This is a genomic window from Actinoplanes solisilvae, from assembly GCF_003999975.1.
GTDB classification, from domain to species: domain Bacteria; phylum Actinomycetota; class Actinomycetes; order Mycobacteriales; family Micromonosporaceae; genus Actinoplanes; species Actinoplanes solisilvae.
The window spans coordinates 1-112,131 of the sequence record NZ_RJAC01000019.1 but is presented as its reverse complement, the minus strand read 5'-3'; the positions used below and the strand labels follow the sequence as shown (position 1 = coordinate 112,131).

Here is a 112,131-nt window from a genome sequence, read left to right as displayed (position 1 = left end):
TAGGTGACGTTGAAGTTCGTGTACTCCAGGTCCCAGGGCGTGCCGTCGAACTCGTTGGCCGGCCCGCCGTAAACCTCGTTGTACTGCATCACCGAGTCGGCGCCGGCCCACAGGTAGAGCCCGCACGACACCGCGTTGTAGCGCTCGAGGAAGCCATTGACCTCGTTGTACTCGACGGTCATGTGCTTGGTGTTGGCGAGCTGGAACGCGCCCTGCCCGACGCTCTCGGCGTAGTTGTGCCCGATGTAGACGTCCCGGCTGTAGAGATCACGCGTACGCACCCAGAGCTGTTCCCAGCCCTCGTGGAACTTGCCGGCCTCGTCGTACTGCCCGGCGTCGGTTCCGTCGGCGTTGAACCAGTTGAACGCGAACTGGACAGCGTGCAGCTCGACGTGATCGAACGTGTTGTCCTCGATCCGCACGTCCTTGAAGTAGTAACCCCCGGTCCCGTACGCCTTGTAGCTCTGGCTGCCGAAGACCTGGAAGTTCACCGCCCCGTAGTGGATCTTCTGCCAGGTGCTCGGGCCATCCAGGTTGTGAACGTAGACGTCGTGGATGCGGAAGTGGTCCATGATGGTGTCGGCGCCGGCCGGGAGCAGGTCGGCGTTGATCGACACCATGATGCCGTCGCGCACGTAGGTGCCGGTCGTGATGTCGGTGGCGAAGTCGTCGTCGTTCGACAGCGCCACGTTGTTGATGTCGAAGCCCTGCTGGTTACGCAGGACGATCGCGCCGGTCAGGCCCACGGTCTGCGGGTTCTTCGTGCCGTCCGGGTTGAACGGATTGGGCACGTTACCGTTTGTCGCGATATATGGGCGTGGAGCCTTGTCGTTCCCGTACGCCGAGATGGTGATCGGTTTCGTGCCGGTGCCGGAGCCCTTCGGCCAGAGCTGCTCGCCCTGCCACTGCGAACCGGCCTTGAGCAGGATGCGGTCGCCCGGCTTGAAGGTGGTGGCGTTCGCCTTCGCCAGCGACCGCCAGGCCCGCTGAGGAGACGTGCCCGCGGCCTTGTCGCTGCCGCCCTTGGCGTCGAGGTAGTAGTCCTGGCCGCCGGTCCGGTTCGGGCTGTTGCCGGGCCAGTGGGCCTTCTTCGCTTCGTGCGCGCTCGCCGGTGCGGCGACCAGGGGCGCCACGAGCAACCCGGTGGCCAGCGCCACCAGGGTGTTGCGGAGGGCAGGTCTCATTGCACTTCCTCTGCGTCGACGTCCGCCATGGCCTCGGCATCGACCTTGATATCGCTGCCGGCCAGGCGCTTCTCCAACAACTGCGAGAACTTCTCCCCCGTGATCGACTGCCGGATCCGCGGCGCGTACTGGGCGAACGCCGCTTTCTCGTCGACGGTCCGGCGGTCGAGCCGGTAGTACGTGAGCTGGTCACCACTCCGAACCGGCGCGGAGGTCTGACCCGGCTTCAGCGGGGTGAGCACGGCCAGCAACTCCTGGTCGTGCGCGTTCACCCCGCCGCCGGCATAGGTAGCGGTCGTCACCGGACCCGTCAGTTCGTTGCCGCGCAGCGGCGCGGAGGCCGGGACGACCAGCTTCGAATACGTGTACGTGGTGGCGTTGGCGCTCCACGCGGCCCGATCACGGTCGAACGCGGCCCGCACCTCCGCGTCCGTCACCGGCTGCCGTTTGCGCAGCTCGGTGGCGAGGTCGGTGATCCGTTTGCCGTAGAACTCCTCGGGCGTGAACTCGGTCAGCCCGTAGACGACCTCGCCGTCGCGCTTGGCGTTCGCGCGGCGCGCGTTCTCGTCGCCGACCGACTTCACGAAGTCCGCGTGGTCGACCGAGCCGACCAGGCCCTGCTCCTTCGCCATCAGCATCAGGACCTTGTCCTTCTCAGCCTCGGCCAGGGCCCGCGCGCGCAGGTCGCCGCCGGGGGTCGCGGCCAGCCGTCGCATGTGGAACGCCAGCTCGTCGCGCGTGATCGCATGCCCGTCGACGGTCGCGACCTGATCGCCCGGCCGGGTCACCAGCAGCACCCCGCCGACGATCAGGGCCAGGACGACGACCCCGGCCGGGATCAGGTAGCGGCGCTTCATGACGCGATCACGGCCACGCGGTCGACGACCGGGGTGGCGCGCGCTGCGGTCACCTCGATCCGTACGGCGTCCGTCTCGAGCGGCTCGAACGTGAGAATCCGCTGGTAACCGACCGCGTTCGCCTCGGCCACCGGCCACCACGCACCGTCACGACGCGCGGTCACCACCACGTGCTCGACGCGCTGTCCCTGGGTGATGTCCTCGCCGATCACGACGGCTTCGACCGATCGCGGCGGGTCGAGCTCGACGGTCGCGGCCCACGGCGTGCCGAACGAGCCCGCGACCGCGCGCGAGCGGAAGTCCTCGATGCGGCGGCCCAGCTCGGACAGGGCCGCGACGTCGGCGTCGTGGATCCGGCCGTCACGCGCGGGCGGCACGTTGAGCAGGAAGCACGCGTTGCCGCCGACCGACTTGAGGTAGATGTCGAACAGCTCGTCGACCGGGCGGACGGCGTCGTCCTCGGCCGGGTGGTGGAACCAGCCGGGCCGGATCGACGTGTTGACCTCGGCCGGGTACCAGACCAGGTCGGTGTGGCCGGCCAGCGCGTCCCGGCTGCCCAGGTCGCGTTCGTCGCTGCGCATCGTCTGCCGGGCGAACTCGCCGTCGTCGGCCTGCTGGGAACGCTCGGCGGTGCGTTCGGCGTCCTGCAGCTCGCGCGGCACGACGCTCCACTCGTCGGGCCGAGTGTCGCCGGCCTCGTTGCCGCACCAGCGCACGTCGGGGCCGCAGACGTTGATGACCGCGCCGGGCTGCAGCTCGCGGACCACGGCGTAATACCGCTCCCAGTCGTACCACTGGGTCTTGCCGTTGGGTCCTTCACCGTTGGCGCCGTCGAGCCAGACCGAGAAGATCGGGCCGTAGCGGGTGAGCAGTTCGGTGAGCTGGGCGACGTAGAAGTCGTCATACGCCGTGCCGGAGCCGTAGGAAGCCTCCGTGCGGTCCCACGGCGAAAGGTAGACGCCGAACTTCAGCCCGTGCCTCCGCGCCGCCGCGGCAACCTCGCCGACCACGTCGCCGGGGTAGGGCGACGAGGCGACGGAATGCTTCGAGACGTCGCTCGGCCACAGCGCGAAGCCGTCGTGGTGCTTGCAGGTGAGGATCACGCCGGTCATCCCGGCGCTCTTCAACGCGCGCACCCACTGATCGGCGTCAACCGAACCCGGGTCGAACAGGGCGGGATCCTCGTGGCCCGTGCCCCACTCCCGGTCGGTCATGGTGTTCATGCCGAAGTGGAGGAAGCCGTAGAACTCCATCCGCTGCCAGGCGACCTGACGGGCGCTCGGCCGGACAGCAACCAGATCAGTCATCGATATTTCCTGTTGTAGTCGGCGAGCAGGGCCAGCAGCACGAGCAGGGCGAACAGCATCACGGCGAGGCTGCCCCAGCCGACGGTGGGCCGGGCGACGATCACGGCGACGATGCAGGCCAGCGCGATCAGGGCGCGCAGCGCGATTCTCATGGGAACTCTCCTCAGCCCTTCACGCCGCCGGCGGCCATGCCCTCGATCAGGCGGCGCTGGATCAGGGCGTAGACGAGCAGCACCGGGACGATCACGATGACCATGCCGGCGTAGAGCCGCCCGTAGTCGGCCGCGGCCTTCTGGGCGGTCATCAGGTTGAGCAGGCCCACCTGCAGGGTCTTGCCCTCGCCGGGCAGCAGGGTGAGCGCGATGATGAAGTCGTTCCAGTAGGCCAGGAAGTTGAACAGGATCACCGTGGTCACGGCCGGGCGGGCCATCGGCACCATCACCCGGGTCATGACCGTCCAACGCGAGGCCCCGTCGAGCGACGCCGCTTCCTCGTAGTCGGCCGGGATCGACCGGAAGTACGCGGTGAGCAGGTAGATCGTGAACGGGATCGAGGTCGCGGCGTAGATCAGCGACAGCATGGCCGGGTTGTCGATGAAGAAGCCGTCCGGGAACACGTCGGCCAGCGAGCGGTCCCAGCCGACCAGCATCAGGAAGATCGGCACCACGATGTAGTTGACGTTCACGAACAGGCCGGCCAGCAGGGCGACCTCGACGACGCTCTTGCCCCAGAAGTCGTAACGGGCGATGACGTACGCGGCGGGGATCGACACCGCGAGCACGAAGGCGAGCCCGAGCAGGGTCACGAACAGCGAGGTCGCGAAGTACTGACCCATGTGCGCGGTGACGAACGCGTCGACGTAGTTCCGCAGGTGCAGGCCCTCGGGCAGCGTCCACGGGCTGCCGAAGAACTCGCCCTTGGTCTTCAGCGACGCGACCAGCACCCACGCCACGGGCACCGCGATGAGCAGGGCGAGGGCGACGATCAGGGCGTACGCGAGAGGTTTGATCTTGGTCATGGGGGCCTCAGAACTGCAGTGGCTCGCGCTTGGTCGCCCGGCTGACCAGCAGCGACACGAGGAACGAGAAGGCGAAGATGACGACGCCGATGGCCATGCCGTAGCCGTACGACGAGTTCGTGTAGGCCTGCTTGTACATGTAGCTGAGCAGCACCTCGGACGAGCCGTCCGGGCCGCCGCCGGTCATCGCGCGCACCAGCACGAAGCTGAGGTTGACCGCGCTCATGATGAAGAAGGTCAGCGACGTACGCAGGTTCTGCCAGATCAGCGGCAGGGTGATGGTGAAGAACTGCCGGCTGCCGGTGGCGCCGTCGAGCGACGAGGCCTCGTACAGCTCCTCGGGGATGCTGCTCATGCTCGACATGTAGAGGACCATGTAGTAGCCGAGCGACTGCCAGACCATGGCGATCGCCACCGACCAGAGCACGATCTTCTGGTTGCCCAGCCACACCTGCTGCAGACCGTCGGCCGAGAGCAGGCGGAGGGTCCCATTGAGCAGCCCGTTCTGCTGGTCGTAGATGGCCGAGAAGATCGCCGCGATGACGACCACGGAGAGCACGTTCGGGATGTAGAGGACGAACCGGTAGAGGTTGCGGCCGCGGAGTTTCTCGCGGGTCATGACGGCCGCGAGGAAGAGGCCCATCCCCATCGTCACCACGGTCACGACCACGAGCAGGGCGACCGTGTTCTGGAAGGCCCGGATGAACTGGTCGTCGTCGAGCAGCTTGGTGAAGTTGTCGAGGCCGACGAACCGGGCCTCCGGGGAGAAGCCGCTCCACTGGTAGAACGACATCCGGAAGACGTTGATGGTCGGCCAGATCATGAACAGTGCGAACAGGGCGAGTGCGGGCAGCAGGCAAGCCGCTACGAACTTGCCGTGGCCTTTGCGCCCCCGAGCGGCGGCCCGCTTGGGGGCCGCCGCCGGGGTCGTCACTTGCCCGCCTGCCGCAACTTCTCGCTGGCGTCGTTCAGTGCGGACTGCCATTGGTCCTCGGTCTTGTCCTTGCTGATGATGCTGTTCGCGGTGTCGAACAGCGTGGCCTTGATGTCCACGCCCTCGACCGGCGCGGTGCTGGCGAACCCGCCGACCAGCGCGGCGACGTTCGGGTCCTCGTAGAGCCGGTAGAACTCGGCGTTCTCACCGGTGAGCGTGGACGCAAGGCCCTTGACCGGCTGGATCGCGCTCGACTGGGCGAAGATCTTGGTCGCCTCGTCGGAGTAGAGGAAGGCGATGAAGTCCTTGGCCGCTTCCTTGTCCTTGGCGCCGCTGGGGATCCAGACCGACTCGACCGACGTGGTCAGGTAGCGCTTGCCACCCGAGGTCGCGGCGGGCAGCGGGGTGAGCGCCCACTGGAAGCCCTTGGCCCGCGGCGCGTCCTTCATCTCGCCGACGATCCAGGTGCCGTTCGGCATGAACAGCGTCTTGTTGTCGAGGATCGACTGCTGGTTCTTGGTGAAGTCCTGCTCGTTGGCGTACCCGACGGTGGTCGGCGCGGCGTAGCCGAGCAGCTTCGTCGTGAGGTCGAGGGCCTGGCGGGCCTGCGGCGACTTCCAGACGTCCTGCTTGTAGGTCATCACGTCGGTGTAGAACTGCTCGCCGCCGATGTCGGCAAGCAGGGCGAAGAAGTACGAGTCGAGGTAGCCCGCGGTCGGGTAGGTGAACAGCGAGATGCCCTTGGCCTTGGCCGCGTCGCCCAGCGCGAACATCTCGTCCCAGGTCGCCGGGGTCTTCCAGCCGTTCTGCTCGAACAGGCCCTTGTTGTAGAACAGGCCGGTCGGCGCGTAGTACATCGGCATCAGATAGGTCTTGCCGTCGCCGTACGGGTCGGTGTTGAGGTTGCCGACGATGCCGTCGGTCAGCTTGTCCTTCAGCCCGTCGCGCACGCCGGAGAGGTCCTCGAGGGCCTTGTCCTTGATCAGCGTCTCGGTGAGCGCGGCCTTGCGGCCCTGGCCGAGCACGACGACGTCGGGGAACTTGCCCGCCTTCATGTTCGGGCTGATCTCGTCCTCGATGCTCTTCGAGATCTGCAGCTGCACGTCGAGGCCGGGGTGCTTGGCCTTGTAGGCCTCGATGACCTGCGTATACATCTCCCGGCCGTAACCGCCCTCGAGGGCGGCGACCTTCAGCGTGCCGCCGTCACCGGCGTCGTCGTTCCCGGCGCCACCGCCACAACCGGCCAGCAGGCCGAGCGCGGCCACCACGGCGCCCGCCATCACAAAAGTTCGTCTCACCATTGAAAGTCCTCTCGGGGGGTGCGCCATCAGGCCGAGGGGCGCGCCGGACGTTGTTACAGTGGCACCGATAACATGAACAAGCAAGAGTCGTTCACCGAAAAGCAATGTCAAGGTCAGCGCGTACGGGGTGCGGCGGTCGACGAGCGCACCGACAGCGTGGCCGCGGCGACCTCGGTCTGGGCGGCACTCTCATCGTCGAGCAGCAGCGCGACGGCGGCCTCACCCGAGCGGTAGAAGTCTTGCCGCACAGTGGTCAGTGGCGGGTGGCAATAGGCGGCCAGCTCGATGTCGTCGACGCTCACGATGGACACGTCGCCGGGCACCGCGCGGCCCTTCTCGCGCAGCGCCTTGATCAGGCCGAAGGCCATCTCGTCGCTGGCCGCGAAGACCGCCGTGACGTCGGGGATCATCGCGAGGATCTGGCCCTGGCGGTAGCCCGAGCGCGGCGACCAGTCGCCCTCGAGCGGCGGCGGCGCCTCGATGCCGGCCGCGGCCAGGCACTCCTGCCAGCCCTGCCGCCGCTGCCGGGCCTCGATCCACTCGTCCGGCCCGGCGACGTGCCACACCTGGCGGTGGCCGAGGTCGAGCAGGTGCTGCGTGGCCACGCGACCGGCTTCCCGCTGGTCTATTCCGAGCACGCGGGCGCCCGCGGTGCGCGAGCCGTCGACCGTCACCGTGGGGATGTCGCTGGTGATGTCTTCCATCTTGCGGGTCACCGAGATCAGCGGGACCGCGATCACGATGCCGTCGACGCCCTGGTCGGCCAGCTTGGACAGCGACCGCTCCATCTGGGCGGTGTCGAGGTCGGCGATGGTCGCGATGCTCACCGAATAGCCCGCCCGGCCGGCGGCCGCCTCGACCCCGGCGGTCACCGCGGAGCGCGAGTAGTAGCCACCGGACTGCAGCAGGACCAGGCCGATCGAGTGGCTACGGCCGGAGGAGAGCATCTTGGCCGCGTTGTTGAACCGGTAGCCCAGCTCGTCGACCGCGGCGAGCACGCGCCGCCTGGTCTCGGGATTGACGTTCGGCGAGTCACGGAGGGCCCGCGAGACGGTCTGCGCCGACACACCCGCGGTCCGCGCCACATCAGCCATGCTCGGCTGCCTGTTACGCGTGTTGGCCTCGGTCATCGACATGGTCCTCCGAACTTCGACGAGACCTGCAGCATACCGCCGTTGTTACTCATGGCATCGATAACATAGTCTCGCGGCGTGATCGAGCTGTCCCATCGCGCCGCACTCGCCTGGAACGATCGCGGGTTGTCGCGCCACGGCGTCCCGCACCGCATTCTCTCCGGCGCGCTGCACTACTTCCGGGTGCACCCCGAGCTGTGGCGTGACCGGCTGCGGCGGCTCGCCGACCTGGGTCTGAACACCGTCGACACGTACGTGGCCTGGAACTTCCACCAGCCGCGGCCGGACCGCGCGCCGCGTTTCGACGGGTGGCACGACCTGGAGGCGTTCGTCCGGCTGGCCGGTGAGGAGGGCCTGGACGTCATCGTGCGACCGGGACCGTACATCTGCGCCGAGTGGTCCAACGGCGGGCTGCCGAGCTGGCTCACAGGCCGCGACCTGGCCATCCGTACGTCCGATCCGGCGTTCACCGGGCCGGTCGAGCGCTGGTTCGACGAGCTGATCCCCCGGCTGGCCGCGCTGCAGGTGAGCGCGGGCGGGCCGATCACGGCGGTGCAGGTCGAGAACGAGTACGGCAGTTTCGGCGACGACCACGCCTATGTGCGCTGGAACCGGGACGCGCTGACCGCCCGCGGCATCACCGAACTGCTGTTCACCGCGGACGGGCCGACCGAACTGATGCAGGACGGCGGAACGCTTCCCGGCACGCTGGCCGCGGCCACGCTCGGATCGAAGCCGGGCGCCGCCCGCGAACTGCTGGCCCGGCGACGCGAGGGCGAACCGTTCCTGGTCGCCGAGTACTGGAGCGGCTGGTTCGACCACTGGGGCGAGAAGCACCACGTACGCGGGGCGGAGAGCGCGGTCGACACGCTCGAGGGGATTCTCTCCGACGGGGGCAGCGTCAGCATCTACATGGCGCACGGTGGCACGAACTTCGGGCTGTGGGCGGGGGCCAACTACGACCAGGGCCGGGTGCAGCCGACGATCACGAGTTACGACTCCGACGCGCCGATCGCCGAGGACGGGTCGTACACGCCGAAGTTTCACGCCATGCGCGCCGCCCTCGGGGCGACCGGGCCGCTGCGGGCACCTGAGCGGCTGCCCGTCCTGCCCGCCTCGCGGGTGCCGCTTATCCAGCGGGCCGGGCTGATCGCGGGGCTGCGCGCGGTACCGGCGACCGAGACGACCGGGCCGCTGCCCGCCACCTTCGAACAGCTCGGACTGGACGCGGGGATGGTGCTGCTGACGGCCCACCCCAAGATCCCCGACGGGGAGCACCAACTGACCCTGACCGACGTACGGGATCGGGCCTGGGTCTTTGTGGACGGGGAACCGCTCGGCGTGGCCTCGCCGTCGCTCACCCTGCGCGGAACCGGCGCGGTGGTGCGGCTGGAGATCGTGGTGGAGAACCTCGGAAGGATCAACTACGGGCCGATGGTGGGGCAGCACAAGGGGATCCTCGGCCCGGTGCTGATCGACCGGCGGATGGTGCACGGCTGGACCAGCCGGCCGATCGACCTGCCTTCGTGGTCCTCCTCGGACATGCGCCTCGCTCTCGGGGCCGGCTCTCCCGCCGCGGCCGGTTTCGCCGAGGCGACCTTCGACGTCGAGGAGCCGGCCGACACGTTCCTGGCCCTGCCCGGATCGGCGCACGGCGTCGTCTGGGTCAACGGCTTCCTGCTCGGACGCTACTGGGAGATCGGGCCGCAGGTCACGCTCTACTGCCCGGCGCCGTTGCTGCGCCGCGGCCCGAACGTGGTGACCGTGCTCGAGACCGACCGGCTGGGTAGCGTGCTGGAGTTGCGCGACCGGCCTGAACTGGGGCCCGCCGAGGAGTACGTGGAGGAGTTCGACTGAGCTTCACCGCGGCGACAGGGACCGTTGACCTCCTCCGGCAATCGTGACGCCGAAACCTCTTGTCGATCTTTTGGAGTGCACCGGCATGGGTCACGGCCACGATCACACCCACGACCACGATCACTCCGGCGGCGGGGATCTCCCTCCCGCTCTGGACCTCTCCGTCCCGGACGGCGAGCTGTCGCCCTCCGACGTCTCCCGCCGCGGCTTCCTGCGCGGTGCGGGCCTGCTCGGCGCGGGCGCGGCCGCCTCCGTGCTGGCCTCCCCGGCGGCTGCCTCGGCCCACGGCCACGAACACGGCCCCACCGGCGGCGGCTCCGACCAGGGCGGCTTCAAGTGGCTCGCGGGCGACCACCACATCCACACGCAGTACAGCTCCGACGCCCAGTACCGGGTGATCGACCAGGCCCGGCACGGCCGCGCGTTCGGCCTCGACTGGGTCGTCATCACCGACCACGGCAGCGTCGCACACGCCAAGATCGGCGTCGAGAAGGTCAACCCGGACATCCGCGCCACCCGCGAGGAACTGCGGGACCTGCTGACCTTCCAGGGTCTGGAGTGGAACATCCCGGCCGCCGAGCACGCGACCGTGTTCGTCGCCCCCAGCAAGCACGAGGTCGACGTCCTCAAGCAGTTCGAGCAGACGTACGAGGGTTCGCTGCTGCCCGCCACCAACACGACCGAGCAGAACGAGGCGGCCGCGATCGCCGGCATCAAGTTCCTCGCCTCGCAGGTCAAGGCGCGCAAGGTGGACGGCGCGCTGTTCCTGGCCAACCACCCGGCCCGCCGCGGCATCGACTCGCCGCACGAGATCCGCAACTGGCGCGACGCCGACCCGACCGTCGCCATCGGCTTCGAGGGTGCGCCCGGTCACCAGGCCGCCGGCATCCCCGCCCCGTACGGTCGTGGCGGCGCCCGCGGCTACTACGACAACAACCCGTCGGCTGCCTCGTTCCCCGGCTACCCGCTGGAGAGCTACCGCACGTGGGGCGGCTTCGACTGGATGACCGCGACCGTCGGCGGGCTCTGGGACAGCCTGCTCGCCGAGGGCAAGGCCTGGTGGATCACGGTCAACTCGGACTCGCACGTCAACTACCTCGACCAGTCGGACCGCGGCCCGAACAGCGACTTCGACGCCAACGGCCGCTACAACGACCCGGTCTACACCGGCAAGACGCTGACCACGGCGGGCGACTTCTGGCCCGGCTTCTACGGCCGCACCAACGTCGGCGCCTCGTCGTTCGGCTACAAGGCCGTCATGGACGGGCTGCGCGCCGGCCGCGTCTGGGTCGACCACGGCCGCCTGATCAAGGGCCTCGACGCCCGGGTCCGGGTCGCCGGCGACCGCCGCTCGTCAACCGGAACCCCGCTCGGTGGCGTGCTGCACGTCAAGCGCGGCACCACGACCGAGATCACGCTCGACATCGACCTGCAGGACGTGCCGAACTGGGCGCAGTTCGTGGCCAAGCTCAAGCGCGTCGACGTCATCGTCGGCACGGTGACCGGCCCCGTGGCCGACCGGGACGCGTTCACCGCCCCGAACACCAAGGTCGTCAAGTCGTACGAGATCTCCAAGACCAGTGGCCGCGTGTCGCTGACCTACTCGTTCGGGCGCCTCGACAAGCCGTTCTACGTGCGGCTGCGCGGCACCGACGGGAACCGCACCCAGCCCGGCCTGATGGGCGCGTCGGTGGACCCGTACGGCCCCAAGCTCGACGTGATCGGTGACGCCGACCCGTGGGGCGACCTGTGGTTCTACACCAACCCGATCTGGGTCCTGCCCAAGTGACGTTGTACCGCTCGGTTGCCGGCCTCTCGACCGTGGGGATCTCCCTCGGACATCGGGAGGTCGGCGCCGCCGATCACTGGATCCTCGCGCTCGACCCGGCGCCGTCCCTGGCCTGCACCCACCTGGTCCGTACGCCGTACCCGCACGTCGCGATCAGCCTGCTGGGCTCGTTTTCCGTCGACGTCCCGGCTGAACTGCAAGCCGCGGCCGATGCTGCCGCGTCCGACAAGTTCGGCCGTGCGGTCGTCTTCCCCGGATCCTCGTCGCTGACCGGTCGGCTGACCGTCGGTGAGATCGTTTCGGGGAGTGCGATCGACCGGGTCGAGGTCCTCGGCTCCGGGATGGCCGACCCCGACACGATCGTGGACACGCGGGACTTCGTACGCCCGCAATTTCGGTCAGGGAATCTCGTGCTGGTGACCATGCCGGCGGCCGGTGAGGTGCTGGTGCCGTTCGAAACGCGGGACCCGACCCCCTGCTGCGCGGACCACCCCTGATCACCTCTCTACGCTGGGCGGGTGTCCCGTAACTCGCTGCTGTCCAAGCTCGCCGACGCGCGGAGCGGGGTGATGCTCTTCAGCATCACCCCGCCGCGCCGTACCACCGCTCCCGAGCGGGTCAAGGAGATCGCCGAGGTCACCGTGAGCCGGTTGTCCGGTCTCAACCTCGACGGACTGATCGTCTACGACATCGACGACGAGTCCGACCGCAACCCCTACGAACGCCCGTTCCCCTACCTGCCGACGCTCGACCCGGCGTCGTTCCACGCCCAATACCTGGGCGACTGGGCGAAGCAGACGGTGATCTACCGCTGCGTCGGCAAGTACTCGGAGGACGAGCTGCGCGGCTGGCTCTCGGCCGCGGAGACCGACCGGGTGATGGGCGTCTTCGTCGGCGCGTCCTCAGGTGGCAAACCGGTGCAGACCTCGCTGCGGCGGGCCCAGCAACTTCACCATGACGTACGGCCTGAGCTGCCGCTCGGCGCGGTGGTGATCGGCGAACGGCACGCCCGCCACGGCGACGAGCATCTGCGCATGCTGACCAAGCAGGAACGCGGCGTCACGTTCTTCATCTCCCAGGTCGTCTACGACCTCAACGAGTCGAAGAACCTGGTCTCCGACTACTTCTACGCCTGCCAGGACGCGGGCATCACCCCCCGGCCGTTGATCTTCACGCTGTCGCTCTGCGGCTCGCCCAAGACACTGGAGTTCCTGGAGTGGCTCGGGGTGCAGGTCCCGCCGTGGATGGCGACCGAGCTACGCGGGTCGGCCGACCCGCTGGCCGACTCACGGCGCGAGACCCTGGCGATCGCTCGCGACCTGAAGGCGTACTGCGAACGCTTGGGCATGCCGTACGGCTTCAACGTCGAAAGCGTGTCGATCCGCAAGGACGAGATCGAGGCGACGACGTCGCTGGCGCGTGAGGTGGCATCGCTGCTGCGGGGGTAGGCGGTGGGGCGCGGTGTTGCGCGACACAGCACCGCGCCCGACCGGTTGCCGGGGAATTCGTTGCCCAGGCACAGGGTTGTCGCGATCATGACGACGATCGGATTCATCGGTAGCGGGAACATCGGCGGCACGGTGGCGCGGCTCGCGGTCGCGGCCGGTTACGACGTGGTGGTGAGCAACTCCCGCGGTCCCGAGACTCTCAAGGAATTCGCCGACGAGCTGGGCCCGTCGGCTCGGGCGGGCACGGCGGCCGAGGCTGCGGTGGCGGGCGACATCGTGGTGGTGAGCGTGCCGTTCAAGGCGTTCGGCCAGCTGCCGGTCGCCGAGCTGGCCGGCAAGGTCGTGCTCGACACGAACAACTACTACCCGCAGCGCGACGGCCACTTCGAGGCGCTCGACAAGGGTGAGCTCACGAGCGCGCAGCTCGAACAGCAGGCGCTCGGCACGGCCCGCGTGGTCAAGGTCTTCAACAACCTCTACTGGGAGCACCTGCTGACGCTGGCCCGCCCGGCCGGCGCGCCCGACCGCTCCGCGCTCCCCATCGCCGGTGACGACGCGGACGCCAAGCAGACCACGACGGAGTTCCTCAACGCGATCGGCTACGACACGGTCGACGCCGGGACGCTGGCCGACAGCTGGCGGCAGGAGCCGGGCACCCCGGTCTACGGCCCGCCCTACGGCACCTACGGCAACCCTGTCGGCACCCCGGCAAGTGCCGACAAGATCCGCGAGGCCTTGGCCGAAGCCAAGCGCTGACCGGTCAACCTCAATCGATCGTGCCCGGCTTGGCGAGCCACCGAGTCGGTTGGCCCGTAGCCGCGGCGACCGACTCGAAATCGGCGTCGTAGTGAAGTAGCTCCAGGCCATGTTGCTTGGCGGCCGCCGCTGTCAACAGGTCGACGGGGCCGGCTGACCTCTGAGGGCCGAGGTCGGTCAACGTGTGCTGGACGACGGCCGCGTCTTCGAAGACGCGTTCGGGCATGACCACCCAGCTGAACGTCGTGCGCAGCAGGCTGATCTGATGCTCGCGATCGGCTTTCGATCTGGCTGAGAAGAGATGCTCGAGCTCGGTGATGGGGCAGACGGCCACTGTCCCGTCACCGATGATTTCCTGGCACTGACGCAGAACCTCCGGACTGCGGAGGATGCGGATCACGGCGCTGGTGTCCGCGAGGAACCGGACGTGGCTCATCGGCGATAACGCTTGCTGAGAAGCTCGTCGAACTGACCGGTCTTGGCGATCTCCGCCAACTCTGCCAATGCCTTCAGCCGACGCTCCCTCGCCACAGCCTCGCGAAGCGCCGTGGCGATGGTGTCTTCGTCAGTCTTGGTGCCGAATTCACGTGCGGCTTCGGCCAACGCATCGGCGTCCACCTCGACGCGGACCCTCTTCATCAGTATCTCCATCTGCCCACTTCCTTCACCGTACCCGATGGATGTCACTTGCCCAGTTGGCATGGAGCAAGACTAGTCATGCGCCATCAAGGTTGCAAAAATAGGAACGAGCCAGATTTAGGATCCATGAAGCGCGATCCGATTCGGCCCTTACGGCGTCGGCCTGACCCCCGTCCGATCGGCCCGCACAGCGTTTGAGAGCGCTCTCTCACCGTTCGGGATGATGGGACGAAATCCTGCCGTAGGGTTGCCGAAGGCGGGGTTCGGGCTGCGACGATGGCGGCGTGCTGGTTGCTTTCTCTGTGACGCCGCTCGGCGTCGGTGACTCCGTCGGTGATCTCGTGGCCGAGGCGGTGCGTGTCGTGCGCGCCTCCGGGCTGCCCAATCAGACCGACGCCATGTTCACCACGATCGAGGGCGAGTGGGACGAGGTGATGGCCGTCGTCAAACAGGCCGTCGACGCGGTCGCGGCCAAAGCGCCGCGGGTCAGCGTCTCGATCAAGGCCGACGTACGGCCGGGTGTGACCGATGCGCTCACCGCCAAGGTGGAGCACATCGAGCGGGCGTTGCGCGAGTGAGACGCCTGGTGATGTGGGACGTCGACTACACGCTGCTGCGCGGCGGCGGGGTCGCGTCGACCGCGTGGCGGGCCGCGTTCATCGAGCTGACCGGCGTGCCCTGGCGCGAGACGCCGTCCTTCGGCGGGCGAACCGACCTGGACATCTGCGCCGAGGTCTTCGCGACGCACGAGGTCACCGACTGCACGCCGGAGCGGTTCTTCCGGCGCTACGTGGACGAGGTGCTGCGCAACCGGCATCAGTTCGCCGAGCAGGGCGAGCTCATGCCGGGCGTACGGGATGTGTTGTCCCGCCTCGGCGACGACCCGCGCGTGGTGCAGACGCTGGTGACCGGCAACGTGCCCGAGGTCGCGGCGGCGAAGGTGGCCGCGTTCGAGCTCAGCGGATCGTTCGACGCCGAGGTCGGCGGCTACGGCACCGACGACAGCGTGCGCGCGACCCTGGTCAAACGCAGCCTGGAACGCGCCGAGGCCAAATATGGCGAACGGTTCCAGCCGGTGGTCGTCGGCGACACCGTGCATGACGTGACGGCGGCCCTGGCGAACGGCGCCTTCGCCGTGGCCGTGGCGACCGGCGCGACGACGATGGCCGACCTCGCGCTGGCCGGCGCCCACGCCGTGCTCCCCGACCTGTCCGACGTGGACGCCACCGTACGCATCCTCACCGCGGCCTGACCTTCGCGCCTCTCAGGGCACGCGGAACTCGGGCGGGAAGCCTGTCCAGCGCAGCTCGGCCGGCAGGTGGGTGAGGTCGTTGAAGACGAGCGGGACGACCGGGCGACCGGGACTCCACCACAGCACGGTGAGACCGGTGTTGCACGAGTTCAGCACGGACCAGCGGTCGGCCGGCGCGGCGAGAACGGCCCGCAGGAACCAGCCGATCTGGAACATGTGGGTGATGCACAGCTCGTCGGCCGGCGGGTCGGTGAAGCGCGCGACCAGCGCCTCGGCGGCGGCCGGATCGTCGCCGGGGTCGGAGTCGGTCAGCTCGGCGGCCGCCTCGACCGTGACACCCGGCAACGACCGCGCGACGATCGCCGCGGTCTCGGCCGCGCGGGCCAGCGGGCTGTGGCTGACCCGGGTGATGCCCGCCCCGGCCAGGCGCTCGCCGAGCAGCGCGGCCTGGCGCCGCCCGGCGTCGGTCAGCCCCATCCCGCCGGGCTGCGCCTCAGCGTGCCGGGCGAGATAGAGGCGGCTCATCAGGTCGGGCTGACGGGGTTGGGGACGGCACCGCCGAAGCGACGGTCGCGGCTGGCGAACAGCTCGCACGCATACCACAGGTGGCGACGGTCGAAGTCGGGCCAGAGGGTGTCGAGGAAGACCATTTCGGCGTACGCCGACTGCCAGAGCAGGAAGTTCGACGTACGTTGCTCGCCGGAGGGCCGCAGGAACAGGTCGACCGCGGGAACCTCGGGGTGGTAAAGGTATTTCTCGATCGTCTTCTCGGTGACCTTGTCGGCCTTCAGCTTGCCGGCGGCCACGTCGCGGGCGATCGCGGCGGCGGCGTCGGCGATCTCGGCCTGGCCGCCGTAGTTGACGCAGAACTGCAGGGTGAGCGTCTTGTTGTTCTTCGACATCTCTTCGGCCGTCTGCAGCTCGGAGATGACGCTCTTCCACAACCGGCCGGCGCGGCCCGACCAGACGACGCGCACGCCCAGGTCGACGAGCTCGTCGCGGCGGCGGCGGATGACGTCGCGGTTGAAGCCCATGAGGAAGCGCACCTCTTCGGGGGAACGCTTCCAGTTCTCGGTGGAGAAGGCGTAGACCGAGAGGTACGGGATGCCGAGCTCGATGGCGCCCTCGATGGTGTCGAACAGCGAGTGTTCGCCCTGCTCGTGACCCTTGGTGCGGGACAGGCCGCGCTCCTTGGCCCAGCGACCGTTGCCGTCCATCACGATCGCCACGTGCTGCGGGATCGCCGCCTTGGGCAGTTCGGGCGGCGTGGCGCCGGAGATGTGCGGAGTGGGTGGACGCGGCGTCATGGGTTGTTGTTCTGCTTCCTGTTTGTTGCTCACATCTGCTCAGAGCAGGGTGAGGCATTCGGATGGTTCGCTCTCCGCCCGCCGTTTGCACGGTGGGCTGGAGTCCGGGAGCGGCAGTCTGCTCCGACGGCGATCGGTCCGTTCTTGCACGATCTGCTTCACCACGTGGTGTGGGGTGTGCAGGGTGATGTCGGGATCACCATGTCGTTGCAGGACGTTGATCGCGGCGTTCACGTCTGCCTGCCACACGACCCTGCACATGGTGCAGTGAAGACTGTCGCCGGAGCGTTTTCCGAGGGATCCGCACTGGTGACAGGCTTGTGAGGTGTAGGCGGCGTTGACGTGGACGAGCGCAGAACCTCTGCGCTCCGACACGTTCTTGAGTGCCTCGGCGGTGACCCCTTTGGTCCACCCGGCGAGGCGACGGTTGATGTTTCTGCCGAGCGGTTTACGCCCGGCGAACGTCTTGGTGAGGTCCTCGGCGACCACGACGACGGCCTTGTCGACTACCCGGTGAGCGGCGGTGAAGATCTCGGAGCGGACCCGGGCCTGATGCGTGGCGGCCTGCCGGTCGCGTTTGACGGTGCCGAGGTTGTTGCGGTTGATCCGGTCGGCCTTGGCGTGGTCGCCGCGCAGGGCGGCGGAGTTATGGACCGAGCGGAGTTTCGCTCGGTGGCGGTTGCGTTCCTTGAGCCGGTCGGACTCGGCGGTCAGCAGCGTGCCGAGGTTTACGCCGTGGTGGTTGCCGTCGGAGTCCGTAAGGGCTTCGGTGTAGCCCTTGTCCACGCCGAGGGTGGCGGTACCGCAGGGCCGCTGCGAGCTGGGCATGGTGGCGGCGTCGATCTGGTAGTGGATCTCGACTTTGCCGCCGCGCAGGATCAGCCGCAGCGTGCCGGTCGGGGCGACCGTGGTGTTCAGCGGGATTTTCACCAGCTGGCGGCGTTGCAGGCCCGGTACGGCCAGCCACAAGCGACCGCGGTCGTCGGCGCGGGTGTTGTGCTGGTCGGCCCGCACAATGATCTGATTCGTGGTCCGGTTGTGGCCGCGTCGCCAGTGCCGACGCATCTGCCGGGCCAGGAAAGGATCCGCCGGCCAGGTGCCGGCCTTCAGCGCGGTGAACATGCGCTTACGCTCGGCTTGTTCGGTGGCGCGGCGGTGCACGGCCTGTTGACCCCGATCATCGCGGCCTCGCGATGCGCGGCGATGTCAGCCATCGCGTCGCGGACCGTTTCTTTCCACGCGTTGGCGAGGACCCCGAACTGGTGGTGGGTGCCGACGGTCAGCCACCGATCGCGGACCTGCCGGTCCGACAGCGCGGCCCCGGCTACCGAGCCGTACCGCTGCCACACCTGCGACCGGACCCGGCCCAGACGGCGGGCCTGCTCGACTAAGGCGGCGTACTTGCCAGGGTTGAGCCGGCGCGAGTACGCCACCCTGGTTACCTTCATGTACATGAGCGTACAGGAAGGCAGGTGAGGTAGGTTACATGCATGAGCACCGACACGAACTCGAACGAACTCAGCATTGCGGACACCCGCGCCCAACTGGCCTACGTAGTGAACGCCGCCGCAGTCCACGGACAGATCACCTATCTGACCAACCGCAGCCGGCGAGTCGCCGCCATCGTCCCCCTGGCGATCGCTGAGAAAGCCGAGCGAGAAAGCCGGATCACACCTTGAACCCGTCCGCAGCGAACAGCCCCGGACAGGTTCAAAAAAGGAAACAACCACTAGTCACACCTCCCGTCGATCAACCAGCGGGAGCGAGCGCAGCGCCCGCTCCATGTGCCATTGCAGATGGGCGGCGACCAGGCCGCTGCACTCGCGGCGCACAGGCGGCTCGGTCGCGTCGGCCGTCGCCCAGTCGCCGACCGTCAAAGCGTTCATGAGGCCCAGCGTCGCCGGGCTCGGGTGGGCCGAGCCGGGCGGACGGCAGTCGGGGCAGACCGCGCCGCCGGCCGGGACCGAGAAGGCCGCGTGCTGCCCCGCGGTGCCGCAGACGGCGCACTCGGCGACCGCCGGTGCCCAGCCGGCCACCGACATGGCGCGCAGCAGATAGGCGTCGAGGACCAGGCCGCCCGCGTGCTCGCCGACGGAGAGAGCCTTGAGGGCGCCCAGGGTGAGCTGGAACAGGCGCAGCGAGGGCTCGCGCTCGACCGGGGTGAGCCGCTCGGCCGTCTCGGCGATGGCGCTGGCGGCCGTGTAGCGCGGGTAGTCGCCGAGGAACTGTTTGCCGTAGAGGGCGACGGCCTCGACCTGGCTCACCGAGTGGAGCGCGCTGCCGACGCCCTCGGGCGAGCCGGCGAGCTGCAGGTCGATGTGGCCGAACGGCTCGAGCCGGGCGCCGAAGCGTGACGTGGTGCGCCGCACGCCGCGGGCGACCGCGCGCAGGCGGCCGTGGCGGCGGGTCAGCAGCGTGATGATGCGGTCGCTCTCGCCCAGCTTTTGCACGCGCAGGACGACCGCGTCGTCGCGGTAGAGATGGCGGCGGTATCCGGGCACCACGCCATTCTGCCCCTCGGGTGCGACAGGCTCCTCCCTCGGGGGACGGTCGTTGTGGGGGTCCGCACGGGTGACCCTGACACCGATCTCAGGGTCATCTCCGGGGACGGTCAGTGACAGGACCGATGGTGTCCGCCCGCGCCCTGGTCATAGCGTCTTCACCATGACCACGACACTCGCCCGGCGCGCCGGAGTCTTCGCCCTCATCGCCGCAACGGCGGCCACCACCCTGACGGGATGCGGCGGCGGCGTGTTCGGGGCGCGCATGACCTACAACGACACCGAGAAAGCCAAGATCACCGAGATCCGGTTCGACGGCCAGTCCGGTGACGTGATCGTCCGCACCGACAAGGTCACCGAGACCAGCATCAAGCGGATCATCAAGCGCAGTTCCGGTGACCCGGGCGAGTCCTACCGCGTCGAGGGCAGCACCCTGGTGGTCGACACCGACTGCGGGCACAACTGCTCGGTGTCGTACGAGATCGTTGCTCCGGCCGGGGTGAAGGTGCGGGGCGAGCTCAAGTCGGGTGACGTGCAGCTCGACTCGGTCGCCGACACCGACATCGAGCTGACGTCGGGCAACATCGACGTCACCGAGCCGACCGGGCCGGTGAAGCTGCGCGCGACCTCGGGCGACATGCGGGTGACGAATGCCAAGAGCACGGTCGACATCCAGACCACCTCGGGCAACATCACCGCGACCGAGGTGGCCGGCGCGATGAACCTCAAGGTCACCTCGGGCGACATCGACGCCGCACTGAGCGCGCCGGCCTCGGTGACGGCCCAGACGACCAGCGGAAACGTGAACCTTCGGGTGCCCTCGGGCAGCTACAAGATCAACACCGTTGCCGGGTCGGGCGAGACCGAGGTGCAGGGCATCACCAGCGACCCGAACGCGAAGAACGAACTGAACCTGCGCACCGGCAGCGGAGACGCGACGCTCGTGGCGGCCTGACCGGGCCTGCGGGGCTGCGGGGGCTGCAGGACCGCGGCCCGTGAGGGCTGCGGGCCTGTGGCCTGCGGGGCTGTGTGGCTGTGGCCTGCGTGGTTGCGGGGTTGATCGGGCGTACGGGGTTGATCGGGCGTGCGGGCGGGCGGCCTAATCGCGGCGAACCGGTGCACCGCGGGTGACGCTCGGGGCGGCATGATCGGGGCATGAGCTTCTATCTGCCGCTCGGTGACGATCACTTCCGGCCGACCCGCTCGACCGAGAGCCCCTGGGACTCGGAGATGCAGCACGGCGGGCCGCCCGCCGCGCTGCTCGGCCGGGTGCTCGCGGTCGACGGGCTGCGCCTGGCCCGCATCTCGGTCGACTTCCTCGGCCCGATCCCGCGCCGCGACTTCCGCGTCGAGGTCTCGCCGATCAAGCCGGGGCGGCTCACCACGCTCAACGAGGCGCGCATGGTCATCGACGGCCGGGTCGCGGTGACCGCCCGCGCCTGGCACATCGCGCCCGGCCCGAAGCCGCCGCTGGACACCCCGGCCGACCACGCCGACCCGCTGCCCGAGGGCGACGGGAGCGGGGGCTTCCCACACTTCGAGAGATGGGGTTACGGCGAGGCGATCGAGTGGCGGGCGACCAAGGGCGAGCTCGGCGTGTCCGACGGCGAGACGCACGTCTGGACCCGGGTGCGAATGCCGCTGATCGACGGGAACGAGCTGGAGGGGCAGGACAGGGCACTGATCGTGGCCGACTCGGCGAACGGGATCTCGGCGGTGCTGCCGATGGACCGCTGGCTCTCGATCCCGCCGACGATGACGACCACGCTGCTGCGGCCGGCCGTCGGCGAGTGGGTGCACCTGGCCTGCCGCACGACGCTGAGCGCGGACGGGCTCGGCCTCAGCTCGGGCGACCTGTTCGACGCCGAGGGCGGCATCGGCCAGGTCTCCCAGCCATTGCTGGTCCGAGCCCGCTGACCGGTCAGGGCGCGGAGCGGGCCAGTTCGACGGCGCCGGCCGGGGCCGGTGAGACGGGAACGGTGCGCCGCGAGCCGCCGGGTACGAGGGTCGGGCGACGGCCGGCCGCGAGGTCCTCGACCCAGCCGACGAGCAGGACGACGATGCCCAGCAGAACCGAGACGACGGCCAGGCGCCAGGTGATGCCGACCCAGCCGTGCACGGGCAAACCCGTCGCCTCGGCCACGCGCACCACCATGATGATCAGCGGCACGTGCCACAGGTAGATCGTGAGCGCCCGCGAGTTCAGCACGGTCAGCGTGCGGCGGCCCGCGATCCGCGGGGCCACGCCGAGGGCGACCAGGATGAACGCCGCCGACCAGAGCGCGTTGGCCAGCGGGATGTCGTTGAGGTCGAGCCCGCGCGGGCCGGGATGGGTCAGCGCCCACACGGCCCCGGTCGTGCCGAGCACGCCGACCAGCCACCAGCGGTAGCGGGCGAGGACGCTGGGCTTGCCGGCCCGCGTCGGCCGCCCGCCCCGACCGAATCGCCCGCCCCGGCCGACCAGCGCGTCGCGGCTGAGCAGGCCGTCGTGGTGCGCGAAGCCGAGCAGCCAGGCGCCGCCGTAGAGGGCGAGGTCGCGTACGACCAGGTGCGGGGTTGCCCCGGAGAGGGTGATGACGACCAGGGCCCCGTACGGGAGCAGGAGGGTTGGCAGGGGGAAGCGTCGGAACAATGGCAGCGCCAAGGGCGACAGCAGGACGAACCATAGGAAGTCCCGCAAATACCACATCGCGGCCAGGCCCTCGAGCCAGAAGCCCTCGGCGGGCGGGTCCTCGACCGGGAAGAACCAGAGCAGCACCTTCCAGTCCCAGGCCATGCCGCCGAGCAGCATGACCGGGACGGCGACCGCGACGAGCACCCACAACGACGGCAGCAGGCGGTGCAGGCGACGCTCGACGGCGATCGGCCCGTAGCGGTCCAACGAGGCGGCCATCATCGAGCCGGCCAGGGCGAACATCACCGACATCGCCGGGAAGACGACGGTGAGCGCCGCCCAGCCGGTCGAGTGATAGACCACAACCCGGACGGTTGCGGCGGCGCGCAGCAGATCCAGGTAACGGTTACGCATAGGCTTCGTTGTTACCCAACTCGGCGCTAGAGGCGCAAACTCGCGTGAACTATCCCATAATCGAGATATCCGGACGTTTAGATCCTATGCGGGTGGGCAATGGCAAAGATCAGAATCCGAGTTTGCGCAGTTGACGCGGGTCACGTTGCCACTCCTTGGCTACCCGCACATGAAGATCGAGATACACGCGGGTGCCAATTAATTCTTCGATCTGCGCGCGGGCCTTCGTACCAACCTCTTTGAGCCGGATGCCCCGCGAACCGATCACGATCGACTTCTGGCTGTCGCGCTCCACGTAAAGATCTGCGTAAATCTTGGTGACGCCGTTCTCGACCATCATCTCCTCGACCAGAACCGCGATCGAGTGCGGCAGTTCGTCGCGCACGCCCTCGAGCGCGGCCTCGCGGATCAGCTCGGCGATCAGCACCTGCTCGGGCTCGTCGGTCAGCACGTCGTCCGGGTAGAGCTGCGGCGACTCGGGCAGGTGCTTGATCAGCACGTCGACCAGGGTCTGCACCTGATGTCCGGAGACGGCGCTGACCGGCACGATCTCGGCGAAGTCGTACAGCTCGCTCACGGCCAGCAGGTGCTTGGTCAGGGTGGCCGGGTCGACGAGGTCGACCTTGGTCACGACGGCGATCACGGTCGCCTTGAGCTCGGCCAGCTCCGATGAGATGAACCGGTCGCCCCGGCCCACCGGCTCGTCGGCCGGGAAGCAGACGCCGATCACGTCGACCTCGCTCCACACCTCGCGCACCAGGTCGTTGAGCCGCTCGCCGAGCAACGTGCGCGGCCTGTGCAGACCGGGCGTGTCGACCAGCACGAGCTGGGCGTTCTCCTCGTGCAGGATGCCCCGGATGACGTGTCGCGTCGTCTGCGGCTTGTTCGACGTGATCGCGATCTTCTGCCCGATGATCGCGTTCGTCAGCGTGCTCTTGCCGGCGTTCGGCCGCCCGACGAAACACGCGAAACCGGCCCGATACACATCGTCGTCGACCTTCACTCGTGACGCTTCACGGTGACGGTGAGTGCGCGCTTTGTGCTCACTCAGAGCTTTCGGCGCACGGGTTGAGTCGACCTCACCGGAATCCGGCGTCTCGACCGTGGCAGCCTTGGCGGCCGCGCTCCGGGTACGAGGCTTACGCACACGCGGCGAATCCGCGGGCGAGGCGACGGCACCGCGCGGGCCGCTTTCCGTTCCACGCGGGGTACGCCGCTCGCCCGGCGGAACGCCGGACCCGCGGGTGTTCTGCCGCCCGCCCGACGCGTTCTCGGCCCGGCGCGCGGCCCGGCGTTCCTGACGCCGCAGCTCGTTCCGCTCGCCCGCCGTCAGCCGCCGCTCACCGCCGGCGGAGGAAGAGGCGGCCGAGGAAGAGGTGGCCGAGGGGGAAGAGCCACGGCTGGAGGATCCCGCGCCGGCCGGCGAGGAGGAGCCGGATCTCGAAGCGCGGACCGAGGAGGAACGCGACGACGAAGCCGTTCCCGATCCGGAAGAACGAGCCGACGAGGAACGCGACGACGAAGCCGCACCCGACCCCGAGGAACGAGCCGACGAAGCCGCAGCGGACCCCGAAGAACGGGTCGAGGAGCGCGACGACGAGGCCGAACCGGTCCCAGAAGAACGGGTGGACGAAGAGCGCCGCTTGGCCGCCGCGTCGCCGGACGACGAGGCGGGGTTGGCGTCCGAGCGGCGGCGCGGGTTGTCGCTCATGCGGTCACCGTGCCGCGCAGGGCGCCGGCCGGGTCGGCCACGTGGATCGGGGCCGTAGTGGTCAGGTCGCGGACCGCCGCGTGGCCCGCCGTCTCGAGGTCGGCGTTCTCCGTCACGACGGCGGCCGCCTCCAGCAGGGTCGCGCCCGAGGCCACGGCCGAGGCCACGGCCAGCTGGAGCGCGGTGACCGACAGGCTCGGCAGGGACACCGTGGCCGCCGCGTAGGTGCGGCCGTCCTGGTCACGTACCGCTGCTCCCTCGGTCGCGCCCACCCGGGCGCGTGCGCTGCGGGCCAGGGTGACCAGCTTGGTGTCCTCCGCGCTCAGCGCGATGTCGGTGTCAGGCATCAGCGGTTTGTCTTTCCTCGTTCTCGGTGGGGGTGTCGGAGGGCGGTGAGGGCGGTTCGAGGCGGCGCACCAGCACCGAGTCGATGCGGTTGCGCCGGCCGGTGGTGCCTTCGGCGACCAGGTGCAGGCCGCCGACGTCGACCGTGGCGCCGGGGATCGGCACCCGGCCCAGGGTCTGGGCGAGCAGGCCGCCGACCGTCTCGACCTCGTCGGCGGGCAGTTCGACCCCGAACAGCTCGCCGAGGTCTTCGATCGGGAGCCGGGCGGTGACCCGTACGGCGCCGTCCTCCAGGTGTTCGATCGGCGGGCGTTCGACGTCGTACTCGTCGGTGATCTCGCCGACGATCTCTTCGAGGATGTCCTCGATGGTGACGAGGCCGGCCGTGCCACCGTACTCGTCGACGACGATCACGAGGTGGGAGCGGGCCGCCTGCATCTCGGAGAGCAGGTCGTCGACGGGCTTCGACTCGGGCACGAAGGTCGCCGGCCGCATCAGGTCGGCCACCGCCTGCGAGGTCGAGGCGGGGTCGCCGTTCTGGGTGCGGCGGATCACGTCTTTCAGGTAGAGCACGCCGAGCACGTCGTCGACGCTGTCCCCTATCACCGGGATGCGCGAGAAGCCCGAGCGCAGGAACAGGTAGAGCCCCTGCTGCAGGGTCTTGGACGCCTCTATCCACACCATCTCGGTGCGCGGCACCATCACCTCACGGGCGATCGTGTCGCCCAGCGCGAAGACCGAGTGGATCATCTCGCGTTCGCCGTGCTCGACGACGCCGCGCTGCTCGGCCAGGTCGACCAGCTCGCGGAGCTCGACCTGGCTACCGAACGGGCCCTCGGGGAAGCCCTTGCCCGGCGTCACCGCGTTACCGATGAGGATGAGCAGCGACGCCAGCGGGTTGAGGACCTTGCCGAGCCAGCGCACCAGCGGGGCGGCGGCTCGGCCCACGGCGTACGCGTGCTGGCGCCCGACCGTGCGGGGAGCGACGCCGACCACGACGAAGCTGACAACGGTCATCGTGCTCGCGGTCACCAGGGCTGCGGTCCAGCCGATGCCCCAGCTGTCGACGGCGACCAGCGCGACCAGCGTCGTGGCGGTCAGCTCGGCCAGCAGCCGCAGCAGGAGAAGGAGGTTGAGGTGGCGAACCACGTCGGAGGCGACGGCGGCCAGCGCCGAGGCGCCGCGCTCGCCCTCGCGGGCCATCTCGGCCGCGCGTGCCGCGGAGACGCTGCCCAGGGCCGCGTCGGCCATGGAGGCGAGGCCGGCCAGGAAGACCAGCAGCACCGCGAAGGTGATCAGTTGCACGTCGGGCAGTCCCGCCGAGGCGGGGCCTGCCGCGAGTAGATGGGCGGGGTCCACGGCTAGCCGGCCCGCCCGGCCCGCCAGCTCTGGAGCAGCCGGTTCTGCAGACCGAACATTTCCCGCTCCTCCTCCGGCTCGGCGTGGTCGTAGCCGAGCAGGTGCAGCACCCCGTGCACGGTCAGCAGGTGCAGCTCGTCGGCGGAGGAGTGACCGGCCGCCGCGGCCTGTTTCGCGGCCACCTCGGGGGCCAGCACGATGTCGCCGAGCAGCGCCGGCTCACCCGCGCCGGTCTCGCCGGGGCCGTGGTCGACGCTGCCCTCGTCCATCGGGAACGCGAGCACGTCGGTGGGGCCGTCACCGCCCATCCAGCGATGGTTCAGCTCGGCCATGTAGTCGGTGTCGACGAGCAGGATGGACAACTCGGCGAGCGGGTTGACCCCCATCTCGTCGAGGGCGTGCCGGGCCACCGCGAGGATCGCGTCGGTGTCGACCTCGACTCCCGACTCGTTGGCGATCTCGATGGACATAGTGGTGCTCTTACCCCTTGGATCAGCGCCGGCGCCCGGAGCGGCCACCGCTGGCGGCGCGGCCCGGGACGGCGTGGACGGATTGAGTGGCGGCGACTTCCTGCTCGGCGTCGTAGCGCGCGTAGGCGTCGACGATCTCGGCGACCAGGCTGTGCCGCACGACGTCGGCGCTGGACAGCTCGGAGAAGTGCACGTCTTCGACGCCCTGCAGGATCTCGCGCACGATCTTGAGACCGCTGGTCGTGCCGCCGGGGAGGTCGACCTGGGTGACGTCACCGGTGACCACGATCTTCGAGTTGAAGCCGAGCCGGGTGAGGAACATCTTCATCTGTTCGGGCGTCGTGTTCTGCGCCTCGTCGAGGATGATGAACGCGTCGTTGAGCGTGCGACCGCGCATGTAGGCCAGCGGCGCGACCTCGATCGTGCCCGCGGCCATGAGGCGCGGGATCGACTCGGGGTCGAGCATGTCGTGCAGCGCGTCGTAGAGCGGCCGCAGGTAGGGGTCGATCTTCTCGTTGAGCGTGCCGGGCAGGAAGCCCAGCCGCTCGCCGGCCTCGACCGCGGGGCGGGTGAGGATGATGCGGCTGACCTGCTTGGCCGTCAGCGCCTGCACGGCCTTGGCCATGGCCAGGTAGGTCTTGCCGGTGCCGGCGGGGCCGATGCCGAAGACGATCGTGTTCTCGTCGATGGCGTCGACGTAGCGTTTCTGACCCAGCGTCTTGGGGCGGATCGTGCGCCCCCGCCGGGACAGGATGTTGAGGGTCAGCACCTCGGCCGGGCGCTCGGCGGTGTCGTCGTCGAGCATGGCCGCGGTGCGGCGCACCGAGTCGACGGTCAGGGTCTCGCCCCGCTCGATCAACTCGATCAGCTCAGAGAAGAGCCGGTCGGCGGTGGCGTTCTCGGCGGGGTCCCCGGTGATGGTGATCTCATTGCCGCGAACGTGCACGTCGCTGGCGAGAGTTCGCTCGATGAGCCGCAGGATCTCGTCCTTGGCACCCAGCAGGTTGACCATGATCTTCGGATCGTTGACCGAGATCTTGGTCTGCACCCGCGCCGCGCCAGTGGAGCCCGCGCTGGAAGGGTTCGGCGTACCGGTCATAGGGCGGCCACGAGGGCCTCCGCCACCTGCTCTCTTTCTCGTCGTCGCCCGGTCGGGGCGGCGTACCTCAGGATCGTGCCATCGTATCCGCTCGGCCGCCCCGACGCCGATGCCATTTAGCGCGGGTCAGGCACCGGAAGCACCGTCCGACGCCGCGCCTCCGTCGAAGCCCTCCTGCACCCGGGTGACGCGGTAGGTCGCCCAGTGCATCCGCACGACGGCCCCCGACGAGTCACGGGTCAGCCGCAGCAGCTCGCCCGTCTCGCGGCCGCTGACCGTACGCAGCACGTCTTTCTCTCCGGGAAGCGGCGCGAAGACCGCCGGCGGCGTGTCGGCCGGCAGCTCTGAAAGGCGGGCCTGCAGGCTCCCGTCGTGCCACGAGAAGACGACCTGCGAGCCCTCGCTCCACCACGGCCCGAGCACCGAGCGGTAGGCCGCGGGCGCCGGAGGTGAGACGCGCCACGGCGTGATGTCCGCCGGATCGTGCTCGACCGCGAGTTTCAGCAGCTCGTGCACCAGGTCGTTGATCTCCCCGGCGGTCCCGGACGAGCCGAGCACCGCGCATCCGAGCCCTTCGGGCACACCTTCCCCACCCCGCTGCCCGTACGCCCCGGCGAGGAACCCGGGCATCGCCCCGTTGTGCCCGACGTCGACCACCCGTCGTCCCCGCGGCACGATCATGAGCCCGAGGCCCCAGCCGACCTGCCAGAGCGCCTCGTTCGTGGTGGTGGCCGGGTAGCGCATCTCGTCGACGGTCGTGGCCGCGAGGATCTTGCCGTCCGGGTCGACCGACGCGGGGTCGGCCAGGAAGGCGCCCCAGGTGGCCATGTCGGCGGCGGTGCTCCAGAGCTGGGCGGCCGGCGCGACGCCGCCGAGGTCGGTCTGCGGTTCGGGCCGCGCCGCGTCGGAGTAGGCGTCGACCAGGTAGCCGACCGCGGCCTGGGCCGGCGGGTGCAGCGTCGTGCCGGTCAGGCCGAGCGGCTCGAGGATCCGCGAGGTGACGACCTTGTCCCAGCCGGTGCCGCGCAGCTCGGCGACGGCCTGGCCGAGCACGGCGAACGCGAGGTTGGAGTAGTGGAACCGGCGGCCGTTGGGCAGTACTCGTTCGGCCCGGTCGAGCTGGGCCAGCAGCTCCGCGTCGCCGGGTGCCACCAGCGTGTCCCAGACATCCCCGTACGGCTCCCGCTGGAACCCGGACGTGTGCGAGAGCAGCCGCCTGATCGTCGCGTCGCCGTGGGCCGGCAGGTCGAGGTACTTGCCGATCGGGTCGTCGAGGTCGAGCAGGCCCTCGTCGCGGGCCTGAAGCACGAGCACGGCGGTGAACGTCTTGGTGATCGAGCCGATCCGGAACCGGGTGTCGGCGTTCAGCGGGTGATCGGGATTGCCGGAGTCGCCGACGGTGAAGACCCACGGTTCGCGGTCGGCGCGGCGCAGCGCGACCGAGAGGGCGGGGACGCGGCCGTCGGCCTGGGCCTTGCGGGCGGCCCTCTCGTAGACGTTCAACATTTCGATGATCCTAAGGTGGCAGCGTTGAACATCGAGAATGGGAGCGCTCCATGCCCGAGGTCGAAGACCAGTTACTCGCCGAGCTGAGCCTTGAGGAGAAGGTGTCGCTGCTGGCCGGGCAAGACTTCTGGTCCTTGCCGGCGATCGACCGTATCGGGCTGCGGTCGCTGGTGATGTCCGACGGCCCGATCGGCGTACGCGGCACGGGCTGGGCGCCGGACGACCCGTCGATCGCGCTGCCGAGCCCGACCGCGCTGGCCGCGGCGTGGGACGTCGAACTGGCGGAGCGGGCCGGGCAGCTCCTCGGGCAGGAGGCGCGGCGCAAGGGCGTACACCTGCTCCTCGGGCCGACGGTGAACCTGCATCGCACTCCCCTGGGCGGCCGGCATTTCGAGTGCTACTCGGAGGATCCGCTGCTCAGTGGCGAGGTCGCGGTCGGGTTCGTGCGCGGGGTGCAGGCACACGGCGTCGGCACGACGGTGAAGCACCTGGTCGGCAACGACTTCGAGACCGACCGCATGGAGGTCGACGTCCGCATCGGCGACCGGGCGCTGCGCGAGATCTACCTGGCGCCGTTCGAGCGCGTCGTCGAGGCCGGCGGCTGGGGCGTGATGAGCGCCTACAACAGCGTGAACGGCCAGTCGATGGCCCAGAACGGGGTGCTGCAGGACGAGATCCTCAAGCGCGAGTGGGGCTTCGACGGCGTGGTGGTCTCCGACTGGCGGGCGGCTCGCTCGACGGTCGGCGCGGCCCTGGGCGGGCTCGACATCGCCATGCCGGCTTTGGAGAACCCGTGGGGTCAGAAGCTCGTTGACGCCGTACGGGCCGGGGCTGTGCCCGAGGAGGTCGTCGACGACAAGGTGCGCCGCGTCCTGCGGCTGGCGAGGCGGGTCGGCGCTCTCGACGGCGGCCCGATCGTGACCCCGCCCGCCGACCTCGACGGTGACGCGATCGCCCACGAGGTCGCGGCGCGCTCGTTCGTGCTGGTCCGCAACGAGAACTACACGCTGCCGCTCGAACCGGCCACGCTGACGAAGGTCGCGGTCATCGGCGCGCTGGCCACGGACGCCCGGGTGCTCGGCGGCGGTAGTGCTCAGGTCTCCCCGCCGCACGTGATCTCGCCGCTGGCCGGCCTGGCCGAGAAGCTGTCCGGCGTGGACGTCGAGTACGCGATCGGCGCCGACCCCCGCCCGTTCCTGCCCGCCCTGCACGAGCCGGCCACGGTCACCATCGGGCAGGTCTCGTTCGTGGTCGACCCGGCCGCGGTGCGTTGGATCGGCTCGCTGCCCGGCGGCCTCGACCCGGCCGACGTCGACGAGATCCGCCTCGAGACGACGTTCACGCCCGGCACCACCGGCGAGCACACCTTCGCCGTCTCCGGGTTCGGCACGTTCGAGCTTTCCGTCGGCGGCAAGCTGCTGTACGAGGGTTCGCTGCACCCGCCCACCGCCACCCGCGCCGACCTGTTGCTGTCCCCGCGCGAGCAGCGGGTCACGGTCGAGCTCGAGGCCGGCGTGGCGGTCCCGGTCGTGCTGCGGCAGACGATCGAGCGCGGGCTGGCCCACTCGATCTCGACGACGCTCGGCCACCGCCCGCCCGCCCCCGACGAGGACGGCCTGATCGAGGAGGCGGTGCGGCTCGCCGCCGGTTCGGACGTCGCCGTGATCGTGGTCGGCACGACCGAGCAGGTCGAGTCCGAGGGCTTCGACCGCGTCTCGCTGGCCTTGCCGGGCCGGCAGGACGAGCTGGTGTCCCGGGTGGCCGCGGCCAATCCCCGTACGGTCGTGGTCGTGAACGCCGGCTCCCCGGTGCTCATGCCGTGGGCCGACGAGGTCGCGGCAACGCTGCTCACCTGGTTCCCCGGTCAGGAGGCGGGCGCCGCGCTGGCCGACGTGCTGCTCGGGATCGCCGAGCCGGGCGGGCGGCTGCCGACCACCTGGCCCCGGCACGAGCAGGACTGCCCGGTGTTCAAGGTGGAGCCGCGTGACCTGGTCGTCTCGTACGACGAGGGCGTGTTCGTCGGCTATCGCGGCTGGCTGCGCTCCGGGGTCGCTCCGCTCTATGCCTTCGGCCACGGTCTCGGCTACACGACGTGGAGCTACGACGAGATGGTCGTGACTCCGGAAGAGGCCGTGGTCACGCTGACCAACACCGGCCCGCGCACCGGCCGCGAGGTCGTGCAGATCTACGTCGGACCGTCGCCGGTCGACCCGGAGCGTCCGGAGCGGTGGCTGGCCGGTTTCGAGAACGTCGAGGCCGCGCCGGGCGAGACGGTCACCGTACGCATCCCGCTGCCACCGCGGACGTTCGAGATCTGGGACGGCGGCTGGCGTCGAGTGCCCGGCGACTACCGCGTGATCGCCGCGCACGCACTCGACGACCCGCGCCTGACCGCCACGCTGTCCTAACCTCGCGATTGCCAGGCCGACCACAGCGTGGCATAGCGGCCCCCGGCGGCGACCAGGTCGTCGTGGGTGCCCTCCTCGAGCACCGACCCGTGCTCGAGGACCACGATGCGGTCGGCCCCGGCGGCCTGGGTGAGGCGGTGCGCGACCAGCAGGGTCGTGCGGCCCTTGGTGGCGGCCAGGGCCGACTCCTCCAGCTCGCGGGCGCCCGCGCTGCCGGCCTCGGCGGTCGCCTCGTCCAGGATGGCGATCGCCGGGTCGAGCAGCACGAGCCGGGCCAGGGCGAGCTGCTGCGCCTGCGCGGCGGTCAGCGGGTGCCCGCCCTCGCCGACCACCGTGCCCAGCCCGCCGGGCAGGCCGCGGGCCCAGTCCAGCGCGCCGACCCGTTCCAGCGCGGCCTCGACCGTCTCGGTGGACGCGCCCGGCCCGGCCAGCCGCAGGTCCTCGATCAGCGGGCCCGCGAAGACGTGCGTCTCCTGGCTGATGATCGCCACCGCGCCGGGGGTCAGCCGGTCGACCGGCACCCCGCCCGCGGTGGCCGCGCCCGAGTCCGGCCGCAGGATGCCGGCCGCGATCGAGGCCACTGTGGTCTTGCCGGCCCCGGTCGAGCCGACCAGTGCGACCCGCTCCCCCGGCGCCACCCGCAGACTGATCCCGCGCAGCACCGGCACCCTCGCCTCGTACCCGAAGGTCACGTCGCGCAACGTCAGGTCGGCGGCGGCCAGCGGCTCGGTGCCGGCCGGCACGACGGGCAGCAGGCCGACACCGACCAGGCGGGCCAGCCCGGCGCCGGCCGCCTGGATCTCGTCGAAGGTGAACAGCACCATCGACACCGGGTTGAACAGCCGGTGGAACAGCACCGCGGCCGCCGCGGTCTCGCCGACCGTGACCGTGCCGTCGCGCACGAACCAGAAGCCGGCCACCAGGATCATGGCCAGGCCGAGCAGCTCGGCCCGGTTGATCCGGCCGACGAACCGGGTGAACAGCGCGAAAACACCGACGGAGAGCTCGCGGGCCCGCACCGAGGCGCCCTCGATCGCCGTCAGGTGCCGCGCCTCCAACCGGTAGGCGTGCACGGTGCGTACGCCCTGAAGGCTCTCCATCAGCAGTTGGGCCCGGGCGCCCACCGCGGCTCGTTCGCCGGCGTAGATCGGCGCCGAACGTGGCAGATACCAGCGCAGTGCGAGCAGATAGGCGGGCAGGGCCGCCAGCCCGGTCAGGCCGAGCCGCCAGTCCAGGCCGAACATCGCGGTCACGCTGAGCAGGCCGAGGAAGACCGCCGAGATCACCGTCGGCAGGACCTCGGCGGCGGCGGTGCCGACCGCGGCCACGTCGGCGCCGACGCGCGCGAGCAGGTCGCCGCGCCCGGCCCGGTCGAGGGTGTGCGCGGGCAGGCGCAGCGAGACGCTCACGACGTCCTCGCGCAGGTGGGCGAGGATGCGCTCACCGAGACGGCTCACCAGGGTGGTGGTCGCTCCGGCGGCCAGCCCGCCGAGCAGCGCGATCCCGGCGACGAGCAGGCCGATCGGCACCAGCGCGGTCGAGGCGGCGCCGTCCCGCACGAGGTCGACCAGCAGGCCGAGGGCGGTGACCGGCACGACCGACGCCCCGGCCGCGGCCAGCCCGGCGGCGACCGTGAGGGCCACGTCGAGCCGCCGGGCCCGCAGTTGCCGGCAGAGCCACCACCAGGTCTGGCCGGGTGTCGCCACCGGCAGGGCATCGGTCATCGCAGCACCGCCGAGCGGTAGGAGTCGTCGGTGGCGGCCAGCGACGCGTGCGTGCCGGTCGCCACCACCGCGCCTTCCCGCACCACGATCACCCGGTCGGTGACCGCGAGCAGGGCCGGGCTGGTGGTGACGAGCACCGTTCCCAGCGTCGATCCGGGGCCGTGCCGCAGGTCGCGGATGCCGCGGGCGATGGCGTGCTCGGTGACCGCGTCGACCGCCGTAGTGGGCTCGTGCAGCACCAGCAACCGCGGCCGGGCCAGCAGCGCGCGGGCCAGGGCGAGCCGCTGCCGCTGGCCGCCGGAAAGCGCCGCGCCCCGGTCGGCGATCGCGTGGTCGAGGCCGTCCGGGTGGGCCGCGACCACGTCGTCGGCGGCTGAGGCGCGCAGCACGGCGGGCAGGTCGTCGCGGCCCGGCTCGATCAGGTTCTCGCGGATCGTCCCGCTGAACAGCTCGGGCAGGTGCGGCGCCACCAGCACGTCCGGCGAGCCGTCGTCGAAGAGCGCCACCAACGCGCTCGCGTCCGGCTCGACCACCACCCCGACGCACTCGCCGACGATCGGCGGGATCGGGTTGGTCCCGGCCGGCGGCTCGGCCGGGCGCAGGTCGAGCACCGCCTCGATGCGCTCGGCCGAGGCCCGCGAGGACGCGAACCAGCCGGGCGCGGCCGAGAGGGTGGCGAAGGGCTCGCCGAGGAAGGCGGCCAGGCCGATCACGGTCACCAGTTCGCCCGCCGAGATGCGGCCGCTGAGCGCGAACCAGCCCGCCAGGATCGCGATGCCGCAGGCCAGCAGTGTGCTCACGGTGTCCGAGGCGGCCTGGAACCAGCCCACCGTCGTCGCGGCCCGCAGGGTGGCGCCGAGCGATTCGCGGCTGACCTCCCGGTAGCGGTGCGCGGCGGCGTCCTGCGCGCCGATACCGCGCAGCGGGCGCAGGCCGGTGACCAGGTCGGTGGCGAGCGAGGCGGCCCGGCCCGCGACCTCCTGCCGGGCGGCGACGCGCCGGGTGATCCGGGGCGCCGCCCGCTGCAACGCGACCAGCACGACCGGGGTCCCGAGCAGAACCACCAGCCCCAGCGGTACGGAGATGAGGCAGAGCCCGACCGCGCTGATGGCCGTCGCCACCAGCGCGCCGAACAGCCGTGGCAGGTAGTCGAGAAGGTACGAGGTGGTGTCCGCGTCGGTGGCCGAGATCGTGAGCACGTCGCCGGTGCGCACCTCGGTGCGCGGGTCGAGCACCTTCGCCGCCACCTCGAGCCGCAGCCGGTGCGCCTCGTCGGCGATCGCCCGCATGAGCTGCCGCGCGCCGATGCGATAGGCGACGGTCAGCACCAGGAAGAGCGCGGCCAGCGTGCCCACCCACAGAACCAGCATGCCCAGGTCCTGGGTGGCGACGGCGCCGTCGACGATCACCCCGATGAGGATCGGCACCAGCGCCTGGCAGCCCTGGTGCAGCCCGATCAGCAGACTTCCGGACGCCACCCGGCCTCGGTTGCGGAGCAGAGCCCGCCAGAGGAGGTTCACGCGCCCGGACCCCGCCGGCGCTTCCTGCCCGGACCCCGCCGCCGCTTCCCACCGGGGGCCGGATCGACGGGGGCAGCGGGGGCGTCTGGTCCAGGATCGAGACTCATCGACTACTGACCTTGGCCCGGCCGGGCCATCAGATCAAGACCCGGCCCCCGCGCACGGTCGATCCCGCGATAACTCAGTGTGACTAAGCTCGCTTTCACGGAGAGTAGTTTCAGCCTAAAGTGTGATCGGTCCAGTTATTCCGATACGCCCGTTAGGACGGCCCCCGTATGTCGCCGACGTTCTACGAGCTCGACGAGCGGGCGCTGGCCCGGCACTGCGCCGCCGCGATCGCCGCACACCCGGCCACCGGCCGCTTCCTCGCCCTCGCGCTCGGGCCGTCCGATCCTACGGCCGACGTCGTGCGGACCATTGAACCCCAGCTCCAGGCAGTCGTGTCAAGCAACCGCGAGCACGAGAAGCGCAGCATCTTCCTGCTCGTGCTCGACCGTCGCACCGGGCTGCCGGCCGCCGCCGGACGGGTCGTGGACGGCGGCGGGCGGGCGCTCGACGACGCCCCGGAGCGAATCGGCCGCGAGCTGTCAGCCATCGTCGACGCGCACGAGCTGCACGAGGGAAAGATCTGGGACGTCGCTACTCTCGGTAATTTATCCGGTTACCGAGATAGTAAAGCTGGACTGACGGTCAGCGCCCTACTCGCGCGCACCCTGGTGCTGGCGGGCCACCGGGCGGGCGTACGGCATCTGGTCGGCCTGCTCGACCAGCGCACTCATCGCACCCTAGCCCTGCTGGGCGTCCCGTTCGTGCCGATGGCCGGCTCGGAAGCGTCCAGTCGTGCGCTCTACGCACCCTTTCCCGCCCTCGAACCGGCCATCGCCGAGCAGGGGCGCCGCCTGAACCGTCTCGCGGGCTCGTTCACGGGCGAGATCGAGGCGCGGGGGCTGCGTCGTCTGGTGATCCGGCGGCTGGCCGCCCGCATGTCCGAGCAGGTCGCCACCGGTCAGGGTCTCGACGAGCACATTCTGCTTCCCGGGCTGGAACGCCGCCGTTATCGCGGGCTGCGCAAGCGCGGCTGACTACCAGCGCCCCAACCGCGCCGACAAAACCGATAGAGCCGCCACTCCCGCAGTCGACGTGCGCAGCACCTCGCGCCCCAGCCGCACCGCGGTCGCCCCGGCCGCGACGAACGTCTCGACCTCGGCCTCGCTGATGCCGCCCTCGGGCCCGATCACCAGCACGATGTCGCCCGCGGCAGGCAGCGCCGCCGAGGTCAGCGACTCGGTCGCCTCCTCGTGCAGCACGAACGCCGTGGCCTCGCCCACCCGGGCCGCGATCTGTTTCGTCGAGCAGTCCGGATCGCCGCCGACCACCGGCAGCCACGCCCGCCTCGCCTGCTTGGCCGCCTCACGCGCGGTGGCCACCCACTTCTCCCGCGACTTGCCGCCCCGGTCGCCGCGCCACTGAGCCACCGACCGCGCGGCGGCCCACGGCAGGATCTCGTCGACGCCGATCTCGGTCATCGCCTGCACGGCCAGCTCGCCCCGGTCGCCCTTGGCGATGCCCTGCGCCACGACCAGGCGCGGGTCGGCCGCCGGCACGTGCTCGCGGCCGACGATCTCGACGGCGACGCTGCCCTTGCGCACCTCGGTCACGCGGCCGGTGGCGCTGCCGCCACGACCGTCGGCCAGGATCAGCGTCTCGCCGGCGCGCAGCCGCTGCACCGTGGCGGCGTGATGCCCCTCGGGGCCATCGAGCGTGCAGGTGACGCCGGCGGGCAGGGCTTCGACCAGGAAGAGCGGGGCGGACACCCCCGAACGCTATCTCAGCCCCGATCCTGCGGGCGTTGCGCGGCCCGGATGCGGCTGATCGCGGCGTCCCACTCGTCGGGCTCGCCCCTCTCGCCCCGCGACCGGAAATGGTCGGGATGCGAGATCACGACCGCGACCAGCGAGACCACCACGGCCAGGGCGACCGCGGCGGCGAGGCCCTGAGCCGCGTCCTCGAACCAGGGGTACCACCCCGGGTAGAGCATCGCCTGGATGCGCGGAATGCGGTCGCCGATCGTCGTCCACGTCAGCGACGCGTAGAAATCGCGCAGGTAGGAGGGGCGGCTCGCGTCGGAGCCGATGGTCAGCAGTCCGATCAGGAAGATCACCGAACCGCCGGACAGGGCCCACGCGCGCGCCCACCGCACACCTCTGTGGATCAAAGGCGCCAAGCCCGCGTACGCCATTCCGGCCGCGCCGAGCAGCACCAGGGCGATCGCGCCGCCGCCCGCCCGGACGAGCGAGGGAGGCGGAATACCGTACTCGGTCTCGATGTCTTGCATCATCGCGGTGAGCTGCCGCGCGTCGGGTGAGGCCCACCAGAGCAGGTCGAGCACCCCGGCGGCGGCCAGCAACGCGCCGGCCGGCACCATCAGCCAGGCCAGCGCGGCTGCCACCCGCACACCGCGGGGCACCTCACTCCCCGTCATGCCCCGGATGCTATTCCTCCGGAACGATCCACTGAAGACCTGTCACCCCCAGTTCTGCGGCGCCTGCTGGCGGGTCGTGACGTTGATGCGATTGAAGAAGTTCGTCGTGGCGATCCACAGCACCAGCGCGGCCAGTTCCTTCTCGCCGAAGTGCCGCGCCGCCTCGGCCCACACGGCGTCGGGCACCGCGTCCGGGTTGTCGGCCAGGCGGGTCGAGTGCTCGGCCAGGTCGAGCGCGGCCCGCTCGGCGTCGGTGAAGAACGGCGTCTCGCGCCAGACGGCCACCGTGAACAGTCGCTCGTCGGTCTCACCGTTCTTGCGGGCGTTGCGGGCCCCCGACTCGACGCACGGGGCGCAGCCGTTGATCTGGCTGGCCCGCAGGTGGACAAGCTCGATCGTGGCCGGATCGACCCCGGCCGAGTGCACCGTCTTGTAGAGGATGTTGATCGCCTTGACCGCGTCCGGCAGCAGCGTGGCGGGGTTGTCCATCCGAACCTGCATGATTCTCCTGGGTTTCTCGCGGCGGCGCGTCACATCGGCGCGCTCTCATCCGTCGGTGGTGCGACGGACGAGGTCACATCGACGTGACCGATGTGACCCAGGACACAAACGGGGGATGACATGGACGAGCGTTTCGAGGCGAACCGGCCGCGGCTGCGCGCCGTGGCGTACCGCATGCTCGGCTCGACCGCCGAGGCCGACGACGCCGTACAGGAGGTCTGGCTGCGCCTCAACCGCACCGGCGCCGACGGGATCGACAACCTGGACGCCTGGCTGACCACGGTCGTCGGCCGAGTCTGCCTCGACATGCTGCGCTCCCGGACCGCCCGCCGCGAGGACGCCTTCACCACCGAACCCCCGGCCGCCCCGTCATCGCAGGCCGAACCGGAGACCGAGACGCTGCTCGCCGACTCGGTCGGACTGGCGCTGCTCGTGGTCCTCGAGACGCTGACCCCGATCGAACGACTCGCCTTCGTCCTGCACGACCTGTTCGCCGTCCCGTTCGACGAGGTGGCGCCCATCGTGGGCCGCTCCCCCGAGGCCGCCCGCCAGCTGGCCAGCCGCGCCCGGCGCAGGGTACGAGCCCAGCCCGCGGGTCGCCCGGCCGACCGCACGATCGTCGACGCGTTCCTGGCCGCCTCCCGCGACGGCGAGTTCGAGACCCTGCTGAGCCTGCTCGACCCCGACGTACGCCTGCGGGTCGACGACGCCGAACTGTCGCGCGGCGCGCAGAACGTGGCCCGGCTCTACGTGGGCAAGGCGCAGGGGGCTTTCCCGGCCCTGGTCGACGGCGCGCTGGGCTTCCGGGTGGCCCCGGACGGCGACACCCTGCTGGTCGTGACCGTCACGGTCGCCGAGGGGCGAATCACCGCCTTCGAGGCCACCACCGACCCCGACCGCGTACGCCAGATGGAGGTCTTGCCACTGCCGTGATTCGCCGCCCCCAAAATCACAGACCCCGCCCTCCCCAGGGGGAGGCCCCCACCGCTCCATTCTCGTCGGAACGGGTGATCTTTGGAGGGCGGCCTGTGGAAAACGGGGGCTTGTGGAGAACGCAGGACCGATGCGAAGTCAACGTTCCAGGGCACTCGGCCGCAATCGAGACCCCCGTATCAGGGATCAGCGGTTCGTGGTCGCGGTCGGGCTCGCCGTGACCCCGCCACGATCGAGCCGGGAGAGCCCCGGATCCTGGAAAAGCATCGAACTGCGTGCCAAGCCGAAGCCGCGAGCCCGGGCCCGCCAGCAGGCCCGGGCGCAACCACCCAGCCACCGCGGCGTGTGCGCGAGCCCGAGCCGAGACCGTCCAGTCCATTGGGCCGCGAAGACGTGTTCGTAGCCAGGACTGACCGCGGGGAGCCCGGGACTCTAAAGCGTCAGCACGATCCGGCCGCCGGCGTCGCCTGCGGCCTGGCGGGACCATGCGGTGGAGACGTCGCCGAACGGCACTACCTCGTGGGAGACCGTGAGGCGGCCCTCTGTCGCGTGGGTGGCGACCACGCCCAGCGAGTCGGCTCGCTCGCCCACGGACAGGCCGTTGTTCGTGTAGCCGAGGATCTTCAGGGAGCCGCCCCGGATCGTCGCGGAGTCGACCGGTGCGGTTGCGGCGGCCGAGCTGCCCAGGTTGACCAGGCGGCCGCCGGGGCGCAGGACTTTCAGCGCCGCTGCGGCCGGCACCCCGAAGAGCGGGTCGATCACCAGGTCGACCAGGCCGGACACGGCGCGCAGCCGGTCGGCCAGCGTGACCGGGTCGTCGTCGGGCAGCAACGGCACTGCCGCCTCGGCGCCCAGCGCGACGGCACGGTCCCGGCCGGCGGCGGAGCGGGATACCGCGATCACCCGGGACGCCCCGCCCAGCAGGGCGAGTTGCACAGCGGCCTGGCCGACCACCCCACCCGCGCCGAGCACGACCACCACTTCGCCCTCGGTGAGCCCGCCGGTGCGGGTCAGGGCGGCGTGCGCCGCCACCGCTGAGAGCCCCAGTGCGGCGATCAGCGGCAGTGGCGCGTCGGGCGGCAGGGGCACGACGTCGACGAACGGGACCGAGACGGCCGCGGTCATGCTGCCGTCGCCGGGGCGCATTCCGGCCGAGGTGGCGAACCAGACCGGGGTGCCGTCGTCGCGGTGCCCGACACCCTGCACGCCGGGGACGTACGGGGTGGCGGGCGGCCCGAAGTAGCTGGTGCCGGTGGCGCAGAGGACGTCGAGCGGGGTGATCGGCGCCGCCGTGACCGTGATCGGCACCTCGCCGACTCCGGGCACGGGCGGCCGTCGCTGCTCGACCGATGGCGGTCGGCCACACATGCGCAGGACGGCCGCGGGGATCATGTCGCGATGTCCGGGTAGGGCAGGTCGAAGTGGGCGAGCCGAGCCCCGTACGCCTTCTGGTATTCGAGGGGTTCGGTGTTGTCCCGTTCGAACATGGCGATGAACAGGGTCAGCGTGAGAAACGGGTGGGCGCCGAGCGCGAAGAGGCGTACGTGGTCCTGGTCGATGAGGGCTGACCGCTCCTCGTCGGTGAGCCGAAGCCACGTGCTGGCCTCACCGGTGTGGCAGTTGAGCACCGCGTTGGCCTGCGATGCTTCCCACCACGTCACCAGTTCACGGGGCGTGGACCGATAGCGCTCCACCAGCTCCGGATCTCTGTCCACCGTGTACAGGAATTTGTTCAGCAGATATTTGCTCACGCCGGGACTCCGTTCGGGTACCAGGTGAAGTAAGCCTCCATCGTGTGGAACAAATCAAGAGTGTCGACGTGATCGGCTTTGGCGCCGGCCCCCGCCACGCCCATCATCAGCATGAAGTCCATGAAGCCGTGGGTGGCGTTCCCTGGGCTGTGCAGGCTGTCGAGCGTCACTTCGCGTACGCAGTTGTCGAGGTCGCCGGTTGCGATCCATTCGACGGCGCGGCGGTCGAACTCGGGGTCGGGCCCGTGCGGCCCGAACTGCCGGGGGCCGCCGAGCTCGAGGGACAGGTGCCCGGTGCCGACGATGGCGACCCGCAGGTCCGACGGCCACTCCTCGACGATCTTGCGGATCGTCTCGCCCAGCTTCACGAAGCGCGACGGCTGCGGCAGCGGCGGCGCGAAGATGTTCGTGTAGATCGGCACGATCGGCAGGTCGGCCTCGGGTCGCAGCGTGATGATCGGGCACGTGATGCTGTGGTCGATGCGCAGCTCGTTGCTGAAGGCCAGGTCGAAGCCCTCGTCGAGGCCGGCCCGCAGGATGTGCGAGGACAGGTCCTCCTGCCCTTTGAGCAGCATGCGCGGCAGGCCGAACTCGCGCTCCTCGTTGTACCAGTTGGCGTCGTAGAACGGCGCCTTGCCGACGAGGAACTGCGGCATGTTGTCGAGCCAGAGCTGGTGGAAGTGGTCGGAGCCGACCATCACGAGCACGTCGGGGTTCGCGCGGGTGAGCGTCTCACGGAAGGCCAGGATCTTGCGGGTCCACTCGTCGGCGAACGGTGGCCGGTCCTCGCCGGTGGCCGTGCTGGCCTTGTAGTAGAACGGGTGATGGGTGGATGCGATGACCGCGACGATGCTGGCCATGTAAGTCGATCTCCTAGGGCTCGTAGACGGCGTTACGGTCGACGGTGCGATAAATGTCCATGCCGAGCGGCCGTCGACGTTCTTCGGCCAGGTGCCCGAGCAGGCCGGCCGCGCGGGCCAGCAGCGCGAAGCCGCGCAGCAGGTCGGTGGGGAGTCCGAGGTCGGCCAGGGCGGCCCCGCAGACCCCGGCGCCGTTGAGCGGCAGCCGGCGGCCGAGCACCTCGGGGTGCACCCGCCCGATCGCTTCGAAGAGCCGCAGGTGGGGCCCGCGTAGCCCTTCGTTCTCGGCGATCGCGATCAACACGGGCGTACGCGGATCTTGTTCTTTGTGCACGGGGTGCCCGAGGCCCGGGATGAGCCGTTTCTCATCACGAGCCTTGCGTACGGCGTCCAGCGCGATCTTGTCGTAGTCGCGTTCGGTGCCCGCGTCCACCAGGGTCTCGGCCAGGAATCGTCCACAGTCCTCGGTCACGCCGAGGAAGCGCGATCCCCCGCCGAGCAGCCCGGCGGCGAGCGCGCCTTGCAGCGACTCGGGGGCCGACAGGTAGGTGAGGCGGGCCGCGATCGCCGTGGGCGTGAAACCGTGGTCGGCCAGCGCGACGAGAACCGCTTCGAAGACCCGTACCTCGGACGGGGTGGGACGACGACCGGCGACCAGCCAGAACGCCAGCTCGCCGAAGCCGACCCGGCCCATCAGCTCGGCGGCCAGGTCGTGACCCAGCAGCGAGATGGTGTCGGGGGTCGACGTGCCGATGCCGGTCGGGAAACTCAGCTCCTCAGCCACTTGCGGATCTCCTCGCCGTGCTCGTCCAGCCCGGGCGGCGGCAGTTCGTAGCCCGGCCGGGTCTCGCTGAAGGTGATGGGGTTGCGGATGCCGGGCACGCCGCCGGTGGTGACGACCGGGTCGAGGCCCAGTTCCTCGGCGAACGCGACCCCGCCGTCGATCGTGTTGATCGGGGCGCAGGGCACGCCCGCCGCGATCAGGTCACGGAACCATTCGTCTTTCGTACGGGTGGCCAGCCGCTCGACGAGCAGAGGCCGGAGTTGTTCGCGGTTGGCCGTGCGGTCCTGGTTGCGCCCGAAGCGGGGATCGTCGGGCAGCCCGGGCAGGTCGAGCACCTGGCACAGCTTGCGGAACTGCCCGTCGTTGCCGGCGATGATGATCAGTTCTCCGTCGGCGGTGGGCAGGGGCTCGTACGGGAAGAGGCTCGGGTGCGCGTTGCCCATGCGGAACGGCACGGTGCCGCCGGCGACGTAGCCGCTGGAGTGGTTGACCAGCCCGGAGAGCGCCGAGCTGAGCAGGTTGACCTCGACGTGCTGGCCGCGGCCGGTCTGTCCACGGTGGTGCAGCGCGGCCAGGATGCCGATGTTGGCGTGCAGGCCGGCCATGACGTCGAAGACCGAGATGCCGGCGCGGTAGGGCGAGCCGTCGGGGTCGCCGGTGAGGCTCATCAGGCCGGAGATCGCCTGCACCATCAGGTCGTAGCCGGGCAGGCCGGCGCCCGCTCCGGTGCCGAACCCGCTGATGCTCGCGTAGACGATCTTCTCGTTGCCGGCCGACACGGTGTCGTAGTCGAGCCCGAAACGCGCCAGCCCGCCCGGCCGGAAGTTCTCGATCATGATGTCGGCCCGCCGGGCGAGTTCCTGCGCGTCCGCGAGGTCTGCGGAAACCTTGAGGTCCAGCGCGATCGACCGTTTGTTGCGGTTGATGCCCAGGTAGTACGTCGACACGTCGTCGCGTACCGGCGGCATCCAGGTGCGGGTGTCGTCGCCGGCCGGCCCTTCGACCTTGACGACCTGCGCGCCGAGGTCGGCCAGGAGCATGGTCGCGTACGGCCCCGCGAGGATGCGGGAGAAGTCGGCGACCAGCAAGCCGGCCAGTGGACCCGTTGCAGACATTCGAACCGCCCGTTCTGCGGACACCTGTCCGCCGAGTCAGCTTGCCCCCGTACACCCTCGGTGTCAACGGTTCGTTGATCTCGCCGAAACAAACTATTGACCTCGAAAGTGACCGGTAGCACACTGACCGCATTCGCCCTGCCCGGCCAGCGGACAGTGGTCCGAATTCCTGGAAAGGATGGCCGATGATCTTCCGCAATGGCCTGGTTCTCACCATGGACGACTCGCACACCGTGCTCGAGAACGCCGACGTGCTGGTCGTCGACGACAAGATCGCTGAGATCGGGCCGAACCTCACCGCCCCCGACGGCGACGAGGAGATCGACGCCTCCGGCGGAATCATCATGCCCGGCATGATCGACACCCACCGGCACATGTGGCAGACCGCGATGCGCGGCTACGGCGCCGACTGGACCCTCACCCAATACTTCGTCTGGTACTACCTCGAGTCGGGCAAGCACTTCCGGCCCGAGGACATCTACGCCGGCAACCTGCTCGGCGCTCTCGAGGCGATCGACTCCGGCGTCACCACGACCGTCGACTGGTCGCACGGCCTGCAGAGCACCGACCACGCCGACGCGGCCGTCGACGCGCTCGAGGCGGTGCCCGGCCGGTTCGTGCTCGCCTACGGAAACATCCAGCAGGGGCCGTGGGAGTGGTCGACCTCCAAGGCCTTCCAGGACTTCTATCGGCGTCGCATCGACGGCGGCAAGCTGGCCGGCTTCCAGATGGCCTTCGACGTTCCCGGCGACCCCGCGTTCCCCGAGAAGGCCGCCTTCGAGGTCGCTCGTGAACTGGGCGTCTCGGTCACCACGCACGCCGGCGTCTGGGGCGCGACGAACGACGACGGCATCCGCCTCATGCACGACAACGGCTTCATGAGCCCGGGCCAGGTCTACGTGCACGCGGCCACGCTGTCGGACGACTCCTATCAGCGCATCGCCGCGAGTGGCGGCTCGGTGTCGGTGTCGACCGAGAGCGAGCAGAGCGCCGGGCAGGGATACCCGCCCACCTGGCAGCTGCGCAAGCACGGCATCCCGGTGTCACTGTCGATGGACACCAGCGTGTGGTGGAGCGGCGACCTGTTCTCGGCGATGCGCACCACGCTCAGCGCCGACCGCGTACGCGAGCACATGGAGGCGCACGGCAAGCAGGAGACGGTCACCCATCACCACCTGCGCGCCGAGCACGTCGTCGACTGGGGCACGCGCGGCGGCGCGAAGGCGCTGGGCATGGACTCGACCATCGGCGCGCTCACCCCGGGCCGCCAGGCTGACATCGTGCTGATCAAAAACGACGACTCGCCGGCGATGTATCCGGTGCTCAACCCGTACGGGCATGTGGCTTATCAGGCGGCGCGCGGCGACGTGCACACGGTCGTGGTCGGCGGCCGGGTGGTCAAGCGCGACGGCAAGCTGGTCGACACCGATCTGGCCGCCGCCCGCGCGAAGGTCGGCGCCACGCTCGACCACCTGCGCGAGACGCTCGGCGAGGAGGCCTGGAAGCGCGGCATGAACCCGGACATCCCCGAGGCCCGGATCCTGCACAACCCGTATCAGTACACCAAGTAGGGTTCCCTCTCATGCGCCAGAGCGGGATGACGGACAGCGGAAGGGGTGCGGGACCCGACTTCATCGAGGCTCTGGCTCGTGGACTCGACGTCCTGCGCTCCTTCCGCCCCGGCACCCCGGCGATGACGCTCAGTGAGATCGCCGCGCAGACCGGCCTCGCCCGCCCGACCGTGCGGCGCATCCTGATCACGTTGGAGGCGCTGGGCTACGTGCGCGCCGACGGCCGCGGGCACGCGCTCACCCCGCGCGTGCTGGAGCTGGGCATGGCGTACGTCAATGCCCTGAACATGTGGGACGTCGCCCGTCCGCACATGGAGAAGCTGGTCGCGCTGACCAACGAGTCGACGTCGATGGCCCAGCTCGACGGCGGCGACATCGTCTATGTGGCGCGGGTCGCCGTTCCGAAGATCGTCACGCTCGCGGTCACCATCGGCACTCGCTTCCCGGCCCCGGCGACGTCGATGGGCAAGGTGCTGCTGGCGTCGCTGCCGCCCGGCGAGCTCACCGCGGCACTGGCCGAGCCGTCCCGCTCGGGCATCCGCGCGCGCTGGCAGCCCACGGCCGAGGACGTCGACGCGTCACTGCGCGAGGTGCGGGCCAAGGGCTGGGCACTGGCCGATCAGGACCTCGCGCCGGGCATCCGCTCGATCGCCACCGGTGTGCGCGACGGCGACGGACGAGTGGTCGCCGCGATCAACGTCACCGTGCACGCGGCCGAGACGTCGGTCGAGACCCTGATCGACGACTACCTGCCCAAACTGCTGCGCACCGCGGCCGACATCGGCCACGACTGGTCACTCACCGCCGCCGTCCCCGCGAGCACCGTCACTAGCAGCGCCTGAAGGACGGCGGCTCACCGTCGCCGGCCGCGGCCTTCTCGGCCTGGTCGGCCATCTCGATCGCCAGGTCGATGGCCTTGACCGCCTCGGGTGACGCGGTCGCGGCGAGCTCGTGGGCGATGCGCTGCATCTGCCGCACCTGGGTCGGGCTCAGCCGGTCGAAGACCAGACGACGAGCCTCCCGTACGTGATCCGGGGCGGCCGCCTCGAGCATGGCCATGCCCTCTCGCGTGAGCACGGCCTCGATGCAGCGGCTCTCGCCGACGGTGTTGGTGCGCCGTTCGACGTAGCCCTGGCGCTCCAAGCGGCTCACGGCGTGCGACAGCCGGGACAGCGAGCCGCCGGCCAGCATCGCCAGGTTGCTCATCTGCACGGCGTGATCATCGGGCTGGGACAGCGACGCCAGGATCGAGTATTCGAAGAAGTTCAGCCCCGAATCGCGCTTGAGCTGGGCGTCGATCGCGGTCGGAAGGGCCATCAGCATCGCGATGAGGGTCATCCAGGCCGCGCGCTCCTCACTGTCGAGCCAGGGAACCGCCTCGGTCGTGTCATCGCTCACTCCGGAAGAATAGCCGCCCCCCGCGACTTGAATGTTCAACACTGTCGTGCAACAGTCGACTTGAACATTCAATCCGTGAGGGAGCAAGCACATGGCTGTTCTTCGAATCGACGCGAGCATCCAGGGCCCGGCGTCGGCCTCCAGCGAACTGGCCGACCTCGCCGAGGCCGAGTGGACCACGGTCCGTCCGGAGACCGATTTCGTACGCCGTCACCTCGGCGCCTCGCCCCTGCCGGCGGACGCCTGGGCCACCGTGGTGCACGCCAACTTCACACCCGAGGACCAGCGCACCGACGAGCAGCGCACCGCCGTCGCCCTCGCCCGGCAGCTCGCCGCCGAACTGCGTGACGCCGACGCGGCGATCCTGGCCCTGCCGTTCTACAACTACGGCGTCTCCCAGCACGTGAAGACCTGGGTCGACCTGGTCCTCGCGGGCACCGACCCGTCCGAGAAGCTGCTCGGCGGCAAGCCGGTGATCGTGCTGACCACCCGCGGCGGCTCCTACGCCCCCGGCAGCCCGCGCGAGGGCTGGGACCACAACACCGCCTACCTGCGCACGATCGTCCAGGACCTGTGGGGCGGCGACCTGACCATGATCGAGCGCGAGTTCACCCTGGCCGGCGTCAACCCGGTGCTCGACCAGTTCATCGAGACCGGCGAACTGATGAAGAAGGCCGCCCACGAGGCCGCGCTGCACGCCGGGCGCACCCTCGCCGCGCGCTGATCCACTCTCGTCCCGCTGTCGTGCCGCTCTCGCGGGGAAATGTTCGGACCTGCGGGGCGGTAAAACGGAGTGAACCCTGCAAAGATCGCCGCTCATGGAGACCACTGTGGCGGCGGTTTACTGCGAGGGCTGGAACGGCGCACTGGTCAACCCGCTGACCGCCGACCGGGCCGAAAGCCGCGATTCCGCCGGCGAGCCGTACACCGTGGTGCTGCTCGCCGGCGGGCGCCCGCACTTCGTGCTCGACATCTCGTGGGCCGAGGGCTACGTCGGGGTCACCCGCCTCGGCACCGGGGGCCGCACGATCGCCACCCACGAGCTGCGCCGCGCTCCCGAGGGCGACCTCTTCCTGCGCGTCACGACCACGTCGGACCGCCCGTCGCGCCACCGCACCACCTGGCAGATCGGCGGCCTGCGGATCGACTCCATCGAGTCGACCGGTGCCCGGGGCGGCCCGCACACCCTCAGCGACCTCGGCCGCACCCCGCCCCGCCTGCCGATCCCCGCCTTCGGCCGGTGGAAGGCGCTGCTCGACCGCACCGGCCGGGTCCACGCCGAGATCTGCACCGGGCCCTACCGGGAGGAGTGCACGGTTCCCGTCGAGACCGACGGTCCCTTCCAGATCGTCGACGACGGCTACCACGTCCTCCCGGTGTCCGCCTCCGGCGAGCGGCCGTGGCATCCCCCGCGGCCCAAGCGTCCCCGCGGCCTCGACACGCTGTTCCGCAACGGCGCCGAAGGCTCGGCGGACGGGCGGCGCATGAGCATCTCGACCTTCCCAGCGGGCAAGCTGAACCTGCCGTCGGGCCGGCTGGTCGCGGCCGACCCCACCCGGTTCGACCGTGACCCGGAGTCGTTCCGCACCACGGTGACCCCCGGCACCTATCCCGTGACAGTCAGCCTCGCGAGCTTCACCGACGATCCGGAGCACCGGTTCGTGGCGGCCGTCCGCCTCGACGTCGCCGACCGGCGGCCCGTCACCTGGGAGATGGCCCTGCGCGACGGCCAGGACCCGTTCGACCTGGGCTACGGGGAGTTCTTCGGCTTCACGGTGGAGACCGGCATCGCCTGCTTCGTCGACGAGGACCACCTCGGACGGATCTCCAGCGAGGGAACGGACCTGGAACTGACGCGCGAGCGCTTCACGAACCAGGCCGACGGCGACCTGATCGCCTGGTCGAGCGGCTGGGGCGACGGCTACTACCCGACGTGGATCGGCCGCGACCACTCCGGCCGCGTCGTCACGTTCGTCGCCGACATGCTGCTGTTCGACCAGGAGGGCTAGGCGGCCGGCTCCGCACGCCTACCGCGCGTTGCGCCGGGGCAGTCAGCGCTCGCTGGACCCTCACGCCCTGACCGGTTTTCGGGCGCGACCATTTACGCAGGTCGCCGTGGTGGGGTGAGCGTTCTGGGCGCGCCAACGCCCTGCTCACCCCACCACGGCCCTCGGCGGGAGCGACGGCCGGCAACCCACCACCCCGCTACGACAGGCCCTTGATCTTGGCTTTAATGGCCGTTGAAAGCGTCGCGCATCCGACTGAAGAAGCCGCCCTGCTTGCTCAGCTCGGCGACGTCTTCCCCGCGGGTCTTGGCGAAGTCGCGGAGCATGCGCTCCTGGTCGACCGTCAGCTTCGTCGGCGTCTTGACGTCGAGGTGGACGAAAAGATCGCCCCGGCCCTGACCGCGCAGATGCGGGACGCCCTTGCCGCGGATGCGCAGCGTGCTGGCCGGCTGGGTGCCCGACTTGACCTCGATGCCCTCTTCGCTGTCGAGCGTCTTGATCGTGAGGCGGGTGCCGAGCGCGGCGGCGGTCATCGGCAGCGTGACCCGGCAGTGCAGGTCGTCGCCCTTGCGGGAGTAGACGTCGTGCGGCCGCTCGTGGATCTCGACGTAGAGATCGCCGGGGGTGCCGCCGCCGGGGCCGACCTCGCCCTGCTGAGCGAGGCGGATGCGCATGCCGTCCTCGACGCCGGCGGGGATCTTCACCGTCAGCGAGCGGCGGGTGCGGACGCGGCCGTCGCCGGCACAGGTGGGGCAGGGGTGCGGGATGACCGTGCCGTGTCCCTGGCAGGTGGCGCAGGGGCGCGACGAGACGACCTGGCCGAGGAACGTGCGCTGCACGCTCTGCACTTCACCGCGGCCGCCGCAGGTCTCGCAGGTGGCGAGGTGGGTGCCGGGGGCCGTGCCGGCCCCGGAGCACTGGGTGCACAGGACGGCGGTGTCGACGGTGATCGGGGCCTCTACGCCGAACGCGGTCTCGACGAGGTCGAGCTCGAGGCGCAGGATCGCGTCGGCGCCGGGACGGGTGCGCGGGCGCGGGCCGCGGGTGCTGCCGCCGGCCGCGCTGCCGAAGAACGCGTCCATTATGTCCTGGAAGCCGACGAACGGGCCGGCGCCGCCGGGACCGCCGGGACCCGCGCCGCCGCCGGGCGCGAGGGGGTCGCCGCCGAGGTCGACCATCTGACGCTTCTGGTCGTCGGAGAGGACCTCGTAGGCCGCGTTGATGTCTTTGAACTTCTCGTGCGCTTCCGGATCGGGGTTGACGTCCGGGTGATATTGCCGAGCCAGTTTGCGGTAGGCGCGCTTGATCTCGTCGTCGGTGGCTTCCCGGCTCACGCCGAGAATGCCGTAGTAGTCCTTGGCCACGGGCTCCGCAATCCTCGTCAGTTCTGTGCTAGAAGGTCGCCCACGTAGCGTGCCACCGCACGAACGGTCGCGATGGTGCCGGGGTAATCCATCCGGGTGGGACCGAGCACACCGAGCCCACCGACGATCGTCGCCCCTGGGCCGTAGCCCGTGCTGACCACCGACGCCGACCGCAGGTTGTCGATCTTGTTCTCGTCGCCGATCCGGACCCGGGTGGTGCTCGGTTCCAGGTCGCCGATCAGCTTCAGCAGGATGACCTCTTCCTCGAGTGCCTCGAGGACGGGGCGCAGCGTGCCCTGGAAGTCGAGCACGCCCCCACGAGTCAGATTAGCCGTGCCCGCCAAGGCGAGGCGTTCCTCACTGCGCTCGACGAGCGTCTCGAGCAACACCGAGGCCAGGCAGGCCATGGTGGCGCGGCTGCCGGGCGCGCAGTCGTCGACCAGGGTCTGCACGAGCGGCGGCGTGTCGGCCAGTTTCTGACCGGCCAGTTTTTCGTTGACGCGGCGGCGCAGGTCGGTCACGTCGTCGGCCGCGATCGGGCCGGGCAGCTCGACCAGGCGCTGCTCGACGCGGCCGGTGTCGGCGATCATCACGAGCATGAGGCGCGTCGTGGAGATCGGCACCAGCTCGAGGTGGCGGACCGAGGACCGGGCCAGCGACGGGTATTGCACGACGGCGACCTGGCGGGTCAGCTGGGCGAGCAGCCGCACGGTGCGGTGGACGACGTCGTCGAGGTCGACCGCGCCGATCAGGAAACGCTCGATGGCGCGGCGCTCGGCCGGGGTCAGTGGCTTGACCCGGGAGAGCCGGTCGACGAAGAGGCGGTAGCCGGCGTCGGTCGGCACGCGGCCGGCGCTGGTGTGCGGCTGCCGAATGTAACCTTCCTCCTCCAGCACGGCCATGTCATTACGCACCGTAGCCGGGGAGACGCCGAGTTGGTGGCGCTCGACCAGCGATTTGGAGCCGACCGGTTCCTGCGTCTCGACGTAGTCCTCGACGATTGCCCGCAGCACCTCGAGCTTGCGGTCATCCAGACTCATGACCCCTCCCTCGCCCGGCACGCTTGAATTTCCCTGGCACTCTTACTGACCGAGTGCCAGTCTACGTCGCCACCGGCGGCAGCGCGATGATCGCGGGGACTGTCTATTCACCGACCGGATCGCATGTCGCTCTCGACCGCCGTTGAACTGCGGCTCTACCGTGAAACCATGACTGAACCGCCGCGCCCGCCCGGTGATCCAGACCCGAACGACCCGACCCGGCCGTTCGACCCTTATGCGCCTAACGACCCGGCCCCCGGATCGGCACCGCCTCCGCCGCCGCCCTACAAAGGTTCCCCAGGCTACGGCTATCAGGGGCCGCCTCCCGGCTACCGCCCCGGGCCCTCCCAGGACGACAAGACCTGGGTGCTGATCGCCCACTTCGGCGGCGCGGTCGGCGCCCTCGTCGGCGGCGGTCTGGCCGGCTGGGTCCCGCCGTTGATCGCGCTGCTCGCCAAGGGCCCCCAGTCGCCCGCGGTGCGCGCCGAGTCGATCAAGGCCCTGAACTTCCAGATCGTCTGGGCGGTCGTCGGCTTGATCGGCTGGGCCACCGTCTGCATCGGGATCGGCCTGGTCATCATCCCGATCGCCACGCTCGTCGCGATCATCTTCGGCATCGTCGCCGGGGTGAAGGCCAGCAACAACGAGCCGTACAACTACCCGATGACCGTCAATTTGATCAAGTAGCGTCAGACCACGTCGCGGATGACCGCGTCGGCCAGGAGGCGGCCACGCAGGGTGAGAACGAGACGACCACTCTCGTACGCCCCCGGGTCGAGCAGCCCGTTCGCCAGCGCTTGCTTGGCGCCCACCTGGTCGACGCGGTCGAGCGCGATGCCGTCGCGCAGCCGCACGCGCAACATCACGTCCTCGACGTGGCGGTCCTCGTCGCTGAGCAGTTCGCGGCCCTGACCCGGCGAAACACCTTCCAAGAGCCGTCCCGCGTACGCCGCCGGATGCTTGACGTTCCACCAGCGCACCCCGCCGACGTGGCTGTGCGCGCCCGGCCCGAGGCCCCACCAGTCGGCGCCGGTCCAGTAGAGCAGGTTGTGCCGGCAGCGGGCGTCCTCCGAGGTCGCCCAGTTCGACACCTCGTACCACCCGAAGCCGGCCCCGCTCAGCGCCGCCTCGGCCGCCAGGTAACGGTCGGCGGCGACGTCGTCGGACGGGAACGGGATCTCGCCGCGCCTCATGCGGGCGGCCATGCGGGTGCCGTCCTCGACGATCAGGGCGTACGCGCTGACGTGGTCGACACCGGCGCCGACCACCGCGCGCAGCGACTCGGCGAAGTCGTCGGCGGTCTCCCCCGGCGTGCCGTAGATCAGATCGAGGTTGACGTGGTCGAAACCGGCCTCGCGGGCCTCGGTGGCGGCCTGCGGCGCGCGGCCCGCGGTGTGTTTGCGATCGAGGATGCGCAGCACGGCCGGGGCGGCCGACTGCATGCCGAGCGAGATGCGGTTGAAGCCGTGCCGGCGGAGACGGCGTAAATAGGCGGGGTCGACCGACTCGGGATTCGCTTCGGTGGTGATCTCGGCGCCCGGGGCCAGGCCCCACGCGTCGTCGATGCCCTCGAGAATGCGACCGAGGTCGTCCGCGCCCAGCAGGGTCGGTGTGCCGCCCCCGAAGAACACCGTGTCGACTTTTTCCGGATTTATGCGTTGCTTGGCGAGCTTAAGCTCTTGTAGGACGGTGTCGGCGTACGTCTCGCGGCTGACACCGCCGCCGAGCTCGCTCGCCGTGTAGGTGTTGAAGTCGCAGTAACCGCAGCGGCTCGCGCAGAACGGCACATGCACGTAAACGGCAAATCCGTCTTTTCCGACGTGAGCCGTCGCCTGAGGGGGGAGGGACCCGTCGCTGGGAACGGGTTCACCTTCGGGGAGTGCGCCGGCCATCCGTCAAGTGTGCACGCATGCCGTGGCGCTAAGGTTCCGTGCCATGGCTCTGGTCCGTTCCGTCACCGACGCCGGGTTGACCACCCTGACCCTGGATTCCCCGGCGAACCGCAACGCCCTCTCCACCCCGCTCATGCGCGAGCTGCTCGACGCGCTCGGCGAGGCTCTGACCGACAACGACGTACGAGCTGTCGTGCTCTCGCACACCGGTCCGGTCTTCTGCTCGGGCGCCGACCTCAAGGAGACCGCCGAGGCCCGCGCGTCCGGCCGCGTCCCCGCCGAGATGATCGCCGACGTGCTCGCCGCGCTGTGGGAGTTCCCCAAGCCGATCGTCGCACGCGTCGCCGGCCCGGCCCGCGCCGGCGGTCTCGGCCTGATCGCGGCGGCCGACATCGCGGTCTGCACGCGCGAGGCCACGTTCGCCTTCTCCGAGGTGCGCCTCGGCGTCATCCCGGCCGTGATCAGCGCGACCGTGCTGCCCCGGCTGGCGCCCCGCGCGGCCGCCGAGCTCTATCTCACCGGCGACGTCTTCGACGGCGTGCGCGCGGCCGAGATCGGGCTCGTCACCGCGGCCGTGACCGCCGAGGAACTCGACGGCAAGGTCCGCGGCTACTGCGAGAGCCTCGTGCTGGGCGGACCGCTCGCGCTGGCCGGCACCAAACAACTGCTGCGGCGTACGCCCTCCGGCCCCATCCGCGCCGAGCTGGCCGAACTGTCGTCGCGTTCGGCCGGGTATTTCCGTTCCGCCGAGGGGCGCGAAGGAGTCGCCGCCTTCCGCGAGAAGCGGCCCGCCGCCTGGGTTCCCGCCGCACCGGCGACACGCGGGTGACCCGTCAGGGGTGACTTCGTTGTCTACTCTTGTCGACTGAACGAAGACTTGATGGGGGTGTGGGTGCGCAAGACACCGGTCGTGGCAGTCGCGATTGTCGCGCTTCTCGGTGCGCTGGGCGTGTTCGCCGTCATCAAGACCTTCTCCGGCGGCATCAAGCTGCCCCAGATCGGTCCGGAGTGCACGGTGCGGGCCGACGGCGAGGTGACGCTCGACTACGTGCAGATGGCCAACGCCGCCACGATCACGGCCGTGGGCCTGCGCAAGGGCATGCCCGAGCGAGCCGTGGTGATCGCGCTGGCCACCGCCTTCCAGGAGTCCAAGCTGGAGAACCTCGACAACGGCGACCGCGACTCGGTCGGGCTCTTCCAGCAGCGGCCCAGCCAGGGCTGGGGCACGTTCGAGCAGATCAAGGACCCGCGGTACGCGGCCGACAAGTTCTACTCCTCGCTCAAGAAGGTCAAGAACTACCAGCAGATGCGGGTCACCGACGCCGCCCAGCGTGTGCAGCGGTCGGCCTACCCCAATGCGTACGAGAAGTGGGCCGACGAATCCGCGGTGCTGGCGCGGGCGCTCACCGGCCGTGCGACCAGCGCGGTGGAGTGCAGCGTGAGCGGGGCCCCGGCGCTGCGCGGGGCAGCGGCGGCCGCGGCGCTTATGGAGGGTCTGCGGCTCGACTGGGGCAAGCGTCTGCCCGAGTCGGCGACGGTGAAACAGGCCGCCGGCCTCACGGTGCAGGTCAAAGACGCCAATTCGGGCTGGCGCTACGCGCATTGGCTGGTGGCGCACGCCTCGGCAACCGGTCTCGAACGGGTACGTTTCGGCGATCGCGAATGGCACGCCCCGGACGGCAAGTGGCAGGCGGTGACCGCGGACGGTGTACTCGGCGCCGGCCAGGTGATCGCCGAAGTCTTCGACTGACTTCGCCTTTCGGCTTCCCGCCGAAACTTTCGGCGCCGAAACGCGGTCGCAGACGGTAATGACGAGCGTTTTAGGTACGCAGTTGCGTTGCGTATAGGACGTCGTGGACAGACAGCAACCACCCTGGTACTAAGTAGGACGTGTCAAGGGCGATCGAATGGATACTCCTGGGTGCCGGCAGTTGCACGGCGATCATCGTTGGATTGCGATGGCACCGGCCCGCCCGCGTCTGTCCCTGGCTGCTGCTCGCCGGAGCGGTGGCCGCGCTCGCGGTCGGTGACGTCTTCTACGCCTTCCACGAGATGTCCGCGGCCACGGGCTTCTATCTCGCGATGTTCGTGCTGGTGGCGCTGGCCCTGCTGCGCCTGACCCAGGGCGGCTCGGTGCTCGTCGACCGCGCCCGCCTGATCGACCTGCTCGCCTTCGCCTGCGCCGCCCTGCTGGTCGTCTGGGTCTTCATCATCGCCGACAACGGACCCCTCGGCCGCATCTCGGCCTCCGACGTGATCGGCTCGCTGCTGCTCATCGCGGTGGCGCTGCGGCTCAACCTCGCGACCGGCCGCAACGTCTCAGCCATGCTGCTGCTGGCCGGCTCGGTCGGCCTGCTCGCCAGCGACATCCTCTTCCCGCTGTTCGAGTCCGAGGCCTCGGAATCCGGCTTCCGCGTCCTCTACGTCGCCTGGGGCCTGGCCGCGCTGCATCCGTCGATGGTGCGCCTGACCCAGCCGATGCCGCCGCGCGCACCGTCGTGGCGGGGTCACTGGGCCGCCCTGCTGGGCGTCTCGGTGGCGACCCCGCCGGTCGTCCTGCTGATCGAGGCACTGGACGGCACCGTCCGCGACGGCGTGCCGATCGCCATCGCGGGCGCGATCACCCTGACCCTGACAATCACCCGCCTGGCCGACTCGGTCACGCTCAGCGCCCAGGCCCTGGCCCGCGAGCGGGGTCTGCGCCACGCGACCGCCGAACTGGTCTCCGCGGCCGACATCCCGGCCGTCGACGAGGCGGTCCGCGCCGGGGTGGCGGCTCTGCTGCCGCCCGAGGCCGTCCGCCGGGTGGTCTTCGCGACCGACGACCGCCAGCTGGCCGCCCTGGAACTGCCACCGGCGGCCGCCGGCCCGCGGCCGCGCAGCTGGTGGGTGGAGGCTCCGATCACGATCGTCGCGGCCCCCTCGCCCGCAGTCCCCTCGCCCGCAGTCCCCTCGCCCGCAGTCCCCTCGCCCGCAGTCCCCTCGCCCGCTGCCACCGTCGCTGGTCGCTGGCTCAAGCGTCTCCGTTTCTGGCCCGGCGCCATCGGCTCGACCGGCTCCCGCGTTTCGGCCGGCGCCGTCGACGAGGAGGCGACGCTCGTCTGCCCGTTGTGGCTCGAACCTCTGGCTGTGGCCCGGCCGAGCGGGGGTGCCCTGGTGCTGACCGGGCACCGCGAGGCCCTGACCGCCGCTCACGACGCCCTCGAGGTCCTCGCCGGACAGGCCGCGCTCGCCCTCGACCGCATCAGCCTGGTCGAGGCCGTCGGCCGCCGCGACAGCGACCTCTATCTGCGCGCCGTCATCAGCAACACCGCCGACCTGATGCTCGTGCTCGACGAGGACCAGCGCATCCGCTACGCCAGCCCCGCCCTGCACGACCTCATGGGCGACGACCAGCTCTCCCCGCTGGCCACCCTGGAAGACCTGGTCCACCCGGACGACCGCGGCCAGATCCGCCGGGCGTTCGCCGCCGGGGGCGACGGCACGATGTTCTGCGCCCTGCGCCGCCCCGACCACAGCCAGACCCTGGTCGAGGCCACCTATCGTGACCTTCGCGAAGATCGTCTGGTGCAGGGCTTCGTCGTGACGATGCACAACGTCACCGACGCCCAGGAGGCGATCGACCGCCGGCCACGCAGGGACAACCTCGACGAGCTCCCCGCCTGGATCAACCGGCGCAGCGCCCAGCACAAGTTCCGTTACTGACCCGCGCTATTCGTCGTCCGGTTCCTTGTCCGGCCGGCGGAACGCGCCGTGCCACTCGAACAGGGCCAGCTCGCGGGCGACCCTCTCGTCCTGCTCGGGCGCGCCGGCCAGCACCTGGTGGGCGATCACCTGAAAGCCGCCCCACACGATGACCCGCGCTGCTGTGGCCGGGTCGAGACCGGCGGCGGTACGACCGGCCTTCTGCTCGGCGAGCAGCCACTCCTCGCCCTGCTCGACGAAGCGTCGCAGCTCGCCGTCCCAGACGTCGCGCGCCACCGGGTCGTACGCGGTCACCTCGAGCACCGCGGCCAGCAGGTGCCGCCGCTGCCGGTAGTAGGCCATGTCGCGCACCATGGCGGCGGTCATGCCCGCGAGCCCTTCGGTGGGCGGCCCTTCCCTGATCAGGTCGAGCGCCCCGGCAGCGAGGGTGTCGATCAGGCGCAGCAGCAGCTCGGTCTTGTCGCGGAAGTGCAGATACATCGTCGATCGGGCGACGCCCGCCTCGGCGGCGAGCCGCTGCATGCTCAGCTCGGTGAAGCTCGCGCCCTCGGCCAGCAGCCGTTCGGTCGCCTCGATGATCTTGGCGTCGACGTCGGCCCGGCGTTTCGCTCCGGCCGCAAGCCGGCGAGTGACAGAAGGCATGGCGGAATTTTAGACGGCTGCCCTACGCTTATTCGGACAGACTGTCCGAGTAAGTGTCTGATTTGAAGGAAGCCCCTCATGAACTTCGTTCTCGTGCCCGGCGCATGGCACCTGCCGTCGACCTACGACCTGTTGCGCGGTGAGCTCGATGCGCTCGGCCACCCGAGCCTCGCGGTGAAGTTGCCGACCACCGGCCCCGACCCGCGCGGCGGCCTGCGCGAGGACGCGGCGGCGGTCCGCGCAGCCATCGAGGCGGTGGACGGGCCGGCCGTCGTGCTGGGCCACTCCTACGGCGGCATCCCGGTCACCGAGGGCGCGGCCGGCCTGCCGAACGTGCGGCACCTGGTCTATCTGGCCGCCTACGTTCCCGACGTCGACGAGTCGATGTTCTCGATCCACGGCATGCCGGACCCGGAGTCGGCCGAGGGCCTGTTCCCGATCGGTGACGATCCGCGCGCCCAGCTCTACGCCGACGTTCCCGCCCCGATCGGCGAGCTGGCCGTCAGCCGCCTGGTCGACCAGCGTGTGCAGCCGTGGGCCGACCGCACCACGGCAGCCGCATGGCACGACGTGCCATCGACCTACATCGTGACCACAGAGGACGCGAAATTCCCGGTCGACCTGCAGGAGCGGCTGGCCACCCGGGCCAAGGACGTACGCCGCATGGCCACCAGCCACTCACCCTTCCTGTCCCGCCCGGCCGAGCTGGCCGCGATCCTCGACGAGATCGCCCGCGGGTAGAAGCCCGGCGCCTCCGAGGAACATTGATGTCGCCGAACGCGCGCCGCTGACCCGAAACCGCTGATTTCCCGCCGCGCACGAACGAAGCGCCGGACCGCATCGGTCCGGCGCTTCGTCGTCGTTCAGTTATCGGGTGATGCGACGACGGCTGCCGTAGCCGGCCACCAGAGCCACACCGATGGCGGCCAGGACGATCTGGAACAGGAACTCGATCCAGTCGAAGCCCTTGGTGTCGGCAACACCGGTCGCGCGGGCCAGGACCGTGCCCAGCAGCGCGGCCACGACACCGATGACCAGGGTCAGCCAGATCGGGATGTTCTGCTTGCCGGGTACGACCAGGCGGCCCAGGGCGCCGATGATGAGACCGACGATGATCGCGGTGATGATGCCGGTAACCGTCATTGGGGGTTCCTCCTCGGGGGTGGAGCATGTGTTGCGTCCGTCGAGCCCCAGAGTTCCCGAGGGTCCAGAAACCCAAACCGCTTTATTTTTTGTTTGCTCCCTTAGGGTCCGGAGCGTCAGAGGTGGACAGGGCGGCGATGAACGCCTCCTGCGGCACCTCGACCCGGCCGACCATCTTCATCCGCTTCTTGCCTTCCTTCTGCTTCTCGAGCAGCTTGCGCTTACGGCTGATGTCACCGCCGTAGCACTTGGCGAGCACGTCCTTGCGGATCGCGCGGATGGTCTCGCGGGCGATAATCCGGCTACCGATGGCCGCCTGGATCGGCACCTCGAACTGCTGCCGAGGAATCAGCTTCTGCAGCTTCGAGGCCATCGTGACCCCGTACGCATAGGCCTTGTCCTTGTGCACGATGGCGCTGAACGCGTCGACGGGCTCGCCGTGCAACAGGATGTCGACCTTGACGAGGTCGGCCACCTGCTCGCCGGAGGTCTCGTAGTCGAGCGACGCGTAGCCCTTCGTCTTGCTCTTGAGCTGGTCGAAGAAGTCGAAGATGATCTCGGCGAGGGGCAGCGTGTAGCGCAGCTCGACGCGCTCGGCCGAGAGGTATTCCATGCCGAGCAGCATGCCGCGGCGGCTCTGGCAGAGCTCCATGACGGCGCCGACGTATTCGTTCGGCACCAGCACGGTCGCGCGTACGACCGGCTCGTGGATCTCGGCGATCTTGCCGTTGGGGAACTCGCTCGGGTTGGTGACGACGCGTTCCTCGCCGTCCTCGGTGTAAACGCTGTAGACCACGTTGGGCGCGGTCGAGATCAGGTCGAGGTTGAACTCGCGCTCCAGCCGCTCACCGATGATCTCGAGGTGGAGCAGGCCCAGATAGCCGACGCGGAAGCCGAAGCCGAGCGCCGCCGACGTTTCGGGCTCGTAGACGAGCGCGGCGTCGTTGAGCTTGAGCTTGTCGAGCGCGTCGCGCAGCGCCGGGTAGTCGGAGCCGTCGATCGGGTAGAGACCGGAGTAGACCATCGGCTTCGGATCTTTGTAGCCGCCGAGCGCCTCTTTGGCGGGCCGGACGTTGCCGGTGACCGTGTCGCCGACGCGGGACTGGCGAACGTCCTTCACACCGGTGATCAGGTAGCCGACCTCGCCGACGCCGAGCGCGCCGGCCTTTTCCATCTCGGGCGAGACGACACCGATCTCGAGCAGCTCGTGCACGGCGCCGGTCGACATCATCTTGATGCGGTCGCGCGCCTCGATGCGGCCGTCGATGACCCTGACGTACGTCACCACGCCGCGGTAGACGTCGTAGACGGAGTCGAAGATCATCGCGCGGGCCGGGGCGGCGGCGTCACCGACCGGCGGCTTGAACTGCCGCACGATCTCGTCGAGCAGGTGGTCGACGCCCACGCCGGTCTTGCCGGACACCCGCAGCACGTCGCCCGGCTCGCAGCCGATCAGCTTCGCGAGCTCCTCGGCGTACTTCTCGGGCTGCGCGGCCGGCAGGTCGATCTTGTTGAGCACCGGGACGATGTGCAGGTCGTTCTCCATCGCCAGGTACAGGTTGGCGAGGGTCTGCGCCTCGATGCCCTGCGCGGCGTCGACCAGCAGGACCGCGCCCTCACAGGCGGCCAGGCTCCGCGACACCTCGTACGTGAAGTCGACGTGGCCCGGGGTGTCGATCATGTTGAGGACCGCGGTCTCACCCTTTTGATCGCCCTCGCGCACCGTCCAGGGCATGCGGACGGCCTGCGACTTGATGGTGATGCCGCGTTCGCGTTCGATGTCCATGCGGTCGAGGTATTGCGCACGCATCTGACGCGGGTCGACCACCCCGGTGATCTGCAGCATGCGGTCAGCCAGCGTCGACTTGCCGTGGTCGATGTGGGCGATGATGCAGAAGTTGCGGATGCGAGCGGGATCGGTCGCACCGATCACGTTCACGCCGGGGTCGAGCGGTCCAGGCACGGTCTTCCGTTCTTTAGCGATCTGCGAGAGGCCGGCGAGCCCGCCGGTGAGTTCTATCGTCCCACGCCCGCGCGGACGGCCCACTCACACCCGCTCAAGCAGCCCGCCCACCCCTCCGCGCTCCCGCCCCGTCACACCCGTTCCAGCGGCGCATGAGGCTCCGGTGGCAGCTCGGCGGTGATCACGTCGCCGGGCCGGACCACGCCGCCTCGCAGGACGACCGCCATGACCCCACCCTTGCGCACGACGTCACCGTTCTCGTCCTGCCCGATCACTTCCTTGAGCAGCCCCGGCCGGAACCCGTTGATCTGCGCACACGGGTTCCGAAGCCCCGCCACCACCAGCGCGGCCCGCGAATCCACTCCCCGTGCCCGCTCAGCGGCAGCCTCCCGCCCCGCCGCGGCCCGCACCGCCCGCGCAGCCCGAGCCGTGCTCTCGTCCAGCGTCGCCGCCTCAGCCGCCCGCAGCACCCCCGCGAGCGCGTCGTCGGACCCAGGATCGTCCGGCACGGGCTCGGCGGCCGGGCCGAACCGCAGGATCGTGCCCACCGGCAGGCCCAGCAGGTCGAGCCCGCGGGTCGTCACGTTCTCACCCAGGTTGCCCGGCCGCACCTCGTAGCCCTTGGCCGCCACCTCGGCGAACAGCTCCTCGTGGATCAGGTGCACCTGCCGCAGGTTGGGCTGCGTCGGGTCAGCCCGCACCCGGCCCTGATGCCGCACGTGCACCCCCGCGTGCGAGTCGCCCTCGACCCCGAGCCCCGCCACCAGGACGATCTCGTCGCGCACCGGCTTGGTGAACGAGTAGACGTCGTTGCGGCTGACCGAGGCCACGGCCCCACGCACAGGTTCCATGCGTCGCAGTCTCGCCGAACCCGGCCACCTTGCTCGACCCGGTTTCCCACGAGGCGGCCGCCAGCCCGCGGTGAAGCGGTTGTCAGCCGCGGTGAAGCGGTTGTCAGCCCGCGGTGAAACGGCCGTCAGTCGGGCGGGGCCAGGAACAGCGCGGACAGCTTCGGCAGGCGGCGCTGCATCTCCTCCTCGTTGTCGAAATCCCACAGGTCGGCGGAGTCGGGCCGGGTCACCGGCCGGTCGGCCGCCGGGAGCTCTTCGCCGGTGGCCTGGGTGTAGGCCTCGGCCGCGATGGACAGCACCTCTTCGGCCTCGAAGACCGTGCCGGTGTCGGCCGCCGCTTGCACCACGGCGACGTCGGCCAGCGCGTCGGGCGATTTGACCGAGCGGGCCACAGCATCGCGCCCGTGCGCGATCAGCCAGCCCCGGAAGCTATCGAAGCCCTCGTCGGAGCAGCCCCCGTTGATCAGATAGGCCGCCGCCCACAGATCTTGCGTGCCCGAGGCGACCATGACCTTGTCGAGATGGCGACCCCAGGCCACGATCTCCTCAGGATCGCGGGTGGCGAGGTCGGCCACGGCGCGTTTGGCCACATCGGCGGGCGAAGCGGGCCGATCGGCGGTCGCGCGGCTGATGACCGCCCAGAAGTCGTCGGTTCTCATGGAGACGATCCTGCCAGTGGGGTACGACAAACTTCGGCAGGGCAGGATGGAACCGTGCGAACCGTTTCGCTCCCCGACGTGCAATACGGCTCCACCGCCGTACGCCCGGAATGGTCGGATCTGCCGGAAAACCTCCGCGAGGCGATCTCCGCCCGCCTCGGCGCGCCGGTCGTCGGCGCACGCAGCGCCGGGGGTGGCTTCACCAGGGCTTTCGCCGCGGTCCTGACGACCTCGGCGGGCCTGACCGCCTTCGTGAAGGCCGCACCCTTGCAAGATCCAACCTCCGACTGGTACGCCCGTGAGGCGTCGATCACGTCGCTGTTGCCCCGCGACGTGGCCGCACCCCGGCCGCTCTGGACGATGGTCGAATCGGACCATTTCGTGCTGTGCCTCGAGCCGGTGCGGGGCCACGTGCCGGCCCTCCCGTGGTCGCCTCCCGAGCTGGACGCCGCTCTGTCGGCCTGGTCGGCTGCGGCAGCGTCGCTAACCACCCCGCGCCGTGAACTGCTCGAAGTCGGCGTGCCGGCGCTGCCCGACATCCTGCGCCGCGAGATGTCCTGGTGGTCCCAGATCGCCGCGGGCCGCGAGCCGATGCCCCGCACGGCACACGGCACCGTGGCACCGGCCCGGTTGACCCATCTGGCCCGGCTCGAACAGGCAGCGCCCGGCCTGGTTGCGGGCAGCGCCCTCATGCACGGCGACCTGCGCGTCGACAACGTGCTCATCGACCGCTCCGGCCGTGCCCACCTGTGCGACTGGACCTGGCCGTGCCTGGGCGCCCCCTGGTTCGACACGGTCACGCTGCTGGTCACCGCGTTCGCCAGCGGGCTCGACGCCGACGCGTACCTCTCCGACTGGAACGCCCCGCCCGAGGGCGTCGACGGCGCGCTGGCCGCCCTGGCCGGATATTGGCTGGTGCGGGCCGACGACGGGCCGAGCAGCGCCTCCCCTCACAGCCGCCAGCACCAGCGCTTCAGCGGCGAGCAGGCGCTGGCCTGGCTGGCCGATCGCCGGGGCTGGTAGCGGGGCCGCGAAGCCGTGACCAGGGACCACCGTTTTGGTGGCTCACTCGGGTGCTGGTAATCTGATTCATCGCGTGTGGTGACGCGCCCTTGTTCGCTGTTCTCAGCTCTCGCTGTGAAAAGTTGACAGAGGCGACCAACCCGCTGAGACCATTTCCGAACACCTAGTCAGGACAAGGCTGTCGCGTGGCGAACATCAAGTCCCAGATCAAGCGCAACCGGCAGAACGAGAAGGCCCGGCTGCGCAACAAGTCGGTCAAGTCGTCGCTGAAGACCGTGATCCGCAAGCTCAACGAGGCGAGCGAGGCCGGCGACAGCCAGACCGCCACCACGCTGCTGCGTGACGCCTCTCGTCAGCTCGACAAGGCCGTCAGCAAGGGCGTCATCCACAAGAACCAGGCGGCGAACCGCAAGTCGGCCATCGCCAAGCGCATCGCGTCGCTGTCCGCCTGATCTCATTCTGTCGGTCACGCCCCGCGTGACTGCCGGGATCGCCGACGCTCCCGCTCAGCGAGGAGCGGGCGATCCGTCGACCACACTCCGGGCATCGTCGGACCTCGAGTCCGAAGCGGTGCCCGGAGTCGTTTGCGTATCCGGGCTCCAGTCGTCCGGTGATGCGCGCTGACTGGTGACGTTCACCATCGGTGATCAAACCAACTCGGACCGATCACCGTCGGCGTCCGCCGCCCCTCGGTTCGGGCCTGCTCCTGCCCGGCGAATTCGCGGTGGACGCCCTCAAAGCCCTGGACGTGCAACGCGCCCTGGACGCCCTCAACGCCCTTGCTCGAGCTGACGCCCAAACGCACTACCGATGCCGCCAAACTGATGGAGTGGGCCTCGTCTGCGCGGGCGCGTGGTGGGCGGCGGCGCTGGCGGTCCATCCGCCCCCGTACCGCCCAGCCGCCCGCGCCGCCACGTCGATCCGCCCCGCTGACGGGCATAACGCCAGTTCGCGGAGGCGTTCGGGTCCGGCCCGGTCTCGGGCCGGTGGGCTCACTCGTAGCGGCGGGTCGCTGACTGACGGATCCACTGTTGCTGGGCGTCGGCGTGCTCGGCCCAGGGACGCTTGACCGGAACGCCTCGCACGCCGTCGACCACGGCGGGCAGGCGAGTGGTCACGTCTTCGCCCGGACGAGTCAGGGGCCAGCCGGCTGCGGCGGCCTCGTGCGCCATTCCGGCGGGACGCAGCGGTGACAGCGCCGCCGCGCCGGCCGAGCGAGCCACGGCGCCCAGCCCTGAACTTTGCGGCACGCCCGCGGGCACCGGCGGAGTGAGCGAGCCGGCGATCGCGTCGTTGAGCTTGACCATGATGGCGACCGTGGCGGGCAGCACCAGCACGCCCCACCAGCTCACCAGCTCAGCCAGGGCCAGCAGGATGCCGAGCGCGACTGCGCCCTCGAGGAAGACGAAGCAGAGGAACCCGCTGGGCGTCAGGAACCTGAGGCGCAGCGCGCGGGCGTAGAGCGGGCGATGCCCGACGAACGCGGCCGCCTCGGGGTTCGCCGCCCGGCTCATCGTGCCCCGCCCGAGCGACGGGCCGTGGCCACGGCGAAGACGGCCTGTTCCAGCGCGTAGCCGCGGTCTTCCGCGCCGCCCTTGACCGCGGCGTTGCACACGGCGGCCGCCCGCATCGCGTCGACCAGGCCCTCGGGGGTCCAGCCGCGGCTGCGCTCCTGGGCACGTTGGATCTTCCAGGCGGGCATGCCGAGCGAACTGGCCAACTGATACGGATTTCCGCGCCCGGCCGAGGCGACCTTGGCCACCGTGCGCACGCCGTCGGCGATCGCGTCGGCGATCGGCACCGGGTCGACGCCCACGTGCAGCGCCCAGCGCAGGGCTTCGAGGGCGGCCGGCACGTCGCCGATCATCACCGCGTCGGCCACCGTGAAGCCGCTGACCTCGGCCCGGCCCTTGTAGTAGCGAGCGACGACCGCCTCGGTGATCTTGCCGTCGGTGTCGGCCAGGAGCTGGGAGCAGGCCGCCGCGATCTCTCGCAGGTCGTTGCCGACCGACGCGAGCAGCGCGGACGCGGACGCCTCGTCACATTTGCCGCCGTTGCGCCGGAACTCGTCGCGCACGAAGGCGATCCGCTCGCGGTCGCCCTTCAGCTTCGCGGCCGGCACGACCGTGGCCCCGGCTGCCCGCAGCCCGTCGGCCAGAGCCTTGCCCTTGGCCCCGCCGAGGTGGGTGACGATCAGCGTGACGTCGGGGTCGGGGTTTTTCGCGTACGCCACCAGGGCCGTGATGAGGTCTTTCTTGGCATCTTGACCGCTACGGATCACGAGAACGCGCCGGCCGCCGAACAGTGACGGGCTCAGCATCTCGGCGACCTCACCGGCCGCCAGGGCGCCACCCTCGTATTCGCGGATGTCGGCGCCGGGCTCCGCGGCCCGCGCCGCCTCGACCGCGGCGGCAACCGCGCGGGAGGCGAGCAGCTCCTCATCACCTTGGACGAGCAGCAACATGTCGGGGGGCGCGGTGTTCACGCTCAATATCGTTGCACGAAGGGCTGACGTTTCCGCGGGCCTCACTCCTTAGCGCAGACCAGTGGATCAGGGAATGCGAAAGCAGACATATCGGCGTCGGGCCATGTCGCGGATGTTCTGTTCGATGCTCGATCAGGCTGGATGTCTACGAGTCCGGAAAAGACTGTCCATCCGCACATCGACCCCCATTGTCCGGGATATTTCATGCCTGAACGGATGACCCCGGGCGTGTCGGCAATTCTTCGGGCAGCATCGAGCCGACCCAAGCGTCCACCCGCGCTCCGCGATGCACGAGCCGCTGCCGAAGCACCGCCTCGACCCGGAACCCGGCCTTCTCCGCCACCCGCCGAGACGCCACGTTCCCCACTTCGGCCCGCCACTCGATCAACCCCAGCCCGAGCACGCCGAATCCCCACCCGCACAACGCCCGAAGCGCCGCCGTGGCAACCCCACGCCCGCGAGCCGCCGGATCCATCCAATACCCGACCTGCCCCGCCCCCGCCCCGTCCAGCCCCAGCCCAACCCGCCCGAGCCGAACCCGTCCCCCGGAGCCCACCGAGTCGCCGGGGCCTGCGGAACCGCCGGAGCCCCCAAGCCCGCCGGACTTCACCAGCCCGACGGACTCCACCACGAACTCGGCTCGCGTGCCGGCATCCCAGGCCGCGACGCACATCTCGCGAACGAAGTACGAGGCGTCACTCAGGTGGTAGGGAACCGGGATCTGCAGGTACTTCTGCACCAGCGGATCGAGCGAGACCTCATGAACCCAGGGGATGTCGGCTTCCTCGAACGGCCGCAGCCGCAGGTCGCCGACGGTGATCGTCGCTCGCTCCATCCCGGCATTCTCCGTCAGGGCTTCGGCCCCGCCAGGGCTCCGGTCCCGTCAGGGCTCCGGCGGATCACCGCGAGCTACCACCGCCAGCCCCCTTTCCGTCGAGACCGCCGCCAGGTCGCCCGATTGATCGGTACGCAGGACGCGCGCACCGCCCCGCCCCAGGCGCGCCAGCAGCGACGGGTTCGGATGGCCGTAATCGTTGCCCGGGCCGACCGACACCAGGGCCACCGCGGGGCGAATCTCGTCGAGGAACCGCGGCGACTGATAGCTCGAACCGTGGTGGGAAACCTTGAGCACGTCCGCCCGCACCGCGTCGGCCCCCAGCCGGTCGAGCATGTCCTCCTGTTCCTCGGTCTCGGCGTCCCCGGGCAGCAGGACCGTCCGGCCGTCCACTTCGGCTCGCAGCACCAGGGAGTTGTTGTTGGGATCCGAGTTCGTGCCGCGCAACGGCTCCACCGGCCCGAGCACGGTCAACCGCAGACCCCCGGCCGCGTACGACCACCCGGGCCCGACGGACACCAGCGGCACTCGCCCGGCGGCCGCCGCGACCGCTGCCCGACCCGCCGGCGGGTCGGGCCAGTCCGGTCCGACCACCGCGCGCAGATCCCGGCGCCGGAACACGCCCTCGATGCCGCCGATGTGGTCGACGTGGAAGTGGCTCACCACGAACAGCGCGACCTGCCGCACCCCCAACCGCCGCAGGCACTGATCGACGGCGCCCGGCTCGGGCCCGGCGTCGACGACCACGGCGCGACCGGCCCCCGCCGGCAGGACGATCGCGTCGCCCTGCCCCACCGCGCACGCGACCACGACCCAGCCGGCCGGCGGCCACCCTGAGGCGAGCAGCCGCACGGGCAGGGCGCCCAACACGCCCCCGAGCGCCACCACCGTGACGAGCTTGCGGATCAGCGGCCGGCGCGCGGCGACCAGCAGTCCGACGGTGATCACGGCGAGCAGCAGCGCCCCGGTGACACCGCCCGGCCAGGGCAACGCGCTCACCGGCACCCGCGCGCCGTAGGTCGCGACCAGTACCAGCCACTGCGCCGGCCAGTGCCCGAGCCAGGCCGCGAACTCGGCCCCGGCCGGCCACACCGGCGAGATCACCGACGCGGTGACGCCGAGCAGCGTGGCCGGCGCGATCGCCGGAACGGCGAGCAGATTGGCCGGGATGGCCACGATGCTGATCGTGCCGGACAGCCCCGCCACGACGGGACCGCACGCGACCTGCGCCGCCGCGGGCACGGCGAGCGCCTCGGCCAATCCGGCCGGGCAGCCCCTGCGGCGCAATCCGTCTCGCCAGACCGGGGCGAGCAGCAACAACCCCGAAGTAGCCAGCACCGACAACGCGAAGCCGGGATCCGACGCCAGCTCCGGGTCGATCACGATCAGCACGGCCACCCCGGCGGCCAGCGCGGGAAGCGCAGCACGCCGCCGCCCCGACGCCAGCCCGATCAGCCCGATCGCCCCCATCGCGGCGGCCCGCACGACGCTGGGCGAGGGCCGCGCCAGAATGACGAACCCGACCAACGCCACCGCGCACAGGAGCGCCGTCACCACAGGCCCGGCCCGGGTCCGCCGCACGGCGAAGAGCACGACCCCTAGCAGAATAGCAACATTCGCCCCAGAAACGGCATTTAGGTGCGTCATTCCGGTCGCTCGGAAATCCTCCTCGAGCGCCGGATCAAGTTGACTCGTGTCCCCGACGACCAGTCCGGGCAGCAGCCCACCGGGCAGGTCGGGCAGGGGCGCGCAGGCCCGCTGAAGCCCCGCCCGCAGCACTCCCGCGCCACGCTGCGCCCAGGACGGACGGCCCAACGGCGTCGGCGCTTGTCGCACCGACGCGACCACAGCGCGCAGGTCGCCGCCGCGCGGCGGCATCAGCTTGCCGGTGGCCGTCACCCGCTGCCCCGGCAACAAGCCCCGCCATCCCGCGTGACTGCCCAGCACCAGGGCCCGGGCCGACAGCCGAACCGTCGCCGAATCCGAGGCCCGCACCGCCACCAGGTCAACGGCGACGATGTAGGACGGAGGCCGCCCCGCCGCCGCTCGCGAGGCTCGCGGATCGTCGCGCACGATCATCTCCATCCACACCGGATCGCCGGCCCGGACCAGCTCGACAAGCTCCTCCGCCTCGCGGACGGCGACCCGAGCCGCGGTAGCGACCGCGCCGCAGGCCACTCCCAACAGAACCGCCAGCACCACCCACCGCCAGCCCGAGAGCCGAGGCGCACGCGCAGGCTCGTCACCGGTGCGAACGAGACCGGCTGAAGGACGCCGGACGCGGCTCTGCGGCGCACCGCCACGGCGCGTCAGAGCCGGCAACACCACAACAGCCACCACGGCGCCGCCGGCAAGCAGCAAGCCCGTGCGGGCGGATAGATACAGGGCGGCCAACGCCGACAACCAGACCGCCACGGCGAACCCGGCGAGCCGAAGATCGGCGACGGAACCGGCCCGCGCGTCGTCCGCAGGGGACCGGCTGCTCATATCGTCACCAGGTCTTTGAGCTGCTCGTAGCGGGCATCACCGATGCCGTCGACCTTGCGCAGATCGGTGACGGCCTTGAAACCGCCCTGGGCGTCGCGGGCGTCGAGAATCCGCTGGGCCAGCACCGGTCCCACTCCGGGCAGTCCGTCGAGGTCGGCGAGGGTGGCGGTGTTCAGGTTCACGGGGCCACCGGCGGCCGGGCCGCCCGGGGCGGGCGCGGCGGGACCGGTCGGGAAAGCCTGGCCGGGCGGCGGCGTGACGCCGACCATGATGAGTTCACCGTCGACGACCTTGCGGGCGAGGTTGAGCACGGCGACGTCGACCCCCTGTTCCGCACCACCCGCCGCGGACAAGGCGTCGGCCACGCGGGCGCCCGAGGCGAGCCGCACCAATCCGGGCTTACGAACCCTTCCGCCGACGGCGACGACCACCTCGGCGGCCGAGGCGGAGACGGGCGACCGCGGCTGAACTCCGGCGCCGGAATCGGTCGGGTTCAACGGAAGTGGCACGACGGGGTCGACCCGCGGCCGCGACCGCCACGCCAGCGCGGCCGCGATCACGATGACCACGGCGGCGACAGCCACCAGGGCACGCACCCCGCGACGCCCCGGGTCAAAGGCCGCCAGCCCGAACCGGCGCCCCTCCGAGCCGCCGAAGGCGCCCGCCCCGGTGAGACCAGGTGAGTCTTCCGGCTCGGCAGCGGAGGCGGAGGACGCGAACCGCCCTGACGCCGGATCGAACGTGTAACTCTCCACGCCCCGGTCAGCACCAGGCCAGGAGTCGACACGCGACGGCTGCGCCCAATCGGGCGCCGGCATCGGCCGCCGAGGTGAAGCCTGAATTCGAGGCTCATCAGGCACGAGGTCGGCCAGATGCGAGGTCTCCAGGCCACCACCACCGACCACCGAGTATGAACCGGTCGCCGACCGCAGAGCAGCGAAGGTTTGCGGCGCGGCGACCCTGACCGGCACCGGCCCAGCGGCCACCGGCGACGGCGACGGCGACGGCGACGGCACCAACGCTGGCGACGGCACTGCGGTCACCGCTGGCGGGGCGACGACGGCCGCAGGAGGTTGCGAAGCCGGCGGCGCGGCCCAGGGAGTCCCCGGCCGAAAAGAGTCACCCGAAACAGCAACCGGCGCGGGCTCAGGCGGGTGAAACACGGCGCTGGACGCCGCCTCCAGGTCGACGTCGTCGGGCCAGCCCGAGATGATGTCGGACCACTGCAACGGCTCGCCGCCCTCGGCCAGCCCGGCATCGCCGCCGGCCCGGGACGGGGGAACGGCATTGAACGCGGGCACGGCCGGCGGACCAGCAGCGGGCGGTGCCGGCCGGTCGCCTACCGAACCGGCCAGCACCGCCCGCAGCCTCTGGGCCGCGGCATCTTCGCTGGGCTTCCGCTCTCGCACGCCACGGACGTTAGGAAATTCGGAGCCCCCCGCGCCGAAGCCCTGTGGACAGGGGTGCATTGTGGATAACTCAGCCGCCCGGCGGCACCGTGATATAGGGATAGGCGTGACGATTTCGGACACCGCACTGGCCACAGCGATCCTCAAGCTGCGAGCGGCGGGCTGCGTCTTCGCCGAGGACGAGGCCGCGATCCTGCGCGAGGCCGCGGCCGACGACGCGACGTTGAACGACTTGGTCGGCCGCCGAACCCTCGGCGAACCCCTCGAGCAGGTCGTCGGCCACGCCGATTTCGCCGGCATCCGCGTGCGCCTCAGGCCTGGCGTCTTCGTCCCCCGGGTCCGCAGCGAACTCCTGGTCACCGTGGCCGCCGAACTGGTCACCGGGGCTGCCGAACCGGTCACCCTGGCCGCCGAACGTAAGCCCCGGGTGCTGCTCGACCTCTGCTGCGGCTCCGGCGCCCTGGGCCTGGCCGTCCGCCACCGCGTCCCCGCCCTCGACCTCTACGCCGCCGACCTCGACCCCGTCGCCACCGCGTGCGCCCGCGACAACGGCATCACCGACGTCTTCACCGGCGACCTCTTCGCCCCGCTCCCCGAGAAGATCAAGGGGAGCGTCGACGTCCTGATCGCCAACGTCCCCTACGTGGCCACGGCACACATCCCCCTGCTCCCCGCCGAGGCCCGTGACCATGAGCCCCGTTCGGCCCTCGACGGCGGCCCCGACGGCCTCGAGGTCTTCCGCCGCGTGGTCAAGGGTGCTCCCACCTGGCTGACCGAGTCCGGCGTCCTGCTGTCCGAGATCACCGAGGCCCAGGAGCGCAACGCCCTCGAAGCCGTACGGAACGAGGGTCTGGACGGCGACGTGATCTACGACGAAGATCTCGATGCGCGAGTGGTCCGAGCAAGGAGAAACTAGTGGAAGAGGGGGCATGGGCCTGCTGAGAAGGCTGGCGAGAGCCAGGCTGGCCTCTCGGGCGGTTCGCCGCCTGCGCAAAGCGGGCTTCTCGGACGTCCGCTACGACGCCCGCGCCTTCCAGGTCCGCTTCACCACAAATGTCCACGATGAACCGAGAATTCTCGACCTGACCCCCCTGCTCCAGCGCGGCAGCAAACTCGGGCGCGGCAGCGGTCTCGGGCGCGGCAGCCAACTCGACAGCTACATCATGGGCCTGCAAGATCCGATCCCGGCCACGTGGCAACAGGCGCGGCCCCTGCTCCGCCCCGTCCTCCGCGGCGCCACGCCCGGCTCCCCGCTGCGCCGCCAGGCCCTGCCCTACCTCTTCGAGTACGTCGTCATCGATCACCCCGAGGCGATGACCTACGTCGCCGAGGACCAGTTCAACACCTGGGGCGTACGCCGTGACGAGGTCTTCGCCGCGGCCCGGGCCAACCTGGAGGGCGCGACCCTGCGCGGCACCCCCACCGAGGTGATCCGCTTCGTCGACAACGGCGACGCGTACTGGACCTCCCACCTGCTCCTCGAACACTGGCTCGAGCAGCTCGCCCCGCAGGTCGGCGGTGTCCCCGTGGCCTTCGCCCCCGAACGCGGCACCCTGCTGGTCACGACGACCACCAGCCCACATCTGCGCGCCGTTTTCGCCCAGGCCGAGGAGCTCTACGCGAGGTCCTCGAGACCCATCACACCCATGGCGTACGTGAGTGACCCCCACGGCTGCGCGGAGCCCTGGATCCCATCCCCCGGCCACCCGCTGCACCACGTCGCCCGTCGCGCCGAACGCATTCTGGCCGTCCAGGAGTACGCGCGTCAGGCCGCCCACCTCACCGAGCCCGGCGCCGAGCTGCACCTGACCGGCGACGACGACACCGGCTGGCGCACCTACGCCGAGTGGGACGAGCAATCCCTGCTTCCCACGGCCGACGAGGTGCGCGTGGGCGACCGCACCCTGAGCTGGCCGCAGCTCGCCCCGCGGCTGACCCCGGTCGCCGGTCTCGACCCGGTCAGGTGGCGGGCCGCCGATGCACCACCACACCGGCCAGCCCCGGCCCCACGTGAGCCGCGACCACAGCCCCGATCTCGGTGATGTAGCAGTCGCGCAGCCGGTCGCCGAGCCGCATCGCCACCGCGTCGGCCAGGGCGGTCGCCCGGTCCTGAGCCTCCAGATGGTGTACGGCGATGTCGACCTCGCCGTCGCCGGAGGCCTCCACGGCCAGGTCGACGAGCTTGGCGAGGGCCCGGCCGGCCGTGCGCACCTTGTCCTTCACGACGATCGCCCCGTCGGCCACGTGCAGGATCGGCTTGACCGACAGCGCCGTGCCGAGCAACGCCGACGCCGCCCCGATGCGTCCGCCGCGCCGCAGGAACTCGAGCGTGTCGACGTAGAAGAGCGTGCTGACGCGAGCCGCGTGATCGACGGCCGCACGGCGTACGGAATCAAGGTCTTCGCCCTTGGCCGCGGCGGCCGCGGCAGCCAGGGCGGCGAAGCCCAGCCCCATGCCGGTCGTGCCGCTGTCGACCACTTCGACCCGCGACCCGGTCTCGGCGGCCAGCGACGCGGCGGCCAGCGACGCGGCCTCGAAGGTGCCGGAGAGCTTGGCCGAGAGGTGGACCGAGACGATGCCGTCGGCACCGGCGTCGAGCAGCTCGCGATAGGCCGCCGCGAACTGGGAGGGGGCGGGCCGGGACGTGCTGACCGAGACGCGGCGCCCGCCGAGCGCACGGGCGACCTCGGCGGGCTGGATCTCGAGCCCTTCGAGCCCTTCGATGCCGTTGACGACGACCGTGAGGGGCACGACGGTCAGGTCATACGAGCCGCTGAGTTCGGCGGGCAGGTACGCGGTGGAGTCGGTGACGACCGCGACGGGCATGCGGGCACGGTAGCCGATCTCCCTGTGCCCGGGTGAGTCAGGCCTTCTCGACCGACACCACGATGAACGGCACACCCTGCTGGCAGGTCGTCATCATGCCCGGCTGGGACCTGCCGTTGATCTTGACGGTGTTGCCGACGGCCGCGTCGGCGCGCATCGCCGGGTCGTCGAAGATCAGCAGATGGGAGCCGGAGGCGTCGGCCAGCAGCAGGCAGCCCGGCTCGACCCCGGCGGTCACCGTGCCGGTGATCGTCTGACCTCCGGCGACCGGACGGCCGGACGACGGCTCGCCGGCGGGACCGCTCGTCTTGGCGGTGGGCAGCGGGAGATCGACGACGTCCGAGGCCGAGGGGGTGGGGGCCGGGGCGGCGCCGCTGTCGGTCGCGTTGTTGGCGCAGCCGGCAGCCAGCAGAAGGAACAGAAGCGCAGGAACCGCACGAGTCACCATGATGCGTTGGACGCTACCCGATCATCGACGGTTCCCGGACGGTCAGACCGGCGGCGGGACCGGGCGCTCGGGGAAAGGCCCGACGTTGTAGGCCGCGACCTGCCACCCACGCTTGCTGTCGTGGGTCAGCTCGACCCAATGACAGTTCTGCAGGGCCCGCAGGGTGCGCAGCTGCTCGATGGGCCAGCCGAGCAGGTGGCCGACGCCCTGACGGGCGGCGGCGCCGTGCGTGGCGACCACGACCGTGCCGCCGGGCGGGGCCAGGGCGGCCGCGTCGAGCAGCGCCTCGGACACGCGTTTGCCCAGCTCGTCGAGGGTCTCGACGTCGCCGCCGACCTCCTGCCCGGTTGTCCAGCGCTCGTGCTGGCCGGGGAAGAGCTCGGCGATCTCGGTCATCGTGTGGCCCTGCCAGGCGCCGAAATAGCGCTCGCGCAGCCGCTTGTCGTAGCTGACCGACAGTCCGCTGAGCCCGGCCAGGGCCGCGGCGGTGTCGGCGGCGCGCTGCAGGTCGCTGGCGACGATCGCGTCGGGCTTCAGCTTGATGAGGATCTCGGCGGCGTCGACGGCCTGCCGGCGGCCGAGCACGTTGAGCTCGACGTCGGTCTGCCCCTGGACGCGATGCCCGGCGTTCCAGTCCGTGTTGCCATGACGCCAGACGATCAGGCGGCTCATGTCATCGACCCGTTTCGTGCCCCGACGCGATGAGCTGTGGTCAGCCCGCTCACGAAGCTTCGGCGTCGACCATGTCGCGGTCGACGAACGGGATCATCGGGCAGTCTTTCCACAGCTTGTCGAGGGCGTAGAACTCGCGCTCCTCGGCGTGCTGGATGTGGACCACGATGTCGACGTAGTCGAGCAGCACCCACCGGCCCTGACGCTCGCCCTCGCGGCGCACGGGTTTCGCCTTCTCGGGAAGGTTGAGAAGTGCTTCTTCCACGGCGTCGACGATCGAGGTGACCTGACGCTCGTTGGACGCTGAAGCGATCACGAAGGCATCGGTGATGTAGAGCTGGTCGCCGACGTCGATGACGACGATGTCCTGCGCCTTCTTGTCGGCGGCGGCCTGCGCGGCCGCCATCGCCAGTTCAAGAGCGCGTTCGCTGACGGGCAAGAGGGTCCCCTCGGTAGGCTTTCTGGTCCTTCAAGCCTCTCACACCGGTGTGACATTCCCCGAGCCCCGATAGAGCCCCCGCTTGTTGATGTATTGCACGACACCGTCGGGCACCAGGTACCACACCGGCTCGCCCGCGGCGACCCGGTCGCGGCAGGCCGTCGACGAGATGGCCATGGCCGGCACCTCGACCAGCGTGACCGAATCTTCGGGAAGGTGCTCGTCGGTCAGCTCGAAACCCGGCCGGGTGACCCCCACGAAGTGCGCCAGCGACAGCATCTCGAGCGCGTCCTTCCAGTTCAGGATGCGGCCGAGCGCGTCCGCGCCGGTGATGAAGTAGAGCGAGGAGTCGGCACCGAAGACGGCTCGCATGTCCCGCAGGGTGTCGATCGTGTACGTCGGTCCGTCGCGGTCGATGTCGGCCCGGCTGACGTGGAAACCCGGGTTCGAGGCCGTGGCGATGACCGTCATCAGGTAGCGGTCCTCGGCGGGCGAGACACGACCCTTCTCGTACGGCTGACCCGTGGGCACGAATACGACCTCGTCCAGGTCGAAACGGGCCTGCACCTCACTGGCGGCGACCAGGTGCCCGTGATGAATGGGATCGAATGTCCCACCCATGATGCCTATGCGCCGTCCTGACATCAGAGCAGGATAGATCTTTTTCCGGTCAGGAGTGGCGGGCGGGGCGGTTGCCGGGAGATCAACCGTCCAGGCGCCGGCGGACAGCGGTCAGCAGGCCATTCGCGGTGAACGGCTTCTCCAGCAGTGCCACGCCCGGGTCGAGGGTGCCCTGGGAATGCAGGACAGGCTGCGCGTAACCGGACATGAAGAGCACCCGGGTCCCGGGCCGCACCACCACCAGCCGCTCGGCCAGGTCCTTACCCAGCATCCCGGGCATCACCACGTCGCTGAGCAGCAGGTCGATCTCCCCGTCGTGCCGGGCCGCCAGCGCGAGCGCCTCAGCCCCGCCCTCGGCCGCCAGCACCCGATAGCCCGCCCCCGAGAGGATCCGCCCAGCCACGTCCCGCAGGGCGTCCTCGTCCTCGACCACCAGCAGCGTCTCCCCGTGCCCCGCGGTCGGCACCGGCTCGGCCGGCGAGACGCCCGGCACCTCCCGCGATCCGGCCGGCAGCAGCACGGTGACGGTCGTGCCCAGCCCCGGCTCCGACGCGATGGTCACGTCACCACCGGCCTGGGTGGCGATGCCATAGACCGTGGCCAGGCCGAGCCCCGTACCCTCGCCGCTGGCCTTGGTCGTGAAGAAGGGCTCGAACGCTCGATCGACGACCTCGGCCGCCATGCCCCGCCCCGAGTCGCTGACCCGCAGCCGCACCCGGTCGTCGTGGCAGCCCGTGTCGATGACGAGGTTGCCGCCTCCGGGCATCGCGTCGCGCGCGTTCAGCGCCAGGTTGACCAGCATCTGTTCGAGCTGGGCGGGGTCGCACACCACGGGCGGCAGGTCGGGGCCGGGCCGCACGATCAAGGTGATCTTGTCGCCGATCGAGCGGCGCAGCATGCCTTCGAGACCGGCGACCATCCGGTTGATGTCGAGCACCTCGGGGCGCACGACCTCGCGGCGGGCGAAGGCGAGCAGCCGGTGAGTGAGGTCGGTGCCGCGCTCCCCCGCCTTGATCACCTGGCGGGCGTCGGCGGCCATCATCGCGGCGTCCGGCTCGGCCGACTCCGCCTCCTCGACCACGAAGCTCGCGTAGTTGACGATCACACCGAGCATGTTGTTGAAGTCGTGCGCGATCCCGCCGGCTAGCTGGCCCAGGCTCTCCAGCCGCTGGTTGCGGTGTGCCTGGGCTTCGTCGCGCAGCCGGGCCTTCTCCTGCTCGGCGCGGGCGCGCTCGCTGAGGTCGCGCACCACGGCCACGACCAGACGGCCCTGGGTCGTGTCGACGATCGCGACCGACGACTCGACCGGCACCTCCGAACCGTCTCGGCGCCGGATCGTGGTGGTGACCGACCCGATCGTGCCGGGCCGGCCCTCCATGATGCGGCGCCGCCGCTCGGGCAGCATGAGTCGGGAGTCCTCGGTCAGCAGGTGCTCGATGTCGAGGCCGACCAGTTCGCCGCGGTCCCGGCCGTACAGCTCCTCGGCGCGGTCGTTGACCAGCACGATCCTGGTGCCCTCGAGCACCAGGATCGCGTCCGGGGCGGCCTGCAGCAGTCCCGCGACTAGCTCTTCGGACCACTCCACGTCTTCACCGTATCGGGGGGAGACGGGGCGAAAGGCTAAAAACGCGCAGCCAGCGCCCGCCGGAGATCGTCGTCGCCGTCCTCCACGACCCGCCGCAGAATGGGGTCGAGGTCGTCGCTCGCCAGCAGTTCCGCGGCGAGACGCCGGGTCTCGGGCTCGACCACCAGGCTCGGGTAGGCCGTGGTGGCCGCCCGCTCGGCGGCCATGCCGCTGCGCAGCCGCATCATCCGCGGCATGTCGGCGAAGTAGCGGGGCACGTACTCCCGGACCAGCTCGATCTGCTCCGCCTGCCAGAAGCCGGACGCGGCCATCTCGACGAGCCGGTTCGACAGCGACCCGTCCTCGATGATCGCCGCCCACGCGGCTGCCTTGGCCTCGGCGTCGGGCCGGGCGGCGCGGCAGCGGGCCGCCCACTGCTCGCCGGTGGAGCTGCGGTCACGCTCGAACTCGGCGTCGATCGCGGCGACGCCGGCCGCACCGAGCACCGACAGGCGATAGACGATCAGCCAGCGCAGGTCGGCGTCGACCGCGAGGCCGTCGGGCACCCCTTCGCCGTCCAGCCAGCCGGCGAGCCGGGCCGTGTCGACCGTCGTGCCGATCAGTCCGCGGGCGGCGGCGAGCTGGCTCGACCCACCCGGTTCCGAGGCGGCCAGCAGGCGGTCGGCGGCCTGGGCGACCAGTGCGAGGGCGTCCGGACGGGCCTCCGCGGTGGAGTATCGGTCGACCAGGTTACGGGTGGCGCGCAGCACGTCCTCGACGATCACGACCTCGGTCTCGACCGGCAGCGCGGCGAGCACCAGCGTGACCAGCTCGGCCACCGGCCGCTCGCCGTCGACCACGGCGTCCAGCGTGGACGCCCACAGCACGGCGCGGGCCAGCGAGTCGCCGATCAGCGGCAGCAGCACCGGCACGGCGGTGGCCGACTCGTCGTCGAGCCGGATCTTCGCGTACGTCAGATCGCCGTCGTTGAGCAGCAGGAGGTCGGCCACCTCTTCGCCGGCGAGCTCGGGCACCATGGTGCGTTCGGCCGCGGCCACCTCGACCTCGATCAGCTTGCGGCGGACCACCGCGCCCTCGGCCGTACGGTCGTAGAGCCCGATGCCCAGCCGGTGCGGGCGCAACGTCGGGTAGGCGTCGGGCGCGGTCTGCACGATCGCCACCTCGCCGTAGGTGCCGCCGTCCCGTGTCACCTCGGTGCGCAGCGTGTTGACCTGGGCGCGGCGCAGCCACACGTCGGCCCAGGCGGTGAGGTCGCGCCCACTGGCCGCCGACAGCGCGCCGAGCAGGTCGGCCAGCGTCGCGTTGCCGAACGCGTGCGCTGCGAAGTGCGCGTTCACGCCGGCCCGGAACGCCTCGTCGCCCACCCAGGCGACGAGCTGCTTGAGGACGGCCGCGCCCTTGGCGTACGAGATGCCGTCGAAGTTGAGCAGCGCCTGATCGGTGTCCGCGACCTCGGCGGGCGCCACCGGGTGGGTGGACGGCCGCTGGTCGGCGCGCAGGCCCCACGCCTTGCGCTGCATCGCGAAGGTCGTCCACGCGTCCGGGAAACGGGTCGCCTCGGAGGTGATGCGGGTGCCCATGTACTCGGCGAACGACTCGTTGAGCCAGAGGTCGTCCCACCAGGCCATGGTCACGAGGTCGCCGAACCACATGTGGGCCATCTCGTGGGCGATCACGTTGGCCCGGCCCTCGCGCTCGCTCTCGGTCACCGCGGAGCGATAGACGAGCTCGTCGCGGAAGACGACCAGGCCCGGGTATTCCATCGCGCCGAAGTTGAACTCGGGCGCGAACGCCTGCTGGTAGTGCCCGAACGGGTAACGGATGTCGAAGATCTCGTGGTAGCGGTCGAGGCACTGCTTCGTGACCGTGAAGATCTCGCCGGCCTCGGCCTCGAGCGCGTCGGCCAGGGCGGCCCGCGCGTAGAGCGCGAGCGGGATGCCGTCGTGCGAGTCGGTGACCTCGTGGTAGGGCCCGGCGATCAGCGAGCACAGGTAGGTCGAGATCGGCTTGGTCGGCTCGAACTCCCAGCGACCGTCCTTGCCGGACACCAGCGGCCCGTTCGCCGCGACCAGCCAGCTCGCCGGGGCGGTGACGCTGACCCGGAAGGACGCCTTGAGGTCGGGCTGGTCGAAGGCGGGCAGGACCCGGCCCGCGTTGTTGATGAACAGGTGCTGGTAGAGATAGGTCGAGCCGTCGGCCGGGTCGAGGTATTTGTGCATGCCCTCGCCGGTGTTCGAGTAGCGCATGACGGCCTCGACAGCCAGCTCGTTGGTCGGGGCGAGATCGGACAGCAGGAGCCGTCCCTCGACCAGTGCCGAGTCGGGCAGCGGCGACCCGTTGAGCGCCATCTTGACGACCGACTCGGGCTCGAACTCGAGGAACGTCGAGGCGCCCTCGCGCGCGTCGAAACGCACCACCGTCCGGGAGCCGAAGGTGTCTCCCTCGGCGGTCAGGTCGAGGTCTACCTCGTACTCGTGGACATTGACGGTGGCGGCCCGGGCGGTAGCCTCGGCGCGGGTCAAACTCGGCATCCGCCCATCATCCGATATCGCGCTCTCAGGATGCATCGCCACCCCGCTGCTAATATTGCGTCCATGCGTTTCGCCAACCTGGCCTGGTGGCTGCCCTGACGGGCGGCTCACCCAAACGCGCATCAACCACGCGGCCGCCCCTTCCGGGCGGCCGTTGTCATGTCACCGGAAGGGCGCGGTCCCCCACCTCCCGGAGGACACCATGACCCGCCGCCTCACCGGCTTCCAGCCCACCGGCAAGCTGCACCTGGGCAACCTCATCGGCGCCATGCGGCCGCTGGTGCAGGCCCAGGAGAGACCCGACACCCGGTCGATCGCGATGATCGCCGACCTGCACGCGATGACCATGGAGCACGACCCGGCCCAGCTGCGCGCCAACACTCTGCAGGTGGCGACCGTGTTGCTCGCCGCCGGCGTCGACCCGCGGCGCACCGCGCTCATAGCCCACTCCCAGGTGCCCGAGCACAGCGAGCTGCACTACCTGCTCGAATGCGTCACCGGCTACGGCGAGGCCGCGCGCATGATCCAGTTCAGGGAGAAATCGGCTGGCTCCCCATTGCCCGGGTTCTCCGCGCCGTCCGAAGGACCAGGCGCCGGTAGCAAGCATGTACGGCTCAGCCTGCTCACCTATCCGGTGCTGATGGCGGCCGACATCCTCGTGCACGACAGCGAACAGGTGCCGGTCGGCGACGACCAGAGCCAGCACCTCGAACTCGCCCGCACGATCGCGACCCGCTTCAACACCCGCTACGGCGAGACGTTCACCGTGCCCGAGGGCATCCGCCCCGAAAGCGCGGCGCGGGTCATGGATCTGGCCGACCCGGCCCGCAAGATGAGCAAGAGCTCGCCCTCACCGGCCGGCCGCATCGGGCTGCTCGACTCGCCCGACGTGATCCGCCGGACCATCGCCCGCGCGGTGACGGACACGGTCGGCATCGTGCGCGACGACCCGGCCGGTCAGCCCGGCGTCACCAACCTGCTGGGCATCCTGCGCGCCTGCTCGGACCGCGAGCTCGGCGACCTGCACTCGTACGGCGCTCTGAAGCGCGAGGTCACCGACGCGGTCGAGGCGGTGCTGACGCCGATCCGCACGCGCTACGCCGAGCTGGCCGAAGACCCCGACCACGTACGCAAGGTGCTGTCGGAGGGCAAGGCCTGGGTACGGCCCCGCGCGGCCGAGACCGTACGCCGGACCCGCGCGGCTCTCGGCCTACTGGACTAACGCGGCCAGGTGTTTCTCGAACCGGACGCGGGACGAGTCGCCGCTGGTGATCCGCCGGTAGCCCGAGGACTGGTAGAGGGCGACCGCCGCGGGCAGGTTGCCGGTGGTCAGACGGATCACCGGCCGCCCCGCGGCGAGCGCCTCCTCCTCGAGGGCGAGGATCATGTGCCGCGCTATGCCGCGCCCACGGAAGGCCGGTCGCACGTACACGCGTTTGAGCTCGGCCTCGCCCGGCTCGGGCAGCGGCTGCCACGCACCACAGGCGACAGCCCGGCCACCGACGACGGTGACGAACCACTCGGCGCAGTCATCGGTCGCGAACCCCTGGCCGCCCTCGTGCTGCTGGACCGCGATCAGGGCGCCCAGCTCGGGGTCCAGGACGGGCCTGGCTTCGATCCACACGTGGTGACCGTACGCAACCACCCTTGCCGGATGGTTGCGGCGAGCCGAACTTGCGCCCTATTCGTCGGTGTCGTCGTCCTCGGTGACGAGGACCGGACGGTTCGCGTTGGCCACGCTGGTCACCGTGCCGTCGGCCGCCATGTGCAGCAGCTCGTCGTCGGAGCGCACGCGGCGCGCCTTACGGGCGGCCAGACGCTGGGCGGCGGTCAGCCGGTGGTCGTTCTCCTCCAGGCGCGCGTCGGTGCCGCGCGGGCCCGAGACGAACTCGCCCGCGTTGGGCTGCCAGTCGAACTCGCGATCGCCGATGCGTACCGGGTCGCCGGCCTTGGCACCCTTCTTGGCCAGCGTGTCCTCGACGCCGATGCGCTCGAGGCGGTCGGCCAGGTAGCCCACGGCCTCGTCGTTGTCGAAGTTGGTCTGGCGGACCCAGCGCTCGACCTTGAGCCCACTGATCACGAAGACGCCCTCGGCGTCCTGTTCGATGGTGAAGCCCGACTCGTCGACCGCCTTGGGCCGCACGATCTCGCGGGTCGGCTCGGGGGCGGGCTTGTCCAGCCGGTGCTGGGCGACCGTCTCGGCCAGGGCGAACACGAGTTCCTTGAGGCCCTCGCGGGTGATCGCGCTGACCTCGAAGACGCGGTAGCCGCGGGCCTCGAGGTCGGGCCGCACCATCTCGGCCAGGTCGCGCCCGTCCGGGATGTCGATCTTGTTGAGCACGACGAGGCGCGGCCGGTCTTCCAGGCCGCCGTACGCCGCGAGCTCGGCCTCGATCGCGTCGAGGTCGGCCAGCGGGTCACGTTCGATTTCGGGCGTCGCCGCGTCGAGCACGTGCACCAGCACCGAGGTGCGCTCGATGTGGCGCAGGAACTGCATGCCCAGGCCCTTGCCGGTGGCCGCGCCCGGGATGAGACCCGGCACGTCGGCGACGGTGAAGGTCTGGTCGCCCGCCTGCACCACGCCGAGGTTGGGCACCAGGGTGGTGAACGGGTAGTCGGCGATCTTGGGCTTGGCCGCGGAGATCACCGAGATCAGCGACGACTTGCCGGCCGACGGGAAGCCGACCAGGCCGACGTCGGCCACGCTCTTGAGCTCGAGCACCACGTCGAGGCTGTCGCCCGGCTCGCCCAGCTCGGCGAAGCCCGGCACCTTGCGGCGGGTGTTGGCCAGCGAGGCGTTGCCCCGGCCGCCGCGGCCGCCGCGGGCCACCTCGAAGGTGGTGCCGGCACCGATCAGGTCGGCCAGCACCTCGCCGTCGGCGGTCAGCACGACCGTGCCGTCGGGCACCTGGAGCACCAGGTCTTTGCCGTTGGCGCCGTCGCGGTTGGCACCCGCGCCGCCGACGCCGTTGGACGCCTTGATGTGCGGGTGGAAGTGGAAGTCGAGCAGCGTGTGCTGCTGCGGGTCGACGACGAGGGTGACCCCGCCACCGTGGCCGCCGTTGCCGCCGTCGGGGCCGCCGAGGGGCTTGAACTTCTCGCGGCGCACCGAGACGCAGCCGTGCCCGCCGTCCCCCGCCTGCAGGTGCAAAACGACGCGATCGACGAACGTGGTCACTGCTCAACTCCTTGACAAAAGCACAAAAACAAAGCGGGCCACGGACCCGGAGGTCCGCGGCCCGCTCAGAGCAAACTTACTCCGCAGCCGGAACGATGCTGACGGTCTTGCGACCGCGCTTCGTGCCGAACAGCACGTTACCGTTGGCCAGCGCGAACAGCGTGTCGTCGCCACCGCGGCCGACGAGGTCGCCCGGGTGGAACTTCGTGCCGCGCTGACGGATCAGGATCTCGCCGGCGTTGACCAGCTGGCCGCCGAACCGCTTCACGCCGAGCCGCTGGGCGGCGGAGTCACGGCCGTTCCGCGAGCTGGAGGCACCCTTTTTGTGAGCCATATCGGATCAGCCCCTACTTCCCGCTCGAGATGCCGGTGACCTTGATCTTCGTCAGCGGCTGACGGTGCCCCTGACGCTTGTGGTAACCGGTCTTGTTCTTGAACTTGTGGATCCGGATCTTCGGACCCTTGGTGTGCTCGGCGATCTCGCCGGACACCGTCACCTTGGCAAGCTTGGCCGCATCGGTCACCAGGTTGTCACCGTCGACGAGGAGGAGCGCGGCGAGCGTCAGCGAGTCGCCGGGCACACCCGCGAGCTTCTCGACCTCGATCACGTCGCCCTCGGCAACCTTGTACTGCTTGCCGCCGGTCTTGACGATCGCGTACATGGGACGCGGACTCCCTGAGACTTACGCAGCGAATGCACTGCTTGGCGGATGAAGCTGATGTTCCGGCTCTCGCCGACAGGGTTCGTGAACTCTGAGGTTCGTAAACTCTGAGCGGGCACGGAGACACGGCGCCTGGAAAAGCGCCGCCTGAAAGACTACTTCATCAGACGCGCCGATCCCAAACCGGGGCCGCGTACGGGCTGGTCAGCCCCGCCCGCAGGCCTTGTCGAGCCGGCCCGAGATCGCCGACATCTTCTCCGCGTTGATCTTGGTGATGTCGCCGCCGAACGCCTTGACCTGCGTACTCATCTCGGTCAGCGCCTTCTTCAAGGCCGGATCGGTGGTCAGGCCGGCCATGTCGGCGAGCGCGAAGGAGAAGTTGCGCACGTCCCGGGAGATCTTCTCGTCGGCCCGGCGCGCGGCCTCCGCCCCCTCGGCCGCGGCGTCGATCTTCAGCTTGAGATCGGCGATGTAGGTCTCACCGAAGCTGGTGGTCGCCCGTTCGGCCTGCGCGCAGATGGCCTTCGTATCACCCGCGAGGGCGGCGTCGGCCGAGGCCGCCACGGACGGGTCGACCGGCGACGGCGGGGCCGGAGCGGGGGTTCCGGTGGCGCGCCCGCTGCCCAACGGGCCGGAGCAGGCAGTCAGGGCGCCCAACGCCACACAAGTGGCGAGAAGCAGAGAGATGCGGGGCATGGGCTCGGTCTCCTCGGGGAAGGGGGATCGATCCCGCGAGGGTATCCGACATAGACAGCGATGAGCGGTTCGGTAGTTAACTTTCTTTACCGAACCGCTCATCATCCGCGTCAACCCGTCAGGGCCGTGTACGCCTCCGCGTGCCGCTACGGCGCGAGCGGCGTCGCCCGGCGCCCGCGCCCACAGGCTCGTCGTCGTCCTCGTCCTCGTCGTCGGCCGCGTCCGGGTCGTCCGCACCGGTCAGGCGCAGCGGCTCGGCGTCGGGCTCCGGCGTGTCGTAGCGCGACAGGTCATACCCGCTGATGTCGTAGTTGTCGTCCGACTCGGCCTTCGTCAGCGCCGGACGGCGGCCCGTGACGATGCCCGAACCGGCCACCGGGGGCAGCCCCGCGGTCTCGGCCGCCGGGTCGTCGCCCTCGTGCCGCACCACGTGGGGCGCGGGCTCGGTCACGATCTCGATCGGCTCGTCGACCTCGAGAACCACGTCAGCCGGAACCTCGTCGCGCACCGGGTCCGGCACCACCGGCTCGGCGATGGGCTCGGCGACCAGGTTGTCGCCCCCGCCACCCCGCCGGCGCCGCGACTTGGTGCTCGGCTGCTGTTGCTGCTGCGCGGGGGCCGGGGCCGGCTCCGTGCGCGCCGCCGCGGCGACCGCCTTGACCTGGGTCGCCGCGGCGCCGCCACCGCCGTTCGACTTCTTCTCGGGCACCGGCTCGGTGTGGATCAGCACGCCGCGGCCCTTGCAGTGGTCGCACGTCTCGCTGAACGCCTCGAGCAGGCCCGAGCCGATCCGCTTGCGCGTCATCTGCACCAGACCCAGCGAGGTGATCTCGGTGACCTGGTGCTTGGTGCGGTCGCGCCCCAGGCACTCGGTGAGCCGCCGCAGCACCAGCTCGCGGTTGCTCTCGAGCACCATGTCGATGAAGTCGATGACCACGATGCCGCCGAGGTCGCGCAGCCGCAGCTGCCGGACGATCTCCTCCGCCGCCTCGAGGTTGTTGCGGGTCACCGTCTCCTCGAGGTTGCCGCCCGCGCCGGTGTACTTACCGGTGTTGACGTCGACGACCGTCATCGCCTCGGTGCGGTCGAAGACCAGATGACCGCCCGAGGGCAGGAAGACCTTGCGGTCCAGGCCCTTGAGAATCTGCTCGTCGATCCGCTTGTCGGCGAAGACGTCCCCCGTCCCCGTGTATCGGTGCATGCGCTCCAGCAGGTCGGGCGAGACCGAGTTGAGGTAGTTCTCCAGCTCGGTGTACGCCGAGTCGCCCTGCACGATCAGCTCGCGGAAGTCCTCGTTGAAGAGGTCGCGGACCACGCGGATGACCAGGTCGGGCTCCTCGGAGAGGGCGACCGGCGCGTGCCCCTCGGCCGACTTGCGCTGGATCTCCTCCCACTGCGCCTGCAGCCGCTTGACGTCACGGGCCAGGTCGTCCTCGCTGGCACCCTCGGCGGCCGTCCGCACGATCACGCCGGCGCCGTCGGGAACAAGCTTCTTGAGTACGTCCCTGAGGCGCTTGCGCTCGTTGTCGGGCAGCTTGCGGCTGATCCCCGAGGCGTTGCCGTTCGGCACATAGACCAGGTGCCGGCCGGACAGCGCGATGTGGCTGCTCAGCCGGGCGCCCTTGTGCCCGATCGGGTCCTTGGTGACCTGCACGAGCACCGAGTCGCCGGAGCGCAGGGCCTGCTCGATCGAGCGGGCGCGGCCCTCGAGCCCGGTGGCGTCCCAGTTGACCTCTCCGGCGTAGAGCACCGCGTTGCGGCCCCGGCCGATGTCGACGAACGCCGCCTCCATGCTGGGCAGCACGTTCTGCACCTTGCCCAGGTAGACGTTGCCGACCATCGTCCCGGAAGTGCTGCGCGAGACGTAGTGCTCGACGAGAATGCCGTCCTCCATGACGGCGATCTGGGTGCGGTCGGGCTTCTGCCGCACGACCATCACGCGGTCGACCGCCTCGCGGCGGGCCAGGAACTCCGACTCGCTCAGGATCGGCGGACGGGTCCGGCGCTGCTCACGGCCGTCGCGGCGACGCTGGCGCTTGGCCTCGAGCCGGGTCGAGCCCGAAACACCCTGCACCTCATCGGTACGCCGGGGCTCGCGCACCCGCACGACGGTGTGCACGCCGTCCTCGATGCCGCCGGTCTCGCCGTCGCCACTGGAACCCTTGCGACGCCGGCGACGGCGGCGACGGGTCACGCCGTCGCCATCACCCTCGTCGGCCTCTTCCTCGTCCTCGTCGGCCGACGCCTCGGCGCCCTGCTCGGGCTCGTCGTCGGCCTCGTCCTGCTCGCCGTCCTCGGCCGGGCCCTTGCCACGACCGCGGCCACGACGGCCCCGGCGGCGACGCCGGCGGCTCGCGGCGCTGTCCTCGTCCTCGTCGTCCTCGATGCCGTCCTCGACGTCGTCCGCGCTCTCGTCGACCACCTCGTCGGCGGGCGGCGCGGTCACCGCAGCGACCGGCTCGGCCTGCTCGTCGGAGGCGCCCCGGCGGCGGCGCCGGCTGCGGCGGGCACCCTCGGCGGGCTCCTCCACCGCGACCGGAACCTCGGCGACCTCGGCCTCGACCTCGGTGACCTCGGGCTCGTCGAGCACGGGCGGGACCGCCACGGCGGCGGTGCGGCGCGACCGGCGGGCCGGAGGCGGAGTGGCCTCGGCCGGGTCGGGCGGCATGAAGAGCACGGCGGGCGGCAGGGCCGCGGCCCGCCGTCCGCGACGCGGCGCGGGCTGCTCCTCCTCGACGAAGTCGGCGTCGAGCGGGATCACGCCGATGATCGGCGCACCGTCGGCGACCGGCTCCTCGAGAACGGGCTCCGCGACCTCGACCAGGGCCTCGACGCGAACCGGCTCGGGCTGCGCCTCGGCGACGACGGGAGCGGTGCCCTCGGCCGGCTCTTCGGCCGCAGCGGCCGGAGCCGCCTTCTTACGACGGGTCCGGGTGGCCTTCACCGGGGCGACCGGCTCGGCCCCCTCGGCGGCCGGAGCGACAGCAGCATCGGCGTCCGGCTCAGCGGCGGCAGCGGGTGCCGCCGCCGGCGCGGTGGCCTTACGCCGGCTCCGGGTGGCTTTGACCGGCTTGGCCGGCGCTTCCGCGGCGTCCGGAGCGGCATCAGCCACCTGGGCGCTCTCGGCCGGCGTTTCAGGGACGTTCGCTACCGGGTCGGACGGGCTCGCGGCCGTGTCCGAGGCCCCCGCGGCGGACGCCGCCCTCTTGCGAGGCGCGCGCGCACGGCGCACAGGGGTCGTAGCTGCGGCGGTCTCGGGCGGAGCGACAGCTCCGGCCCCCTCACCGCCCTGTTCTCCCAAGTTGTCTTGGGGCTCGTTATCGAGCATGGGGCGCTCTCCAGTTCTGGCCACCCCGGGCGCGTTTGAGCGCTGCCACGCAGGGTCGCCGCAAGTTTTTCGGTCCCGCCGGTTAAGCGGACGGGCTGCCGAAGTCTGTCAATGGGCGCCGGCTGCAGCTAGCACCCTTCCGATGGAGCAGTCCTTACCCCGGAAGGGCCGTCTCGCGATCCGCGTCCAACGGATCGACGATCTCCCCCTGCGCGGTGAGCGTGCCCTGGGCCAGCCGGGTCACCCGTGGGGGCACCGGCGGCTCCAGGCCCGCCGCTACGCGCAGGCCGGAAAGGACGTCATCGGGTCGAACGGCGGGTGTCACCTGTCGTACGACAAGGTCGATTATCGCACACGGTGTGCCGTCCGCCTCGGAAGGTACGACGGACTGGTCCGACACAGAGATGTGCGTCACTGCTTGGCGGGCGTCGAACGAGCGCCGGCCCTGCTTGGTCATGCGCTCGACCAGCACCTCGTCGAGCGCGGTGAACGCCTTCACGGCCGCCTCGGCCTCCGCGGGGTCGACCGCGGGCAGCTCGAGACGCCAGCTCGAGGCGTCGATGCGGTCGGCCAGGCTGCCCGGCCCGGCCACCACGGCGTCGAGCACGTCGAGCCCCGGCGAGAGCGCGGCGTCGAGAGCCAGGCGCAGCTGACCCGGGTCGACCTCGGCCTGAAGACCGATCTCGAGGTATTCGGCCTCGCTGCCGACGCCGGTGGGCGCGGCACTCGCGTACGAGATCTTCGGGTGGGGGGTGAACCCCTGGGAGAAGGCGATGGGTACGGCGGCCCGCCGCAACGCCCGCTCGAAAGCGCGGGCGAAGTCGCGGTGGGAGGTGAACCGCAGCGGGCCGCGCTTGGCGTACCGGATGCGGACGCGCTGGACGACCGGGGCCTGGCCGCCGACGGGCTGGTTCTTCGTCGCCCCCATCAGGCCGGAACCCGCAGGGAGTTCACCGGGGTCAGGGGCAGCAGCTTCTTGCCGGTCGGGCCGATCTGGATCTCGGTGTCCATCGACGGGCAGACGCCGCAGTCGAAGCACGGGGTCCAGCGGCAGTCGGGCTGCTCGTACTCGGTGAGCGAGTCCTGCCAGTCCTGCCAGAGCCAGTCCTTGTCGAGGCCTGAATCGAGGTGGTCCCAGGGCAGCACCTCGGCCTGCTCGCGCTCGCGGGTGGTGAACCAGTCGAGGTCGACGCCGAACTGCGGGAGCACCTCGGCACACGACTCGACCCACCGGGCGTACGAGAAGTGCTCGCTCCAGCCGTCGAAGCGGCCACCCTTCTCCCAGACGCGGCGGATGACGGCACCGACCCGGCGGTCACCGCGCGAGAGCAGGCCCTCGATCAGCGAAGGCTCACCGTCGTGGTAGCGGTAGCCGATCGCCCGGCCCAGGCCACGGTCGCTGTTGATCTCTTGCTTGAGCATCTTGAGCCGGGCGTCGATGACCTCGGGACGCTCCATCGCGGCCCACTGGAACGGGGTGTGCGGCTTGGGCACGAAGCCGCCGATCGAGACCGTGCAGCGGATGTCCTTGGTGCCCGCGGCCTCACGACCGGCCCGGATGACCTCGTGGGCCATCTGAGCGATCTCGAGGACGTCCTCGTCGGTCTCGGTGGGCAGGCCGCACATGAAGTAGAGCTTCACCTGCCGCCAGCCGTTGGTGTAGGCGGTCACGACCGTACGGATCAGGTCTTCCTTGGTCACCATCTTGTTGATGACCTTGCGGATGCGCTCGGAGCCGCCCTCGGGCGCGAAGGTCAGACCGGTGCGCCGGCCGTTCTTCGACAGCTCCTGGGCCAGGTCGATGTTGAAGGCGTCCACCCGGGTCGACGGCAGCGAGAGCGAGACGTTGGTGCCCTCGTACTGCTCGGCCAGGCCGGAGCACATGTCACCGATCTCGGAGTGGTCGGCGCTGGAGAGCGAGAGCAGGCCGACCTCGGAGAAGCCCGAGTATTCGAGGCCCTCCTTGATCATCTGACCGACGGTGGTGATCGAGCGCTCGCGGACCGGGCGGGTGATCATGCCGGCCTGGCAGAAGCGGCAGCCACGCGTGCAGCCGCGGAAGATCTCGACCGCATAGCGCTCGTGGACCGTCTCGGCCAGCGGGACCAGGGGCTTCTTCGGGTACGGCCACGCGTCGAGGTCCATCGTCGTGCGCTTGGCCACGCGGAACGGCACGTCCGGACGGTTGGGCACCACGCGCTGGATGCGGCCGTCGGGCAGGTAGTCGACGTCGTAGAAGCGGGGGACGTAGATGCTCTCGGTGCGGGCGAGGCGCAGCAGCAGCTCGTCGCGGCCGCCCGGGCTGCCCTCTTCCTTCCACTCCCGGATGATGCCGGTGATCTCGAGCACGGCCTCCTCGCCGTCGCCGAGAACGGCGGCGTCGATGAAGTCGGCGATCGGCTCGGGGTTGAAGCTCGCGTGGCCGCCGGCCAGCACGATCGGGTCGTCGAGGCCACGGTCGGCGCTGTTCAGCGGGATGCCGGCGAGTTCGAGGGCGGAGAGCATGTTGGTGTAGCCGAGCTCGGTGGCGAACGAGATGCCGAACACGTCGAAGGCCTTGACCGGGCGGTGGGCGTCGACGGTGAACTGCGGGACGCCGTTCTCCTTCATCAGCGCCTCGAGGTCGGGCCAGACCGCGTAGGTGCGCTCGGCCAGCACGTCCTCTTGCTCGTTGAGCACCTCGTAGAGGATCTGGACGCCCTGGTTGGGCAGGCCGACCTCGTAGGCGTCGGGATACATCAGGGCCCAGCGGACCGTGGTCGCGTCCCAGTCCTTGACGACGGCGCCGAGCTCGCCGCCCACGTACTGGATCGGCTTGCTGACCCGAGGCAGCAGCTGCTCGAGCTGCGGGAAGACGGAAGACACGCTCATGGGCATTCAGCGTACTTGCCTCAATAGAGGTTTTAAATTTGGGTTTTCCGCCGCGGGTAGGCTCAGCTCTCCAGCTCGGCCGCGGCCCGGTCGAGATCGGTGGCCAGGAGGTCCTCGCGGAAGGCGCAGAGCTGAAGCGTCATCCGCGCGGCGCCGGTGCGGCCGACCACCAGCCGGGTCGGCTTGTGCAGGGCGTCAAGATCGCCGATCAAGGCGTCGAGCAGGCGAACCCCGGCGCTGTCGAGAAACGAGACGGTGGTCAGGTCGATCAGCACCTTGTCGGCCGTCTCGATGCGCGCGACGATCGCCCGGCCTATCTCGGGAGCGTTGGCCAGGTCGATCTCGCCGGTCAAAGAGACCAGTTCGGCGTCGCCGACCGTCGAGAAGGTGACCCAGCGATCGAGCCGGTCGACCGCCACCGGCCGGCCGCCCCGGGTGAACTCGGTCATGAGGTCTCCTGGCGATTGCGGCGCATGGTGACCGTCGTGCCGTCGCTGCGGTCGAAGAGAACCTGGTCCATCGAATCGCGGATGAGCTGCAGCCCGCGCCCGCGAGCTGCGTCGGAGACCGCGCCCCGCCAGATGCCCTGATCGGTGACCCGCACCTCGACGGCCTCGGCGGTCACCGTGGCCACGACGTCGATCGTGCCGAACGGGTCGTCGCGGTAGCCGTGCTCGATCGCGTTGGCCACCGCCTCGGAGCAGGCCAGCAGCACCGCGTCTCGGCAGTCGGGCTCGACCTCGTGGGCCACCAGCCAGGCGCGCAGGTCGGCCCGGAGCAGGGCGATCTGCATGCGGTCGGCGCCGATGGTGCGCTCGATGCGCTCCTCGGTGCCCAGCGTCAGGCAGAGCATGCAGACGTCGTCGGGGTGGTCGCGGCCGACCATCGTGTCGGCGAGGGCGGCCGCCAGCCCCTGCAACGGCGCGTCGCGGCGCCTCGCGAATTCGCGGGCGAGCAGCTCGAAGCCCTTGTCGATCGGCCGGGTGCGGCGCTCGATGAGGCCGTCGGTGTAGAGCAGCAGGCGGCTGCCGGCGGGCAGTCGGCGGCGTTGCTCGGTGCGCACGCGGTTGCCGGCCCGGGAACCGATCGCGGCCGAACGGGCCTGCAGCAGATATTCGGGCGAGCCGGCCGGCGCCTGCAGCAGCGGCGGCAGGTGACCGGCGCACGAGTAGGCCACCTCGCCGACCGACAGATCGACCTCGAGATAGGCCACGGTGGCCATCCGCGCCGACTCGACCCGCTCGACGAACCGGTCGAGGCCCTCGATCAGCCGCGCCGGACCCGCCTCGTTGGAGGCGAGCGCCCGCACCGCGCTGCGAAGCTGACCCATCGTGGTGGCCGCCTCGATGCCCCGGCCGACCACGTCGCCGACCACGACGGCCAGCTTGTCCTTGGTGATCAGGAAGGCGTCGAACCAGTCGCCGCCGACCTCGAGATCGTAGGTGGCCGCCTGGTAGTGGGTCTCGAGCGCGAACCGGGTGTCGCCGCTGGGCAGGTCGCCGGCGAGCAGGCTGCGCTGGAGCGTGCGGGCGATCTGGCGTTCCTGCTCGTAGAGCCGGGCGTTCTCGAGCGCGAGCCCGGCCCGGTCGGCCAGCTCGGTCAGGAACGCCCGCTCGGCCGCGGTGCCTCGCCGGTCAGGCGTCATGCGCAGGGCCAGCGTGCCGAGGACCAGGCCGCGGGCGGTCAGCGGCAGCACCGAGCAGTCGAGCTGGTCGCCGTCGTCGGCGAAGATCGGCTCGCCGGCGGCGGTCACCTTCTCGATTCGCTGCTGAAGCAGGATGTCGTCGGGGCGCGGGCCGCCCGCCGACTCCACTATCGGCGCGGCGCCCACCTGCAGCCGCACCTCGGCCCAGTCGGTGACCTTGAGCAGCAGCCGCTCGACGACGCGCCGGGCCCGCGGCAGCAGCCGGTGCTGCTCGTCGAGCGCCCGCGTGGTCTCGGCCAGCACGATGGCCCGGTCTTCGCGGCGGCGCACGTCGTCGTAGAGCCGGGCCCGGTCGAGCGCCTGACCGGCCTGCTGGCCGAGGAGGCGGACGACCCGCAACTCGCCGTCGGTGAGCTTGCGCTCGCCCTTGAAGCTGAACGCCAGTACGCCGAGAGTGTGAACGCCGGAGTGCTCGTCGGTCGGGCCGGTGGTCAGCGGCAGCAGCACCACCGTGTTGCGGCCCGAGCGGCGCATGCTCTCGACCAGGTCGGGAAAATGCGACCGCGCCTCGGCCACGGAGTTGACCACGTGCAGGTCGCCGCGCTCGGCCACCCGCGCGACGGCCCGATCGGACGAGCGGGGCATGTCGTCCCAGTTGCCGGTGGTCGGGTCGGTCGACACCACGGCATAGATCAGGTCGCGTTCGCCGTCGACCAGATAGACGCTGCTGCTGGCCGCACCGAACGCGCTTTCCGGAGCGCGCACGACGGCCTCGGCCACCTCGGCCTCGGTCGGCGCGGCCGACAGGTCGGCCACTATCTGCTGCAGCACCCGGACGCGCCGCTCGGACGCCTCGGCGATCTGGCGGGCGTGCAGCAGCTCGTTCTCATACTGCCGGCGCTCGGTGGCGTTGAAGATCATCGTGCGGATCGCCCGGGGCTGCTTCGACTCGTCGCGGCTCAGGGTCGAGTTGACCAGGGTCGGCAACTGGCGCCCGTCGGAGCAGACCACATCCAGAGCCAGCTCGTGCACCTCGTCCTGCATGCGCAGCAGAGGGGCGTAATGGGTCTCGTGGTAGATCTGCCCGCCGGAGGTGAGCAGGTCACGGAACCGCCGGTGCCCGACCAGCTCGCCGCGCGTGAAACCCGTCCAGGTCAGGAAGGTCTGGTTGACCCGGACGATCGTGCCGTCGGGAAGCGTGGTCAGGTACCCGCACGGCGCGTGCTCGTACAGGTCGTCGGGGTCTTCGTCCCAGGGCGGACGCAGCTCATGCGTCACATCCGGCCCACCAGAGTCACTCACGGTCCGCCGCTTCTAAAGCCACGCCTTCATGGCGTCGATGGTCTCTTCCGGTGCGCTCAGGTTGGGGCAGTGCCCCGTGGCGTTCAACTGGACAAACGTGCTCCCGGCGGTGTGCTTGTGGACGTACTCACCGACGGCGGCCGGCGCTATGACGTCGTCGGAACACTGGAGGATCAGGGCGGGGGTGCGTAGCTTGAGAAGGTCGTCGCGGTTGTCGGACAGGAACGTGACCCGCGCGAACTTCTTGGCGATCTCGGGATCGGTGCGGCAGAAGCTGTTGGTCAGCTCGTCACTCAGCTCGGGCCGCTCGGGATTGCCCATGATCACCGGGGCCATCGTGCTGGACCAGCCGAGATAGTTGCTGTCGAGCGAGACGAGCAGCGACTCGATGTCGGCCCGGTCGAAGCCGCCCTGATAGCCCTCGGCGGGTTCGTTGATGTAGCGCGGCGACGGGCCCACCAGCACCAGGCGGGCGAACCGTTCCGGTTCCTTGTTCGCGGCGAGCACGCCGATCATGCCGCTCACCGAGTGGCCCACGAAGACGACGTCTCTCAGCTCGTGCTCGTGCAGGATCTCGAGGATGTCGTCGGCGTAGCCGTCGAGGGTGGAGTGGCGGTCGTCGTCGTAGGCCGACAGATCGGATTTGCCGTTGCCGACGTGGTCGAAAAGGACGAGCCGATGAGAGTCCGCGAAGGCGGGAGCGACGAAGCGCCACATGTTCTGGTCGCAGCCATAGCCGTGGGCGAACACCATCGGCTGACCGGCGGGGTTCCCGGTCAGAGTGACGGCATTTCTCTGTGTCGTTCTCATGTCCCGGTAACCATACGGCTCCAGAGCGTCTTGCACATCGCCCTGGTTGTCCGGCATTTGCATCGCCCGTCCGCCTTCCGCGCGAGGGCGCGGGGTGGCGCACCGCCTCTAACCTGGGAGTTGACCACCTCGCGGGGGATCTTGCAGAAAGTGAAGGAGATCGACGGATGGCCGACCCGCAGCCGGAGGAAAATCAGCCGGCCGCCGGAGTGCCCGACCCGACCCGGGTGGACGGCGGTGCCGAATCCTCCACGGTGGACGCGCCGGCGCGCTGGAGCGGCTCCGCCGCCGTGCCTCCGCCGACACCGAAGAAGCAGTGGTGGCGTCGCGACGGGCGACCGGAGGGCGAGGAGCCGACGCCGGCCGACCCGTGGGCGGCCACCCCGGCGGTCGACCCCTGGGCCGACCAGGACACGCCGTGGGACACCTTCACGGTCGACGGGACGACGCCCCCACCGATGCCTCCGACGCGTGTCGAGCCGCCGGCCCCGGCGATGCCCCTGACCCGCGTCGAGCCCCCGCCCGCAACGATGCCCCCGACCCGCGTCGAGCCCCCGGCCAAGGCAGCGCCACCCCCACCACCCCCGGCACCGAAGGCACCCGCTCCCGCGCCGGCCCGCCCCGAGCCGCCCAAGCTCTCGAAGAAGGAGCGCAAGCGCCTCAAGGCCGCGGCCACCGCGAACCGCCTTCCGGTCCAGCCCCGCCCCCAGGCGCCGATGGTTCGAGGCCGCCCCCTGCCGGCCCCGCCGCCGTGGGCTCCGCGCCCGGCCCAGCGCCCCCTGCCCCCGCCGCGCCGCAAGCGCCGCTGGGGCCGCCGCCTGGCCCTGCTGAGCCTGCTCGGCGTCGTCTGCTGCTGCGGCGTGCCGATCGCCGCGTTCCAGTTGCCCTCGGCGAGCCAATACCCGGTGACCGCCGCGCTCCCCCAGTCGTTCGCCGACCTCGAGCTGCGCGACACCCAGGACACGGGCCCCAACGGCTTCGCCGGCGTCTATCGCGACGACCGCGGCAAGCGGGTCACCGTCATCGGCGAGACCGGCTTCCGGCTCACCCCCGGCTCCGACGTCGGCGCCCGCCTCGACCAGGCCGCCGCCGACTACAAGCTGAAGGACGTGCAGGAGTTCGACCTGGGCGAGAGCGGCGCCCACCAGCGCTGCGGCGTGGGCCGCGACAAGGGCGCCGCGGTCGTCGTCTGCGCCTGGGCCGATCACGGCAGCCTGGCCACCGTGCTGCTCACCCGCCGTTCGATCCAGGACAGCGCCGAGCTGGTCGCTCGTCTGCGCGACGAGGTCCTGACCCGCGGCTGATTCCGCCAGGATGGGGTCATGACCCGCCGCTGGCTGTTCGCCGATCAGCTCGGTCCTCACTTCTTGGACGAGCCGCGACAGGAGGTGCTGCTGGTCGAGTCGAAGGCCGTGTTCCGGCGGCGCGTCTTCCACCGGCAGAAGGCCCACCTGATCCTCGAGCAGGAGAAGGCCCGAGGTTCGCGGGCGCCCTAGCTGGGCGACGGCTTGGCGGGGGCGTAGCGCGGGACGTATTCCTGGCCGGTGAGTTTCTGGATCGCGGCCATCACCTCGTCGGTGAGCTCGCGCAGCGACGTGCGGTCGGAGGCGCGGCCCTCGGTGTCGATCGGCTCGCCGAACTTGATGGTGACGATGCCCTTCATCGGCTTCGGGTAGACCTGGCCGATCGGCTGCACCTTCTCGGTGCCGAGCATGCCGACCGGGACGATCGGGACGCCCGCCGCCGTGGAGAGACGGGCCACCCCCGTACGCCCGCGGTAGAGCTTGCCGTCGGGCGAGCGGGTGCCCTCGGGGTAGAGCGCGATCGCGTCACCGGCCTTGAGTACCGGGATGGCGCCGTCGAACGCGGTGAGGGCCGCCCGGCCGCCGCTGCGCTCGACCCGGATCGCGCCGAGGCCGTTCATCAGGTTGCGGTTGAACCAGCCCTTGACGCCCTTGCCGTTGAAGTAGTCGGACTTGGCCCAGAAGGCGAGGTGACGGGGCACCACCGCACCGAGGAAGAGCTCGTCGGCGACGGAGAGGTGGTTGCCCGCGAAGATCACGCCACCGGTACGCGGGATGTGCTCGAGGCCTTCGACGCGTGGGCGCCAGCCGAGCATCATCGCGTTGCCGACGGTGAACTTGCCGATCGTGTAGAGCAGCGGCAACTCAGGTTCCTCCGAGGACGGGACGTGCGCAAACAACTGGGGAGCGCGGTCAGGTTATCGGACGGAAACCCGGAAGTCCCCGTCGATCAGGCCGACCGGCCCCGACATTCACCACATCTGCGGAGAATGTCCGGGCCGGTTCGTCGTTTTATCCAGCCTTCGCAACCCGAACTGTTACCTGATCTCCGTCGCCGACCTCGCCCGCGAAGCCCTCGGCACCCTCGTCCACCAAGGTCACCTCGGTCGAGAGCGTCTCGCCGCCGACGAAGTCACGGTGCTGCTCGACCGCGGCGCGCACCGGCCCGGCGGCCGAGACGACCAGCGAGATCCGGTCCGAGACGTCCAGGTCGGCGTCGCGACGGGCCTGCTGCACGACCCGGATGACGTCGCGGGCCAGCCCTTCGGCGGCGAGCTGCGGCGTGACCGCCGTGTCGAGCACGACGACGCCCGCGCCGGCCGGCAGCGGCGCCGAGTTCTCGACGTCCGCGGCGACCAGCTTCAGCTCGTACTCGCCCTCCTGCAGGGTGACGCCCGCGGCGACCGGCGCGCCGTCGACGAGCTGCCAGTCGCCCGCCTTGACCGCCTTGATGACCTGCTGCACCTGCTTGCCGACGCGCGGCCCGAGGGTGCGCGGGACGACGGTCAGCACCTGCTCGCAGTAGGCGGCCACGTCGTCGGTGAAGACGACGTCCTTGACGTTGACCTCGTCGGCGACCAGGTCGGCCAGCCCGGCCAGGGCCGTGGCGTCCGCGGTGGCCACGGTGAGCCTGGCCAGCGGCAACCGCACCCGCAGGGCCCGAGCCTTGCGCAGCGACAGCGCGGCCGAGGCGACGTCGCGGATCGCGTCCATCGATGCCACCAGGTCGTGGTCGGCCGGGAAGGCCTCGGCCGAGGGCCAGTCGGTCAGGTGCACCGAGCGGCCGCCGGTCAGGCCCCGCCAGATCTCCTCGGTGGTCAGCGGCGCGAGCGGCGCCACCACCCGGCAGAGGGTCTCCAGCACGGTCGCGAGGGTGTCGAAGGCGTCGGCGTCGCCGGCCCAGAATCGGTCGCGCGAACGGCGTACGTACCAGTTCGTGAGGGCGTCGAGGTAGGACCGGACCGACGCCGCCGCGCCCGAGATGTCGTACTCATCCATTTGGTCCTGGACGCTCGCGACGAGCTCACTGGTCTTGGCCAGGATGTAGCGGTCTAGCAAATGCTGGGAATCCGTCCGAAAAGTCGCGACATGACCGGAAGCGTTTGCGTAAAGGCTGAAGAAGTACCAGACGTTCCACAGGGGCAGCAGCACCTGGCGCACCGAGTCGCGGATCGCCACCTCGGTGACCGGCATGTCCCCGCCCCGCAGCACCGGCGACGACATGAGCATCCAGCGCATGGCGTCCGAACCGTACGAGTCGAAGACCTTGTAGACGTCCGGGTAGTTACGCAGCGACTTGGACATCTTGCGCCCGTCCTCGCCCAGCAGGATGCCGTGGCTGAGGCAGTTGCGGAACGCGGGCCGGTCGAACAGCGCCGTCGCCAGCACGTGCATCGTGTAGAACCAGCCGCGGGTCTGGCCGATGTATTCGACGATGAAGTCGCCCGGGTAGTGGTGCTCGAACCAGTCCTTGTTCTCGAACGGGTAGTGCACCTGGGCGAACGGCATCGACCCCGACTCGAACCAGCAGTCGAGCACCTCGGGCACGCGCCGCATGGTCGACTGGCCGGTCGGGTCGTCGGGGTTGGGCCGGGTCAGCTCGTCGACGTAGGGCCGGTGCAGATCGGTGACCTTCACCCCGAAGTCGCGTTCAAGCTCCTCGAACGAGCCGTAGACGTCGACGCGCGGGTACTGCGGGTCGTCGGACTTCCACACCGGGATCGGCGAGCCCCAGAACCGGTTCCGCGAGATCGACCAGTCGCGCGCGTTGGCCAGCCACTTGCCGAACGAGCCGTCCTTGATGTGCGCCGGCGTCCAGGTGATCTCCTGGTTCAGCTCGACCATGCGGTCGCGGAACTTCGTCACGGCCACGAACCACGACGACACCGCCTTGTAGACCAGCGGGGTGTCGCAGCGCCAGCAGTGCGGGTAGGAGTGCGTGTAGCCCTCGTGCCTGACGACAGCTCCGTCTTCCTTGAGACGGGCGATGATCGGCTTGTTGGCCTCGAAGACCTGCACGCCCTGCCAGTCGGGCACGAGCGAGGTGAAGCGGGTGTGGTCGTCGACGGTCACCACGGTCGGGATGCCGGCCGCGTTGCAGACGTTCTGGTCGTCCTCACCGAAGGCGGGCGCCTGGTGCACGACGCCGGTGCCGTCCTCGTCGGTCACATAGTCGGCCGCCAGCACCTGGAAGGCGTTCGGCCCACCCGCCTCGACCAGGAAGTCGAACAGCGGCGTGTAGCGGCGCCCGGCCAGCTCCCGGCCCAGAACCGAGCCGACCCTTTCAAAACCCTCAAGTTCCTTCGCGTACGCGGCCACGCGCGAGGCGCCCACGATGAGCTTCTCGCCGTCCTTCTCCAGAACGGCGTACTCGATGTCGGGGCCGACGGCGAGGGCCAGGTTGGACGGCAGCGTCCACGGCGTGGTCGTCCACACCGCGATGTTCTCGCCGGTCTCCAGCTTGAAGGTCACCGTCAGCGCGGGGTCGGTGCGATCGCGATAGACGTCGTCCATGCGCGTCTCGGTGTTCGACAGCGGAGTCTCGCAGCGGAAACAGTAGGCGAGGACGCGGAAACCCTCGTACACCAGACCCTTGTCACTGAGGGTCTTGAACGCCCACATGACCGACTCCATGTAGCTGGGGTCGAGGGTCTTGTAGTCGTCCTGGAAATCCACCCACCGGGCCTGGCGCGTGACATAACGCTCCCAGTCCTTGGTGTAGGCGAGCACCGACGTGCGGCAGGCCTCGTTGAACTTGTCGATGCCGAGGTCGACGATCTGCGCCTTGGTCGTGATGCCGAGCTGCTTCTCGGCCTCGACCTCGGCCGGCAGCCCGTGCGTGTCCCAGCCGAACCGCCGCTCGACACGCTTGCCGCGCATCGTCTGGTAGCGCGGCACCAGGTCTTTCACATACCCGGTGAACAGGTGCCCGTAGTGCGGCAGCCCGTTGGCGAACGGTGGCCCGTCGTAGAAGACGTACTCGTTGCTGCCGGCCTCGCCGGCCGGGCGATGCTCGACGGACGCCTCGAACGTCTGGTCGGCCGCCCAGTGCTCGAGCACGGCCCGCTCGACGGCGGGCAGATCAGGGCTGGCCGGCACGCCGGAGGCGTCGGTGTGCTTGGGATAGGCCATCGGTGGACTCCTCATAGCAGTCGTCGGACTGCGAGGACGAGCGAAACGCCCGCGGTACCACCTCGCTTGGCGGTGTGACCCGCCCGCTCATTCACCCGGCCCGCGCACGTGCCGGAATCGCCCGGTTCTACTAAGACCGTGAGGTCGTTTCTTCCGGAGGCTCCCCGGTGATGGCCGGTTCGTCGCCTGCGCACAGACCACGATACCGGCCGGCCGGCAATCCCCTCACCCGCATTACCCGGCCGCCGCACTACGGGAGGGCGGATCGCCGGCGAACCCGCGCCCACATCATCGAGCCACCTCGCGTCAGCTCTCCGGCGCTCTGGAAGTACCGAGCGTGGGTGCGGCGCATCGCCTCCGGGGAATCCGCGTTCAGCGCGACGATCTCGATGTGGCCGGGCCGGCCCTCGCGTTCAGCGGCGAATCGCGCCTTCAGGGCCTCGGATCGATCCGGGAACTCGCGTTCCTCGAGCAGCTCGCCACGCAGCCGGTCGTACACGAGAAGAAAGCTCCTCATCGCCGCTCCACCAAGTCGGCCAGCCGAATCAGCGCTTTCCGGAGCATCTCGACGGCCCGCCGGCTGTGCGACACCAGCGTCCGGTGGTCGTTGTTCGCGAGAACACCCGCGGGCTCCCCCGAGAAGAGGACTCGTATCGCGACGAATCGGACTTCGAGCCTCGCGATGTTGCGACTGACGCTGATCAGTCTCGCGACCAGCCACCGGCGCAGGCCCTCGGAGCGTACGTCCGGGTCGGGGTCGCCGCCGAAGCGGATCTGGCGGCCCCATCCGTCGGCCAGCCGTTCGAACACCTGCGCCCACAGGTCCTGCAGCTCTGTGCGGAACTGGACCTCGACCGGAACGGCGCCGACCTTCGCGACGACGTGCACGGCCCGATAACCGGAACGGGGATCGACCCGCCGGTCGACGACGCGCCCGCCGAAGCCGTTCGCCTGGAGAGCCGCGCAGAAGAATCGCACCGTCTCGTCCTGCTCGACGAGATCGGCGTCGACGACGATCCGGGCGCCCGCGAGGTCCTGGACGGTCTTGAGGCTCGACCGGCGATCCCGGCGAAGTTTGTCGATGACGGTTCCGGTCGTCTTCAAGCGACTCGTGGGCTGCAATCCCAGATCGTGCGCGATCCGTTCGATGATCTGTAACGCCTCGTCGTAGCCGGCCAGGAAGGCTTCGAGAAGGTCGAGATCGGCGGACGAGGGCTCGGGCGCGTCCCGCAGGCGGTCGCCGAGCTTGTCGAGTTGTGTCCTGCTGAGCACCCGATGGACCCTAGTCATGCGCACAGGGGTGACGGAAGTTGGTTTACCGAAATCGCAAACGGCTGGCCGTAGGATCGGGGCCGTGATTCGGATCGAGATCGATGAGCCCACGCTGTCCCGGACTCGCATCGCGATCAGCCCGTTCGCCGAGGTGGCGTGCAGTCTCTATCTGCTGGAACGCAACCGGGTGGAGGTGCCGTGGCCCTACGACGGGTGGGCTCGGCGGACCTGGGAGATCCTGCGGACCGACCCGGCGACCGAGCCGGTTTCGCTCTATCTGAAGTTGCCGTCCGTTTCGCCGGATTTTCTCGTGCCAATTCCGCAAATTGCCATGCCCACCATCGGGGAGCAGCTCGACCAGCTCCGCGAGACGCCGCCCGAGGTGATCGAGGCCGAGTTCGCCAAGCACTACCCGGACGGCGACGTCCCCGAGCTGTTGCGGCCGTTCCGCGACGACCAGCGGGCCGCGTTGCGACGGCTCGCCGACGGCGTGCGGGCCTACTGGGACGCCGCGATCGCGCCCTACTGGCCGGCCATGCGCGCCGCGCTCGACGAGGAGGTGCTGCTGCGCGCCCGGGCGCTGGCCGCCGACGGCCCCGACGCCCTGCTGGCCCGGCTGCACGACCGCATCCGCTGGGAGCGGCCGATCCTCACCCTGGTCAAGCCGCTCGACCAGGCCTTCGAGGCGGTCAACCAGCGGCTCCTGCTGGTGCCGCTGATCTTCTCGCGGGGCGCGCTGATGTGCTCGGGCGACCAGCCCGACGTGGTCATGGTGACCTACCAGTCGCGTGGTTCCGCGCTGCTCGCCGAGACGCCCGTGCCTCCTCCTGTCGCCGACGACCGGCTCGCCATCCTGGTCGGGCGGGGTCGTGCCTCGGTGCTGCGCGCGCTCTCCACCCCGGCCACCACCAGCGCCCTGGCCACCGCACTCGGCCTGGCCGCGAGCACCGTCTCGGAGCACCTGGCCGGCCTGCTTGCCGCCGGGGTCGTCCACCGCCGCCGGGCCGGCCGCCGCGTCCTCTACGGCCTCGAACCGGCCGGGCTCGCCCTCGTTCGCCTGCTCGCCGACGATTCGGTCCCCACCGAATTCGTTTCCTAGACCCCGATCGACTCCCTACGGTTCCAGCCCATGGGGAGCGAATACGCCATCGAGGCGGAGGATCTACGCCGAACCTATCGGGCGCGCACGGGCTGGCTGCGGCCCCGGCGCACCGAGGTCGAGGCCGTCCGCGGGGTGAGTTTCACGGTCGGCCGGGGCGAGTTGTTCGGCCTGCTCGGACCGAACGGCGCCGGCAAGACGACCACCATCAAGCTGCTGAACACGCTGCTCATCCCGACCTCGGGCATGGCCCGGGTGTGCGGGCACGACGTCGAGAAAGAGACCCGGGAGGTACGCCGGAGGATCGGCTACGTCTTCGGCGGCGACCGCGGGCTCTACGACCGTCTGTCCGCGCTGGACAACCTGCGCTACTTCGCCGAGCTCTACGGGGTGGCGCCGCGCGACCAGAAGCGGCGCATCGCCGAGCTGCTCGACCTGGTCGGCCTGGCCGGGCGCGAGGGCGAACGGGTCGAGGGCTACTCACGCGGCATGCGGCAGCGGCTGCACATCGCCCGTGGCCTGCTGCACGCCCCGGACGTGCTCTTCCTCGACGAGCCGTCGATCGGGGTCGACCCGGTGGCCGCCCGCGAGCTGCGCCGCACCGTCGCCGACCTGGCCTCGACCGGCACGACCGTGCTGCTGACAACCCACTACATGGCCGAGGCCGATGAGCTCTGCGACCGGATCGCGGTGATAGCCGACGGGCAGATCCAAGCCCTGGGTACGCCGGCCGAGCTGCGACGGCGGGCCGACGGGCGCAGGGTCGTCGAGGTCGAGGCGTACGGGGTCCCGGAGAGCGCGGTCGACGCGGTCCGCGACCTTCCCGGCGTACGGGAAACCGCTGTTGAGGCCCGGGGCGCGCTGCAGCTCCTGACCGTCCACTCCGACGCGCACGTCGATGTGCAGAGTGACGTGCTGCGCGAGCTGGCCGGCATCCGCCTGGGCCGGGTCGACAGCCGCGAACCCACGCTCGAGGACGCGTACGTGGCGATCGTGAGCGCCTCATGAGGAGCTTGCGCCTGCTCGTGGTGGGCACGCTGCTGCACGCCAAGCACCTGAGCCGCTCGCCCTTCGAGGTGACGATCGCGCTGGTCGTCCCGGTCGTGCAGGCCACCCTGGCGGTCTATCTGTTCCGCGCCGGCGGCGAACAGCACCGCCTGCTCGAGGCCGCGGTCGGCGCCGGCGTGATGGGCGTGTGGTCGTCGGTGCTGTTCGGCTCGGGCGGCGCGATCCAGGACCAGCGCTGGCAGGGCACCCTCGAAATGATCATGCTGGCGCCGCGCCGGCCGGTTCTGATCATCCTGCCGATCACCATCGCGACCGGCGTCGTCGGCACCTATGCCCTGCTCACGACCCTGCTCTGGGGGCGTTTGCTGTACGGCATCAGGCTCGAGTTCGCCCACCCCGTGGCGTTCGTCGTCGCGGCCGTGGTGTGCGTGGTCGCGCTCGGCATGTTCGGTCTGCTGCTGGCGGCGACGTTCGTGCTCATGCGCAACGCGAACGCGCTGGCCAACACGCTCGAATACCCGGTCTGGCTGGTCTCGGGCATGCTCGTGCCGATCACCGTGCTGCCGGCGTGGACCGCCCCGATCGCCGCCGTGCTGCCGACCACGTGGGGGGCGCGGGCGCTGCGCGAGGCCACGAGCGGCGGGCCGGTCTGGCCGTCGGTCGCCGTCTGCCTGGGCATCAGCGTGCTCTGCCTGGCACTGGGCGCGGTCGCCCTCACCCACGTCGAACGCCGGGCTCGCGCGGCTGCCACCCTGGCCCTGGCATGACCTTCCCCAGCCTGCTGGCCAGCGCCGTCGCCCCACCATTGTTCTCGCCGCCCACCCCCCACCGCCGCCGCCCCCACCGGCGGGAAAGGCTCGGCATGAAGACCCTTCGCCTGATGACCGTGGGCGGCACCATCGCCTACCGCGCCCTCTTCAACTGGACGACGCCCGGCATGTTCATCGGCACGCTGCTGGTCGGACCGCTGTTCCAGCTGCTGTTCTTCGCCTATCTCGGGCGGCAACTACAGGTCGCCGACGACCGGTTCTACATCGTCGGCAACGCCGTGCTGACCGCGTCGCTGGCCTGCGTCTTCGGCGGCACGATGGCGGTCGCCAACGAGCGCCGCTACGGCACTCTCGGCCACGTGCTGCTGTCCCCGCGCAGCCGCACCGCCATCTTCTGGGGCCGCGTCATCCCGTACGCGGGAAATGGTCTTCTGATCGCGGTGGTGACCCTGACGGCGGGCGCGCTGCTGCTCGGGCTGCGGATCCCGGTGAGCGCTCTGCCGGGACTGCTGCTGGCGATGGCGGCCGGCTCGCTGGCCTGCGGGTTCTTCGGACTCACGCTGGGCGCGCTGGGCCTGCGCTTCCGCGACGTGTGGGTGGTCTCAAACGTCGCGGTCGCACTGTTGCTGCTGCTCACGGGCGTGAACGTGCCCGCCGCGGGGCTGCCCGGCTGGATGGTGACGGTCGGCAACGCGCTGCCGATCACACACGCGGCGGAGGCGGCCCGGCGCCTCGCGGCCGGAGACGGACTGGCCGCGGCCGCCCCCGCGCTCGGCCAGGAACTGCTGGTCGGAGCCGGCTATGCGGCCGCGGCCGTGATCCTGCTCAAGATCTTCGAGGTCGAGTCACGACGCCGGGCGTCGCTCGACGCGCTCTAGAGGTTCGGGAACCAGAGGGCGAGCTCGCGCTTCGCACTCTCCGGCGAATCGGACGCGTGCACCAGGTTCTCGCGGTTGGAGAGAGAGAAGTCGCCCCGGATCGTGCCGGCGGCCGCCTTGCGGCCGTCGGTCGCGCCGATCATCGCGCGGACCACCTCGATCACCTCGTCGCCGGAGAGCACCAGCGCGGCCAGCGGGCCCGAGGTCATGAACTCCTTGAGCGGCGGGTAGAACGCCTTCTCGACGTGGTCGGCGTAGTGCTGGTCGGCCAGTGCCGCGTCCATCGTGCGCAGCTCGAGCGCCTCGATCACCAGGCCCCTGCGCTCGAACCGGGCGAGAACCTCGCCGAGCAGTCCGCGACGGACCGCATCGGGCTTGACGAGCACGAGCGAACGCTCGGTGGTGCTGGACACGGTGTTCCTCCAGTACAGGTGCATTCGGGGCGCCGACACGCGCGAGGTTCAGCCTATCGGTACCGCCAACAGGGCAAGCGCCAACGCCGGGACTACCGCACTTTCGCTCGGAGCGAGCCGGGCAATAACCTGACGGGGAAGAGCGGGAGGTCCACATTGGCAAACCAGACCGGACGTCCGATCGCGCCGGCACGAAAGCTGGTCGCGGCGGTCGCGGGAACGATCGCGGTCTTCGTGGTCGCGCTGGGTTTCGGCATGTCCAACCTGGGTGTGGTCATCTTCGGGGTCGCGCTGCTCGGCCTCGCGGTCGCGCTCGGCATGGTCAACGTGGTGCGCCGCGGGGCGAGAGCCTGGGTCAGCGGCACCGCCGAGGTCCGGGCGATCACGCCGCGACCCATGACCACCTCGGTCTATGCCAGGGCCCGCATCCAGGCGGTGATCGTCGCGCCCGGCCTGCCGACCAACGCGGTCGAGATCAACGAGTCGCGCATCCCGCTGGTGAAGTGGCCCGAGCCCGGCGACACCCTGCCCATCACGGTCGACGTCGACGACATGCGCCGAGTGAAGATCAACTGGGATGACGCGGCGCCGCGCGAACGTGGCGAAGACCCGCCGCCCCCACCCGTCGAATTCGACGACGAGCCCGACGCCGATCTCGACGCCGACCTGCTCGGCGACGTCGAACCGCCGCCGTGGGCGACGCGTGACCGCTCGTGGGGCCGTGGCCCCGACGAGCCGCCACCCCCGCCACCGGGCAGCTCCCCGCCGCCGGCGACCCCGCCGCCGAGCCCGCCCGGCAACGCCAACCTCGACTCGGAGGAATACTCCGAAAGCCCCGTGGTGGTGCGCGACACTCCCGCGGGTCCGGTGGTCGAGGGCGAGTTCGTCGACCACGACGAGAAGCCCTCTCCCCTGCCTCGCCGAGCCTCGGCCGCGGGCTCCGACGCCCCTTCCGATGCTGAGCCTGTTCCGCCTGCCGACTCCGGCCCCGGGTCCGGTTCCGGCTCTGGCCGCGACTCCTACTCGGGCCCCGGCGACCGTCCTACCGGAGAGCCGGCGGGCGCCGCTCAAGCCGCACGTGAGGACCGACCCACGGCCGGCCCGGGCACTTCCGCCCCAAAGGCACCCGACGATCGCCCCAGCGCCTCCGCCTACACGGCGCCCGACGACCGGTCCAACTCTGCCAACACGGCACCCCGAGATCGGCCCAACTCCGCCTACACGGCGCCTGACGACCGGCCGGTCGCCGAACCGGAAGGCCGGCTCGGCGCCGCCGGTGCTGCTGCGGCCGGCGCGGCGGTCGGCGCGGCAGCGGGGTTCGCCGCTGGGAAGGCCAGCCGCCGTCCGAGCCCCCGGCCTCGCAGCGGGGCCGCGACCGCCACGGCCGAGCCCGAGACCATCACCGGCGCCCCATCGGGACCTCCGTCCCAGCGCGAGCCCCACCCCGACGACTCCCTGGTCACCGACCTCCCGCTGGACGAACCGTCGTCGCCCTACCGGCGACCCGAGCCCACCGCGACGTCGGCCCCGGCCACTCCGTCTCCGGTCGGCTCGTTCCCCACCGCGCCGCCGCCCGCGAGGCCTCGCCCGACGGCACCCGAACCGGCCACCGCCCATCCCGCCGCGGCGACCTCCGCCCCCAAGCCGCGTTCGGCCGACGACGAGATCGACCTTCCACTGGACAGCGACCCCGACCCCGCGCCCGAGACCACTCCGGCCGCCGCCGAGGCGCTCGAGGAAGACCTGATCGCACCACCCCCGCGCGAGACGCCGATCCACCCGTCCACCCACTTCGTCTCGAACGCGGCCCACGACGCCACCACGCGCGCCGAGGCCGTTCCCGAGCCGGAAGTCCAGTCCGAGGCCGCTGCGCCCGAGCCCGGAAAGTCCGGCGGCCGCCTCGCCGGCGCCTTCGGCGCGGTGGCCGCCGCCGTAGCCGCCGTCAAGAAGGCCGGCCGAAACGACGAGCCTTCCCGTCCAGCCGCCGTCGACGAGCCTTCCCGCCCAGCCCCCGTCGACGACGACAAGCCCTCTGCGTCGGCTCCCGTCGACGAGGAAAGCTCGACACCCGAACCTCGCACGGCGGCGTCCGCCCGGCCCCCCGAGACCTCGTCCAGCGCCGAATCGGCGGGCACACCCGGCCCCGAGCCGACGACCGTTGCCGAAGCCTCCCCCGCGTCGAGCCACCCCAAGCCCTCACCCGCCGCTGCCGCCCTCGCCGCCGCCGCGGCGGCCGCGGCCGGCGACCGGGGTCCGTGGGCTGACCTGGCCGGAGTCTCCGAGCCCGACGACCGCACCGCCGACGTGATCACCGCCTACCCGAGCGCCCGCCCCGGCCCGGCCGGCGCGATCCACGGCGTCGGCATCACCGTGCTGGTCACCGACCTGGCCCGTTCGACAGCGTTCTACCGCGAGACGCTCGGCTTCTTCGAGATCGACAGCGGCGAGGGCAGTGCCGTGCTCGCGTCGGGCGACACCCGCCTGGTGCTGCGCGTGGTCCACGACCTCTCCGCCGAGGCGGGCCGCCTCATCTACCTGAACCTCGAGGTGGGCGACGTCGAGGCGGTCTACGAGGAGCTTCGCGCCAAGGGAATCGAGTTCGTCCACGCCCCGCGCCCGGTCAACCGGGGTGACCGCCTCGAGCTGTGGTCGGCCACCTTCCGCGACCCCGACGACCACAACATCGCCATCACCCAGTGGCGGGCCATCCACTAGTGGCAAATCCCGGCCGGCCTCTGACCAGGCCGGCCGGTGCTCAACCCAGGTAGCCGGTATTCAACGCAGGCGGCTGACGTCAGCCCGGGCGGTCGGCGTTCAACCCAGGATCGTGCGCCGGACGTGCAGCGCGTAGGCCCACGCCGCCCCGAAGATCAACCCGATGACCGACAGCGACCAGTGGAAGAACCCGCTGGCCAGCACCAGGAACTGCAGGACCGTGCCCGCCTGCCACGCCCACGGCCGCCGCATCATGCCCGAGATCAGCACGGCGACCACGGCCAGCGCGATCACCACCCCGATCCCCCAGCCGGTCAGGTTCCCGCCGAGGATGCGGATCGGCTGGATCGCCAGCAGCAGAATGATGGCCTCCAGCACGAGCGCCCCCGCGCCCATACCCCGTACGGCTGCCTGGGGGTTCTTGAGCCCCGACCGCCGGACCGGTCCGCCTTCCTCGGAGGGCGTCGTCATCGCTTCAGCAGCTTCCGCGCGTCGGCGACCGTGACCACCGAACCCGTGATGATCACGCCGACGCCGCTGAGCTCGCCCGACGTGTCCTCCTCGGCGATCACCACGGCTTCCTCGATCGCGTCCGGCATGTTCTGCGCGACGGTCACCCGGTCTTCGCCGAAGATGTCCGTCGCCAGTTGAGCCAGTTCCTCGACCGGCATCGATCGCGGCGAACTGTTCTGCGTCACCACGAGGCGTGCGGCCACCGGCTCGAGCAGGTCGAGCAGTCCGGAGGCGTCCTTGTCGCCGAGCACCGCCACGACCGCGACCAGGTGCCGGAACGAGAATTCCTCCTCGAGCGCGCTGACCGTCGCCGCCATGCCGTGCGGGTTGTGCGCCCCGTCGAGCAGAATCGTCGGCGCGCTGCGGACCCTTTCGAGCCGCCCGGGCGAGTCGACCTGAGCGAACCCTTCGCGTACGAGTTCCGCCTCGAGCTGCTTGTTCGGGCCGGCCCCGAGGAACGCCTCGACGGCCGCCAGCGCAACCGCGGCGTTCTGGGCCTGGTGCGCGCCGAACAGCGGCAGGAACACGTCGTCGTAGATCCCGCCGAGCCCCTGCAGCGTGAGCACCTGACCGCCGACCGCCTGGGTGCGCTCGACCACGCCGAACTCGCTGCCCTCGCGGGCCACGGTCGCGCCCATCTCGGCGCTGCGCTCGAGGATCGGCCGCATGGCCTCCTCGGTCTGCAGCGCGGAGATCACCGTGGCGCCCTTGTGGATGATGCCCGCCTTGGCCCAGGCGATGTCCTCGATCGTGTCGCCGAGGAACTCGGTGTGGTCGAGCCCGATCGGCAGCAGGACCGCGACGCCCGCGTCGATGACGTTGGTCGCGTCCTCCTCGCCGCCGAGCCCCACCTCGACGACGGCGATGTCCACCGGGGCGTCGGCGAATGCGGCGTACGCCATGGCCGTGGTCACGTCGAAGTAGGTCAACGGTTCGGCGTTGCGCGCGTCGATCAGGTCGGCGAGCGGAGCGATCTCGTCGTACGTGGCGGCGAGCTGCTCCTCCGAGATCGGCTGACCGTCGAGGCTGATCCGCTCGCGAACCGATTCGAGATGCGGGCTCGTGTAGCGGCCGGTGTGCAGGCCGTGCGCCCGCAGCAACGCGTCGATCATGCGCGCCGTGCTGGTCTTGCCGTTCGTACCGGTCAAATGGATCGCCGGATAGGCCCGCTGGGGGCTGCCGAGCACGTCCATCAGATCCCGGATCTTCTGCATGTCGAACGCCATGCGGGTGAAACCGCGCCCGTTGAGCGCGGCCTCGACCTCTTCGAATGTGCTCATGTTGTAGGCAACGCTTCCAGGGCTGTAGCAATTCGCGTGAGATCCGCCTCGGCGGTCGCGAGCCGGTCTTTGATCTTGGTGACGACCTGTTCGGGCGCCTTGCCGATGAACGACTCGTTGCCGAGCTTGGCCCGGCACTGCGCCGCTTCCTTCTCGGCGGCCGCGCGGTCCTTCTCGAGCCGGGCCCGCTCGGCCGCGACGTCGATCGTGCCGCGGGTGTCGAGGTCGACCGTGATCGCGCCGGACACCGCGAGCGTCGCCGTAGCCGTGAAGTCGGCGCCGGGCGCGTCGAGCCGGGCAAGCGAGCGGATCAGCGGCTCGTGCGTGTCGATGCCGACGTTACCCAGGCCGGTGAGCGCGGCCGAGACCCGCTGGCTCGGCTTGAGCCCCTGGTCGGAGCGGAACCGCCGGACCTCGGTCACGACCTTCTGCAGCGCGGCCAGCTCTTCCTCGGCGGCGTCGTCGATCAGCGCCTTGTCGGTGGTGGGCCACGACGACCGTACGATCGTCTCGCCGCCGGTCAGCGCGATCCACAGCTCCTCGGTGACGAACGGGATCACCGGGTGCAGCAGGCGCAGCAGCTCGTCGAGCACATGCCCGAGCACGCGCTTCGAAGGGCCGCTGTTGTCGGAGGCCAGCACCGGCTTGCTCAGCTCGAGGTACCAGTCGCAGACGTCGTCCCAGGCGAAGTGGTAGAGCGTGTCGCAGACCTTCGCGTACTCATAGGCCTTGAACTGCTCGTCGACCTCGCCGATCACGTGCTGCAGGCGCGAGAGGACCCACTTGTCGATGGCGCTGAGCTCGTCGGCCGGCGGCAGCGGACCCTCGACGGTCGCGCCGTTCATCAGCGCGAACCGGGTCGCGTTCCACAGCTTGTTGCAGAAGTTCCGCGAGCCCTGGCACCACTCCTCGCTGATCGGCACGTCGGAGCCGGGGTTGGCGCCGCGGGCCAGGGTGAAGCGGGTGGCGTCGGCGCCGTAGCGGTCGATCCAGTCGAGCGGGTCGACGACGTTGCCGAACGACTTCGACATCTTCTTGCCGTGGCCGTCGCGCACCATGCCGTGCAGGTTGACGACGTCGAAGGGCTGCTTGCCGTCCATCGCGTAGAGGCCGAACATCATCATCCGGGCGACCCAGAAGAAGAGGATGTCGTAGCCGGTGACCAGGACGCTGGTCGGGTAGAACTTGGCCAGCTCGGCGGTCTGCTCGGGCCAGCCCATCGTCGAGAACGGCCACAGCGCCGAGGAGAACCAGGTGTCGAGGACGTCCTCGTCCTGCGTCCAGCCTTCACCGGTGGGCGGCTGCTCGTCGGGGCCGACGCAGACGACCTCGCCCTCCGGCCCGTACCAGACCGGGATGCGGTGACCCCACCACAGCTGGCGCGAGATGCACCAGTCGTGCATGTTGTCGACCCAGGCGAAATAGCGCTTGGACAGCTCAGCCGGCTCGATCGTGACCCGGCCGTCGCGCACCGCGTCGCCGGCCGCCTTGGCCAGCGGGCCCGTGCTGACGAACCACTGCAGCGACAGCCGCGGCTCGACGGTGGTCTTGCAGCGCGAGCAGTGGCCGACCGAGTGAACGTACGGCCGCTTCTCGGCGACGATGCGCCCCTGCTCGCGCAGTGCGTCGACGATGGCGGGACGAGCCTCGTACCGATCCAGACCCAGGAACGGGCCGTGCGCGGTGACGACGGCACGCTCGTCCATCATCGTGATGCTGGGCAGGTTGTGCCGCTGGCCGATCTCGAAGTCGTTCGGGTCGTGCGCCGGGGTGACCTTGACCGCGCCGGTGCCGAACGCCGGGTCGACGTGCTCGTCGGCCACGATCGGGATGCGCCGGCCGGTGAGCGGCAGCTCGACCTCGGTGCCGATCAGGTGCTTGTAGCGCTCGTCGTCGGGGTGCACGGCCACCGCGGTGTCACCGAGCATCGTCTCGGCCCGCGTGGTCGCCACGACGATCGAGTTCTCCCCGTCGCCGTACCGGATCGACACGAGTTCGCCGTCGTCGTCGGTGTGCTCGACCTCGATGTCGCTGAGCGCGGTCAGACAGCGCGGACACCAGTTGATGATCCGGTTGGCCCGGTAGATCAGCTTGTCGTCATACAGCCGCTTGAAGATCGTCTGGACGGCCCGGGACAGGCCCTCGTCCATCGTGAAACGCTCACGCGACCAGTCGACCGAGTCGCCGAGGCGGCGCATCTGGCCGAGGATCTTGCCGCCGGACTCGGCCTTCCACTCCCACACCTTCTCCACGAACTTCTCGCGGCCCAGGTCGTGGCGGGACAGCTGCTGGCTTGCCAATTGGCGCTCGACGACGTTCTGGGTGGCGATGCCGGCGTGGTCCATGCCCGGCAGCCACAGCACCTCGAAACCCTGCATGCGCTTGAGGCGAGCGAGGGTGTCTTGAATGGTGTGGTCGAGGGCGTGGCCGACGTGCAGCGAGCCGGTCACGTTGGGCGGCGGGATCACGATCGAGAACGCCGGCTTGTCACTCGCCGGGTCGGCGGTGAAGTAGCCCGCGGATACCCAATTCTCGTACCGCCGCTGCTCTACCTCGCCCGGCTGGTACTGGGCGGAGAGGCCACCGGTGGGCCGGTCGTCAGGTGTGCGGGGCTGGGTCGTCTCGGTCACCCGACAAGTCTACGGATGCCGTCGCGGAACCCCGAATTCGCATCACCACCGGTTGCTACGCTCTCGCAATGCCCGACCCTGGCCAGCCCCCGATCGAGACACCGGCGACCGAAGCACCAGTGCCTCAAACGTCAGCAATCGAGACGCCCGCGATCGACATCGGCACCCCCGAACCGCACGAGGACGACACCCCCGGCACCGAGCCAGAACAAAAGCCCCGAGGCCGCGTACGTCGTGCACTGATCGCCGTCGTCCTGGTGCTCGCGACCGCCGGCCTCGTCACGCTCGCCGCCACCAGCTGGCGCATCTTCAGCCAGCGCGACGCCAAGCTCGAGATCAAGCCGCAGGTGGGGGAGCTGAGCCTCGACTACTCGTCGGAGGGCGCGCAGACAGCGTCCTACCTGCAGACGGCCCTGGCCGCCGAGGTCGACCTCAACTACACGGCGGGCGCCGTCTACCGGGAGTCGGCCGAGAAGTCGGTCCTGTTCCTGGGCGGCACCGGCCTGCTCTGGACGCCGTCGAAAGACCTGGAATCGGCCATGTCCCTGATCTCCGACAAAGAGGGGGCCGTGATCGACCTCCACGACGTCGAGGCGGGCCCGCTGGGCGGCACGATGAAGTGCGGCATCACCAAGTCCACCGACGGCGACTTGACGGTCTGCGGCTGGGCCGACCACGGCAGCCTGGCCATGGCCCTGTTCAACAACCGCTCCCCCGACGACGCGGCCCCGCTGATGCTGAAGCTCCGCAACGAGATCCAGTCCCGCTGACCCGATCTCCCCGAACAGCCACCATCGCGCGAGCCGGCTCGAGTCACCCTCACCGAGCCGGCAGCGCAGCCCCACCCCAGGCCGGAGCCGGCAGCCTTATCCCTTAGCCCTTTAACGGCACCGCAGCACCAAGGGGCAGAGCTCCGCAATCACGCGCGACGCAAATCCTGACTCGCCTGCCCGCGGTAGTTATGGGATGAGACCCGGCTCCTCCGAAAAAGCCCGGAAACAGCAGTAGGCCCACCCCGTGTGGGGTGGGCCTACTGTCACGTTGAGTCCGGCGGCGTCCTACTCTCCCACACCCTCCCGAGTGCAGTACCATCGGCGCTGGAGGGCTTAGCTTCCGGGTTCGGAATGAGACCGGGCGTTTCCCCTCCGCTAT

General features: G+C 70.4%; 108 protein-coding genes and 1 rRNA gene (1 of these 109 only partly in view). 36 read left to right on the top strand and 73 right to left on the bottom strand.

Annotated features, from left to right (window positions below):
- The 8 genes from EER30_RS34615 to EER30_RS34585 all read right to left on the bottom strand — a co-directional run.
- Positions 1–1,184 carry the 5' portion of a galactose-binding domain-containing protein gene (locus tag EER30_RS34615; RefSeq protein ID WP_127504940.1) on the bottom strand. The gene continues 1,060 nt to the left of window position 1, outside the view, so the window shows 1,184 of its 2,244 coding nt (coding positions 1–1,184); it begins with the start codon at positions 1,182–1,184; its stop codon lies beyond the left edge, outside the window.
- Entirely contained in the window at positions 1,181–2,041 is an 861-nt protein-coding gene (locus EER30_RS34610; protein WP_127504938.1) for a peptidylprolyl isomerase, read from the bottom strand. The genes EER30_RS34615 and EER30_RS34610 overlap by 4 nt, the downstream gene beginning before the upstream one ends.
- Entirely contained in the window at positions 2,038–3,348 is a 1,311-nt protein-coding gene (locus EER30_RS34605; protein WP_127504936.1) for an alpha-L-fucosidase, read from the bottom strand. Before EER30_RS34605 ends, EER30_RS34610 begins: the two co-directional genes overlap by 4 nt.
- A complete protein-coding gene (locus tag EER30_RS47460) occupies positions 3,345–3,500 on the bottom strand; it encodes a DUF6903 family protein (protein ID WP_164842590.1) in 156 nt (51 codons plus the stop codon). The genes EER30_RS34605 and EER30_RS47460 overlap by 4 nt, the downstream gene beginning before the upstream one ends.
- 11 nt (positions 3,501–3,511) lie before the next feature.
- Positions 3,512–4,366 carry a carbohydrate ABC transporter permease gene (locus tag EER30_RS34600; protein ID WP_127504934.1) on the bottom strand — a complete coding sequence of 285 codons (855 nt, stop codon included), beginning with the start codon at positions 4,364–4,366 and terminating at the stop codon, positions 3,512–3,514.
- A gap of 7 nt (positions 4,367–4,373) precedes the next feature.
- Positions 4,374–5,300: a carbohydrate ABC transporter permease gene (locus EER30_RS34595; protein ID WP_240670480.1), complete on the bottom strand. Its 927-nt coding sequence runs from the start codon at positions 5,298–5,300 to the stop codon at positions 4,374–4,376.
- Positions 5,297–6,601 carry a carbohydrate ABC transporter substrate-binding protein gene (locus EER30_RS34590; protein WP_205650544.1) on the bottom strand — a complete coding sequence of 435 codons (1,305 nt, stop codon included), beginning with the start codon at positions 6,599–6,601 and terminating at the stop codon, positions 5,297–5,299. The genes EER30_RS34595 and EER30_RS34590 overlap by 4 nt, the downstream gene beginning before the upstream one ends.
- A 113-nt stretch (positions 6,602–6,714) precedes the next feature.
- Positions 6,715–7,731, bottom strand: coding sequence for a LacI family DNA-binding transcriptional regulator (locus EER30_RS34585; RefSeq protein ID WP_127504930.1), 1,017 nt, complete (start codon positions 7,729–7,731; stop codon positions 6,715–6,717).
- Positions 7,732–7,812: 81 nt separating this feature from the next.
- On the opposite strand from EER30_RS34585, the gene EER30_RS34580 reads away from it, so the two are divergent.
- From EER30_RS34580 to EER30_RS34560, 5 genes are all read left to right on the top strand, one after another.
- Positions 7,813–9,591 (top strand): glycoside hydrolase family 35 protein, encoded by a 1,779-nt coding sequence (locus EER30_RS34580; RefSeq protein ID WP_127504929.1) that lies wholly within the window; start codon positions 7,813–7,815, stop codon positions 9,589–9,591.
- Positions 9,592–9,676: 85 nt separating this feature from the next.
- Positions 9,677–11,380, top strand: a complete 1,704-nt coding sequence (locus EER30_RS34575; RefSeq protein WP_127504927.1) for a CehA/McbA family metallohydrolase domain-containing protein — start codon at positions 9,677–9,679, stop codon at positions 11,378–11,380.
- A gap of 32 nt (positions 11,381–11,412) precedes the next feature.
- Positions 11,413–11,877 (top strand): hypothetical protein, encoded by a 465-nt coding sequence (locus tag EER30_RS34570; RefSeq protein WP_240670479.1) that lies wholly within the window; start codon positions 11,413–11,415, stop codon positions 11,875–11,877.
- Positions 11,878–11,898: 21 nt separating this feature from the next.
- Positions 11,899–12,828, top strand: a complete 930-nt coding sequence (locus tag EER30_RS34565) for a methylenetetrahydrofolate reductase (RefSeq protein WP_127504923.1) — start codon at positions 11,899–11,901, stop codon at positions 12,826–12,828.
- Between the two features lie 87 nt (positions 12,829–12,915).
- Entirely contained in the window at positions 12,916–13,584 is a 669-nt protein-coding gene (locus tag EER30_RS34560) for an NADPH-dependent F420 reductase (protein ID WP_127504921.1), read from the top strand.
- Positions 13,585–13,594: 10 nt separating this feature from the next.
- Here EER30_RS34560 and EER30_RS34555 read toward each other — a convergent pair whose 3' ends face one another.
- Entirely contained in the window at positions 13,595–14,020 is a 426-nt protein-coding gene (locus EER30_RS34555) for a PIN domain nuclease (protein ID WP_127504919.1), read from the bottom strand.
- A complete protein-coding gene (locus tag EER30_RS34550; RefSeq protein ID WP_205650543.1) occupies positions 14,017–14,235 on the bottom strand; it encodes a DUF2191 domain-containing protein in 219 nt (72 codons plus the stop codon). The genes EER30_RS34555 and EER30_RS34550 overlap by 4 nt, the downstream gene beginning before the upstream one ends.
- A gap of 272 nt (positions 14,236–14,507) precedes the next feature.
- On the opposite strand from EER30_RS34550, the gene EER30_RS34545 reads away from it, so the two are divergent.
- Both EER30_RS34545 and EER30_RS34540 read left to right on the top strand, forming a co-directional pair.
- On the top strand, positions 14,508–14,801 hold the full coding sequence (locus EER30_RS34545; protein WP_127504917.1) for an MTH1187 family thiamine-binding protein: 294 nt from the start codon (positions 14,508–14,510) through the stop codon (positions 14,799–14,801).
- Positions 14,798–15,475 (top strand): HAD family hydrolase, encoded by a 678-nt coding sequence (locus EER30_RS34540; protein ID WP_240670478.1) that lies wholly within the window; start codon positions 14,798–14,800, stop codon positions 15,473–15,475. The genes EER30_RS34545 and EER30_RS34540 overlap by 4 nt, the downstream gene beginning before the upstream one ends.
- A 12-nt stretch (positions 15,476–15,487) precedes the next feature.
- Here the strand turns inward: EER30_RS34540 and EER30_RS34535 are convergent, their stop codons facing one another.
- The 4 genes from EER30_RS34535 to EER30_RS48110 are packed head-to-tail and all read right to left on the bottom strand — an operon-like array spanning position 15,488 to position 18,230.
- A complete protein-coding gene (locus EER30_RS34535; protein ID WP_127504915.1) occupies positions 15,488–16,000 on the bottom strand; it encodes a histidine phosphatase family protein in 513 nt (170 codons plus the stop codon).
- A complete protein-coding gene (locus EER30_RS34530) occupies positions 16,000–16,782 on the bottom strand; it encodes an isoprenyl transferase (RefSeq protein ID WP_127504913.1) in 783 nt (260 codons plus the stop codon). Before EER30_RS34530 ends, EER30_RS34535 begins: the two co-directional genes overlap by 1 nt.
- A 39-nt stretch (positions 16,783–16,821) precedes the next feature.
- Positions 16,822–17,904: an RNA-guided endonuclease TnpB family protein gene (locus EER30_RS34525; protein ID WP_205650542.1), complete on the bottom strand. Its 1,083-nt coding sequence runs from the start codon at positions 17,902–17,904 to the stop codon at positions 16,822–16,824.
- Positions 17,889–18,230 (bottom strand): hypothetical protein, encoded by a 342-nt coding sequence (locus EER30_RS48110; RefSeq protein WP_205650541.1) that lies wholly within the window; start codon positions 18,228–18,230, stop codon positions 17,889–17,891. Before EER30_RS48110 ends, EER30_RS34525 begins: the two co-directional genes overlap by 16 nt.
- A gap of 42 nt (positions 18,231–18,272) precedes the next feature.
- On the opposite strand from EER30_RS48110, the gene EER30_RS34520 reads away from it, so the two are divergent.
- Positions 18,273–18,461 carry a hypothetical protein gene (locus EER30_RS34520; RefSeq protein WP_127504911.1) on the top strand — a complete coding sequence of 63 codons (189 nt, stop codon included), beginning with the start codon at positions 18,273–18,275 and terminating at the stop codon, positions 18,459–18,461.
- Between the two features lie 54 nt (positions 18,462–18,515).
- Here EER30_RS34520 and recO read toward each other — a convergent pair whose 3' ends face one another.
- Positions 18,516–19,283 (bottom strand): DNA repair protein RecO, encoded by a 768-nt coding sequence (recO, locus tag EER30_RS34515; protein ID WP_127504909.1) that lies wholly within the window; start codon positions 19,281–19,283, stop codon positions 18,516–18,518.
- 163 nt (positions 19,284–19,446) lie between these two features.
- On the opposite strand from recO, the gene EER30_RS34510 reads away from it, so the two are divergent.
- Both EER30_RS34510 and EER30_RS34505 read left to right on the top strand, forming a co-directional pair.
- Positions 19,447–20,238 (top strand): DUF4097 family beta strand repeat-containing protein, encoded by a 792-nt coding sequence (locus EER30_RS34510; RefSeq protein ID WP_127504907.1) that lies wholly within the window; start codon positions 19,447–19,449, stop codon positions 20,236–20,238.
- Between the two features lie 200 nt (positions 20,239–20,438).
- Positions 20,439–21,200: a thioesterase family protein gene (locus EER30_RS34505; protein WP_127504905.1), complete on the top strand. Its 762-nt coding sequence runs from the start codon at positions 20,439–20,441 to the stop codon at positions 21,198–21,200.
- 4 nt (positions 21,201–21,204) lie between these two features.
- Here EER30_RS34505 and EER30_RS34500 read toward each other — a convergent pair whose 3' ends face one another.
- Together EER30_RS34500 and era are read right to left on the bottom strand one after the other, a co-directional pair.
- A complete protein-coding gene (locus EER30_RS34500; protein ID WP_127504903.1) occupies positions 21,205–22,311 on the bottom strand; it encodes an acyltransferase family protein in 1,107 nt (368 codons plus the stop codon).
- Between the two features lie 109 nt (positions 22,312–22,420).
- Positions 22,421–23,314, bottom strand: a complete 894-nt coding sequence (gene era, locus EER30_RS34495) for a GTPase Era (RefSeq protein ID WP_127504901.1) — start codon at positions 23,312–23,314, stop codon at positions 22,421–22,423.
- Positions 23,315–23,687: 373 nt separating this feature from the next.
- Between era and EER30_RS47455 the strand changes: the two genes are divergently transcribed.
- Positions 23,688–24,080, top strand: a complete 393-nt coding sequence (locus EER30_RS47455; RefSeq protein ID WP_164842588.1) for a hypothetical protein — start codon at positions 23,688–23,690, stop codon at positions 24,078–24,080.
- Here EER30_RS47455 and EER30_RS34485 read toward each other — a convergent pair.
- The 5 genes from EER30_RS34485 to EER30_RS34465 form a co-directional block, all read right to left on the bottom strand.
- Positions 24,019–24,369 (bottom strand): cytidine deaminase, encoded by a 351-nt coding sequence (locus tag EER30_RS34485; protein ID WP_127504899.1) that lies wholly within the window; start codon positions 24,367–24,369, stop codon positions 24,019–24,021. The genes EER30_RS47455 and EER30_RS34485 overlap by 62 nt on opposite strands.
- Positions 24,362–25,726, bottom strand: a complete 1,365-nt coding sequence (locus tag EER30_RS34480) for a hemolysin family protein (protein WP_127504897.1) — start codon at positions 25,724–25,726, stop codon at positions 24,362–24,364. Before EER30_RS34480 ends, EER30_RS34485 begins: the two co-directional genes overlap by 8 nt.
- 2 nt (positions 25,727–25,728) lie before the next feature.
- Positions 25,729–26,196: an rRNA maturation RNase YbeY gene (gene ybeY, locus EER30_RS34475; protein ID WP_127504895.1), complete on the bottom strand. Its 468-nt coding sequence runs from the start codon at positions 26,194–26,196 to the stop codon at positions 25,729–25,731.
- A 22-nt stretch (positions 26,197–26,218) separates the two neighbouring features.
- Positions 26,219–27,295: a PhoH family protein gene (locus EER30_RS34470; protein WP_127504893.1), complete on the bottom strand. Its 1,077-nt coding sequence runs from the start codon at positions 27,293–27,295 to the stop codon at positions 26,219–26,221.
- A gap of 126 nt (positions 27,296–27,421) precedes the next feature.
- The gene (locus EER30_RS34465; protein WP_127504891.1) at positions 27,422–28,801 is read right to left on the bottom strand and encodes a serine hydrolase domain-containing protein; all 1,380 of its coding nucleotides are present in this window, start codon (positions 28,799–28,801) and stop codon (positions 27,422–27,424) included.
- Between the two features lie 50 nt (positions 28,802–28,851).
- Between EER30_RS34465 and EER30_RS34460 the strand changes: the two genes are divergently transcribed.
- A complete protein-coding gene (locus EER30_RS34460) occupies positions 28,852–31,209 on the top strand; it encodes a beta-glucosidase H (protein ID WP_127504889.1) in 2,358 nt (785 codons plus the stop codon).
- On the opposite strand, the gene EER30_RS34455 is transcribed toward EER30_RS34460, so the two are convergent.
- Together EER30_RS34455 and EER30_RS34450 are read right to left on the bottom strand one after the other, a co-directional pair.
- Complete coding sequence (locus tag EER30_RS34455) at positions 31,206–32,933, bottom strand: ABC transporter ATP-binding protein (RefSeq protein WP_127504887.1); 1,728 nt, start codon at positions 32,931–32,933, stop codon at positions 31,206–31,208. The two genes, EER30_RS34460 and EER30_RS34455, sit on opposite strands and share 4 nt — an antisense overlap.
- Positions 32,930–34,453 carry an ABC transporter transmembrane domain-containing protein gene (locus EER30_RS34450; protein ID WP_127504885.1) on the bottom strand — a complete coding sequence of 508 codons (1,524 nt, stop codon included), beginning with the start codon at positions 34,451–34,453 and terminating at the stop codon, positions 32,930–32,932. The genes EER30_RS34455 and EER30_RS34450 overlap by 4 nt, the downstream gene beginning before the upstream one ends.
- A 275-nt stretch (positions 34,454–34,728) precedes the next feature.
- Here EER30_RS34450 and EER30_RS34445 point away from each other — a divergent pair, with 275 nt between their 5' ends.
- Positions 34,729–35,535, top strand: a complete 807-nt coding sequence (locus tag EER30_RS34445) for a hypothetical protein (RefSeq protein WP_127504883.1) — start codon at positions 34,729–34,731, stop codon at positions 35,533–35,535.
- Here the strand turns inward: EER30_RS34445 and EER30_RS34440 are convergent, their stop codons facing one another.
- The 3 genes from EER30_RS34440 to EER30_RS34430 are packed head-to-tail and all read right to left on the bottom strand — an operon-like array spanning position 35,536 to position 37,436.
- The gene (locus EER30_RS34440; protein ID WP_127504881.1) at positions 35,536–36,267 is read right to left on the bottom strand and encodes a 16S rRNA (uracil(1498)-N(3))-methyltransferase; all 732 of its coding nucleotides are present in this window, start codon (positions 36,265–36,267) and stop codon (positions 35,536–35,538) included.
- A gap of 14 nt (positions 36,268–36,281) precedes the next feature.
- Positions 36,282–36,935, bottom strand: a complete 654-nt coding sequence (locus EER30_RS34435; protein WP_127504879.1) for a hypothetical protein — start codon at positions 36,933–36,935, stop codon at positions 36,282–36,284.
- 42 nt (positions 36,936–36,977) lie between these two features.
- Positions 36,978–37,436 carry a carboxymuconolactone decarboxylase family protein gene (locus EER30_RS34430; RefSeq protein ID WP_127504877.1) on the bottom strand — a complete coding sequence of 153 codons (459 nt, stop codon included), beginning with the start codon at positions 37,434–37,436 and terminating at the stop codon, positions 36,978–36,980.
- 120 nt (positions 37,437–37,556) lie between these two features.
- On the opposite strand from EER30_RS34430, the gene EER30_RS34425 reads away from it, so the two are divergent.
- Positions 37,557–38,369, top strand: coding sequence for a sigma-70 family RNA polymerase sigma factor (locus tag EER30_RS34425; protein WP_127504875.1), 813 nt, complete (start codon positions 37,557–37,559; stop codon positions 38,367–38,369).
- A 432-nt stretch (positions 38,370–38,801) separates the two neighbouring features.
- On the opposite strand, the gene EER30_RS34420 is transcribed toward EER30_RS34425, so the two are convergent.
- The 5 genes from EER30_RS34420 to EER30_RS34400 form a co-directional block, all read right to left on the bottom strand.
- Entirely contained in the window at positions 38,802–39,695 is an 894-nt protein-coding gene (locus tag EER30_RS34420; protein ID WP_240670477.1) for a quinone oxidoreductase family protein, read from the bottom strand.
- A 62-nt stretch (positions 39,696–39,757) separates the two neighbouring features.
- Positions 39,758–40,120 carry a hypothetical protein gene (locus EER30_RS34415; protein WP_127504871.1) on the bottom strand — a complete coding sequence of 121 codons (363 nt, stop codon included), beginning with the start codon at positions 40,118–40,120 and terminating at the stop codon, positions 39,758–39,760.
- Positions 40,117–40,980 carry a DODA-type extradiol aromatic ring-opening family dioxygenase gene (locus EER30_RS34410; RefSeq protein WP_127504869.1) on the bottom strand — a complete coding sequence of 288 codons (864 nt, stop codon included), beginning with the start codon at positions 40,978–40,980 and terminating at the stop codon, positions 40,117–40,119. Before EER30_RS34410 ends, EER30_RS34415 begins: the two co-directional genes overlap by 4 nt.
- A gap of 13 nt (positions 40,981–40,993) precedes the next feature.
- Complete coding sequence (locus EER30_RS34405; RefSeq protein WP_164842587.1) at positions 40,994–41,764, bottom strand: citryl-CoA lyase; 771 nt, start codon at positions 41,762–41,764, stop codon at positions 40,994–40,996.
- The gene (locus EER30_RS34400) at positions 41,749–42,879 is read right to left on the bottom strand and encodes a CaiB/BaiF CoA transferase family protein (RefSeq protein ID WP_127504867.1); all 1,131 of its coding nucleotides are present in this window, start codon (positions 42,877–42,879) and stop codon (positions 41,749–41,751) included. The genes EER30_RS34405 and EER30_RS34400 overlap by 16 nt, the downstream gene beginning before the upstream one ends.
- 185 nt (positions 42,880–43,064) lie before the next feature.
- Between EER30_RS34400 and EER30_RS34395 the strand changes: the two genes are divergently transcribed.
- The gene (locus tag EER30_RS34395; RefSeq protein ID WP_127504865.1) at positions 43,065–44,450 is read left to right on the top strand and encodes an amidohydrolase family protein; all 1,386 of its coding nucleotides are present in this window, start codon (positions 43,065–43,067) and stop codon (positions 44,448–44,450) included.
- An 11-nt stretch (positions 44,451–44,461) separates the two neighbouring features.
- Complete coding sequence (locus EER30_RS34390) at positions 44,462–45,292, top strand: IclR family transcriptional regulator domain-containing protein (RefSeq protein ID WP_240670476.1); 831 nt, start codon at positions 44,462–44,464, stop codon at positions 45,290–45,292.
- On the opposite strand, the gene EER30_RS34385 is transcribed toward EER30_RS34390, so the two are convergent.
- The gene (locus EER30_RS34385) at positions 45,279–45,848 is read right to left on the bottom strand and encodes a MarR family winged helix-turn-helix transcriptional regulator (RefSeq protein ID WP_205650540.1); all 570 of its coding nucleotides are present in this window, start codon (positions 45,846–45,848) and stop codon (positions 45,279–45,281) included. The two genes, EER30_RS34390 and EER30_RS34385, sit on opposite strands and share 14 nt — an antisense overlap.
- A 91-nt stretch (positions 45,849–45,939) precedes the next feature.
- Between EER30_RS34385 and EER30_RS34380 the strand changes: the two genes are divergently transcribed.
- On the top strand, positions 45,940–46,572 hold the full coding sequence (locus EER30_RS34380; RefSeq protein WP_127504863.1) for an FMN-dependent NADH-azoreductase: 633 nt from the start codon (positions 45,940–45,942) through the stop codon (positions 46,570–46,572).
- A 94-nt stretch (positions 46,573–46,666) separates the two neighbouring features.
- Positions 46,667–47,857, top strand: a complete 1,191-nt coding sequence (locus tag EER30_RS34375; protein ID WP_127504861.1) for a DUF4241 domain-containing protein — start codon at positions 46,667–46,669, stop codon at positions 47,855–47,857.
- A gap of 221 nt (positions 47,858–48,078) precedes the next feature.
- On the opposite strand, the gene dnaJ is transcribed toward EER30_RS34375, so the two are convergent.
- Both dnaJ and hrcA read right to left on the bottom strand, forming a co-directional pair.
- Positions 48,079–49,218: a molecular chaperone DnaJ gene (dnaJ, locus tag EER30_RS34370; protein WP_127504859.1), complete on the bottom strand. Its 1,140-nt coding sequence runs from the start codon at positions 49,216–49,218 to the stop codon at positions 48,079–48,081.
- A gap of 17 nt (positions 49,219–49,235) precedes the next feature.
- The gene (gene hrcA, locus EER30_RS34365; protein WP_127504857.1) at positions 49,236–50,258 is read right to left on the bottom strand and encodes a heat-inducible transcriptional repressor HrcA; all 1,023 of its coding nucleotides are present in this window, start codon (positions 50,256–50,258) and stop codon (positions 49,236–49,238) included.
- Between the two features lie 168 nt (positions 50,259–50,426).
- Between hrcA and EER30_RS34360 the strand changes: the two genes are divergently transcribed.
- Positions 50,427–50,945: a DUF4870 domain-containing protein gene (locus EER30_RS34360; RefSeq protein ID WP_127504855.1), complete on the top strand. Its 519-nt coding sequence runs from the start codon at positions 50,427–50,429 to the stop codon at positions 50,943–50,945.
- Positions 50,946–50,947: 2 nt separating this feature from the next.
- On the opposite strand, the gene hemW is transcribed toward EER30_RS34360, so the two are convergent.
- Positions 50,948–52,150 carry a radical SAM family heme chaperone HemW gene (hemW, locus tag EER30_RS34355; protein WP_127504853.1) on the bottom strand — a complete coding sequence of 401 codons (1,203 nt, stop codon included), beginning with the start codon at positions 52,148–52,150 and terminating at the stop codon, positions 50,948–50,950.
- 43 nt (positions 52,151–52,193) lie between these two features.
- On the opposite strand from hemW, the gene EER30_RS34350 reads away from it, so the two are divergent.
- The 3 genes from EER30_RS34350 to EER30_RS34340 all read left to right on the top strand — a co-directional run bounded on the left by EER30_RS34350 (position 52,194) and on the right by EER30_RS34340 (position 55,855).
- Positions 52,194–52,979, top strand: coding sequence for an enoyl-CoA hydratase-related protein (locus tag EER30_RS34350; RefSeq protein WP_127504851.1), 786 nt, complete (start codon positions 52,194–52,196; stop codon positions 52,977–52,979).
- 57 nt (positions 52,980–53,036) lie between these two features.
- A complete protein-coding gene (locus EER30_RS34345; RefSeq protein ID WP_127505102.1) occupies positions 53,037–53,900 on the top strand; it encodes a hypothetical protein in 864 nt (287 codons plus the stop codon).
- Positions 53,901–54,040: 140 nt separating this feature from the next.
- Positions 54,041–55,855, top strand: coding sequence for a PAS domain-containing protein (locus EER30_RS34340; RefSeq protein WP_240670474.1), 1,815 nt, complete (start codon positions 54,041–54,043; stop codon positions 55,853–55,855).
- 6 nt (positions 55,856–55,861) lie between these two features.
- Here EER30_RS34340 and EER30_RS34335 read toward each other — a convergent pair whose 3' ends face one another.
- Positions 55,862–56,497 (bottom strand): TetR/AcrR family transcriptional regulator, encoded by a 636-nt coding sequence (locus EER30_RS34335; RefSeq protein ID WP_127504849.1) that lies wholly within the window; start codon positions 56,495–56,497, stop codon positions 55,862–55,864.
- Between the two features lie 78 nt (positions 56,498–56,575).
- On the opposite strand from EER30_RS34335, the gene EER30_RS34330 reads away from it, so the two are divergent.
- Positions 56,576–57,238, top strand: a complete 663-nt coding sequence (locus EER30_RS34330; protein WP_127504847.1) for an alpha/beta hydrolase — start codon at positions 56,576–56,578, stop codon at positions 57,236–57,238.
- 126 nt (positions 57,239–57,364) lie between these two features.
- On the opposite strand, the gene EER30_RS34325 is transcribed toward EER30_RS34330, so the two are convergent.
- From EER30_RS34325 to EER30_RS34310, 4 genes are all read right to left on the bottom strand, one after another.
- Positions 57,365–57,640, bottom strand: coding sequence for a GlsB/YeaQ/YmgE family stress response membrane protein (locus EER30_RS34325; protein ID WP_127504845.1), 276 nt, complete (start codon positions 57,638–57,640; stop codon positions 57,365–57,367).
- Positions 57,641–57,722: 82 nt separating this feature from the next.
- Positions 57,723–59,603, bottom strand: coding sequence for a translation elongation factor 4 (gene lepA / locus EER30_RS34320; protein WP_127504843.1), 1,881 nt, complete (start codon positions 59,601–59,603; stop codon positions 57,723–57,725).
- 131 nt (positions 59,604–59,734) lie between these two features.
- Complete coding sequence (locus EER30_RS34315; protein WP_127504841.1) at positions 59,735–60,454, bottom strand: MOSC domain-containing protein; 720 nt, start codon at positions 60,452–60,454, stop codon at positions 59,735–59,737.
- A 125-nt stretch (positions 60,455–60,579) separates the two neighbouring features.
- A complete protein-coding gene (locus EER30_RS34310; protein WP_127504839.1) occupies positions 60,580–61,113 on the bottom strand; it encodes a DUF4240 domain-containing protein in 534 nt (177 codons plus the stop codon).
- Between the two features lie 54 nt (positions 61,114–61,167).
- Here EER30_RS34310 and EER30_RS34305 point away from each other — a divergent pair, with 54 nt between their 5' ends.
- A complete protein-coding gene (locus EER30_RS34305; RefSeq protein ID WP_127504836.1) occupies positions 61,168–62,136 on the top strand; it encodes a phosphotransferase in 969 nt (322 codons plus the stop codon).
- A gap of 185 nt (positions 62,137–62,321) precedes the next feature.
- Complete coding sequence (gene rpsT / locus EER30_RS34300; protein WP_127504834.1) at positions 62,322–62,588, top strand: 30S ribosomal protein S20; 267 nt, start codon at positions 62,322–62,324, stop codon at positions 62,586–62,588.
- A gap of 540 nt (positions 62,589–63,128) precedes the next feature.
- On the opposite strand, the gene EER30_RS48985 is transcribed toward rpsT, so the two are convergent.
- From EER30_RS48985 to EER30_RS34275, 5 genes are all read right to left on the bottom strand, one after another.
- Positions 63,129–63,650, bottom strand: coding sequence for a hypothetical protein (locus EER30_RS48985; protein ID WP_240670473.1), 522 nt, complete (start codon positions 63,648–63,650; stop codon positions 63,129–63,131).
- The gene (gene holA / locus EER30_RS34290; protein WP_127505098.1) at positions 63,647–64,600 is read right to left on the bottom strand and encodes a DNA polymerase III subunit delta; all 954 of its coding nucleotides are present in this window, start codon (positions 64,598–64,600) and stop codon (positions 63,647–63,649) included. The genes EER30_RS48985 and holA overlap by 4 nt, the downstream gene beginning before the upstream one ends.
- 223 nt (positions 64,601–64,823) lie before the next feature.
- The gene (locus EER30_RS34285; protein WP_127504832.1) at positions 64,824–65,456 is read right to left on the bottom strand and encodes a GNAT family N-acetyltransferase; all 633 of its coding nucleotides are present in this window, start codon (positions 65,454–65,456) and stop codon (positions 64,824–64,826) included.
- Positions 65,457–65,504: 48 nt separating this feature from the next.
- On the bottom strand, positions 65,505–67,943 hold the full coding sequence (locus EER30_RS34280) for a ComEC/Rec2 family competence protein (protein ID WP_127504829.1): 2,439 nt from the start codon (positions 67,941–67,943) through the stop codon (positions 65,505–65,507).
- Complete coding sequence (locus tag EER30_RS34275; RefSeq protein ID WP_127504827.1) at positions 67,940–68,761, bottom strand: ComEA family DNA-binding protein; 822 nt, start codon at positions 68,759–68,761, stop codon at positions 67,940–67,942. Before EER30_RS34275 ends, EER30_RS34280 begins: the two co-directional genes overlap by 4 nt.
- Positions 68,762–69,458: 697 nt before the next feature.
- Here EER30_RS34275 and EER30_RS34270 point away from each other — a divergent pair.
- Both EER30_RS34270 and EER30_RS34265 read left to right on the top strand, forming a co-directional pair.
- Positions 69,459–70,268, top strand: coding sequence for a putative protein N(5)-glutamine methyltransferase (locus EER30_RS34270; protein WP_240670472.1), 810 nt, complete (start codon positions 69,459–69,461; stop codon positions 70,266–70,268).
- Positions 70,269–70,281: 13 nt separating this feature from the next.
- Positions 70,282–71,394 carry a DUF1444 domain-containing protein gene (locus tag EER30_RS34265; protein WP_205650539.1) on the top strand — a complete coding sequence of 371 codons (1,113 nt, stop codon included), beginning with the start codon at positions 70,282–70,284 and terminating at the stop codon, positions 71,392–71,394.
- Here the strand turns inward: EER30_RS34265 and EER30_RS34260 are convergent.
- The 7 genes from EER30_RS34260 to pepN are packed head-to-tail and all read right to left on the bottom strand — an operon-like array spanning position 71,312 to position 78,474.
- Positions 71,312–72,178 (bottom strand): DegV family protein, encoded by an 867-nt coding sequence (locus EER30_RS34260; protein WP_127504826.1) that lies wholly within the window; start codon positions 72,176–72,178, stop codon positions 71,312–71,314. The two genes, EER30_RS34265 and EER30_RS34260, sit on opposite strands and share 83 nt — an antisense overlap.
- Before the next feature lie 37 nt (positions 72,179–72,215).
- On the bottom strand, positions 72,216–72,626 hold the full coding sequence (locus tag EER30_RS34255; protein WP_127504825.1) for a hypothetical protein: 411 nt from the start codon (positions 72,624–72,626) through the stop codon (positions 72,216–72,218).
- A gap of 42 nt (positions 72,627–72,668) precedes the next feature.
- The gene (locus EER30_RS34250) at positions 72,669–73,298 is read right to left on the bottom strand and encodes a histidine phosphatase family protein (RefSeq protein WP_127504824.1); all 630 of its coding nucleotides are present in this window, start codon (positions 73,296–73,298) and stop codon (positions 72,669–72,671) included.
- Positions 73,299–73,347: 49 nt separating this feature from the next.
- The gene (gene rsfS, locus EER30_RS34245) at positions 73,348–73,737 is read right to left on the bottom strand and encodes a ribosome silencing factor (protein ID WP_127504823.1); all 390 of its coding nucleotides are present in this window, start codon (positions 73,735–73,737) and stop codon (positions 73,348–73,350) included.
- A gap of 39 nt (positions 73,738–73,776) precedes the next feature.
- Positions 73,777–74,382 (bottom strand): nicotinate-nucleotide adenylyltransferase, encoded by a 606-nt coding sequence (nadD, locus tag EER30_RS34240; protein WP_127504822.1) that lies wholly within the window; start codon positions 74,380–74,382, stop codon positions 73,777–73,779.
- 58 nt (positions 74,383–74,440) lie between these two features.
- Positions 74,441–75,943 (bottom strand): ATP-binding response regulator, encoded by a 1,503-nt coding sequence (locus EER30_RS34235; RefSeq protein ID WP_127504821.1) that lies wholly within the window; start codon positions 75,941–75,943, stop codon positions 74,441–74,443.
- 35 nt (positions 75,944–75,978) lie between these two features.
- A complete protein-coding gene (gene pepN / locus EER30_RS34230; protein WP_127504820.1) occupies positions 75,979–78,474 on the bottom strand; it encodes an aminopeptidase N in 2,496 nt (831 codons plus the stop codon).
- 202 nt (positions 78,475–78,676) lie between these two features.
- Between pepN and trpS the strand changes: the two genes are divergently transcribed.
- Positions 78,677–79,696, top strand: a complete 1,020-nt coding sequence (trpS, locus tag EER30_RS34225) for a tryptophan--tRNA ligase (RefSeq protein WP_127504819.1) — start codon at positions 78,677–78,679, stop codon at positions 79,694–79,696.
- Here trpS and EER30_RS34220 read toward each other — a convergent pair.
- From EER30_RS34220 to EER30_RS34170, 11 genes are all read right to left on the bottom strand, one after another.
- Positions 79,685–80,098 carry a GNAT family N-acetyltransferase gene (locus EER30_RS34220; RefSeq protein ID WP_127504818.1) on the bottom strand — a complete coding sequence of 138 codons (414 nt, stop codon included), beginning with the start codon at positions 80,096–80,098 and terminating at the stop codon, positions 79,685–79,687. The genes trpS and EER30_RS34220 overlap by 12 nt on opposite strands.
- A gap of 57 nt (positions 80,099–80,155) precedes the next feature.
- The gene (obgE, locus tag EER30_RS34215) at positions 80,156–81,652 is read right to left on the bottom strand and encodes a GTPase ObgE (RefSeq protein ID WP_127504817.1); all 1,497 of its coding nucleotides are present in this window, start codon (positions 81,650–81,652) and stop codon (positions 80,156–80,158) included.
- 76 nt (positions 81,653–81,728) lie between these two features.
- A complete protein-coding gene (gene rpmA / locus EER30_RS34210; RefSeq protein ID WP_127504816.1) occupies positions 81,729–81,986 on the bottom strand; it encodes a 50S ribosomal protein L27 in 258 nt (85 codons plus the stop codon).
- A 13-nt stretch (positions 81,987–81,999) separates the two neighbouring features.
- A complete protein-coding gene (gene rplU / locus EER30_RS34205; protein ID WP_127504815.1) occupies positions 82,000–82,314 on the bottom strand; it encodes a 50S ribosomal protein L21 in 315 nt (104 codons plus the stop codon).
- 204 nt (positions 82,315–82,518) lie between these two features.
- Positions 82,519–83,010 carry a hypothetical protein gene (locus tag EER30_RS34200; RefSeq protein ID WP_127504814.1) on the bottom strand — a complete coding sequence of 164 codons (492 nt, stop codon included), beginning with the start codon at positions 83,008–83,010 and terminating at the stop codon, positions 82,519–82,521.
- 118 nt (positions 83,011–83,128) lie between these two features.
- Entirely contained in the window at positions 83,129–86,338 is a 3,210-nt protein-coding gene (locus tag EER30_RS34195) for an Rne/Rng family ribonuclease (protein ID WP_127504813.1), read from the bottom strand.
- A 154-nt stretch (positions 86,339–86,492) separates the two neighbouring features.
- Positions 86,493–87,266: a TIGR03936 family radical SAM-associated protein gene (locus tag EER30_RS34190; protein WP_127504812.1), complete on the bottom strand. Its 774-nt coding sequence runs from the start codon at positions 87,264–87,266 to the stop codon at positions 86,493–86,495.
- Positions 87,266–89,209 (bottom strand): TIGR03960 family B12-binding radical SAM protein, encoded by a 1,944-nt coding sequence (locus EER30_RS34185; protein ID WP_127504811.1) that lies wholly within the window; start codon positions 89,207–89,209, stop codon positions 87,266–87,268. The genes EER30_RS34190 and EER30_RS34185 overlap by 1 nt, the downstream gene beginning before the upstream one ends.
- A gap of 62 nt (positions 89,210–89,271) precedes the next feature.
- The gene (locus EER30_RS34180; RefSeq protein WP_127504810.1) at positions 89,272–89,658 is read right to left on the bottom strand and encodes an STAS domain-containing protein; all 387 of its coding nucleotides are present in this window, start codon (positions 89,656–89,658) and stop codon (positions 89,272–89,274) included.
- Positions 89,655–92,156 carry a SpoIIE family protein phosphatase gene (locus EER30_RS34175; RefSeq protein WP_240670471.1) on the bottom strand — a complete coding sequence of 834 codons (2,502 nt, stop codon included), beginning with the start codon at positions 92,154–92,156 and terminating at the stop codon, positions 89,655–89,657. The genes EER30_RS34180 and EER30_RS34175 overlap by 4 nt, the downstream gene beginning before the upstream one ends.
- A 12-nt stretch (positions 92,157–92,168) precedes the next feature.
- Positions 92,169–92,966: an alpha/beta fold hydrolase gene (locus EER30_RS34170; protein ID WP_127504809.1), complete on the bottom strand. Its 798-nt coding sequence runs from the start codon at positions 92,964–92,966 to the stop codon at positions 92,169–92,171.
- A 167-nt stretch (positions 92,967–93,133) separates the two neighbouring features.
- On the opposite strand from EER30_RS34170, the gene EER30_RS34165 reads away from it, so the two are divergent.
- Both EER30_RS34165 and EER30_RS47450 read left to right on the top strand, forming a co-directional pair.
- Positions 93,134–94,270, top strand: a complete 1,137-nt coding sequence (locus tag EER30_RS34165) for a hypothetical protein (protein WP_127504808.1) — start codon at positions 93,134–93,136, stop codon at positions 94,268–94,270.
- 18 nt (positions 94,271–94,288) lie between these two features.
- Positions 94,289–94,462: a hypothetical protein gene (locus tag EER30_RS47450; RefSeq protein ID WP_164842582.1), complete on the top strand. Its 174-nt coding sequence runs from the start codon at positions 94,289–94,291 to the stop codon at positions 94,460–94,462.
- Here the strand turns inward: EER30_RS47450 and EER30_RS34160 are convergent.
- From EER30_RS34160 to EER30_RS34145, 4 genes are all read right to left on the bottom strand, one after another.
- The gene (locus EER30_RS34160) at positions 94,459–95,133 is read right to left on the bottom strand and encodes a lysophospholipid acyltransferase family protein (RefSeq protein WP_127504807.1); all 675 of its coding nucleotides are present in this window, start codon (positions 95,131–95,133) and stop codon (positions 94,459–94,461) included. The two genes, EER30_RS47450 and EER30_RS34160, sit on opposite strands and share 4 nt — an antisense overlap.
- A gap of 148 nt (positions 95,134–95,281) precedes the next feature.
- The gene (gene ileS / locus EER30_RS34155; protein WP_127504806.1) at positions 95,282–98,401 is read right to left on the bottom strand and encodes an isoleucine--tRNA ligase; all 3,120 of its coding nucleotides are present in this window, start codon (positions 98,399–98,401) and stop codon (positions 95,282–95,284) included.
- A 250-nt stretch (positions 98,402–98,651) separates the two neighbouring features.
- Entirely contained in the window at positions 98,652–98,918 is a 267-nt protein-coding gene (locus EER30_RS34150; RefSeq protein ID WP_127504805.1) for a hypothetical protein, read from the bottom strand.
- Entirely contained in the window at positions 98,915–99,691 is a 777-nt protein-coding gene (locus EER30_RS34145; RefSeq protein WP_164842586.1) for a nucleotidyltransferase family protein, read from the bottom strand. The genes EER30_RS34150 and EER30_RS34145 overlap by 4 nt, the downstream gene beginning before the upstream one ends.
- 64 nt (positions 99,692–99,755) lie before the next feature.
- Between EER30_RS34145 and EER30_RS34140 the strand changes: the two genes are divergently transcribed.
- The 4 genes from EER30_RS34140 to EER30_RS34125 are packed head-to-tail and all read left to right on the top strand — an operon-like array spanning position 99,756 to position 103,428.
- Positions 99,756–100,772: an ArsR/SmtB family transcription factor gene (locus EER30_RS34140; RefSeq protein ID WP_164842585.1), complete on the top strand. Its 1,017-nt coding sequence runs from the start codon at positions 99,756–99,758 to the stop codon at positions 100,770–100,772.
- A 30-nt stretch (positions 100,773–100,802) separates the two neighbouring features.
- Positions 100,803–101,780, top strand: a complete 978-nt coding sequence (locus EER30_RS34135; RefSeq protein ID WP_127504802.1) for an ABC transporter ATP-binding protein — start codon at positions 100,803–100,805, stop codon at positions 101,778–101,780.
- Positions 101,777–102,547 (top strand): ABC transporter permease, encoded by a 771-nt coding sequence (locus tag EER30_RS34130; protein ID WP_127504801.1) that lies wholly within the window; start codon positions 101,777–101,779, stop codon positions 102,545–102,547. The genes EER30_RS34135 and EER30_RS34130 overlap by 4 nt, the downstream gene beginning before the upstream one ends.
- Positions 102,544–103,428 (top strand): ABC transporter permease, encoded by an 885-nt coding sequence (locus EER30_RS34125; protein ID WP_240670470.1) that lies wholly within the window; start codon positions 102,544–102,546, stop codon positions 103,426–103,428. The genes EER30_RS34130 and EER30_RS34125 overlap by 4 nt, the downstream gene beginning before the upstream one ends.
- On the opposite strand, the gene ndk is transcribed toward EER30_RS34125, so the two are convergent.
- Positions 103,425–103,865, bottom strand: coding sequence for a nucleoside-diphosphate kinase (gene ndk / locus EER30_RS34120; RefSeq protein ID WP_127504800.1), 441 nt, complete (start codon positions 103,863–103,865; stop codon positions 103,425–103,427). The genes EER30_RS34125 and ndk overlap by 4 nt on opposite strands.
- A gap of 132 nt (positions 103,866–103,997) precedes the next feature.
- Here ndk and EER30_RS48105 point away from each other — a divergent pair, with 132 nt between their 5' ends.
- Entirely contained in the window at positions 103,998–106,556 is a 2,559-nt protein-coding gene (locus EER30_RS48105) for a VOC family protein (protein WP_240670469.1), read from the top strand.
- Positions 106,557–106,655: 99 nt separating this feature from the next.
- On the opposite strand, the gene EER30_RS34110 is transcribed toward EER30_RS48105, so the two are convergent.
- The 3 genes from EER30_RS34110 to EER30_RS34100 are packed head-to-tail and all read right to left on the bottom strand — an operon-like array spanning position 106,656 to position 110,979.
- The gene (locus EER30_RS34110) at positions 106,656–107,027 is read right to left on the bottom strand and encodes a DUF4233 domain-containing protein (protein ID WP_127504799.1); all 372 of its coding nucleotides are present in this window, start codon (positions 107,025–107,027) and stop codon (positions 106,656–106,658) included.
- Positions 107,024–108,349 carry a bifunctional folylpolyglutamate synthase/dihydrofolate synthase gene (locus EER30_RS34105; protein WP_127504798.1) on the bottom strand — a complete coding sequence of 442 codons (1,326 nt, stop codon included), beginning with the start codon at positions 108,347–108,349 and terminating at the stop codon, positions 107,024–107,026. Before EER30_RS34105 ends, EER30_RS34110 begins: the two co-directional genes overlap by 4 nt.
- Positions 108,346–110,979: a valine--tRNA ligase gene (locus EER30_RS34100; protein ID WP_127504797.1), complete on the bottom strand. Its 2,634-nt coding sequence runs from the start codon at positions 110,977–110,979 to the stop codon at positions 108,346–108,348. Before EER30_RS34100 ends, EER30_RS34105 begins: the two co-directional genes overlap by 4 nt.
- A 68-nt stretch (positions 110,980–111,047) precedes the next feature.
- Between EER30_RS34100 and EER30_RS34095 the strand changes: the two genes are divergently transcribed.
- The gene (locus EER30_RS34095; protein ID WP_240670468.1) at positions 111,048–111,749 is read left to right on the top strand and encodes a hypothetical protein; all 702 of its coding nucleotides are present in this window, start codon (positions 111,048–111,050) and stop codon (positions 111,747–111,749) included.
- 275 nt (positions 111,750–112,024) lie between these two features.
- Here the strand turns inward: EER30_RS34095 and rrf are convergent.
- Positions 112,025–112,131, bottom strand: a 5S ribosomal RNA gene (gene rrf, locus EER30_RS34090); the annotation flags it as partial.

What these genes read in the sequence shown, in the direction of transcription:
- EER30_RS34430 (WP_127504877.1), bottom strand. Translation starts at nt 37,436, where the DNA reads ATGCAGGTTCGGATGGACAACCCCGCCACGCTGCTGCCGGACGCGGTC.
- EER30_RS34375 (WP_127504861.1), top strand. Translation starts at nt 46,667, where the DNA reads ATGGAGACCACTGTGGCGGCGGTTTACTGCGAGGGCTGGAACGGCGCA.
- EER30_RS34185 (WP_127504811.1), bottom strand. Translation starts at nt 89,209, where the DNA reads ATGAGCGTGTCTTCCGTCTTCCCGCAGCTCGAGCAGCTGCTGCCTCGG.
- rplU (WP_127504815.1), bottom strand. Translation starts at nt 82,314, where the DNA reads ATGTACGCGATCGTCAAGACCGGCGGCAAGCAGTACAAGGTTGCCGAG.
- EER30_RS34335 (WP_127504849.1), bottom strand. Translation starts at nt 56,497, where the DNA reads ATGCCTTCTGTCACTCGCCGGCTTGCGGCCGGAGCGAAACGCCGGGCC.
- ybeY (WP_127504895.1), bottom strand. Translation starts at nt 26,196, where the DNA reads ATGTCCATCGAGATCGCCAACGAGTCGGGAGTCGAGGTCGACACCGAC.
- EER30_RS48985 (WP_240670473.1), bottom strand. Translation starts at nt 63,650, where the DNA reads ATGAGCCGGGCGGCGAACCCCGAGGCGGCCGCGTTCGTCGGGCATCGC.
- EER30_RS34390 (WP_240670476.1), top strand. Translation starts at nt 44,462, where the DNA reads ATGCGCCAGAGCGGGATGACGGACAGCGGAAGGGGTGCGGGACCCGAC.
- EER30_RS34325 (WP_127504845.1), bottom strand. Translation starts at nt 57,640, where the DNA reads ATGACGGTTACCGGCATCATCACCGCGATCATCGTCGGTCTCATCATC.
- EER30_RS34360 (WP_127504855.1), top strand. Translation starts at nt 50,427, where the DNA reads ATGACTGAACCGCCGCGCCCGCCCGGTGATCCAGACCCGAACGACCCG.
- EER30_RS34310 (WP_127504839.1), bottom strand. Translation starts at nt 61,113, where the DNA reads ATGAGAACCGACGACTTCTGGGCGGTCATCAGCCGCGCGACCGCCGAT.
- EER30_RS34145 (WP_164842586.1), bottom strand. Translation starts at nt 99,691, where the DNA reads ATGACTAGGGTCCATCGGGTGCTCAGCAGGACACAACTCGACAAGCTC.
- EER30_RS34575 (WP_127504927.1), top strand. Translation starts at nt 9,677, where the DNA reads ATGGGTCACGGCCACGATCACACCCACGACCACGATCACTCCGGCGGC.
- EER30_RS34190 (WP_127504812.1), bottom strand. Translation starts at nt 87,266, where the DNA reads ATGGGGGCGACGAAGAACCAGCCCGTCGGCGGCCAGGCCCCGGTCGTC.
- ileS (WP_127504806.1), bottom strand. Translation starts at nt 98,401, where the DNA reads ATGGCCTATCCCAAGCACACCGACGCCTCCGGCGTGCCGGCCAGCCCT.
- EER30_RS34330 (WP_127504847.1), top strand. Translation starts at nt 56,576, where the DNA reads ATGAACTTCGTTCTCGTGCCCGGCGCATGGCACCTGCCGTCGACCTAC.
- pepN (WP_127504820.1), bottom strand. Translation starts at nt 78,474, where the DNA reads ATGCCGAGTTTGACCCGCGCCGAGGCTACCGCCCGGGCCGCCACCGTC.
- EER30_RS34525 (WP_205650542.1), bottom strand. Translation starts at nt 17,904, where the DNA reads ATGTTCACCGCGCTGAAGGCCGGCACCTGGCCGGCGGATCCTTTCCTG.
- EER30_RS34165 (WP_127504808.1), top strand. Translation starts at nt 93,134, where the DNA reads ATGGCCGACCCGCAGCCGGAGGAAAATCAGCCGGCCGCCGGAGTGCCC.
- ndk (WP_127504800.1), bottom strand. Translation starts at nt 103,865, where the DNA reads ATGCACCTGTACTGGAGGAACACCGTGTCCAGCACCACCGAGCGTTCG.
- EER30_RS34590 (WP_205650544.1), bottom strand. Translation starts at nt 6,601, where the DNA reads ATGGTGAGACGAACTTTTGTGATGGCGGGCGCCGTGGTGGCCGCGCTC.
- EER30_RS34485 (WP_127504899.1), bottom strand. Translation starts at nt 24,369, where the DNA reads ATGCCTGACACCGACATCGCGCTGAGCGCGGAGGACACCAAGCTGGTC.
- EER30_RS34500 (WP_127504903.1), bottom strand. Translation starts at nt 22,311, where the DNA reads ATGCGTAACCGTTACCTGGATCTGCTGCGCGCCGCCGCAACCGTCCGG.
- EER30_RS34550 (WP_205650543.1), bottom strand. Translation starts at nt 14,235, where the DNA reads ATGGAGATACTGATGAAGAGGGTCCGCGTCGAGGTGGACGCCGATGCG.
- nadD (WP_127504822.1), bottom strand. Translation starts at nt 74,382, where the DNA reads ATGTCAGGACGGCGCATAGGCATCATGGGTGGGACATTCGATCCCATT.
- rpmA (WP_127504816.1), bottom strand. Translation starts at nt 81,986, where the DNA reads ATGGCTCACAAAAAGGGTGCCTCCAGCTCGCGGAACGGCCGTGACTCC.
- EER30_RS34455 (WP_127504887.1), bottom strand. Translation starts at nt 32,933, where the DNA reads ATGACCGATGCCCTGCCGGTGGCGACACCCGGCCAGACCTGGTGGTGG.
- EER30_RS34350 (WP_127504851.1), top strand. Translation starts at nt 52,194, where the DNA reads ATGGCTCTGGTCCGTTCCGTCACCGACGCCGGGTTGACCACCCTGACC.
- EER30_RS34125 (WP_240670470.1), top strand. Translation starts at nt 102,544, where the DNA reads ATGACCTTCCCCAGCCTGCTGGCCAGCGCCGTCGCCCCACCATTGTTC.
- EER30_RS34465 (WP_127504891.1), bottom strand. Translation starts at nt 28,801, where the DNA reads ATGTTGAACGTCTACGAGAGGGCCGCCCGCAAGGCCCAGGCCGACGGC.
- EER30_RS47450 (WP_164842582.1), top strand. Translation starts at nt 94,289, where the DNA reads ATGACCCGCCGCTGGCTGTTCGCCGATCAGCTCGGTCCTCACTTCTTG.
- EER30_RS34555 (WP_127504919.1), bottom strand. Translation starts at nt 14,020, where the DNA reads ATGAGCCACGTCCGGTTCCTCGCGGACACCAGCGCCGTGATCCGCATC.
- EER30_RS34280 (WP_127504829.1), bottom strand. Translation starts at nt 67,943, where the DNA reads ATGAGCAGCCGGTCCCCTGCGGACGACGCGCGGGCCGGTTCCGTCGCC.
- EER30_RS34470 (WP_127504893.1), bottom strand. Translation starts at nt 27,295, where the DNA reads ATGACCGGTACGCCGAACCCTTCCAGCGCGGGCTCCACTGGCGCGGCG.
- EER30_RS34400 (WP_127504867.1), bottom strand. Translation starts at nt 42,879, where the DNA reads ATGTCTGCAACGGGTCCACTGGCCGGCTTGCTGGTCGCCGACTTCTCC.
- EER30_RS34410 (WP_127504869.1), bottom strand. Translation starts at nt 40,980, where the DNA reads ATGGCCAGCATCGTCGCGGTCATCGCATCCACCCATCACCCGTTCTAC.
- EER30_RS34520 (WP_127504911.1), top strand. Translation starts at nt 18,273, where the DNA reads ATGAGCACCGACACGAACTCGAACGAACTCAGCATTGCGGACACCCGC.
- EER30_RS34095 (WP_240670468.1), top strand. Translation starts at nt 111,048, where the DNA reads ATGCCCGACCCTGGCCAGCCCCCGATCGAGACACCGGCGACCGAAGCA.
- hemW (WP_127504853.1), bottom strand. Translation starts at nt 52,150, where the DNA reads ATGGCCGGCGCACTCCCCGAAGGTGAACCCGTTCCCAGCGACGGGTCC.
- holA (WP_127505098.1), bottom strand. Translation starts at nt 64,600, where the DNA reads ATGTTGCTGCTCGTCCAAGGTGATGAGGAGCTGCTCGCCTCCCGCGCG.
- EER30_RS34315 (WP_127504841.1), bottom strand. Translation starts at nt 60,454, where the DNA reads ATGGAACCTGTGCGTGGGGCCGTGGCCTCGGTCAGCCGCAACGACGTC.
- EER30_RS34460 (WP_127504889.1), top strand. Translation starts at nt 28,852, where the DNA reads ATGCCCGAGGTCGAAGACCAGTTACTCGCCGAGCTGAGCCTTGAGGAG.
- EER30_RS34380 (WP_127504863.1), top strand. Translation starts at nt 45,940, where the DNA reads ATGGCTGTTCTTCGAATCGACGCGAGCATCCAGGGCCCGGCGTCGGCC.
- EER30_RS34195 (WP_127504813.1), bottom strand. Translation starts at nt 86,338, where the DNA reads ATGCTCGATAACGAGCCCCAAGACAACTTGGGAGAACAGGGCGGTGAG.
- EER30_RS34510 (WP_127504907.1), top strand. Translation starts at nt 19,447, where the DNA reads ATGACCACGACACTCGCCCGGCGCGCCGGAGTCTTCGCCCTCATCGCC.
- EER30_RS34255 (WP_127504825.1), bottom strand. Translation starts at nt 72,626, where the DNA reads ATGGTGACTCGTGCGGTTCCTGCGCTTCTGTTCCTTCTGCTGGCTGCC.
- EER30_RS34135 (WP_127504802.1), top strand. Translation starts at nt 100,803, where the DNA reads ATGGGGAGCGAATACGCCATCGAGGCGGAGGATCTACGCCGAACCTAT.
- EER30_RS34285 (WP_127504832.1), bottom strand. Translation starts at nt 65,456, where the DNA reads ATGGAGCGAGCGACGATCACCGTCGGCGACCTGCGGCTGCGGCCGTTC.
- EER30_RS34180 (WP_127504810.1), bottom strand. Translation starts at nt 89,658, where the DNA reads ATGACCGAGTTCACCCGGGGCGGCCGGCCGGTGGCGGTCGACCGGCTC.
- EER30_RS34530 (WP_127504913.1), bottom strand. Translation starts at nt 16,782, where the DNA reads ATGACGCCGCGTCCACCCACTCCGCACATCTCCGGCGCCACGCCGCCC.
- EER30_RS34605 (WP_127504936.1), bottom strand. Translation starts at nt 3,348, where the DNA reads ATGACTGATCTGGTTGCTGTCCGGCCGAGCGCCCGTCAGGTCGCCTGG.
- EER30_RS34535 (WP_127504915.1), bottom strand. Translation starts at nt 16,000, where the DNA reads ATGAGCCGCCTCTATCTCGCCCGGCACGCTGAGGCGCAGCCCGGCGGG.
- EER30_RS34260 (WP_127504826.1), bottom strand. Translation starts at nt 72,178, where the DNA reads ATGCCCGTCGCGGTCGTCACCGACTCCACCGCGTACCTGCCCGCCGAA.
- EER30_RS34105 (WP_127504798.1), bottom strand. Translation starts at nt 108,349, where the DNA reads ATGAGCACATTCGAAGAGGTCGAGGCCGCGCTCAACGGGCGCGGTTTC.
- EER30_RS48110 (WP_205650541.1), bottom strand. Translation starts at nt 18,230, where the DNA reads ATGAAGGTAACCAGGGTGGCGTACTCGCGCCGGCTCAACCCTGGCAAG.
- trpS (WP_127504819.1), top strand. Translation starts at nt 78,677, where the DNA reads ATGACCCGCCGCCTCACCGGCTTCCAGCCCACCGGCAAGCTGCACCTG.
- EER30_RS34435 (WP_127504879.1), bottom strand. Translation starts at nt 36,935, where the DNA reads ATGACGGGGAGTGAGGTGCCCCGCGGTGTGCGGGTGGCAGCCGCGCTG.
- EER30_RS47460 (WP_164842590.1), bottom strand. Translation starts at nt 3,500, where the DNA reads ATGAGAATCGCGCTGCGCGCCCTGATCGCGCTGGCCTGCATCGTCGCC.
- EER30_RS34275 (WP_127504827.1), bottom strand. Translation starts at nt 68,761, where the DNA reads ATGCCGGCGCCCGATTGGGCGCAGCCGTCGCGTGTCGACTCCTGGCCT.
- EER30_RS34170 (WP_127504809.1), bottom strand. Translation starts at nt 92,966, where the DNA reads ATGAGAACGACACAGAGAAATGCCGTCACTCTGACCGGGAACCCCGCC.
- EER30_RS34130 (WP_127504801.1), top strand. Translation starts at nt 101,777, where the DNA reads ATGAGGAGCTTGCGCCTGCTCGTGGTGGGCACGCTGCTGCACGCCAAG.
- EER30_RS34250 (WP_127504824.1), bottom strand. Translation starts at nt 73,298, where the DNA reads ATGAGCCGCCTGATCGTCTGGCGTCATGGCAACACGGACTGGAACGCC.
- EER30_RS34585 (WP_127504930.1), bottom strand. Translation starts at nt 7,731, where the DNA reads ATGACCGAGGCCAACACGCGTAACAGGCAGCCGAGCATGGCTGATGTG.
- EER30_RS34265 (WP_205650539.1), top strand. Translation starts at nt 70,282, where the DNA reads ATGGGCCTGCTGAGAAGGCTGGCGAGAGCCAGGCTGGCCTCTCGGGCG.
- EER30_RS34600 (WP_127504934.1), bottom strand. Translation starts at nt 4,366, where the DNA reads ATGACCAAGATCAAACCTCTCGCGTACGCCCTGATCGTCGCCCTCGCC.
- EER30_RS34610 (WP_127504938.1), bottom strand. Translation starts at nt 2,041, where the DNA reads ATGAAGCGCCGCTACCTGATCCCGGCCGGGGTCGTCGTCCTGGCCCTG.
- hrcA (WP_127504857.1), bottom strand. Translation starts at nt 50,258, where the DNA reads ATGAGTCTGGATGACCGCAAGCTCGAGGTGCTGCGGGCAATCGTCGAG.
- EER30_RS34445 (WP_127504883.1), top strand. Translation starts at nt 34,729, where the DNA reads ATGTCGCCGACGTTCTACGAGCTCGACGAGCGGGCGCTGGCCCGGCAC.
- EER30_RS34505 (WP_127504905.1), top strand. Translation starts at nt 20,439, where the DNA reads ATGAGCTTCTATCTGCCGCTCGGTGACGATCACTTCCGGCCGACCCGC.
- EER30_RS34560 (WP_127504921.1), top strand. Translation starts at nt 12,916, where the DNA reads ATGACGACGATCGGATTCATCGGTAGCGGGAACATCGGCGGCACGGTG.
- EER30_RS34200 (WP_127504814.1), bottom strand. Translation starts at nt 83,010, where the DNA reads ATGCCCCGCATCTCTCTGCTTCTCGCCACTTGTGTGGCGTTGGGCGCC.
- EER30_RS34150 (WP_127504805.1), bottom strand. Translation starts at nt 98,918, where the DNA reads ATGAGGAGCTTTCTTCTCGTGTACGACCGGCTGCGTGGCGAGCTGCTC.
- EER30_RS34395 (WP_127504865.1), top strand. Translation starts at nt 43,065, where the DNA reads ATGATCTTCCGCAATGGCCTGGTTCTCACCATGGACGACTCGCACACC.
- EER30_RS34425 (WP_127504875.1), top strand. Translation starts at nt 37,557, where the DNA reads ATGGACGAGCGTTTCGAGGCGAACCGGCCGCGGCTGCGCGCCGTGGCG.
- EER30_RS34110 (WP_127504799.1), bottom strand. Translation starts at nt 107,027, where the DNA reads ATGACGACGCCCTCCGAGGAAGGCGGACCGGTCCGGCGGTCGGGGCTC.